This is a genomic window from uncultured Flavobacterium sp., assembly GCF_951805225.1.
Lineage (GTDB): Bacteria > Bacteroidota > Bacteroidia > Flavobacteriales > Flavobacteriaceae > Flavobacterium.
Window position 1 is genome coordinate 2,595,212 of the sequence record NZ_OX638201.1, and the last position, 115,343, is coordinate 2,710,554.

86 protein-coding genes and 2 other RNA genes (2 of these 88 running past the window's edge) are annotated in these 115,343 nt (G+C 33.3%); 32 read left to right on the forward strand and 56 right to left on the reverse strand.

The window, feature by feature from the left end:
* Positions 1–568, forward strand: the final stretch of a protein-coding gene (locus tag WN975_RS10305) for a HAMP domain-containing sensor histidine kinase (RefSeq protein ID WP_337966462.1). 791 nt of this gene lie to the left of the window's left edge; 568 of the gene's 1,359 nt are visible here — the last part of the coding sequence; its start codon lies beyond the left edge, outside the window; the stop codon is at positions 566–568.
* Between the two features lie 10 nt (positions 569–578).
* Positions 579–1,268: a response regulator transcription factor gene (locus WN975_RS10310; RefSeq protein WP_337966463.1), complete on the forward strand. Its 690-nt coding sequence runs from the start codon at positions 579–581 to the stop codon at positions 1,266–1,268.
* A 30-nt stretch (positions 1,269–1,298) separates the two neighbouring features.
* Here WN975_RS10310 and WN975_RS10315 read toward each other — a convergent pair whose 3' ends face one another.
* The gene (locus WN975_RS10315; protein ID WP_337966464.1) at positions 1,299–1,847 is read right to left on the reverse strand and encodes a DUF3575 domain-containing protein; all 549 of its coding nucleotides are present in this window, start codon (positions 1,845–1,847) and stop codon (positions 1,299–1,301) included.
* Positions 1,848–2,012: 165 nt separating this feature from the next.
* Here WN975_RS10315 and WN975_RS10320 point away from each other — a divergent pair, with 165 nt between their 5' ends.
* The gene (locus tag WN975_RS10320; protein WP_121330088.1) at positions 2,013–2,207 is read left to right on the forward strand and encodes a hypothetical protein; all 195 of its coding nucleotides are present in this window, start codon (positions 2,013–2,015) and stop codon (positions 2,205–2,207) included.
* A gap of 1 nt (position 2,208) precedes the next feature.
* Here the strand turns inward: WN975_RS10320 and WN975_RS10325 are convergent, their stop codons facing one another.
* The 3 genes from WN975_RS10325 to rnpB form a co-directional block, all read right to left on the reverse strand.
* Positions 2,209–3,132, reverse strand: coding sequence for a 2-dehydropantoate 2-reductase (locus tag WN975_RS10325; RefSeq protein WP_337966465.1), 924 nt, complete (start codon positions 3,130–3,132; stop codon positions 2,209–2,211).
* A 216-nt stretch (positions 3,133–3,348) separates the two neighbouring features.
* Positions 3,349–4,599, reverse strand: coding sequence for a cation:dicarboxylase symporter family transporter (locus WN975_RS10330; protein ID WP_337966466.1), 1,251 nt, complete (start codon positions 4,597–4,599; stop codon positions 3,349–3,351).
* Positions 4,600–4,632: 33 nt separating this feature from the next.
* Positions 4,633–4,950, reverse strand: an RNA gene (rnpB, locus tag WN975_RS10335) — RNase P RNA component class A.
* Positions 4,951–5,074: 124 nt separating this feature from the next.
* Between rnpB and WN975_RS10340 the strand changes: the two genes are divergently transcribed.
* Complete coding sequence (locus tag WN975_RS10340) at positions 5,075–5,368, forward strand: hypothetical protein (RefSeq protein WP_099708599.1); 294 nt, start codon at positions 5,075–5,077, stop codon at positions 5,366–5,368.
* Positions 5,369–5,710: 342 nt separating this feature from the next.
* Here the strand turns inward: WN975_RS10340 and WN975_RS10345 are convergent, their stop codons facing one another.
* The 3 genes from WN975_RS10345 to WN975_RS10355 all read right to left on the reverse strand — a co-directional run bounded on the left by WN975_RS10345 (position 5,711) and on the right by WN975_RS10355 (position 7,230).
* Positions 5,711–6,082, reverse strand: coding sequence for a LysM peptidoglycan-binding domain-containing protein (locus tag WN975_RS10345; RefSeq protein ID WP_337966467.1), 372 nt, complete (start codon positions 6,080–6,082; stop codon positions 5,711–5,713).
* Between the two features lie 8 nt (positions 6,083–6,090).
* Positions 6,091–6,570 (reverse strand): BON domain-containing protein, encoded by a 480-nt coding sequence (locus WN975_RS10350; RefSeq protein WP_337966468.1) that lies wholly within the window; start codon positions 6,568–6,570, stop codon positions 6,091–6,093.
* 174 nt (positions 6,571–6,744) lie between these two features.
* On the reverse strand, positions 6,745–7,230 hold the full coding sequence (locus tag WN975_RS10355; protein WP_337966469.1) for a cupin domain-containing protein: 486 nt from the start codon (positions 7,228–7,230) through the stop codon (positions 6,745–6,747).
* Between the two features lie 209 nt (positions 7,231–7,439).
* On the opposite strand from WN975_RS10355, the gene WN975_RS10360 reads away from it, so the two are divergent.
* Complete coding sequence (locus WN975_RS10360; RefSeq protein ID WP_337966470.1) at positions 7,440–7,721, forward strand: hypothetical protein; 282 nt, start codon at positions 7,440–7,442, stop codon at positions 7,719–7,721.
* 87 nt (positions 7,722–7,808) lie between these two features.
* On the opposite strand, the gene WN975_RS10365 is transcribed toward WN975_RS10360, so the two are convergent.
* Positions 7,809–8,207, reverse strand: coding sequence for an NIPSNAP family protein (locus tag WN975_RS10365; RefSeq protein WP_337966471.1), 399 nt, complete (start codon positions 8,205–8,207; stop codon positions 7,809–7,811).
* A 446-nt stretch (positions 8,208–8,653) separates the two neighbouring features.
* On the opposite strand from WN975_RS10365, the gene dnaX reads away from it, so the two are divergent.
* Both dnaX and WN975_RS10375 read left to right on the forward strand, forming a co-directional pair.
* The gene (gene dnaX, locus WN975_RS10370; protein ID WP_089350285.1) at positions 8,654–9,739 is read left to right on the forward strand and encodes a DNA polymerase III subunit gamma/tau; all 1,086 of its coding nucleotides are present in this window, start codon (positions 8,654–8,656) and stop codon (positions 9,737–9,739) included.
* A gap of 251 nt (positions 9,740–9,990) precedes the next feature.
* Complete coding sequence (locus WN975_RS10375) at positions 9,991–10,392, forward strand: hypothetical protein (RefSeq protein WP_233209647.1); 402 nt, start codon at positions 9,991–9,993, stop codon at positions 10,390–10,392.
* 105 nt (positions 10,393–10,497) lie between these two features.
* Here the strand turns inward: WN975_RS10375 and WN975_RS10380 are convergent, their stop codons facing one another.
* From WN975_RS10380 to WN975_RS10410, 7 genes are all read right to left on the reverse strand, one after another.
* A complete protein-coding gene (locus WN975_RS10380; protein WP_337966472.1) occupies positions 10,498–11,076 on the reverse strand; it encodes an NAD(P)H-dependent oxidoreductase in 579 nt (192 codons plus the stop codon).
* 58 nt (positions 11,077–11,134) lie between these two features.
* Entirely contained in the window at positions 11,135–11,695 is a 561-nt protein-coding gene (locus tag WN975_RS10385) for a Crp/Fnr family transcriptional regulator (protein ID WP_337966473.1), read from the reverse strand.
* A gap of 35 nt (positions 11,696–11,730) precedes the next feature.
* Positions 11,731–12,285, reverse strand: coding sequence for a hypothetical protein (locus tag WN975_RS10390; RefSeq protein WP_337966474.1), 555 nt, complete (start codon positions 12,283–12,285; stop codon positions 11,731–11,733).
* 104 nt (positions 12,286–12,389) lie between these two features.
* Complete coding sequence (locus tag WN975_RS10395; RefSeq protein WP_337966475.1) at positions 12,390–12,965, reverse strand: TMEM175 family protein; 576 nt, start codon at positions 12,963–12,965, stop codon at positions 12,390–12,392.
* A gap of 128 nt (positions 12,966–13,093) precedes the next feature.
* A complete protein-coding gene (locus tag WN975_RS10400) occupies positions 13,094–13,984 on the reverse strand; it encodes an exopolyphosphatase (RefSeq protein WP_337966476.1) in 891 nt (296 codons plus the stop codon).
* Between the two features lie 30 nt (positions 13,985–14,014).
* Positions 14,015–16,096 (reverse strand): polyphosphate kinase 1, encoded by a 2,082-nt coding sequence (gene ppk1 / locus WN975_RS10405; protein WP_337966477.1) that lies wholly within the window; start codon positions 16,094–16,096, stop codon positions 14,015–14,017.
* Positions 16,097–16,102: 6 nt separating this feature from the next.
* Positions 16,103–16,588: a histidine phosphatase family protein gene (locus tag WN975_RS10410; RefSeq protein ID WP_099708611.1), complete on the reverse strand. Its 486-nt coding sequence runs from the start codon at positions 16,586–16,588 to the stop codon at positions 16,103–16,105.
* Between the two features lie 497 nt (positions 16,589–17,085).
* Between WN975_RS10410 and WN975_RS10415 the strand changes: the two genes are divergently transcribed.
* From WN975_RS10415 to WN975_RS10430, 4 genes are all read left to right on the forward strand, one after another.
* The gene (locus WN975_RS10415) at positions 17,086–17,637 is read left to right on the forward strand and encodes a hypothetical protein (RefSeq protein WP_337966478.1); all 552 of its coding nucleotides are present in this window, start codon (positions 17,086–17,088) and stop codon (positions 17,635–17,637) included.
* A 50-nt stretch (positions 17,638–17,687) separates the two neighbouring features.
* Positions 17,688–29,864 carry a gliding motility-associated C-terminal domain-containing protein gene (locus tag WN975_RS10420; RefSeq protein ID WP_337966479.1) on the forward strand — a complete coding sequence of 4,059 codons (12,177 nt, stop codon included), beginning with the start codon at positions 17,688–17,690 and terminating at the stop codon, positions 29,862–29,864.
* Positions 29,865–30,029: 165 nt separating this feature from the next.
* Positions 30,030–30,941, forward strand: coding sequence for a type IX secretion system membrane protein PorP/SprF (locus tag WN975_RS10425; protein WP_337966480.1), 912 nt, complete (start codon positions 30,030–30,032; stop codon positions 30,939–30,941).
* Between the two features lie 11 nt (positions 30,942–30,952).
* Positions 30,953–32,899, forward strand: a complete 1,947-nt coding sequence (locus WN975_RS10430; protein WP_337966481.1) for an OmpA family protein — start codon at positions 30,953–30,955, stop codon at positions 32,897–32,899.
* A gap of 499 nt (positions 32,900–33,398) precedes the next feature.
* Here WN975_RS10430 and WN975_RS10435 read toward each other — a convergent pair whose 3' ends face one another.
* The 7 genes from WN975_RS10435 to pyrR all read right to left on the reverse strand — a co-directional run bounded on the left by WN975_RS10435 (position 33,399) and on the right by pyrR (position 38,931).
* On the reverse strand, positions 33,399–33,902 hold the full coding sequence (locus WN975_RS10435) for a CAP domain-containing protein (RefSeq protein ID WP_337966482.1): 504 nt from the start codon (positions 33,900–33,902) through the stop codon (positions 33,399–33,401).
* Positions 33,903–34,073: 171 nt separating this feature from the next.
* Positions 34,074–34,718, reverse strand: a complete 645-nt coding sequence (gene pdxH / locus WN975_RS10440) for a pyridoxamine 5'-phosphate oxidase (RefSeq protein ID WP_337966483.1) — start codon at positions 34,716–34,718, stop codon at positions 34,074–34,076.
* A gap of 199 nt (positions 34,719–34,917) precedes the next feature.
* Positions 34,918–35,826: a ribonuclease Z gene (locus WN975_RS10445; RefSeq protein ID WP_337966484.1), complete on the reverse strand. Its 909-nt coding sequence runs from the start codon at positions 35,824–35,826 to the stop codon at positions 34,918–34,920.
* A 254-nt stretch (positions 35,827–36,080) separates the two neighbouring features.
* Complete coding sequence (locus WN975_RS10450; RefSeq protein WP_337966485.1) at positions 36,081–36,413, reverse strand: ribonuclease Z; 333 nt, start codon at positions 36,411–36,413, stop codon at positions 36,081–36,083.
* 257 nt (positions 36,414–36,670) lie between these two features.
* Entirely contained in the window at positions 36,671–37,597 is a 927-nt protein-coding gene (locus tag WN975_RS10455; protein ID WP_029273654.1) for an aspartate carbamoyltransferase catalytic subunit, read from the reverse strand.
* Positions 37,598–37,646: 49 nt separating this feature from the next.
* Complete coding sequence (locus WN975_RS10460) at positions 37,647–38,288, reverse strand: hypothetical protein (protein ID WP_337966486.1); 642 nt, start codon at positions 38,286–38,288, stop codon at positions 37,647–37,649.
* Positions 38,289–38,391: 103 nt separating this feature from the next.
* Positions 38,392–38,931 carry a bifunctional pyr operon transcriptional regulator/uracil phosphoribosyltransferase PyrR gene (pyrR, locus tag WN975_RS10465; protein ID WP_099708618.1) on the reverse strand — a complete coding sequence of 180 codons (540 nt, stop codon included), beginning with the start codon at positions 38,929–38,931 and terminating at the stop codon, positions 38,392–38,394.
* A 266-nt stretch (positions 38,932–39,197) separates the two neighbouring features.
* On the opposite strand from pyrR, the gene WN975_RS10470 reads away from it, so the two are divergent.
* The 3 genes from WN975_RS10470 to WN975_RS10480 all read left to right on the forward strand — a co-directional run bounded on the left by WN975_RS10470 (position 39,198) and on the right by WN975_RS10480 (position 41,447).
* Positions 39,198–40,364 carry a zinc ribbon domain-containing protein gene (locus WN975_RS10470; RefSeq protein ID WP_337966487.1) on the forward strand — a complete coding sequence of 389 codons (1,167 nt, stop codon included), beginning with the start codon at positions 39,198–39,200 and terminating at the stop codon, positions 40,362–40,364.
* On the forward strand, positions 40,364–41,104 hold the full coding sequence (locus WN975_RS10475; protein WP_337966488.1) for a hypothetical protein: 741 nt from the start codon (positions 40,364–40,366) through the stop codon (positions 41,102–41,104). Before WN975_RS10470 ends, WN975_RS10475 begins: the two co-directional genes overlap by 1 nt.
* A gap of 166 nt (positions 41,105–41,270) precedes the next feature.
* A complete protein-coding gene (locus WN975_RS10480; RefSeq protein WP_199174548.1) occupies positions 41,271–41,447 on the forward strand; it encodes a hypothetical protein in 177 nt (58 codons plus the stop codon).
* A 61-nt stretch (positions 41,448–41,508) separates the two neighbouring features.
* Here WN975_RS10480 and WN975_RS10485 read toward each other — a convergent pair whose 3' ends face one another.
* The gene (locus WN975_RS10485; RefSeq protein WP_099708624.1) at positions 41,509–43,128 is read right to left on the reverse strand and encodes an ATP-binding cassette domain-containing protein; all 1,620 of its coding nucleotides are present in this window, start codon (positions 43,126–43,128) and stop codon (positions 41,509–41,511) included.
* A gap of 348 nt (positions 43,129–43,476) precedes the next feature.
* On the opposite strand from WN975_RS10485, the gene WN975_RS10490 reads away from it, so the two are divergent.
* Entirely contained in the window at positions 43,477–43,638 is a 162-nt protein-coding gene (locus WN975_RS10490) for a hypothetical protein (protein WP_337966489.1), read from the forward strand.
* 638 nt (positions 43,639–44,276) lie between these two features.
* On the opposite strand, the gene WN975_RS10495 is transcribed toward WN975_RS10490, so the two are convergent.
* Positions 44,277–45,050 carry a TlpA disulfide reductase family protein gene (locus WN975_RS10495; protein ID WP_337966490.1) on the reverse strand — a complete coding sequence of 258 codons (774 nt, stop codon included), beginning with the start codon at positions 45,048–45,050 and terminating at the stop codon, positions 44,277–44,279.
* A 97-nt stretch (positions 45,051–45,147) separates the two neighbouring features.
* Here WN975_RS10495 and WN975_RS10500 point away from each other — a divergent pair, with 97 nt between their 5' ends.
* On the forward strand, positions 45,148–46,077 hold the full coding sequence (locus tag WN975_RS10500; RefSeq protein ID WP_337966491.1) for a WG repeat-containing protein: 930 nt from the start codon (positions 45,148–45,150) through the stop codon (positions 46,075–46,077).
* A gap of 954 nt (positions 46,078–47,031) precedes the next feature.
* Here WN975_RS10500 and chiA read toward each other — a convergent pair.
* The 9 genes from chiA to WN975_RS10545 all read right to left on the reverse strand — a co-directional run bounded on the left by chiA (position 47,032) and on the right by WN975_RS10545 (position 70,194).
* The gene (gene chiA / locus WN975_RS10505; protein WP_337966492.1) at positions 47,032–51,771 is read right to left on the reverse strand and encodes a T9SS-translocated chitinase ChiA; all 4,740 of its coding nucleotides are present in this window, start codon (positions 51,769–51,771) and stop codon (positions 47,032–47,034) included.
* Between the two features lie 508 nt (positions 51,772–52,279).
* On the reverse strand, positions 52,280–54,346 hold the full coding sequence (locus WN975_RS10510) for a family 20 glycosylhydrolase (protein WP_337966493.1): 2,067 nt from the start codon (positions 54,344–54,346) through the stop codon (positions 52,280–52,282).
* Between the two features lie 159 nt (positions 54,347–54,505).
* Positions 54,506–56,443, reverse strand: coding sequence for a glucosamine-6-phosphate deaminase (gene nagB / locus WN975_RS10515; RefSeq protein ID WP_337966494.1), 1,938 nt, complete (start codon positions 56,441–56,443; stop codon positions 54,506–54,508).
* 109 nt (positions 56,444–56,552) lie between these two features.
* Entirely contained in the window at positions 56,553–58,136 is a 1,584-nt protein-coding gene (locus WN975_RS10520) for a RagB/SusD family nutrient uptake outer membrane protein (protein WP_337966495.1), read from the reverse strand.
* 11 nt (positions 58,137–58,147) lie between these two features.
* A complete protein-coding gene (locus WN975_RS10525) occupies positions 58,148–61,180 on the reverse strand; it encodes a SusC/RagA family TonB-linked outer membrane protein (protein ID WP_337966496.1) in 3,033 nt (1,010 codons plus the stop codon).
* 352 nt (positions 61,181–61,532) lie between these two features.
* Positions 61,533–62,558 carry a glycosyl hydrolase family 18 protein gene (locus tag WN975_RS10530; RefSeq protein ID WP_337966497.1) on the reverse strand — a complete coding sequence of 342 codons (1,026 nt, stop codon included), beginning with the start codon at positions 62,556–62,558 and terminating at the stop codon, positions 61,533–61,535.
* A gap of 89 nt (positions 62,559–62,647) precedes the next feature.
* Positions 62,648–64,168: a SusD/RagB family nutrient-binding outer membrane lipoprotein gene (locus WN975_RS10535; RefSeq protein ID WP_337966498.1), complete on the reverse strand. Its 1,521-nt coding sequence runs from the start codon at positions 64,166–64,168 to the stop codon at positions 62,648–62,650.
* A gap of 11 nt (positions 64,169–64,179) precedes the next feature.
* Positions 64,180–67,365, reverse strand: coding sequence for a SusC/RagA family TonB-linked outer membrane protein (locus WN975_RS10540; protein ID WP_337966499.1), 3,186 nt, complete (start codon positions 67,363–67,365; stop codon positions 64,180–64,182).
* Between the two features lie 477 nt (positions 67,366–67,842).
* Positions 67,843–70,194 carry a S8 family serine peptidase gene (locus WN975_RS10545; protein WP_337966500.1) on the reverse strand — a complete coding sequence of 784 codons (2,352 nt, stop codon included), beginning with the start codon at positions 70,192–70,194 and terminating at the stop codon, positions 67,843–67,845.
* A 333-nt stretch (positions 70,195–70,527) separates the two neighbouring features.
* Between WN975_RS10545 and WN975_RS10550 the strand changes: the two genes are divergently transcribed.
* The 3 genes from WN975_RS10550 to WN975_RS10560 all read left to right on the forward strand — a co-directional run bounded on the left by WN975_RS10550 (position 70,528) and on the right by WN975_RS10560 (position 73,910).
* The gene (locus WN975_RS10550; RefSeq protein WP_337966501.1) at positions 70,528–71,580 is read left to right on the forward strand and encodes a histidine kinase; all 1,053 of its coding nucleotides are present in this window, start codon (positions 70,528–70,530) and stop codon (positions 71,578–71,580) included.
* Positions 71,570–72,271 carry a LytTR family DNA-binding domain-containing protein gene (locus tag WN975_RS10555; RefSeq protein ID WP_099712660.1) on the forward strand — a complete coding sequence of 234 codons (702 nt, stop codon included), beginning with the start codon at positions 71,570–71,572 and terminating at the stop codon, positions 72,269–72,271. Before WN975_RS10550 ends, WN975_RS10555 begins: the two co-directional genes overlap by 11 nt.
* Before the next feature lie 166 nt (positions 72,272–72,437).
* Positions 72,438–73,910: an MFS transporter gene (locus WN975_RS10560; RefSeq protein WP_337966502.1), complete on the forward strand. Its 1,473-nt coding sequence runs from the start codon at positions 72,438–72,440 to the stop codon at positions 73,908–73,910.
* 131 nt (positions 73,911–74,041) lie between these two features.
* On the opposite strand, the gene WN975_RS10565 is transcribed toward WN975_RS10560, so the two are convergent.
* Positions 74,042–74,536 (reverse strand): hypothetical protein, encoded by a 495-nt coding sequence (locus tag WN975_RS10565; protein WP_337966503.1) that lies wholly within the window; start codon positions 74,534–74,536, stop codon positions 74,042–74,044.
* An 88-nt stretch (positions 74,537–74,624) separates the two neighbouring features.
* Entirely contained in the window at positions 74,625–75,281 is a 657-nt protein-coding gene (fsa, locus tag WN975_RS10570) for a fructose-6-phosphate aldolase (protein WP_099708641.1), read from the reverse strand.
* Between the two features lie 294 nt (positions 75,282–75,575).
* Between fsa and WN975_RS10575 the strand changes: the two genes are divergently transcribed.
* Positions 75,576–76,883, forward strand: coding sequence for an ATP-binding protein (locus WN975_RS10575; protein ID WP_337966504.1), 1,308 nt, complete (start codon positions 75,576–75,578; stop codon positions 76,881–76,883).
* 27 nt (positions 76,884–76,910) lie between these two features.
* Here WN975_RS10575 and WN975_RS10580 read toward each other — a convergent pair whose 3' ends face one another.
* The 4 genes from WN975_RS10580 to ffs all read right to left on the reverse strand — a co-directional run bounded on the left by WN975_RS10580 (position 76,911) and on the right by ffs (position 80,509).
* On the reverse strand, positions 76,911–77,714 hold the full coding sequence (locus tag WN975_RS10580) for an SDR family oxidoreductase (protein ID WP_337966505.1): 804 nt from the start codon (positions 77,712–77,714) through the stop codon (positions 76,911–76,913).
* A gap of 86 nt (positions 77,715–77,800) precedes the next feature.
* Positions 77,801–78,760: a hypothetical protein gene (locus tag WN975_RS10585; RefSeq protein ID WP_337966506.1), complete on the reverse strand. Its 960-nt coding sequence runs from the start codon at positions 78,758–78,760 to the stop codon at positions 77,801–77,803.
* Between the two features lie 2 nt (positions 78,761–78,762).
* Entirely contained in the window at positions 78,763–80,223 is a 1,461-nt protein-coding gene (locus tag WN975_RS10590) for an MBOAT family O-acyltransferase (protein ID WP_337966507.1), read from the reverse strand.
* 188 nt (positions 80,224–80,411) lie between these two features.
* Positions 80,412–80,509: signal recognition particle sRNA small type (gene ffs / locus WN975_RS10595), an RNA gene on the reverse strand.
* A gap of 88 nt (positions 80,510–80,597) precedes the next feature.
* On the opposite strand from ffs, the gene WN975_RS10600 reads away from it, so the two are divergent.
* Both WN975_RS10600 and hutI read left to right on the forward strand, forming a co-directional pair.
* Positions 80,598–81,647: a glutaminyl-peptide cyclotransferase gene (locus WN975_RS10600; protein ID WP_337966508.1), complete on the forward strand. Its 1,050-nt coding sequence runs from the start codon at positions 80,598–80,600 to the stop codon at positions 81,645–81,647.
* Positions 81,648–81,739: 92 nt separating this feature from the next.
* Entirely contained in the window at positions 81,740–82,975 is a 1,236-nt protein-coding gene (gene hutI, locus WN975_RS10605; RefSeq protein ID WP_337966509.1) for an imidazolonepropionase, read from the forward strand.
* A gap of 92 nt (positions 82,976–83,067) precedes the next feature.
* Here the strand turns inward: hutI and WN975_RS10610 are convergent, their stop codons facing one another.
* Entirely contained in the window at positions 83,068–83,946 is an 879-nt protein-coding gene (locus WN975_RS10610; RefSeq protein ID WP_337966510.1) for a hypothetical protein, read from the reverse strand.
* Between the two features lie 96 nt (positions 83,947–84,042).
* On the opposite strand from WN975_RS10610, the gene WN975_RS10615 reads away from it, so the two are divergent.
* Together WN975_RS10615 and WN975_RS10620 are read left to right on the forward strand one after the other, a co-directional pair.
* On the forward strand, positions 84,043–85,080 hold the full coding sequence (locus WN975_RS10615) for a formimidoylglutamase (protein WP_337966511.1): 1,038 nt from the start codon (positions 84,043–84,045) through the stop codon (positions 85,078–85,080).
* Positions 85,081–85,213: 133 nt separating this feature from the next.
* On the forward strand, positions 85,214–86,464 hold the full coding sequence (locus WN975_RS10620) for a DEAD/DEAH box helicase (protein WP_099708647.1): 1,251 nt from the start codon (positions 85,214–85,216) through the stop codon (positions 86,462–86,464).
* A 124-nt stretch (positions 86,465–86,588) separates the two neighbouring features.
* Here the strand turns inward: WN975_RS10620 and WN975_RS10625 are convergent, their stop codons facing one another.
* On the reverse strand, positions 86,589–88,733 hold the full coding sequence (locus WN975_RS10625; protein WP_337966512.1) for a response regulator: 2,145 nt from the start codon (positions 88,731–88,733) through the stop codon (positions 86,589–86,591).
* A gap of 386 nt (positions 88,734–89,119) precedes the next feature.
* Between WN975_RS10625 and WN975_RS10630 the strand changes: the two genes are divergently transcribed.
* Positions 89,120–89,245: a hypothetical protein gene (locus WN975_RS10630; RefSeq protein ID WP_337966513.1), complete on the forward strand. Its 126-nt coding sequence runs from the start codon at positions 89,120–89,122 to the stop codon at positions 89,243–89,245.
* A gap of 118 nt (positions 89,246–89,363) precedes the next feature.
* Here the strand turns inward: WN975_RS10630 and WN975_RS10635 are convergent, their stop codons facing one another.
* Positions 89,364–90,650, reverse strand: coding sequence for a dicarboxylate/amino acid:cation symporter (locus WN975_RS10635; RefSeq protein WP_099708649.1), 1,287 nt, complete (start codon positions 90,648–90,650; stop codon positions 89,364–89,366).
* Between the two features lie 52 nt (positions 90,651–90,702).
* Positions 90,703–91,761 carry a chorismate synthase gene (gene aroC, locus WN975_RS10640; RefSeq protein ID WP_056249796.1) on the reverse strand — a complete coding sequence of 353 codons (1,059 nt, stop codon included), beginning with the start codon at positions 91,759–91,761 and terminating at the stop codon, positions 90,703–90,705.
* A gap of 188 nt (positions 91,762–91,949) precedes the next feature.
* Here aroC and WN975_RS10645 point away from each other — a divergent pair, with 188 nt between their 5' ends.
* Together WN975_RS10645 and WN975_RS10650 are read left to right on the forward strand one after the other, a co-directional pair.
* On the forward strand, positions 91,950–92,774 hold the full coding sequence (locus WN975_RS10645) for a UDP-2,3-diacylglucosamine diphosphatase (protein WP_099708650.1): 825 nt from the start codon (positions 91,950–91,952) through the stop codon (positions 92,772–92,774).
* A 162-nt stretch (positions 92,775–92,936) separates the two neighbouring features.
* Positions 92,937–93,434 (forward strand): hypothetical protein, encoded by a 498-nt coding sequence (locus tag WN975_RS10650; protein WP_121329712.1) that lies wholly within the window; start codon positions 92,937–92,939, stop codon positions 93,432–93,434.
* A 316-nt stretch (positions 93,435–93,750) separates the two neighbouring features.
* On the opposite strand, the gene WN975_RS10655 is transcribed toward WN975_RS10650, so the two are convergent.
* The 7 genes from WN975_RS10655 to WN975_RS10685 form a co-directional block, all read right to left on the reverse strand.
* Positions 93,751–94,173, reverse strand: a complete 423-nt coding sequence (locus WN975_RS10655) for a protease complex subunit PrcB family protein (protein ID WP_337966514.1) — start codon at positions 94,171–94,173, stop codon at positions 93,751–93,753.
* A gap of 13 nt (positions 94,174–94,186) precedes the next feature.
* Positions 94,187–95,338, reverse strand: coding sequence for an N-acetyl-alpha-D-glucosaminyl L-malate synthase BshA (gene bshA / locus WN975_RS10660; protein WP_337966515.1), 1,152 nt, complete (start codon positions 95,336–95,338; stop codon positions 94,187–94,189).
* Between the two features lie 569 nt (positions 95,339–95,907).
* Positions 95,908–96,390: an ABC transporter ATPase gene (locus tag WN975_RS10665; RefSeq protein WP_099708654.1), complete on the reverse strand. Its 483-nt coding sequence runs from the start codon at positions 96,388–96,390 to the stop codon at positions 95,908–95,910.
* 94 nt (positions 96,391–96,484) lie between these two features.
* Positions 96,485–97,276 (reverse strand): (Fe-S)-binding protein, encoded by a 792-nt coding sequence (locus WN975_RS10670; protein ID WP_264524593.1) that lies wholly within the window; start codon positions 97,274–97,276, stop codon positions 96,485–96,487.
* Between the two features lie 126 nt (positions 97,277–97,402).
* Positions 97,403–98,740 (reverse strand): (Fe-S)-binding protein, encoded by a 1,338-nt coding sequence (locus tag WN975_RS10675; RefSeq protein ID WP_337966516.1) that lies wholly within the window; start codon positions 98,738–98,740, stop codon positions 97,403–97,405.
* Positions 98,741–98,745: 5 nt separating this feature from the next.
* Positions 98,746–99,711, reverse strand: a complete 966-nt coding sequence (locus WN975_RS10680) for an MlaD family protein (RefSeq protein ID WP_337966517.1) — start codon at positions 99,709–99,711, stop codon at positions 98,746–98,748.
* A 50-nt stretch (positions 99,712–99,761) separates the two neighbouring features.
* Complete coding sequence (locus tag WN975_RS10685; protein ID WP_337966518.1) at positions 99,762–100,883, reverse strand: N-acetylmuramoyl-L-alanine amidase; 1,122 nt, start codon at positions 100,881–100,883, stop codon at positions 99,762–99,764.
* Positions 100,884–100,965: 82 nt separating this feature from the next.
* On the opposite strand from WN975_RS10685, the gene WN975_RS10690 reads away from it, so the two are divergent.
* Positions 100,966–103,665 carry a putative LPS assembly protein LptD gene (locus WN975_RS10690; protein ID WP_337966519.1) on the forward strand — a complete coding sequence of 900 codons (2,700 nt, stop codon included), beginning with the start codon at positions 100,966–100,968 and terminating at the stop codon, positions 103,663–103,665.
* A 39-nt stretch (positions 103,666–103,704) separates the two neighbouring features.
* Positions 103,705–104,085 carry a RidA family protein gene (locus WN975_RS10695; protein WP_337966520.1) on the forward strand — a complete coding sequence of 127 codons (381 nt, stop codon included), beginning with the start codon at positions 103,705–103,707 and terminating at the stop codon, positions 104,083–104,085.
* Here the strand turns inward: WN975_RS10695 and WN975_RS10700 are convergent.
* The 6 genes from WN975_RS10700 to WN975_RS10725 form a co-directional block, all read right to left on the reverse strand.
* On the reverse strand, positions 104,066–104,452 hold the full coding sequence (locus WN975_RS10700; protein ID WP_099708659.1) for a methylglyoxal synthase: 387 nt from the start codon (positions 104,450–104,452) through the stop codon (positions 104,066–104,068). The genes WN975_RS10695 and WN975_RS10700 overlap by 20 nt on opposite strands.
* A 196-nt stretch (positions 104,453–104,648) precedes the next feature.
* Positions 104,649–105,023, reverse strand: coding sequence for a methylglyoxal synthase (locus WN975_RS10705; protein WP_041518369.1), 375 nt, complete (start codon positions 105,021–105,023; stop codon positions 104,649–104,651).
* A 13-nt stretch (positions 105,024–105,036) separates the two neighbouring features.
* On the reverse strand, positions 105,037–105,888 hold the full coding sequence (locus WN975_RS10710) for an N-acetylglucosamine kinase (RefSeq protein ID WP_099708660.1): 852 nt from the start codon (positions 105,886–105,888) through the stop codon (positions 105,037–105,039).
* 122 nt (positions 105,889–106,010) lie between these two features.
* A complete protein-coding gene (gap, locus tag WN975_RS10715; RefSeq protein ID WP_099708661.1) occupies positions 106,011–107,015 on the reverse strand; it encodes a type I glyceraldehyde-3-phosphate dehydrogenase in 1,005 nt (334 codons plus the stop codon).
* Between the two features lie 95 nt (positions 107,016–107,110).
* Positions 107,111–108,097, reverse strand: coding sequence for a 6-phosphofructokinase (pfkA, locus tag WN975_RS10720; protein WP_337966521.1), 987 nt, complete (start codon positions 108,095–108,097; stop codon positions 107,111–107,113).
* Between the two features lie 316 nt (positions 108,098–108,413).
* Complete coding sequence (locus WN975_RS10725) at positions 108,414–112,898, reverse strand: translocation/assembly module TamB domain-containing protein (protein ID WP_337968984.1); 4,485 nt, start codon at positions 112,896–112,898, stop codon at positions 108,414–108,416.
* 230 nt (positions 112,899–113,128) lie between these two features.
* Between WN975_RS10725 and tsaD the strand changes: the two genes are divergently transcribed.
* The 3 genes from tsaD to WN975_RS10740 form a co-directional block, all read left to right on the forward strand.
* Positions 113,129–114,151, forward strand: coding sequence for a tRNA (adenosine(37)-N6)-threonylcarbamoyltransferase complex transferase subunit TsaD (gene tsaD, locus WN975_RS10730; RefSeq protein WP_121329699.1), 1,023 nt, complete (start codon positions 113,129–113,131; stop codon positions 114,149–114,151).
* A gap of 2 nt (positions 114,152–114,153) precedes the next feature.
* Complete coding sequence (locus tag WN975_RS10735) at positions 114,154–114,867, forward strand: 16S rRNA (uracil(1498)-N(3))-methyltransferase (RefSeq protein ID WP_337966522.1); 714 nt, start codon at positions 114,154–114,156, stop codon at positions 114,865–114,867.
* A 202-nt stretch (positions 114,868–115,069) separates the two neighbouring features.
* Positions 115,070–115,343: the beginning of a DUF4159 domain-containing protein gene (locus tag WN975_RS10740; protein ID WP_337966523.1), read on the forward strand. Its footprint extends 365 nt past the window's final position; only the first 274 of its 639 coding nucleotides appear in the window; its start codon is at positions 115,070–115,072; its stop codon lies off the right edge, out of view.

The following is a 115,343-nucleotide window of genomic DNA, read 5'->3' on the forward strand; positions in this document are numbered from 1 at the left end:
TCGTGATGATGATGAAAATTTCCATGCAATTGTCAATACGATTTCACGCCAAAATAATCGTTTACAAAATTTGATTGATCAGGTTATGGCAAATTCATTGGCTGAAAATGAGATTGAATTGCAAAAAGAAAAAATAGAAACCGAAGATTTTCTGACCGCAATTGTGAATGATTTTAAAATTACATTCCCAAAAATCAATCTTCAAACTGATTTTCAAACACAGAAAACAATTTTAGTTTTAGACAAATTCCATCTGACAACGGCTTTCTTAAATGTTCTGGAAAATGCTGTAAAATATGGTTCAAATACGATTACGATAAAAACAAGAATAGTCCAAAATCAATTTTCGATTAGTATTGAAGATGACGGAATTGGAATTGAAAAGAACAAACAATCGCTTCTTTTTGATAAATTTTATCGCGTAGAACAAGGAAATCTTCACAATACAAAAGGCTTAGGTTTAGGATTGTATTATGTCAATCAAATTATAAAAGCGCATCAGGGCACAATTAATGTTGTGAGTGATTTAGGAAAAGGAACTCAGTTTACTATTTTATTAAAAATTTAATTACCTTATTTTGAAAAAATTACTTTTAGCTGAAGACGATTTTGATTTTGCTGGAATTTTAAAAAAATATTTAGAATTGCATCAATTTGAAGTAATCTGGGCAGAAAATGGAGAAATAGCTTTAGACTATTTTAAAAACCAGGATTTTGACATTTGTGTTTTTGACGTTATGATGCCAAAATTGGACGGATTTTCATTGGCCGAAAAAATAATTACAATCAATCCTGAGATTCCATTTATTTTTCTAACAGCAAGAAAGTTAAAAGAAGACAAAATCACCGGATTAAAACTTGGTGCAGACGATTATATTATAAAACCTTTTGAAGTCGACGAACTGGTTTTGCGTTTGCAGAATATTCTAAAAAGAATTGAACAAAAAAGAACTCTGGACGGAAATAATATAATTGAAATTGGTTCTTATATCTTTGATAATGAAAGATTAACTCTCAACAATAGAAATCATGTTCAGCAGCTTACAGAAATGGAAGCTTCGCTTATTGAGTATTTATATCTGAATCACAATACGTTATTAAAAAGAGACCAAATTTTAATGTCGGTTTGGAAAAAAGATGATTATTTCTCCGGTCGAAGTATGGATGTTTTTATCAGCAGACTTAGAAAATACTTTAATTCAGATCCAAAAATCAGTATTGAAAGTGTTCGCAATATTGGCTTAGAATTTAAAATAGAAAAACCTTGACGAATCAAGGTTTTTCTATTTTTTTTTAGATTATTTCCCGATAACCCAACCTAATGTAAAGTTCGCTAAAGGAACAAACTCAGTATCATATTTATCAAAATTTATTCCTGGCCCAACACATAGTTCAAGATTAAATCTTCCTTTATAAGTGCGTTGTAATCCCCAAAGTGCCCCTAATGTAACCGAAGAAGAATATTCTCCATACTTGCTATTCGTAGAAATAGATTGAAAATTATAGGAAGCTGAAGCAGCAATAAAATTCCCTGAGTTATAGGCTGTCCTTTTTCCTTTGGCAGCTCTTTTTTCTAAATTATAATAATGACGAAATTGTTCCGTGATCATCGGAAAAATATAAACATTTGATTCATCATAATAACTATTATAACGGTAACCAGCTCCTAAAGTTGCCTCCGAATATAATGTGTTTTTAGCCGATAAACCATGCTCATAAACGAAGCCAGGAAACAACATATTAATTTTAAATTGATTTTTTCTGACAGAAGTTACAGCTTCATCTTGTGCATAAACCCCATTAAACAAAAGAACGGCCAGACATAAGAACAGATAATTTTTTTTCATTTTGGTTATTTAAATTGGTTGCGCCAAAAATAGCATTTAAATAATACAAATCGTATTAAAAGAGTCTTTTAACACTGAAAAAAATATAAGTTTTAAAGGCAATTGTATAACAGCACCAAAAGATATCATAATAAATTTGTTATGAACCTTTTAAAACTAGAAATCATGAACCTAAAAAGATTTTTTGGAGCCTTGCTAACCATTCTTGGTATAGTTGGACTTATTTATACAGCCGTAATATTCTCCAGTACATCCGGAGCAACAAGAGATATCAAATCACTAATTATTTATGGAATTCTGGGTATTGTTTTCTTTACGTCCGGAATCAGTTTAGTGCGTACTACCAAAGACGAATCATAATTTATTGAGGCAACAAAACGTTGGCAATTTTTGTATAAAGAGGAGTTTCTACATTGTATTTAGCGCCTTCTTTTACCACAAACTGAGTTAATGAAATTGCCTCTGTATTTTTGCCTGCCAATAAATCTCTGTGCATAGATGAAGTCGCTTCTTTTGGCGATTTCTCTAATTTTACGATTGTTTGTTGTACAATATCGTTTGGTAATTTTAGCTTTTTGGCTTTGGCAACCGCTACAATTTCATGTATTAATTGAATATAAAGTTCTTTAGATTCGGGATTGTTTAAAATCTCTCCAATATTCTCATTCAAATAAGAAGTTGCAGAAGCTAATGCCGAAATAAAAATGAATTTCTCCCAAACCGTTTCTTCAATATTTTCAACCAAATAACTTTCGATTTTGGCCTTTTGCAAAATATCTTGTAATTCTTCTAATTTTGATCTTGAAGCCGTTTTAGAGCCAAAAAATAACTTTTCATAAAAACCCATTTTCCTGATCGTTCCAGGCGAAAAGATCATTGAAATAATATAAACACAACCTTCTAAAACTACATTCTCAGGAAATAATTCCTGAATGCGTTCCGGCGCATCAACACCATTATATAACGGAAGAATAACGGTTTCCGAAACAATACATTTTTTTAACGAAAGTAAACTTTCCTCGATATCATAGGTTTTGGTAGCGCAAACTAAATAATCTAATTGCCCAATTTCATCCGGATTATTCGAAACCAATTTTGGATGAACAATAAATTCAGTTTCATCAGTAACGATTTTTAATCCGTCCTGAGCAATTATCCTTTGAGTTTCTCCACGCGCAATAAAGACAATTTCAATCGCATCCGATCCAAAATAAGCTTTCGCCAAAAGTCCACCAAAATAACCTCCAACTCCACCAAGTCCTAAAATTCCGATTCTTGTTTTCATAATTATTATTTTTTTAGCCATGAATAAATCTCAAAGTCTGTCATTGCGAGGAACGAAGCAACCACACTCTTTAAACATAAGTTAATATAGCAAATGAGATTGCTTCGTTCCTCGCAAGGACAAAAATGAGAAAAAAAAATCCGTAAAAATCCGCGCCTTCGCAATAGCGAATCCGTAAAATCCGCGTGCCATTACACAAAGCCATTCAACACAAAGTTACTCCTCCAAAACAGGATCCAAATTCAACTCCGTAAAATCATGTTCTGTTTTCGAGATTATTATTGTCGCTACAGTATTTCCAATCAAATTTGTTATTGCTCGCGCTTCACTCATAAATTTATCAACTCCTAATAAAAAAGCCAATCCTTCGACCGGAATCTTATGCAAAGCAGTCAAAGTCGACGCGAGAACTATAAATCCGCTTCCGGTTACACCAGCCGCACCTTTTGACGTTACCATCAGGATTCCGATAACACTTAATATTTCGAAAAAACTCAAATGAACATCATACAATTGAGCCAAAAATATCACCGACATCGACAAATAAATCGAAGTTCCGTCAAGATTAAAAGAATAACCTGTTGGAATCACCAAACCCACAACCGATTTACTACAACCCATTTGTTCCAGTTTTACCATAATACTTGGCAAAGCGGCTTCAGAAGATGAAGTTCCAAGAACCAGTAAAAGTTCTTCTTTAATGTATTTTAAAATCGAAAGAATACTGATTTTATAATATCTCAAAATACTTCCTAAAACTAAAAATACAAACAACGCCATGGTCAAATAAACACATAACATCAATTTCCCAAGCGGAATCAAAGTCTGCAAACCAAACTTACCAATCGTGAACGCCATTCCGCCAAAAGCACCAATTGGAGCCAGATACATGACATATTTTAATCCTAGAAAAACCACTTTCGAGAAACGTTCTAAAACTAAAATTGTTTGTTCTCTTTTTTTATAAAAATTCAAGGCAATACCGCAAACAATCGCCGCCAATAAAACCTGCAAAGTAAAGTTCGAAAAGAAAAACTCTAACCACGAAAAATGTTTGGCTGAACCACTTGTATATTGACTGGCATCACCAAGAGTCAATCCGGACCTATCAATTTTTCCAGGCTTAAAAATATAAGCAACAGAAACTCCAATTGCCAAAGCCACTGTTGAAACTACTTCAAAATACCCGAGCGCTTTTATTCCAATTCGGCCTACTTTTTTAAGATTTCCCATTCCGGAAATTCCTAAAACGATCGTTAAAAAGATAATCGGACCAATAAAAAGTTTGATAATATCAATAAATCTTTTGCCTAATATTTCCATTTTCACACCATTTTCAGGCGAAAAATGTCCGAGCAAAATACCTGCAATAATAGCAATCAGAACCCAAAAAGTAAGATTGGTAATGATGACTTTAAAAGTACTTTTCTTTGGTTTATCAGAAGATTTTGGAGTGGTTATATTCATGAGGATAGATTAGAGAGTATCACAAATATATATAAAAAATGCAGACCTATAAGCCGGATTCTGTCTCTGATAAATCAGAGCCTTATCATTTATCTAGATCCAGCATTACTGCTGGACTCAAGCTACCTACCCTTCAACAACGGACGAGAAGCCCTTAAATGCTGATATACTTGGTATTTCACCGCATAGAGTTTACCTGGTTTCACTACAGCATTACCTGTACATACTTTCTGTTGCACTTGTCCTTGCGCTATTTCTAACGCCGACGGGTGTTACCCGCTATGCTTCTCTGTGGTGTCCGGACTTTCCTCCCTCCCAATAAATCAGGACGACGATAAGGCGGTCTGCGCGGCAAAAGTAACGATTTATCAACTAAGAATAATCATTTAAAATTTTAGATTTTAGACTCGTTTTCGTAACATTTTAATTTTAAATTAGTTATCTTTAAAATCCATAATTTTAAAATTCAATTATTATGATTAGAATGTATCATTACGCAACTGTTTCAAAAGCTTTAGATCAATTGAATGAAAAAGGATTTACATGTGATTTTAATCTAAACTCGGACCTGATTAAAAAAAATCCTGAAAAATTTGAAATTGTTCATGTGTATCGATACGAAGGGGATTCGGACCCAGGCGATGAGGCAGTTGTATACGGAATTAAGTCGACTTCAGGTAAAAAAGGCGTGTATGTCGCGGGTTTCTCCGCCGACTCAGATCAGGAAACTGCAAAGTTTTTATTCGATCTAAGTATAAAGGGCAGGTGATTTTTAAGGAGCTATTTCCTGCTATTCGCTGTATCTTTTCCTTGTTAAAGAAACAAGAAAAAGGATGCCGCTGCTATCAGGGCTAGGACTTTAGGTTACATAAGAAAAATTTATATTTTTAAACAATCAAAGTCATTGCGAGAAAGGAAGTAACTACGCATATAAGCACAACGTGATTCAGCAAATGAGATTGCTTCGTTCCTCGCAATGACATAAAATCCGCATAAATCTGTGTTTTCGCGATAGCGAATCCGTGTCATCCGCGTACCATTTCAAACCAATAAACTATAAAAAAAGTCCATCATAAAATGACAGACTTTTAAAAACAGTACATAAAATAAATTATGCCGTTGGTATTTTTATTTTCCAACCGGCTTGGATCAGGTCAGGATTTTTAATAAGATCTCTATTCGCTTCAAAAATTGCTTCCCAGGAAACCCCGTGTGCTTTTCCTATTTTTGATAATGAATCACCACTTACAACAGTATATTCCGTTGTTGTTCCTTCTGCAACTGCAATATTCAACACCACATCAGCCGATCTAAATTCAGGATCAATCTTTCCGTAAGCATCCCAAACTTTATCTTTATCCTCAGCCGATTTTGCTGTACCGTCAATATATAGCACATTATCCTGCTCTCTCACTTGCAAATTAGCGATACCTAAATTGGTCGCCAAATCTGTTAACTCTTTGTATTTATCCAATAAACTCATAACTCCTTTTATTTAATAGTTAACTTATTTTCAACTTTTTTAGGCTTCAATTCCTGTACGCTTTTAATCAAGTTTGGCAATTGCTCTTTTTTGATAGTTCCTGTAAGAGTTACTACACCATCCTTAACCGCAGCAGTTACACCATTATACGTTCTTACAACTTCATTTACAGAAGTAGTTAAAACCGCATCTGGATTTATTTCAACAGGAGCTGGCGCTGCAACAGGTTCCGGAGCCGCAATCTCACAATTATTCACTACCGATTTTACACCTTTTATACCTTTAACAATGCTCTCTGCATTTTGCTTAAGAGCTTCGTCTTTACAAATACCCGAGATTGTTGCAACTCCATCTTTTACAGTTACGTCAACACCTGGCAAAGCACTTATTTTTGCAGCAATTTCTTTCTGAATATCTGCGTCTTTAGGGCCACAAGCTACTAATGAAAAAGCAAGGCACAGTCCTAATAAAATTGATTTAACTTTCATAATGATATCTTTTTAAATTAATGAATCATCTAAGTTAACGAATAAATCAGTTAAATATTACAAAATAATCTTACAATTTTAAAACTTATTAATTTCTTAAAATTAATACATAAAAAAAGTCCTGAATTTTAATATTCAGGACTTTTGTAATTTAAATAATTTTTGGTGCTATTTTTAATCTAAATAACTCTCAGGATAAAGTGTTTGTCCATACTTTTTAAAAATGGCATTTATGTTTTCCTTTTTCTCAAGTTCATCATTTAAAGAAGCCGTTTCCATATAATTTGACATTTCTTCAAACAAATCGTCTAATCCGGCCGGAGTTACCGTACATAAAAGTTTAGCAGGTTTATCGCTTAAATTTTTAAAGCCATGAACAATTCCGCCTTTCGGAATATTGACAAAAGAGTTTTTCTTCGCCACATAACTTCCTAATTCAGATTTGAATGAAACTTCGCCTTCCAAAACAAAAAAAGTCTCAGCAAAATCAGGATGCGCATGCGGATTTGGTCCCGCTCCAACAGGAACTGACATTTCGATTACGGCATATTCTCCGTTAGTTTGTTTTCCCGAAATTATGATTCGGTAATTTCCTCCGGCTATATTTAATTTCTGACCTTCAGTTTCGTCGACGGTTGTTATTGGGTTTGGAGTTTTCATTTTTAAATTTGTTTTGATTATACTCACTTATTATAATATAAACCTAATCAACTTTTAAAAGCTTTATTCAACTCAAAAATACAAATTTTAAAAACAGTTCTTCTAAAGTAATAACTAAAGGATTTAATTTTTAACATTATGGATTACCGTAATTTTATTCTACTATATGTAAATAACTTTCATTTTTATTAATTTAAAACATATACAATATGGCAAATTTTAAAAAAAGTGATTTGAAACTTATTTATTCCTGGACTGCAGCTGCCGAAAACGACAATGCAAAAATTACTGGAATCCCTGACAGTACTCTTCTTGATCGCCATGAAGGTTATGAAGTTCTTCCATTTCTAAATCGATACTTGACATCTAAGAATTGGACATCATCATCTACATTAAATAAATTAGAAGATGCGTTACGCGATGAACTTCCTGGCACTACAAGAAGTCATGCCAATGTCAAAAAATGGTTGGATGATAATTTCAAACTTTAGAAAAAAAAACCGCTCAATGAGCGGTTTTTACATTTACTTCTATAGAAACTTTTTTCAGGACGAGACAAGTTAATATAATGATCTTAATTATTTAGGCGAATAATCAACCTTTGTCAAAACCCGATCTTCAATATTTCCAATTACATCTCCATATTTTTCGGTGTATTGCTTTTTAATTTCGATCCATTCTTTATCGGCTTTAAAAGCGTCCCAAGCTTTTTTCATTGTGTTTTGATCCGGCCATTCTAAAAAATAAACAAACTCCGTTTTCTTATCTGATTTTGATTCATAGATTGACATGATTTTAAAATTATACTTCTTCATAATACGCATTGCATGATCTCGAAATCGTTCATGAAAAAGATCTTTATTCTTTTCGAAAATTTCATAAATACGCAATTGATAAACAGGACTCGATTGTGTTACACTTTGCGCTTTTACAACCGAAGTTGCAATTAATAATAAAGTCAATAAAAACAGTTTCATATTTGATAATTTGTATAGGATTAAAGTCTTGAAAAAATAGTCTTTTAAAAATTACAATACTGATAATAAAGTTTTTGTATTCAATCAAAAGTATAAATTTAAAATAACATTTATTAGAATTAAATCTTACAAGAACAATTCGTTTTCGTGCTTAATGAGATTGCTTCGTTCCTCGCAAGGACTTTGATTGTCGATTATAGTTGTGATCCTTCGACTTAGCTCAGGAAGACATGTCTAGAGAAAAAAATCTACATCAATCCGCGTTTTCGCTTTAGCGAATCCGTTTTATCAGCGTTCAATTTCCCCATTCCAAAATTTAAAAATGTTAATTTAAATCGCTTACTTCCTCACATTCAAAACGCTCAAAATTCCCTTTAATATTTATCAATTTCAGATTTGTGATTTGGTAATTTTCAGCCTATATTTGCTATCGAATAAAACAGAATATGGAACAATTTGTAGTATCGGCTCGTAAATATCGCCCACAGACCTTTAAGGATGTTGTAGGTCAGAAAGCCATTACCAACACTTTGTTGAATGCTATTGACAGCAATCACCTTGCTTCTGCCCTTTTATTCACTGGACCTCGTGGAGTTGGAAAAACAACTTGCGCGCGTATTCTGGCTCGTAAAATAAATCAGCCTGGATATGATGATCCTAATGAAGATTTTGCTTTTAACGTTTTTGAGTTAGATGCTGCTTCAAACAACTCGGTTGATGATATTCGTAATCTGATTGATCAGGTTCGAATCCCGCCACAAACCGGACAATACAAAGTTTATATCATTGACGAGGTTCATATGTTGTCTTCGGCAGCTTTTAATGCTTTCCTTAAAACATTAGAAGAACCGCCAAAACATGCTATTTTTATTTTAGCGACAACAGAGAAACACAAGATTATTCCAACGATTTTATCTCGTTGTCAGATATTTGATTTCAAAAGAATTACTGTAAAAGATGCTAAAGAACATTTGGCAGAAGTTGCAACAAGTCAGGGAATCAATTTTGAAGACGATGCTTTGCACATTATTGCTCAAAAAGCTGATGGTGCAATGCGTGATGCTTTATCTATTTTTGACCGTGTTGTTTCGTATTGCGGAACTAATCTAACGCGTCAGGCTGTAACCGAAAACTTAAACGTTTTAGATTACGAAACTTACATCAGTATTACAGATTTACTTTTAGAGAATAAAATTCCGGATCTTTTATTGGCTTACAATGATATTCTTGCTAAAGGTTTTGACGGACATCATTTTATTGCCGGTTTAGCTTCGCATTTTAGAGATTTATTAGTGAGTAAAACTCCTGCTACAATCGCTTTACTTGAAGTTGGAGAACAAGCACAACAAATGTATGGTGTTCAGGCTCAGAAATGTTCTCAGGATTTTTTACTAAAAGGAATTGACATTGCAAATGACTGTGATTTAAAGTATAAATTAAGTCAAAACCAACGCCTTTTGGTCGAATTATGTTTGATGCAATTGGCCTCTATCAATTTTGATGGAGAAAAAAAAAAGTTGAGCAATTCATAATTCCGCCTACTTATTATAAAAATGGAAGCTACTCTATAGTTGAAGTCCAAAGTCCAAAGTCGAAAGTCGAAAGTGCTGAAACTGTAAATCCAACTTCAAAAGCTGAAAATGCAGTAAGTCCAACAGAAACTCAATCTCCGCCAAAACAAGAAACTCCTGTTGCTCCAAAAACGGAAACTAGCAACGAACCAAAAATTTCGGCTTTTTCATTATCTAGTATTCGCAAGAAAAAAGAATTGGAAGCAGCCAGTATGACTTACGTAAAACCAACTTCTGTAATGCCTACAGAAGAATTTACGGAGACTGAAATGTTGGTACAATGGAATAAATACGCACAACGTTTAGGAGACAAAGGTCACAAAATCATGGAATCGTTATTATTAATTAACGATCCAACTTTGAACGGAACTGTTATTACTTTTGAATTACCAAACGAAGGTTCTAAATTAGATTTTGAGTCACAAATTCATGGTCTTTTAGGGCATTTAAAAGGACATTTGCACAATCATGATATTACGATTGAAGTGAATGTAAATGAAACTATCGAAATTAAAAGAAGTTTGAATGATCAGGATCGATACAATCGTTTAATGGAAATCAATCCAAATCTTGATCTTTTGCGTTCTACATTTGGATTGGATTTAACTTCTTAATTTTTTTTCCACAAATATTTTTGCCACGAATTTCACGAATTATTTTTGTCAATCTTTGAGAATAAAAATTCATGAATTCGTGGTATTTTTTTTTAAAATTCCTCTTTACTTATTTTTCAGTCCGAAATCATAGACTTTCTGTAACCATTTTTCTTTTTGAAAATCATCAGAAGTTTTTATGATTCCAATGTAGCTTACTTTTACGGGTTTTACTCCGCAGAATTCTAATGTAGTTTTCTTTAATTGATTGACACTTGGATTTCCATAAATCAATTTATAATACCAACTTGGCTGATCTAATGTTGTGATAATATGAGCTGTTTTTCCTTTAAGTAATTTATCCCACCAAACAGAATTTTCCCTGTGTTCAAACGCCATTCCGGGTAAAAATAATCGATCGATAAATCCTTTAGTTATTGCAGGAAGTCCGCCCCACCAAATTGGGTGAATCCAAACTAAATGATCTGCTTTTTTAATCTTTTGCCAGGATTCTACTAAATCAGGTTCAAGTTCTGTTCGTTTTTGATAGCCAAACTGTAAATTGGGATTAAATTTTAAATCGGCAATTGTTATTGTGTCTACTTCTGATCCTGAAGCAATTGCACCTTTTAAGTAAGATTCGGCTATTCCAAAATTAAAACTTGACGGATTTGGATGACCATTAATGATCAGTATTTTTTTCATATGATTCCTTTTTTAGCAAAAATAGTATTGCACTGAAAATTATTACTGGACAAATGTCCTATAAAACTGCTTTTCTAATTCGGCTTAAATGTCTTGGTGTAACGCCTAAATATGATGCTAAATATTGAAGCGGAATCAACTGAAGATATTTTTGATGATTCTGATAAAGTTCTTCGTAACGTTGTGTTCCGGATAATTTCTGAAAAGAAATCATTCGTTTCTGAAGCGTTACATATTCCATTTCAGTCAATTTACGCCCAATTTCCTGCCAATGAATTCCCAAGTTATAAAGCTTTTCTAAACTTTCCCGACTTAAAACCTGTAGTTCTGTTTCGGCTAAAGCCTGAATATTTTCTTCGGCAACATTTTGAGTTATAAAACTAGAGAAGGAAGCCATAAATTCATTTTCGAAGGCAAAACAATTCGTGATTTCGTCTCCTTGATGATTGAAAAAATAGGATCTTAAAATCCCTTTTTTGATAAAATAGATTTCGTTACAAACCTGATTTTCTTTCAACAGAAGTTCTCCTTTTTTAAGCGTACGAAAAGTAATTAAATCTTCTAATTGCTCTAATTCTTTCTGAGGCAAAACCTGAATAGACTGAAAAACGGTTTTCATTTTAACATTATGATTTTAATTACTAAGAAACCTTTTTATTCAAATGTTACTTCTTCGGTTGTGGCTTTTAAAATTTCGTGATTTGATTTTTCAATTTCTATTGTAAACTTATGCTTTTTGAAATTTTCAGGTTTTAAAGCTATTTTCATTTGATAAGTACTTAGTCTCGCCAGATTTAAATTAGGAATATAATCTTCAACTCGTTTGTTATTACTATCGAAACTTTTTGCTGTAACGATACTATTTAACTCAGCTCCAGCCGGAAAATTGTCATTAAAAGCTGCATCACTTTTAATCGAAATTCTAATTAACGAATATTTTTCGCCATCATCTCCTTTTTCACATACGGTCATAGCATATATTGCATTCGAAAAATTGAAATTCACTCCTTTCTCGACCACATATTCAAGATTAGCCCAATCTATCTCATATCCGAAGATTAATTGTTCATTTGCCAAAACTTTAGGATAACTTACTTTAGCGAATATAGCATGGTAATCATAATATCTTTCTGCAGGACAATTGCCACAAGCATTAAACAATCCCAAAACATTAAAAGTTAAAAATATAGTAAGTATTCTTTTTTTCATCTTTATCAAAATAGATTTATAGAAACGAACTTACAATTATATTTTTAAATTTTATCTTTTTTTACTTTAAGTATAAGTAAATGTTTATGAAGTATATTCGGAAGTTATTTATTAAAAACTCTTTCGATTCTTTTGTCAGGCACAAGCCATATTAAAGCTACGATAACATAACAAGCACCAGAAATCCATTCATTATAAAATGAAGAAACGATTCCAATAATATTAAGACCTGTAGAGATTTTACCTTTTAAATCTTCGCCAATAGCTTTTCTTAAAAGTGAATCTTTCCCTTCTGTTTCTAAAACCATTTTCTGAAGAATAATATAAGCGACTGCACATCCCAATAAAATAATTCCGTAAAGTGCTAAAGGTGCTTTTTCAAAATTATGTTCTCCCATCCAGCCAGTTGCAACAGGAATTAAGGAAAGCCAAAAAAGTAAATGTAGATTTGCCCAAAGAATTTTTCCATTGATTTTAGAAAGACCATGAATTAAATAATGATGATTGTTCCAGTAAATTCCAACGTAAATAAAACTTAAAACATAACTTAGAAACTTAGGAATTAGTGGTTTTAGATCTGCAAACTCAACTCCATGAGGCACTTTTATTTCTAAAATCATTATGGTGATTATAATAGCCAAAACACCATCACTAAAGGCTTCAAGTCTAGTTTTATTCATTTATTTTAAAATTATAATAATCAATATTAAAAAAGTTTGCCACAAATTTCACGAATTTACACTAATTTTTTATTTCTATTATAAAATATAATTCGTGTAAATTCGTGAAATTTATGGCAAAAAAGTATTTAAATTTTACCGTAATACATTGCTTTTACGATTCCGTCAGAAAGACCAATTTTAGGGACGAAAATTTGACGTGCTCCACTCCATTTCATCGCATTCAGATAAATTCTGGTTGCGTGAATAATTACGTCGGCACGATCTGAATTTAAACCTAATTCGGCAATTCTTTGTTCGTAAGTTAACGAATTCAGGAATGCATATTGTGAATTGATATAAATGTATGAAAGCGGTTTTTCTTGTTGTTTTCCGGACATTTTAAACAATTTATTAATGTTTCCGCCGGAACCAATCAAGGTTACTTCTTCATAATCAGCTGTATTGGTTTTAATCCATTTTTCGATTTCATCCCAAACTGAATCGTGAACCATATTATTTAATAAACGAACTGTTCCGGCTTTGAAAGATCTTGAATTAATCATTTTTCCATCAGAAAACAATGTAAATTCTGTACTTCCGCCGCCAACATCTACAAATAGATAGGTTTCGTCATTTTTTAGTAAATGATGTAAATCTGTTGAAGCGATAATTGCCGCTTCTTTTTTACCATCAATAATTTCAATTTTAATGTCGGCTTTTTTCTTAATTAAAGCGACAACTTCTTTGGCATTATAAGCTTCACGCATTGCTGATGTTGCAAATGCCATATAACGCTCAACTTTATGTACTTTCATCAAAAGATTGAATGCTTTCATTGCATCAACCATTCGTTCTATATTTTCTTCTGAAATTTCTCCTACGGTAAAGGCATCTTGTCCCAAACGAATTGGCACACGAACAAGCGAACTTTTATTAAATTGTGGTTCTTTGCCATCTTGCTCTACAACATTCGATATTAGTAACCTCATGGCATTTGAACCAATATCTATTGCTGCATATTTCCTTATATTAATCATGCTCACTTTATGATTTGAAATTTTATTATTTTAATTTGTTCGCTGCACTACCTCTGCGATTACATCAATTTTATTCTGATAATACTTGTAGGTTTCAAGCTGCGCTCTAAATGGGGCATGATGATTACGTGGCTTATACTTATTATCTAATTTATAGGAATGATATCTCACTTTTACATTCCCTTTCCATGCTATATTGAAATTATCTATTAGTTCTTTTTTAATTTCAAGGTCATAGATTGGGCACGTTACCTCAACTCTTCCGTCTAGATTTCTAGTCATAAAATCGGCTGAAGAAATGTAAACTTCGGTTAAACCGGCATTTCCAAAAATATAAACTCTTGAATGTTCCAGATAGTTATCGACGATACTTATGGCTTCAATGTTTTCGCTCATTCCCGGGATTCCAGGTATTAAAGAACAAATTCCTCTTACCTGAAGCTGGATTTTTACTCCGGCGTTACTGGCTTCGTATAATTTATCGATCATTTTAAAATCTGATAAACTATTCATTTTTAACTTAATATGCGTTTTTCTACCTGCTAATGCGTGCAGAATTTCACGATCTATTAATTTAACAAATTTTGTTCTTGTATAATGTGGCGATACTATTAAATGCTTGTATCTGTGTACTCTATAGTTGATATCGAAAAATTCGAATATTTTAGAAATGTCTTTCAAAATTCCCTGATGACAGGTAAAAAGCGTAACATCTGTATAAATCTTTGCTGTTGATTCGTTAAAGTTTCCTGTCGAAATAAATCCGTAACGACGAGTTTTTCCTTCTTCAACTCTTTCTATTACACATATTTTACTGTGTACTTTTAAGCCTTTTATTCCAAAGATAAGATCGATTCCTTCGGTTTGCATTTGCTCTGCATACGAGATATTTGTAGCTTCATCAAAACGCGCCTGAAGTTCGATTTGTACGGTTACTTTTTTTCCATTTTTAGCTGCATTAATCAAAGAACTAATGATTTGTGAATTCTTTGCCAAACGATATAAGGTGATTTTTATACTTGTAACTTTTGGATCTAAAGCGGCTTCACGCAAGAACTTTGTCAAATACGAAAAGGACTGATATGGAGCGTGTAATAAATAATCTTTTTTATTGATTTTCTCTAAAATACTTCCGCCCAAACTTAACCCCGGAATTGGTAGTGGTTCATTTGGTTTATAAAGTAAATCGTATCTTCCTAAATTTGGAAAACTCATATAATCGCGACGATTATGATATCTTCCGCCGGGAATTATACTATCTGTTTCTACAATTTTCATCTTATCAAGAAAAAAATGTAGTGTATCTTCTTCTATTAAATTGTCGTAAATAAAACGAACGGGTTCTCCGATTCTTCTGTCTTTTACGGATGTTGCAATTTTCTCCAACATACTTTTACTCAAATCACTATCAATGTCTAACTGCGCATCTCGTGTGATTTTGATCATGTGTGCAGAAACGCTTTTATAATCGAAAATATTGAAAATATTCCCCAGATTATAACGTATTACATCGTCTATAAGGATAACATATTGTTTTTCATCGTTTGATGGCAGGACAACAAACCTGTTTATTGTTTTAGGAATTTCGATAACGGCGTATCGAATTTCATCATTCAAATTCATTTCTAAACGAACGGCCAAATAACCTAATGTATCTTTAAGAACAGGAAATTCTGCTAAATCATTCAGGATAATAGTTACTAATTCAGGACTTAATTTTTGAACAAAAAAGTCTTTTAGGAAGTTTTCCTGATATGTTGTAATCTGATCTTCGTTAATAACAAAGATATTTTCGGCTTCAAGTTCTGTTTCAATATTTCCTAAAATACGTAAACTTTCTGATTGTTGCTGAATTACAATTTCGGTAATATCTTTAATTAATTGATGGGCAGAAACTCCGCCTAAATATTTTTCGCCAGAAATTCCGGAGAGACTTAACCGTCGAATTGCAGCATAACGAACTCTAAAAAATTCATCTAAATTATTGGAAAAAATTCCAACAAAACGCAACCTGTCTAAAAGTGGAACTGTATTATCTGCAGCTTCCTGAAGAACTCTTGCATTAAACGCTAACCAACTTTTTTCTCTATCGATATATTTCTGTTCGTACACTGGTATTTATTTTAAATCTTTGGGGAAAATTGTTTTATGGGTTTTGCCTTTATTAATAGTGTCCCAACTTTCTGAATCAAATCTTAGCGATACGAAACCGGACGTAGGAACATTTTCGATAAAAACATCCCCAAATTTATTAACAAAATTTGTAATAGCCTCGTTATGTCCAAAAAGAATAACGCTATCGAAACTATTATCACATGATTTGATAACTTTCTCGAGTTGTCTCTCATCAAAGGTATAAAGGTCGTCTTTATAAACGATACTTTCAATAGGGTATGAAATATTTTGAGCAAAAATAAGAGCTGTTTCCGTGGCACGAGCGGCAGTACTACTCCATATAATATAGGTCTTTGGCAGAAATTTTGAAATATTTGCTGATACATCATGTGCATCTAAAATACCTTTTTTCATTAAAGGTCTGTCAAAATCTTTTAAAGGAGCTTCCCAGCTGGATTTTGCATGCCGTATTAAAATTAAATTTTTCATAAGCCGAAGGTTTAGAGATCTCCATTAAAGAGGTAAATCTTTATTCAAGTTCTAATTTACAAAAGAAATTCTAATACTCCTCCTTTTTTTATATCTGTTAACATTATATACAAATTTTAACAAGAATACGAAATCTTCAAAATTTTAACAATCCAAAATTTCCACTTACAAATTTTAACAAAAAGTGTACTTCATCTGTTAAAACAAACACTTCGTCGATATTATGCATATTGCTAAAAAATTAACTAAATAATTGATTATTAGTATTTTAAAACATTATAAAAAATCACTTTTTCATGAAAAATAGAAAAAAAGCGACTATTTTTTTTTCAAAAAAATGACACAAAATTTACTTTTTGGAGGTATAATTTAACAAAAAAAGAACATTTCAACGAGTTTTTAGGTTAGTTACAGACAAAAAAAATCAATATTAAACAGACTATATAACTTTGATTCTGTTAATTTTTCGCAAATACAACAAAACTAAATCTTAAGTTATGAGAACTAAATCTACTCTTGAAAAGGCAGTAAAATTTGTAACCAATTGTAAGTTTATTTTTTCGTTCAAAAAAAATATCTTCCAAAAAAACATTTTTTCTATACTGTTTTGTTTACTAACAACTCTTTCGTTTGCCCAATCTGGTTCGTGCAATGCAACTTTGGGTGTCGAAAAAGACCGAAACTACAGCAGCGCTGGTACTGATGGCGCTTATTTTACGCTGGTTATTACCAATGAGGGAAATTCGACGGATGTTTATAACTTGAGTGCTTTGAATATAAATGGCAATTGCGCGAATAGTGACCAAACGAGTACTTCTCAAAATGTTAACTTAATTGGCAGTTTTCTGGACAATAGTTCTGTTCCGATTACTTCTATCTCTGTTTCATCTCATCAAACAGCAAAATTCTCAATTCATTTAACGGTGCCTCAGGGAACTGCTTACAACAAATGGAATTGTACCCAAATAAATGCGACATCTACAAATTGTAGTAATTACACAGCGAGCACTATTGTTCATACAATCGTAAACAATCCTTCTGAAAATTAAATAATTCGTTTCGAGCTATTTAGTTGTTTTTCAATTTAAATTCTTATAAAATGAAAAAAACATTACACTTTATCCATTTTATGAAACAAGCTAACAAAACATTCTATTTGTTACTTTTTTTAATTTCTTCTACGATAGGTTTTGCACAAACAATTACACCAGTAAAAACTGTTACTGTAGCACCTGGAGTCTGTGGAGCATTAGATGTGGAATTAAAAATTACAGGTTCAAACCCTGTTGCCAGACCTTTAGAAGTTGTTTTAGTTATTGACGTATCCGGAAGTATGGGCGACGGAAACAATCCGAAGCCATTATCCTATGCTCAGGATGCTGCCAATGATTTTATTGACAAAATGTTTCTTGCTGCGAATAACCCAACGGGGAATAATAAAGTGGCAATCGTAACTTTTAGTAATAATGGTTTAATAAGACAAGGACTTACTGGTTCTGCCGGTAAAGCGGGATTAAAAACCATCATTAACGGACTTGTTGCAAATGGTGGTACCAATATCGAAGATGGTATTCTTAAAGCCAATCAGGTTCTGGCGACTGCAACTTACAATTGTTCGACTGCAAGAAGTATGGTTTTATTAACTGATGGTGTTGCTAATGCATCTGCTTCTCATGGCACTGGCTGCTCTGGCGGTCAACAAGGTACTTGTATTCAAGATGCTATTGCCGCTGCTAATGCAGGAAAAACTGTTGTTGTGGGAGGAGTTACGTATAATAATCAAATTTTTACTGTTGGATTATTTGGCGCTATTAACGGAACTGAACAAACTGATGCACAATATACTCTAAATCAAATCCAGTCAGGAGGTTCTTTCTTTACTGAAAATGCTGCTGATTTAACTGGAATTTATTCTCAAATTTTCACTCAATTATCCTGGGTTGCAAAACAAATAGTGGGAACTCCTTTTGAAAAAGAAACGGTTGATCCTAATTTTATAATTGGAACTATAACTTCTACTAAGGGAACTACAACTGTTACCGGACAACAAATTGCCTGGAATATTGACTTTTTGAATGTTGAAACTATTACGTTAAAATATCGATTAACTCCAAAACCAAACACATGCGGTAATCAGATGGTTAGTACATCGAGATTAGATTTCCAAAATGCGCTTTGTGTCACAACATTTCAAGATATAACATCTCCAACTACAAATGTTCCTTGCCCAATTGTAACGGTGGCATCGCAAACAAATGTAACTTGTTTTGGAGGTAATAACGGAGCTATTACGCTTAATACTCCAACTGGCGGCCAAGGTCCATATACTTATAAATGGACTAAAAACGATGTGAATTTCGCAACTACAAAAGACATATCTGGTCTAACTGTTGGAACTTACAAAGTGATCGCAACTGACAATAATAACTGCGCAACGGCTATATTAACGATTAATATAACGCAACCTGCAGCTGCTTTAGCTCTTGCCGCATCTTCTAAAACAGATGCTACTTGTAACGGTGCAAGTTCTGGAACTGTAACTGCGGGAGCGGTAACAAATTCCGTTGGAACTGTAACTTATTCCTGGAAAAACAGTTCGAATGCGGTTGTAGGAACTACAGCTTCTGTATCCGGACTTCCAACCGGAACTTATACTTTGACGGTAACAGATTCTTGTTCTAGTCAATCTAATTCGGTTACTGTTGGACAACCGGCTTCACCTCTAGCATTAGCAGCTTCTTCTAAAACAGACGCTTCTTGTAATGGTGCAAGTACCGGAAGTGTAACCGCTGGAGCGGTAACAAATTTCGTAGGAACTGTAACTTATTCCTGGAAAAATAGCTCTAATGTGGTTGTTGGAACTACAGCTTCTGTAACTGGACTTCCTGCCGGAATATATACTTTGACAGTAACTGATTCCTGTTCGAATAAATCTAATACAGTAACTATTGGTCAACCTGCTTTCCCTCTTACATTAGCGGCTTCTTCTAAAACAGATGCTTCTTGTTACGGCGCAAGTACTGGAAGTGTAACTGCGGGAGCAGTAACAAATTCTATAGGAACTGTAACTTATTCTTGGAAAAATAGCTCTAATATAGTAGTTGGAACTACAGCTTCTGTAACCGGACTTCCAACCGGAACTTATACTTTGACTGTAACAGATTCTTGTTCTAGCCAATCTAATTCGGTAACTATTGGACAACCAAGTTTACCTTTAGCATTAGCAGCTTCTTCTAAAACAGATGCTTCTTGCTACGGCGCAAGTTCCGGAAGTGTAACTGCGGGAGCAGTAACAAATTTCGTAGGAACTGTAACTTATTCCTGGAAAAATAGCTCAAATATAGTAGTTGGAACTACAGCTTCTATAACTGGACTTCCAACTGGAACTTATACTTTGACGGTAACAGATTCTTGTTCTAGCCAATCTAATTCGGTAACTATTGGGCAACCAAGTTTACCTTTAGCTTTAGCGGCTTCTTCTAAAACAGATGCTTCTTGCTACGGTGCAAGTTCTGGAAGTGTAACTGCTGGAGCGGTAACAAACTTCGTAGGAACTGTAACTTATTCTTGGAAAAATAGCTCTAATATAGTAGTAGGAACTACAGCTTCTGTAACTGGACTTCCAACCGGAACTTATACTTTGACTGTAACGGATTCTTGTTCTAGCCAATCTAATTCAGTAACTATTGGACAACCAAGTTTACCTTTAGCTTTAGCGGCTTCTTCCAAAACAGATGCTTCTTGCTACGGCGCAAGTTCCGGAAGTGTAACTGCAGGCGCAGTAACAAATTTCGTTGGAACTGTAACATACTCTTGGAAAAACAGCTCAAATGTGGTTGTTGGAACTACAGCTTCTGTAACAGGGCTTCCAACTGGAACTTATACTTTGACTGTAACGGATTCTTGTTCTAGTCAATCAAATTCAGTTACTATTGGACAACCAAGTTTACCTTTAGCTTTAGCGGCTTCTTCTAAAACTGATGCTTCTTGTTATGGCGCAAGTTCCGGAAGTGTAACTGCGGGAGCGGTAACAAATTTCGTAGGAACTGTAACTTATTCTTGGAAAAATAGCTCTAATATAGTAGTTGGAACTACAGCTTCTGTAAGCGGACTTCCAACCGGAACTTATACTTTGACTGTAACAGATTCTTGTTCTAGTCAATCAAATTCAGTTACTATTGGGCAACCAAGCTTACCTTTAGCATTAGCGGCTTCTTCTAAAACAGATGCTTCTTGCAACGGCGCAAGTTCCGGAAGTGTAACTGCTGGAGCTGTAACAAATTTCGTAGGAACTGTAACTTATTCCTGGAAAAATAGCTCAAATACAGTAGTTGGAACTACAGCTTCTGTAACAGGTCTTCCAACTGGAACTTATACTTTGACTGTAACAGATTCTTGTTCTAGCCAATCTAATTCAGTTACTATTGGACAACCAAGTTTACCTTTAGCATTAGCGGCTTCTTCTAAAACAGATGCTTCTTGCTACGGTGCAAGTTCTGGAAGTGTAACTGCAGGAGCGGTAACAAATTTCGTAGGAACTGTAACTTATTCTTGGGTAAATAGCTCAAATACTATAGTTGGAACTACAGTTTCTGTAACAGGGCTTCCAACCGGAACTTATACATTGACTGTAACAGATTCTTGTTCTAGTCAATCAAATTCAGTTACTATTGGACAACCAACTTTACCTTTAGCTTTAGCGGCTTCATCTAAGACAGATGCTTCTTGCTACGGTGCAAGTTCTGGATCAGTAACTGCAGGAGCGGTAACAAATTTCGTAGGAACTGTAACTTATTCTTGGGTAAATAGCTCAAATACTATAGTTGGAACTACAGCTTCTGTAACAGGGCTTCCAACCGGAACTTATACATTAACAGTAACAGATTCTTGTTCCAGCCAATCAAATTCAGTAACTATTGGACAACCAGCTTTACCTTTAGCTTTAGCAGCTTCTTCTAAAACTGATGCTTCTTGTTATGGTGACAGTACTGGAAGTGTAACTGCGGGAACAGTAACAAACGCTGTAGGAACTGTGTCTTATTCTTGGGTAAACAGCTCAAATGCAGTAGTTGGAACTACAGCTTCTGTTAATGGACTTCCAACTGGAACTTATACTTTGACTGTAACAGATTCTTGTTCTAGCCAATCAAATTCGGTAACTATTGGACAACCTTCTGCTCCTTTGTCTTGTTCAATTACACAAAACAAAGCAGTAACTTCAAATGGATTGAGCGATGGTGAAGCAACGGTTTCTCCTCTTGGCGGAAACGGTAATTATACCTACTTATGGGATAATAATGAAACTACACAAAAAGCAATTGCTTTAAATGCCGGATTACATTCTGTAACGGTAACAGATTCTAAAGGTTGTACAACAACTTGTACTATTACTATTTCGCAACCAAATGTTTTGTCTTGTAGTATCGTTCAAGATGCTCCTGCAAAATGTTATGGAGATAATAATGGTATTGCAACTGTTACAGCTATTGGAGGAAACGGAGATTATACTTATCTATGGGATAACAACGAAACAACAATTCAAGCAACAGCTTTAACTGCCGGTTTACATACTGTAACTATTACTGACAAGTTAGGATACAAAACAACTTGCGATGTTACAATCGGACAACCACAAGCGGCCTTAACAGCAGCAATAAATAATAAAACTGATGTAAACTGTAAAGGTGATGCAACTGGTTCTGCAACAGCATCTGCAACTGGAGGAAACGGAACTTATTCTTATTCTTGGAATACAAATCCAATTCAAACTTCGGCTACAGCCAATAACTTAATCGCAGGAACTTATATCGTAACTGTAACTGACGAAAAAGGTTGTACTGATACAGAGCAAATAACAATTACTGAACCTGAACTTGCATTAACTGCGGCAATCAAAACTGATACTAATGTAAATTGTAAAGGTGACGCAACTGGTTCTGCAACAGCGTCTGCAACTGGAGGAACTGGAAGTTATTCTTATTCTTGGAATACGAATCCAATTCAAACTTCGGCTACAGCTACAAACTTAATCGCAGGAACTTATATAGTAACAGTAACTGACGAAAAAGGTTGTACCGATACAGAACAAATAACAATTACTGAACCTGAACTTTCTCTTACAGCAGCTATAAAAACTGATACTAATGTAAATTGTAAAGGTGACGCAACTGGTTCTGCAACAGCATCTGCAACTGGAGGAACCGGAACTTATTCTTATTCTTGGAATACAAATCCAATTCAAACTTCGGCTACAGCCAATAACTTAATCGCAGGAACTTACATTGTAACTGTGACTGACGAAAAAGGTTGTACTGACACAGAGCAAATAACAATTACGGAACCTGAACTTGCACTTACAGCAGCGATCAAAACTGATACTAATGTAAATTGTAAAGGTGACGCAACTGGTTCTGCAACCGCTTCTGCAACTGGAGGAACTGGAAGTTATTCTTATTCTTGGAATACAAATCCTGTTCAAACTTCTGCTACAGCTTCTAACTTAATCGCAGGAACTTATATTGTAACTGTGACTGACGAAAAAGGATGTACAGACACAGAGCAAATAACAATTACTGAACCTGAACTTGCATTAACTGCGGCAATCAAAACTGATACTAATGTAAATTGTAAAGGTGACGCAACTGGTTCAGCAACAGCATCTGCAACCGGAGGAACTGGAGCTTATTCTTACTCTTGGAATACGAATCCAATTCAAACTTCGGCTACAGCGACTAACTTGATCGCAGGAACTTATATCGTAACTGTGACTGATGAAAAAGGATGTACTGACACAGAACAAATAACAATTACTGAACCTGAGCTTGCATTAACAGCAGCTATAAAAACTGATACTAATGTAAATTGTAAAGGTGACGCAACTGGTTCTGCAACAGCTTCTGCAACCGGAGGAACTGGAACTTATTCTTATTCCTGGAATACAAATCCAATTCAAACTTCGGCTACAGCCAATAATTTAATCGCAGGAACTTATATTGTAACTGTGACTGACGAAAAAGGTTGTACTGATACGGAACAAATAACAATTACTGAACCTGAACTTGCACTTACAGCAGCGATAAAAACTGATAGTAATGTAAACTGTAAAGGCGATGCAACTGGATCTGCAACAGCTTCTGCAACTGGAGGAACCGGAACTTATTCTTATTCTTGGAATACGAATCCAATTCAAACTTCGGCTACAGCTTCTAACTTAATCGCAGGAACTTACATTGTAACGGTAACTGACGAAAAAGGTTGTACCGACACAGAACAAATAACAATTACTGAACCTGAACTTGCACTTACAGCAGCAATCAAAACTGATACTAATGTAAATTGTAAAGGTGACGCAACTGGATCTGCAACAGCATCTGCAACCGGAGGAACTGGAACTTATTCTTATTCTTGGAATACAAATCCGATTCAAACTTCGGCTACAGCTTCTAACTTAATCGCAGGAACTTATATTGTAACTGTGACTGATGAAAAAGGGTGTACAGATACAGAGCAAATAACAATTAGTGAACCTGAGCTTGCATTAACAGCAGCAATCAAAACTGATACTAATATAAATTGTAAAGGTGACGCAACTGGTTCTGCAACAGCTTCTGCAACCGGAGGAACCGGAACTTATTCTTACTCTTGGAATACAAATCCTATTCAAACTTCGGCTACAGCCAATAATTTAATCGCAGGAACTTACATCGTAACTGTAACTGACGAAAAAGGTTGTACCGACACAGAACAAATAACAATTACTGAACCTGAACTTTCACTTACAGCAGCAATCAAAACTGATATTAATGTAAATTGTAAAGGTAACGCAACTGGATCTGCAACAGCTTCTGCAACTGGAGGAACCGGAACTTATTCTTATTCCTGGAATACGAATCCAATTCAAACTTCGGCTACAGCTACAAACTTGATTGCAGGAACTTACATTGTAACGGTAACTGACGAAAAAGGTTGTACAGATACGGAACAAATAACAATTACTGAACCTGAACTTGCATTAACAGCAGCAATCAAAACTGATACTAATGTAAACTGTAAAGGTGACGCAACTGGTTCTGCAACAGCTTCTGCAACTGGAGGAACCGGAAGTTATTCTTATTCTTGGAATACAAATCCAATTCAAACTTCGGCTACAGCCAATAACTTAATCGCAGGAACTTACATCGTAACGGTAACTGACGAAAAAGGTTGTACTGATACTGAACAAATAACAATTACTGAACCTGAACTTGCACTTACAGCTACAAAATCTCAAGTAAACGCAAGTTGTGGTGGAGCTGAAAGTGGTTCTGCAACTGTTGTAGCTTCTGGAGGAACTGGTCCTTACACTTATTCCTGGAATACAAATCCGGTGCAAACTTCGGCTACAGCCACAAATCTTTTAGCAGGAAATTATAGTGTAGTAATTACTGATTCTAAAGGTTGTACACATACAGTTTCATTTGAAATTCTTGATGGAGATTCGGTTAAACCAATAATTGATCCGCTACCGGAAACCTCAACTATTAACTGTCCTGCCGAACCTGTTTTTGCTCAGGCAACTGCAACAGACGACAATGGTACAATTGCTTCATTAACTTATGAAGATACTGTAACTCCTGGCAATTGTGCCGGTTCTTACACAAAAACAAGAACTTGGACAGCTAAAGATGCTTGTGGAAATGTTTCTCTTCCTGTAAGTCAAACAATTATTGTACAAGACATTACGGCACCAACTTGGTCTACTGAAGTTGCTTCGCTAAATAAAACTATCGAATGTAGTAATGCCGAAGCTTTATCAGCTGCGCAAGCTTTATTCCCAACTGCGACAGATACTTGTGATACTGATGTTACGAATATTGTAAAAGTATCTGGTCAGTTTGTAGCTTCTGAAACTTGTTCAAATGCGGGAACTTACACCAATACTTGGACTGTAAAAGATGATTGTGGAAATACTTCGGATACTTTCACGCAAGTAATTACTATTCAAGATACTACAGCGCCAACTTGGTCTACTGAAGTTGCTTCACTAAATAAAACTATCGAATGTAGTAATGCTGAAGCTTTGACATCGGCGCAAGCTTTATTCCCAACTGCGACTGACGCTTGTGATACTGATGTTTCAAATATTGTAAAAGTATCTGGTCAATTTGTGGCTAACGAAGGTTGTGCAAACTCAGGAACTTACACTAATACTTGGACCGTAAAAGATGATTGTGGAAATACTTCGGATACTTTCACGCAAGTTATTACGATTCAAGATACTACAGCGCCAACTTGGTCTACTGAAGTTGCTTCACTAAACAAAACTATCGAATGTAGTAATGCTGAAGCTTTGACATCGGCGCAAGCTTTATTCCCAACTGCGACAGACGCTTGTGATACTGATGTTTCGAATATCGTAAAAGTTTCCGGTCAGTTTGTGGCTAACGAAGGTTGTGCAAACTCAGGAACTTACACCAATACATGGACTGTAAAAGATGATTGTGGAAATACTTCGGATACTTTCACGCAAGTAATTACGATTCAAGATACTACAGCACCAACTTGGACAACAGAAACTGCTTCACTAAATAAAACTATAGAATGTAGTAATGCTGAAGCTTTATCTTCTGCGCAAGCTTTATTCCCTGTTGCAACTGATGCTTGTGATACTGATGTTACGAATATCGTAAAAGTATCTGGTCAGTTTGTAGCTTCTGAAACTTGTTCAAATGCGGGAACTTACACCAATACTTGGACTGTAAAAGATGATTGTGGAAATACTTCTGATACTTTCACGCAAGTAATTACTATTCAAGATACTACAGCGCCAATATTTGCGGGAGAACTTCCTGGTGATATTACAGTTTCCTGTGATGCTGTACCTGCTGCGGCAAACGTTGAAGCTTCTGATAATTGTAATGGTAATTTGCCAATCGTTTTCAGCGAAGTTAAAAGTGATATTCAAAACGAATGTCCAACAAATTATACTTTGACTCGTAAATGGACGACTAGCGATTGTGGCGGAAACATTGCTTCTTACACTCAAATTATAACAGTAAGAGACACAACTCCTCCTACAGGAACTGCTCCTTCGAATGTTGCGAACTTACAAAGTATTGCAGATATTCCTGCAGGAAGTCCTGGAGATATAACTGACGCTGCTGATAATTGCAGTCCTACCGTAAACATTACTGTTAGTGACTCTCATAATGAAGCTAGCGGATGTGATGGAAATGCTTATATCTTAACAAGAACATATACTTTGACAGATTGTGCGGGTAATAAAACAGAACTTGTTCGAACTTTCACAGTTGACAATAAAGTTTCTGTAAGCGCTGTCGCTACAAATGTTTCTTGTCTTGGCGCACATGACGGCTCAATAGCAGTTACTAATAGTGCTGGTTCAATAGTAATTATTAGAAACGCAAATAACGAAGTTGTTGGTAGTACAAATTTAGCACCGGGAACTTATACTGTAACTGCTACATCTGCCGTAAATGCGGATAACCAAACTTGTACAGCTACGACTACAGTTGTGATAACTGAGCCTAATTACAAAATTAAAATATCTGGACAAATCATTAATGTAGACACTAATACTCCAATTGCAAATGTACCGGTTACATTGATTCCACAAGGTACTACAACAGGTCCTATCCTATTGCGTATCACTGGTGCAGATGGTCGTTATACCTTTACAGGAATGCCTGCCGGAAGTTATTTAGTTCAGGTTCAGGATGCGAATTTAAATAGTGCATACCAATTATATCCTGTAAATTCAAGCTTGTTCTTTACTACTCTTGAAGATTGTAAATTCCAGGAACATAATTTTGAATATGGAAAATCAAACCTTCCGGTATTAGGAGATTATGTTTGGTATGATACTAACGGAAATGGCGTTCAAGACGAATGGTACGATGCGAATAATGATGGTGTTGTAACTAAAAATGTTCCAGATGCCAATGGTGCGATAGACTATAGTCTATGGGAATGGATCGATCTTAATGGAGATGGAAGTTATGCAGGTCCTCAAAATGTAGGTGAATTAAATGCCGGAGGTTTTGGAAATGCAACAACACCAAACGTTATTATCGATGGTCCTAACGGATATCATGCAGAAGTAATTGTAGGTATTGCAGGATTCTGGAGAAACAGACCAGATTCTCCAAATCCTTACGGAGATTATAATATAAAATTGGTTAGAGATGCAAACTTAGACGCTGTTGCAGCTGCTTTAGGAGCTACAGGTTTAGTAAAAGTTATTCCATCTGGTGGAACAAACAAAAACAAAACTTCTAAACCAGCCAAAATAGCAATGCACACCGTTTGTCAAACTACAAGCACTGCCGGATATATTGTTACAGTAACTGCCGAAGACTTAGTTCACTTAGATGCTGACTTTGGTGTAAACTGTAAAGAATACCGCGATATTGTAGCCAATGATGATAACGCAGGACCATTCCCAGGCGTGAATCATACTCAGACAAATGTTCTGAATGTATTGCCAAATGATACTATCGAAGGTGTAGTTGTAACTCCTTCAGATGTTATTATAAGTACAGTAACACCAAATGAGTTTTTACAATTGAATCCTGACGGTTCTATAGATATTTTGCCAAATGCTCCAGCAGGAACTTTGACAATGGTATATCAAATTTGTGAAGCTGATCAAACTTCAAACTGCGATACTGCGACAGTTACAATAACTATTGAAGCGCCAACGATGACAGTTACAGCGACAGCAATTTGTGTAAACGACGTTCCGTATCTTGATTATGTAGTCACTCCAGGAAACTTTACTCCGGTAAATGGTGTAACAATTGCTTGGGCAGATGCTGCTAACAATGTTGTAACTACAATGACTGACTTACCACTAAGCGGACGTGTATTATGGCCGGGTGCTGTGGTTGATCAAGCCGGAAATGGTATTGACTGGCCAGGATGGGTATTCCAAAATAATAAATGGATACAAGCTCCTGACGGATTTGAAGGTCTTCGTCCAAAAGCTAACGTGACAATATCTGTAAATCCAAGTCAAACAATTACAGTAGATTATCCGCCAGCAGATCCTTTCTGTACTGCAAGACCAACATTTGCGATTCTTGCGAATGATGATAGTGCAGGTCCGTTGCCAGCAGCAATTGGAGGAACAAATGTAGTGAATGTATATACTAATGATACCTTAAACGGTGATCCGGTAAATCCTGCAGATGTTACACTTACATTAGTAACACCAGATCCTACGGGAGCATTAACACTAAACCCTGATGGTTCTGTAGATGTAAAAGTGGGAACTCTTGGAGGAACATATACTTTAACGTATCAAATTTGTGAAAAAGCCGATAACGGAAATTGTGATACAGCAATTGTAACCGTAACAGTTCTTGATCCTGCACCGCCAACTCCGGTTGATGCTGTAGACGATACTTATACTGTGGGTTGTAATACTTTTGGATTAGTTGGAAACGTTTTGGCCAATGACTTAAAAGGAAATATCCCAGCGACATTAGAGTTGGTAAACTTTACCTTATTGAGCGAAACCGGCAATCAATCTAAAACAGATCCAAATATCACGATTGATGCTTCCGGAAATGTAACAGTTTCAAGTTTAACGCCTCCTGGTACTTATACTTATTCTTATAGAATTTGTGATAAACTAAGCGCTGAAAATTGTGATACCGCAACAATTACGATCACAGTTTCTCCAAATGGTGTAACAAATATTGCCAGCAAAGCTTGTAATGACGATAGAACTCCTATTAATTTACTTGCCTTACTACCAGAAAACACACCACAAACAGGAATCTGGGTTGATATAGATGGAAGCAATTCATTACAAGGAAATGTACTTAACGCATTTGGACTAGCAATTGGCAATTATAAATTTGAATATCAAATAACCGACGCAAATTGTCCAAGAAGTGTACTTCTTAACATGGAAGTAAATGCTGATTGTGTAGTATTAGCGTGCGAAAATATAGTAATACACAATGCCTTCTCTCCTAATGGAGATGGTAAAAATGATGTTTTCGTAATTGATAATATCGATGAAACAACATGTTATCCAGAAAACACTGTAGAAATCTATAACCGTTGGGGAATATTAGTATTTGAAACTACTAATTACAATAATACAACCAACGCTTTTGACGGAACCTCAAGAGGTAGAACCACTGTAAAACAATCAGATGGATTACCAACAGGAACATATTTCTATGTTGTTACCTACAAATCTCTTGACGGAAATAATGTAGTTCAAAATCATAAACTAGATGGATACTTATATCTGTCTAAATAGAACATAGCAGAAGAAATGCTCTATAACAGACATTCTATTATAGAGCATTATCCGATAATTAATAAAAATAAATCCTTATTCCCTGAGTAAGCGAATGCATTGAATTTTTTGATTTCCCTAATACAAAAAAATCAATAGTAATAATTAAAATAATAAATATCTACTATGAGAACAAAATTATTTTTCTTCGTCATTATGTTTGTTACAATTGCAGGATATGGGCAGCAAGATGCACAATATACGCAGTATATGTACAACACAATAAATATAAATCCTGCTTATGCAGGTTCTCGTGGCGCTTTAAGTATTTTTGCTTTGCACCGCGACCAATGGGTAGGACTTGATGGAGCTCCGAAAACTAATACTGTTTCCGTAAATACTCCAATCAATAATAGCAATATAGGAATCGGACTTTCGCTGGTAAATGACAAAATTGGTCCAACAAACGAAAACCAAATCTCTGCAGATATATCCTATACAATACCAACTTCTGAGACCTGGAAACTCTCTTTTGGTATAAAAGCTACAGCTGATATTTTTAATATTGATATCGATAAACTAAATCCTGAAACTGCCGGAGATCCACAATTTCAAAACTTCAATAGTGATTTTTCTCCTAATATTGGTGCCGGAGTTTATTGGCACTCAGATAATGCATACATCGGATTATCAGTTCCAAATTTTATAGAAACCAACCGTTACGATGATAATGATGTAGCAATTTATAAAGACAAAATAAACTATTATTTAATGGCCGGATATGTTTTTGATCTCTCTTATGATTTAAAATTTAAACCTGCCGTATTAACAAAAATGGTCGAAGGTGCTCCTCTTCAAGTAGATGTATCAGCAAACTTTATGTTTTTTGACAAATTTACAGTTGGAGTAGCCTATAGATGGAGTGCTGCCTTAAGTGCTATGGTAGGATTTCAAATTACAGATGGTCTATATGTTGGATATGGATACGACAACGAAACTACCAATTTAAGAAACTACAATTCAGGTTCGCATGAAATCTTCCTGCGCTATGAAATCTTCAAAAACAATGGTAAAATGACAACTCCTCGTTTCTTTTAAAAATGATTATTATGAAAAATTATATACTCCTTTGCTTAACAATCATAAGTGCTTTTTCATTTAACAGTTATTCTCAGCAATCGAAAGTAAACTCTGGCGACAAAAAGTACAATAACTACGCTTATGTTGATGCAATAAAGACGTACGAAAAAGTTGCCTCAAAAGGATACAAATCTGAGGAAATGTTCAAAAAGCTTGGTAATTCCTATTACTTCAACTCAGAGTTTGATGGAGCCGCAAAATGGTATGGAGAATTATTTGCAATGAATACAAATGTTGAACCCGAATATTATTACAGATATGCACAATCTCTAAAATCAACCGGACAACTTGATAAAGCAAACAAAATTCTGGACGAATTTAATATCAAATACAAAGGCGATAACAGAGGTAAACTTTATAAAGAAGATGTAAATTATCTGGACCAAATCAAAGCAAATTCAGGACGTTATAAAATTGAAGATGCCGGCATAAACAGCAAATATTCTGATTATGGATCATTTGTCTTCAACAACAAATTGTATTTTGCATCAGCAAGAGATACAGGTAATTTTTCTCAACGTAAACACAAATGGACAGGCGAATACTTTACCAATATATATGATGCCGATATTGACGTTACAAACAATAGCGCTTCTAAAGTGCATAAATTCAATAGTGTAATAAACACGAAGTTTCACGAAACGGCACCAATTTTTACAAAAGATGGTAAAACAGTATATTTTACAAGAAATAACTATGAAGATGGTAAAAAAGGAAAAGATGAAGAAAAAACTACTTTAGTAAAAATATACAAAGGAACGCTTGGAACAAATGGCAGATGGGGAAATATCACAGAACTTCCATTTGACAGCAACAATTACAGCACAGCCCATCCTGCACTTAGTCCGGACGAAAAAACACTTTATTTTGCATCAGATATGCCGGGAACAATTGGACAATCCGATATTTATAAAGTAAGTATAAATCTGGATGGAAGTTACGGTACACCAGTAAATTTAGGAAAACCAATAAATACCGAAGGAAAAGAAACCTTTCCGTATGTTACCAGCGAAAAGGAGATTTATTTTGCATCAGACGGACATCCCGGACTTGGTGGTCTTGACGTATTTGTGGGACAAATTGAAGAAGACGGAAGCATTACTGGAATTGAAAACCTTGGAGCCGACATTAATTCTCCGAAAGACGATTTTGCTTACATCATTAATCCAACTACAAGACTAGGTTATTTTAGCTCGAATAAAGATGGTGGAATGGGTTCTGATGATATCTATAAATTCTTAGAAACAAAAAGACTTAGATGTATTCAGGAATTAAACGGAACTATTACGAACTCTGAAACCGGAGCAATTTTACCCGGAGCAACAGTCACTTTATATGATATGGGATCAACCAAGCCTAAAAAAACAGTTACTGCTGATGAAAACGGGAATTATAGTTTTGATGTCGAATGCGGAAAAAGTTATAATGTCAGAGCCGAAAAAGTTGAATTTTCTACCAAAGAAGTTAACATAACAATTGGAAAACTGACCGGAAAAACAAATCTTCCAATTGCTTTAGATCCTGAAACTTGTAAAGTAACTGTTGGAGATGATTTAGGAAAATGCTTCAAAATAAAAATGATCTATTTTGACTTAGACAAATCAAATATTCGAACAGAAGCTGCATTAGACTTAGAAAAAATATTGGTTGTATTAAATGACAATCCAACAATGAAATTAGATATTCGTTCACACACAGATAGCCGTGCATCATTCAAATACAATGAAGCCTTATCTGATCGAAGAGCCAAATCAACAATACAATGGTTGATTAAAAATGGTGTCGCGCCAAACAGATTAACCGGAAAAGGTTATGGCGAAACCCAACTTGTAAACAAATGCGCCGACGATGTTCCTTGTACAGAAGCCGAACATCAGGAAAACAGACGTAGTGAATTCATAATCACTGCGCTATAGTTGAAGTTTAGTTAAGATTATTACACCTTTGCCAAAGCTGCCTTTTTTTCGGGCAGCTTTTTTTTGGATCAACACAAAAACATGTGGAGAAATTTAAAACATTTTATATTGACTAATTATTTTAACCGCAATCCCGATAGCTATCGGGAGCAAAGTTTTTTTTATACATATCGGATTTTATAAAAATACAAAGTTTGCAAAGCTTTACCTTTAATCTTGTCTTGCGTATTTTACCGCAAAGCACGCAAAGGTTTTATATTTGCAAGGTTTTATAAAAACGCAAAGTTCGCAAAGTTATATTGATAAAGCTTTGCGAACTTTGAGTTTAATATGCGTATTCCCGGACAAAAAATCTCTGCGCCCTTTGCGGTTAAATTCATCCCTTAATTTTTATAGCTCCACAGGTTTCTGTATTGATCCCTTTTTTTTTGCATAAAAAAAGTCGTTGCAATTCTACGAATTACAACGACAAATAAAAACCAACCAGTCCAATATTTTTCTATATTCTCGCGAATATATTTGTGTAGTATTTATTTCCAGTTCTGGGATCAATTTTTACTGATATCCCAAAATGAGTATAGTTTCCTTCGATATTTTTTTTGTGACCAGGACTTGCAAGCCAGGATTGCAGTGCAGCATCAGCCGTTTTGTAGTTGTAAGCAACGTTTTCTCCAACGTTTGTAGCTCCAAGCAACTTCATAATATTTTCAGAACGCGCAACAAAATCACTATGATCTACAACATCGTTTGCAATCATATAGTTGTTATGCTCCTCGCATTTAGAAGAAATGTGGTTGATTTTTTGCAATGCATTCAAACCAATACTTACTCGGTAATCGTTTATCGCTTGCATTGTTTCCAGCTCAGAATCATTGTAAGTGTAATTCATCACTACTTTTTCCGTCGAGCTGCTATTTTCAGTTCCCTCGGCCGTGTCAGCAGAACATGAGTTCATTGTAACTGACATTACAATGAACAGCATGGTGCAGATAATCTTCTTCATAGTCAATAGCATGTTAAAATTTTAAAGTAAATGTTGGGGCAAATTCTTTAAACTTATATTTGGATAAATCTTCTTGTTTCTTAAGCCAAACCTATTCAATTTATCGGTAAACTACAAAAATAATCGATGAACTACATTATTATTTTATTATTAAATGTAAATTTCTTACAACTAAGAAGATAATCGTTCAATCTTCCATGAAAAATCTGATTGGCTAGAGTAACGAATTCTATCATGCAATCTATTAGGTCTTCCTTGCCAAAATTCTACCTCTAAAGGAGTTACTAAAAATCCTCCCCAATTTTCGGGTCTCGGAATTGGTTTTCCTTCAAATTCAGCTTCTAGTTTTTTTAAGTTTTCTTCTAAAAATGTTCTCGACGGAATCACTTCACTTTGATGAGAAACAATCGCACCAAGTTTACTTCCGTCAGGACGAGAATCAAAATAATTATCCGAAATATTTTCAGAAGTTCTTTCAGCAATTCCTTTAATAATTACCTGACGTTCCATTTCCTGCCAGAAAAAAGACAAACAAACATGCGGATTTGCAGCAATCGCTTTTCCTTTTTCCGAATCGTAATTGGTATAAAAAATAAATCCTTCTTCAGAAAATTTCTTTAACAGAACAACTCTTGATTTCGGAAAACCATCCAAACCAATTGTCGAAACCGTCATTGCATTTACTTCACCGCTTCCGCCAAAATCTTCCACTTCATGAAACCATCGGTTAAAAAGATTAATTGGATCCTCCGGAATATTACTTTCTAATAATTCACTTTTCTCGTAAGACTTTCTATAATTACTTAAATCGTTCATGACTTTAGATTTTAGATTGTTGATTTTAGATTTTAGAATTTTTGTTTCAGGTTTCAAGTTTCAAGTTTGTCAGCCTGAGCGAAGTCGAAGCCCTTCTAGTTATAAAAGCCCTTCGACTTCGCTCAAGGTGACACTTGTATATTCACATTCCAAAGCTTAAAAACTTAGCATCTCAGAACCTCAGCACCTTAGAGCCTTATTAAACAAACTCAAAAGAAACTCCATCATTCCCTAATAAAACATTTGGGAAAACAGTTTCAGCTTCTTCTTTAAAACGTTCGATTCCGTCATATCTTGTAGAATAATGTCCTAAAACCAAATGTTTTGCGTTTGCTTTCAATGCAATCTTTGCCGCTTCAATTGCAGTCGAATGTAAAGTTTTTGATGCCAATGCAGCTTCAGATTCCAAAAAAGTAGATTCGTGATACAAAACATCAACATCTTTTATAATCGGGATAATGTCTTCCTTATAAGCTGTATCTGAGCAAAAAGCATAACTCAATGCAGGAATCGGATCAAAAGATAATTTTTCATTCTCAATTACAGTTCCGTCATCAAGCGTTACATTTCCTCCGCCTTTTATTTTTTGATAATAGGCTGTATGAATATTATAATGCTGAACCGCTTCTACATTTAGTTTTCTGTCTCCGGGTTTCTCCTGAAACAAAAATCCATTTGTATAAACGCGATGTTTCAACGGAATCGTTCTCACAATTACTTTCTGATCTTCAAAAATAATTTCGCTTTCCTTAGATTCCAACTCATGAAAAAACAAATTATAAGTTGTCCAGGATTCCGTTAGTTTCAACTGAAGAAGAATAAGCTCTTTGATTCCTTTTGGTCCGTAAATATGTAAATCGGTTGTTCTTCCTAAAAGAGAAAAAGTCGAAATAGTCCCAATTAATCCGTAAAGATGATCTCCATGTAAATGCGAAATAAAAACGTGATTAATCTTTGAGAATTTAATCTTGTTCTTACGCAATTGAACCTGAGTTCCTTCGCCACAATCAATTAAAAACATTTTGTTCTTAATTTCTAAAACCTGCGAAGTTGGGTTGGTAAGTGTTCTGGGAGTTGCGGCATAACAGCCGAGTATGGTAAGCTTCAATTTTTTTGTTTATTTGGTTATTTGTTAAATCGTTTAATCGTAGAAAACTAAAATCTTAAGTAAAATCAATTAAACAGTTATCAAATATAGTTTATTCGGTTAATTGGTAAATCGGTTAATCGCCTAAGATCAGTACTTTAACAAAATCGAATCAACAATTAAACAAATCAATTTTATTTGACGAATCGCTAATCACCAAAATCAAAATCGATTAAACAGCTAAACAAATAAACAAATAAACAATTAAACCAATTTTAAAAACCTAGATCTCTTTCGATTTCTTCCATTTCGATAATATCGTGTGCTTCCAGAAGTGAAGGAACTACAACCAATTTATCAGAAATAGCATTAAAGTCAAGATCAGAAACTACAATTACAAACGATTTTTTAGCTTTCTTTTGTTGCTTCGAAAGCGGTAAAAAAAGTTTCAAATCATCTTCTGCCAATTGAGCATTTGATGATAAATCGATTATAATATTTTGTTTTTCAAAGGTTTTAAACTGCTGCGTCACTTTCTCCAAAAAAGAATTAAAATCTCCCTGGGTATCTTTAATCGTAACGGTATGTCCTTTTTGATCTACTTTCATTTTATTATATATAGGCTCTGTTTTCGAGAGCTAAGGTACGTTTTTATTTTTTTGTTTCGGGTTGAAATGAGATTTTACCGCAAAGGTCGCTAAGTTTTTTACCCAATATTAATGTTGAGAAAACACAAAGTTCGCAAAGCTGCTTCAATAAAGCTTTATGATTTAAAAAATCGTTTCGAGTTTCAGGTTTCAAGTTTGCCAAGCTAAACGTTCCAAAACATGAAACCTGAAACTTGAAACAAAATTAAACTAACCTTTTACTGAATTTTAGAAGCCAATAAATAAATCACTGCCATTCTAATCGCAACACCATTCTCAACCTGATTTAAAATCACCGAATGATCAGAATCTGCCACTTCAGATGTAATCTCTACACCTCTATTGATTGGTCCCGGGTGCATGATTACGATTTCTTTTCCAAGAGAATCCAGCAAAGGTTTATCGACACCATATTGTTGAGCGTATTCACGTGTTGAAGGGAAAAAATTGACATCCATACGTTCGTTCTGAACACGAAGCATATTCGCAACATCACACCATTCTAATGCTTTTCTTAAATTTGGCTCAACCGTAACACCAAGCGATTCTATATAACGAGGAATCAGTGTTTTTGGTCCGCAAACTTTAACCTCAGCTCCTTGCATTTGCAAAGCGTATATATTTGATAAGGCAACTCTCGAATGCAGAATATCCCCCACAATTACCACTTTTTTTCCGGCTACATCACCCAGTTTTTCTCTAATCGAATAACTGTCTAATAAAGCCTGAGTTGGATGTTCGTGTGCTCCGTCTCCAGCATTTACAATACTTGCTTTGACATTTTTAGATAAAAAATAAGCCGCTCCGGGATTAGAGTGGCGCATTACAACCATATCAACTTTCATTGATAGAATATTGTTTACAGTATCAATCAGGGTTTCTCCTTTTTTAACAGAAGACTGAGCCGCCGAAAAACTAATAACATCGGCAGACAAACGTTTCTGTGCTAATTCAAAAGAAAGTTTTGTTCTGGTACTATTTTCAAAAAATATATTGGCAATCGTAATATCTCGTAATGAAGGAACTTTTTTAATAGGTCGGTTAATGACTTCTTTAAAATGATCGGCAGTTTCAAAAATCAGGTTAATATCATTCTCGTTGATATATTTAATTCCTAATAAGTGATTTACGCTTAATTCTTTCATTTTTATTTCTTTAATATTATTGTCAATGCTTCTTTAAAGAGAAGCTGTTTTATTGAATCATTCTGTCTACAACTTCACTATAATCTTGCAGATCTCTATCGTCTTCATTAAAAATCTTCTGCCATCTGAAACCTGGAATTTCAATTTTCGTTCTTGCTGAACCATTCCAGATTACTCTAAAATCATTATTTATCAAAACTTCGGCAACTCGCTTCCCTATTTCTATTGTAGTTGCATCATCAGAATTGTCTACTTTCTGAAAAGCGATAAACAATTTCGAATCTTCTACTGCAACAGCTCTTGCCAAATCCTGTCCGTGATAAAAACAATATCCATCAGACTCCACTTCATTTTCCTGTAATTCTCTTTCAACCTCAACAACTTCGTATTCACCATCGGTTGTAGTGTAACCTACATTATGAAGTGCCAATATATTTTGATCACATAATTCATCAAAAGCTTCTATTAGCCTTTCAGTATCTGTTGGACTTTTCCATTGTTTACTTTCTGCAAGTAACTTTTGGTATTCTTCTCTTATTTTGTCAAAAGCCCATTCTTCTGAGATTTCGTCTTCAAATTCATTGTCTTCAATCTCTTCTATGATGTTTTCCTGAATCTCATCAACAGAAAGAAATCCCATTCTGACCTGATTAAAAATTGATTCGTAAATAAACGTTTCGTTCTCTGTCATTACTTTTATTGTTAAATCGTTTATTTGTTTAACCGTTTATTTATTAAAAATATTCAATCGCTTGGTTTTTCCGATTAAACAATTAACCGATTTAACGATTAAACTAATTTGTCACTAAGTGAACAACATCTTCACCATCATTTTCTTTCCAGCTCACTTTTACTTTTTCGCCATTAATAGCATCGACCTGACGACCGCGATAATCGGGCTGAATAGGTAAATTGCGGCTAAAACGTCTGTCGATTAAAACCAGTAATTCAATTTCTGAAGGCCTTCCAAAAGATTGAATTGCAGTTAAAGCTGAACGAATGCTTCGTCCGGTAAACAAAACATCATCAATAAAAATGACTTTTTTGTTTTCGACTATAAAGTTGATTTGGGTTTTATTTGCTTCAAGCGGTTTATCAGTTCTACGGAAATCATCTCTAAAAAAAGTAATATCCAGATAACCCAAAGAGATTTCGGGTGTTTTGTATTCGCTTTCTAAAATTTGTTTTAAACGCTCCGCCAAAAAAACACCTCTCGGCTGAATCCCAATTAAAATTGTATCGGAGAAATCAAGATGTTTTTCGATTAACTGACAAGCCAAACGATGGAGTATGATAGTAACTTCTTTTGAATTAAGTAATACTTTTTGGCTCATAATTAGTTGTAATGTTTGGTTGGGCAAATATACAAAATCAGAATTTATTTGTTGGGGTGTTGGGAAGGGAAATATTTTTTTTTGATACAAGACATTTTTTAAGAACTTATTCTACTTTGATAATATCCTCAAAAATAAGATCATATATTTAACATTAATTTAATAAAAAATCATATTTTAGCAAAGCCACAATATCTTCCAAAGTAAATTTAAAAAATCATAGTTAATAGTTAACAACTTAAAAGATCTAATTTTAAATTATATATATGGACAATATTTCAAATTCATGTTATTCTTGCAACACAACATTTCCTGCAGCCGGCATTTTTTGTGGAAAATGTTTAACACAAATAAAATGCAAATCCTGCAATAGCATTCTTGAAAAAGATTTTATCGGTTGTACAAATTGTGGAACGCCAAAAATAGCTTCTGCAAACAATACTCAAAATAATCAGAACACTTTTCGAATGCATCAAACTTTGAATGAGCGTACCATAGAAGCAACCTTTAGTAATGACATAGGAAAAGAAATTGCTGATATGCTGAAAGAAACATATTCGAACAATTTAAAATTATCTGCGGACAATATTTCAAACATTTCTAAAGCAGACATTAGTAATAACACTGACAATATTATAGAAGTAGAAGTAGTAAATTTTAATACTGATGATACAGAAAATCAAAAACTAAACTCAATAATTAGCGATGAAGATTTTCCAAATATTATGGCAATCGCAATAAAAAACTTACCAACTACTGAAGTTGAATGGATAGTGATTTACTCTTTTTATGCTTCTAATTTCGGTAAAGAAATTTATTCCCGTAAAAACATTATTGACTGCCATACGGAATCTAAGAGAAAAAATCTATCATTTTCAAATAATCTAACTAGAAGCTTAAATTTGGCGATTAATTCTGGTTATATAAATCCCTTACAGGAGGGTTATTTTTTATTAGATGAAGGTGTAACAAAAGCAAAAGAAATAATCAACAGAACCAAAGGAACTTTACCAAAATTTAAATCTAAAAATGTTTCAAAAAAAGAAGATTTTAAATCAATTGTTACTGAGCCTAAAGTAAAAAAAACTACTAATAACGAGGTTAAATCTTTAAAAAGGGTTTCAGATTTAAATTTAGAGCCTGAAAAAAAAGAAAGTTTAAAAGATTTTTTAAAAAATCATCCATGTACAAATGACCATGAGAGAAATTTGGTTTTTACTTTCTATCTACAAGAAATACTTAAAATTGAAAAGGTAACAAATAATCATATATACACTTGTTATGACTATCTCGGATTAAGAATTTCAGAAAACCTACCTCAAGGAATAAGGAATACAAGAAATAAAAAGGGTTGGATAGAAGGAGAAAACGGAGCTACCATATTAACTATGAAAGGGAGAAATAAAATTAAATTCTGGGATAATAAACAATAATGTCAATAGAAAATTTCATACTAAAAATTAAAGATTTTGATAATTTTTCAGCTAGTGCAAAAATTGATTTTTTTGTGTATTTCTTAACCGAACTTGAAAACAAAGAAGGTATTAGAAATAAAGATATAGAAGAATGTTTTGATAAATTAAATATTTCAAAATATTCTAATATTCCACAATATCTTAAAGTTAATTCAAAAAAAGTTAAAGGAAAATTGTCAAAATTCATCCTTAATAAAGGGTTATATAGATTAGAAAGACAAAGGAAAAATCAAATTGAGGCTATTTTAGAAATTGCTCCCCTTATCGCTCCTAGTAATGATTATTTTCCTTTAGAGCTATTTAAAAATACTAGAGGCTATTTAGAAGCTATTTCACTCCAAGCTGCAGCTTGTTATGACAATTATCTCTTTGATGCTTGTGCTGTAATGACTAGAAAATTATTAGAGGTTTTAATTATAGAGTCATTTGAAAGACATTCAATTGAATCAAAAATAAAAGACACTAACGACAACTTCTTCTTTTTAAGCGACTTAATAGATAAATTTAGATCCGAGAAAAAGTGGAATATAGGAAGAAATGCAAAAGAAAGTATTCCAAAACTAAAAAAAATGGGGGATTTAAGTGCACATAACCGAAGATATGTATCAAAAAAAGCAGATATTGACAAACTTAAAGATGATTTAAGGATCGTATTTGAAGAATTAATACACATAATAGATTATCCAAATTGGAAATAAGAGTTTAATTCATTGATTCGAATAGTATTTTTCATAATTTTTAAAATCAAAATCATAAAACTTTTCAACCAAATTATGTAACACATTTTTTTTCTGATTGAAGTAATTTTATTGTAAGCAAATTAGAATACTCAATTCTATTTAAAACAATTAAAACAGCAAAATCATGCAAAAGAATATTACACGTTTGTTAATGGTATTCGTAATACTATTTTCATTTACAAGTTGCGAAGTTATTGGAGATATTTTTAAAGCCGGAATGGGATTCGGAATCTTTATCGTCATCTTTATTGTTGCGATAATCATTTTCATTTTTGCAAAACTCTTCGGTGGCAATAAGTAATCATAAAAAAAATCCCGATTGCCAAAGCGATCGGGATTTCTTCTTATTATAAATTGAAATATTACAAATTGTACATTTTCTTTCTTAATTCCTGAATTTTTTCATCATCCAGATATTCGTCAAATGTCATGTAACGGTCTATTGCTCCATTTGGCGTTAACTCCACTACTCTATTACCTACAGTTTGTGCAAACTCGTGGTCATGTGTTGTGAAAATTACTGAACCTTTGAAGTTTTTTAATGAATTGTTGAATGCTGTAATCGACTCCAAATCTAAGTGATTTGTTGGTTCGTCAAGCATTAAGATATTAGCACGCTCCATCATCATTCTTGAAAGCATACAACGTACTTTTTCTCCTCCTGATAATACACGGCTAGTTTTTAAAGCTTCTTCTCCAGAGAAAATCATTTTACCTAAGAATCCTCTAATAAATACTTCGTCGCGCTCTTCTTCTGTTTTTGCGTATTGACGTAACCAATCTACCAATGTCAAATCATTTTCGAAAAACGAGTGATTTTCTGCCGGTAAATAAGCTTGATTTGTTGTGATTCCCCAATCAAAAGTTCCTGCGTCTGCTTTTTGATTGTTATTTAAAATTTCGTAGAAAGCTGTTGTAGCACGTGAATCTTTAGAGAAAAGAACGATTTTATCACCTTTTGCCATATTCAAATCTACGTCTTTAAACAATAGATCTCCCTCTACAGAAGCTGCTAATCCTTCTACATTCAAAATCTGATCTCCGGCTTCACGATCCTGATCAAAAATAATTGCAGGATAACGACGGCTTGAAGGTTTGATTTCAGAAATATTCAATTTAGAAATCATTTTTTTACGAGATGTTGCTTGTTTAGATTTTGCAACGTTCGCGCTAAAACGACGAATAAATTCTTCTAATTCTTGTTTCTTTTCCTCTGCTTTTTTGTTTTGCTGAGCACGTTGTTTTGCTGCCAATTGGCTAGACTCGTACCAGAAAGTATAGTTTCCTGAGTAGTGATTTATTTTTCCGAAATCAATATCAGAAATATGCGTACAAACCGCATCTAAAAAGTGACGGTCGTGAGATACTACAATTACAGTGTTTTCGTAGTTTGCCAAGAAATTTTCTAACCAAGCGATTGTCTCGAAATCCAAATCGTTGGTAGGCTCATCCATAATAAGCAAATCAGGATTTCCAAAAAGCGCTTGCGCCAAAAGTACACGTACTTTAATTTTTCCCTCAAGATCGCCCATTAAAGTATAATGATGTTCTTCGTTGATTCCTAAGTTAGACAACATCGCTGCGGCATCAGAATCTGCATTCCAACCGTTCATTTCTTCAAACTGAACCTGAAGTTCTCCAATTCGGTCTGCGTTTTTGTCGTTGTAGTCTAAATAAAGTTCATCCATTTCTTTTTTAACAGCATAAAGAACTTTATTTCCCATCAAAACGGTTTCCAAAACAGTATGCTCGTCGAACATGTTGTGATTTTGGTTTAAAACCGACATACGTTTTCCCGGTTCTAAATGAATGTGTCCAGAAGTTGGGTCGATGTCGCCCGAAATGATTTTTAGAAAAGTAGATTTTCCAGCACCATTGGCTCCAATAACTCCATAAATATTTCCGTGTGTGAATGTGGTATTTACTTCGTCAAACAAAATTCGTTTGCCAAATTGAACTGATAAATTATTGACTGTTAACATGAATGTCTTTTTAATTAATTTGGTGCAAAAGTAGGGAAAAAGGTTCAGAGTTGCAAAGATGCAAAGGAGCAAAGTTTTTTATCTAAACAATCATTTCTCTCGCAAAGACGCAGAGGCGCGAACAAAACATATTTTGACTTGGAATTTTCACCATATAAGTTATATAAGTTCATTTAAACTAGACTTATCAACTTAAAAAATACCAATAAAAAGACTTGGCGTCTTTGCGTTTTTGCGAGATTAAATCGTCACAGCTTGGCTTTTAAATTAAACTTATAATATCTTACATTACTTATATGGTTTAAAAACTACAATTTGTTTACCTTCATTTTTATTTTATTCAAAATTATGCAGGCTCCTATTTTATTATATCAAACCGCTCAAAGCAATATCGAAGTCGAAGTAACGTATCTTGATGAGAGTTTTTGGCTTTCGCAAAAGGGAATGAATCAGTTATTTGAAATTGACAATAGAACAATTAATAAACATCTTCAAAATATTTTTAATTGATCTGAATTATATAAAGTTCAACCATTCGAAAAATTCGAATAGTTCAAATTTAAGTAAAAGGAAATAATAAAAATAAAGAATAGTCAACTCACAAAAGAATGATAAACGAGAAAATTCAAAAAGTCCTAAAACGTTTAATTGGTCTTCTATTGATAATAAAAAGTTATGATTTTATTACTATTGCCATAGATCTCTACAAACAAATTGATGAAAATAAAAAACACGCATACATTTGTACTTTTGTAGGAACTGAAAGTCCTACAAATTTTTTATTTCCAGGATTATATATCTTGCTCTTTGGAATAACTTTAATTTATTATTTTCCAATCTTATTAAAAACACTTATTTATTATAGTTTAATATTGCCTGTTCATTTTCTGCTTTACTTTGTTTTGTTCTCTATTGTAACTTTAGATATCAATATTTCACTAGATTTTTTCAACAAAATATTTTTATTCTTAGGAATGTCCTATTCTATAATTTTAATATCCAATTTCAATAATTTTGATTGGAAAAATCAAATAAAGAATAATTATAAATTTCCTTTAATTATTGGAATAATATATGCTTTAGCTGAGTTTTACTGGATAAATTATTGATCGAAAATCTATAATTTATTCTTGACAAGCCAATATAATTTACAGTTTACTTTCTTTTTCTAAAGCTACTTCCAGACTTCTGAAATTAGGTAAAACTTTGGCAATTAAACCTTCTTTGTTCAAAATAAAATGTGTTGGAAATGCATTCAATTGCAAGGTTTCATTCATGTAAATTTTCATGTTTGGAATTACAGAATATGACAATGGCTTTCTGGCTAAAAATGTCTTTAATTGTTCTGGATTATCTTCGGCAAGGCTTACAAAAAGAATATCTTTTCGGTCTTTATATTTTTCTGTTAATTGATTGACTTCTGGAAATTCTTTGATACAAGCGGCACAATGAATATACCAACATTTGATTACAATGATTTTTCCTTTCATGGATTCGTTAGAAACTACATTTCCGTTTAAATCTTTAAAAGAGAATTTTGGAAAAGGCTTCCCTTCCATTTCGAAATTCTTTAATGCGTCAAAAGCTTCCTGATTTATAGTGGCTTTTATACTTGTATCTGAATTGGGCTGGATTTTAAAAAGCTTATAATAGTAGATTGAATCTTCTGATTTTAATCGGATTGGGATATAATTTCCGTTTGTTAATTCGTTTAGAAAGCTTTCTTTTGAAATTTCTTTAGAATCGGTATCAAGCGCTATGTAATCTCTGGAAAGCATGATTTTTTTGCTTTGATAGATCCACCAATCACTGTATTTATTCTGAATTTGGATTGGATCAACTTCCGGATTTCCGAATTTGCTTTGGCCGAAAATTGTTGCCGAAATTAGAAATAGGATTAGAAAAACGATTGATTTCTTCATGAATTTTTTATGCAATAATTGGAAATCAAAAGTAGTTATTTTTTAAACACTTTAATTACTACATTTGAATACTGTCAATATCTAAAGGCATTTTTTAATGAAAAAAATATTTCTATTTCTTCTAATTCTAAATCAATTTTCTGTTTTCTCTCAAACGGATAAACTCTATTATTTCGTTGAAAAGGATAGTCTTTTGGGCGTGAAAAATCAAAATGGGAAAATTATTATTCCTGCTGCTTATACTATGGGTTCCATTATTTATGATGGAATTTTAAAAGATGAGATCAAAGAAAACCTAATTTTTTTTTGGATTGTCAAAGAAGGTCAAAAAGTGTATGACAGAAAAGGTAATTTTCTTTTTGTACCTTATATACTTGATGCAGGTTTTGACGATTTTAACGAAGGTTATATGCGATTTGTCGAAAACGAAAAACTTGGACTTGCTAACCGAAATGGAGCCAAGATTATTCCTGCACAATATGACTGGGTTTCTTCATTCAATTTTGGCTTTGCAGAATATTGTAATGGTTGTTATTTTGATCGCTCTAAAGATGATGAACATCCGCCGCTTGTTGGTGGAACTTGGGGTTATATTGATAAAAATGGTGCTGAAATAATTCCAACTGAAAAGCGAAATCATCCGAAAGATTTTGAAACTGAAAAACATCAATTTATTCCGTATCAATTTGTTTATAATGAGAAGGAAAAACAGATTCTGGATTTCTTTGAAAAACGAAAAGATAAGATTATTGAAATCTACAAGATCGATTGCTTAAAGAAGGATTTGTATTTTGAAATCATCGAAAAACCTTCTGATCTTGATCCTTTTTATAAAATTAAAACTTTTGAAATCTGCGATCAATATTTTCATGGTGCTAATGAAAATTATGATGAATATAAAATTTTTAAAGTTTCTGCAGATGGAAAAAACTTCTTTGTGACTTATAAGGATTATGTTCAACACAAGAAATACTCTGAATTTGTTGAGCGAAAGATTCCTGTTGATAAATGGATTAAGAAGAATTGAATTACTTTGCATTGAGATGGTACGCGGGTTTTACGGATTCGCTATCGCGAAAACGCGGATTTTTTGTCCTTGCGAGGAACGAAGCAATCTCCCTTGCTACTTTGCGCTAAGATGGCACGCGGATTAAACGGATTCCAGCGAATTTACACTGATTTTTTATTCTTTCTTTCTTTATTTTAATATTCTAAATCTTTGTCAAAGTTTGAAACTTTGACAAAGATAATATGCGTCAAACCCGACAGGTTTTTAAAACCTGTCGGGTTTACTATGCGTCGATATAGTTTGTCGATTAGGTTAGTGTGGTTGCTTCGTTCCTCGCAATGACGTGCTTTGTGGTTACTTTGTGGTGAGATGGTACGCGGATTTTACGGATTCGCTTTCACGAAGACGCGGATTTATACGGATTTTTTGTTTTTGCTTTTGTTCATTCGGGTTCTAAATCTTTGTCAAAGTTTGAAACTTTGACAAAGATAACACACGTCAAACCCGACAGGTTTTAAAAACCTGTCGGGTTTACTATGCGTCGATATAGTTTGTCGATTAGGCTAGTGGTGGTTGCTTCGTTCCTCGCAATGACGTATTTTGTGGTTACTTTGAAATTAGTTCATCTTGATCATTCCTGATAAAACCTAAAGCCCTAGCCCTGATAGAAGCGGTATCCTTTTTCTGGTTCCTTTAACCAGGAAAAGATACAAGTGGATAGCAGGAAATAGCTCCTAAAAACATTATTCCCCTTGATTATATTATTGAATATTACTTCGCTTTAAAACAAAAAAAACCTGGCAATAAAATTGCCAGGCTTAGAATGCTCTCCTTCAGGTGAAAACCAAATAACAAATCACCTAAATTTGATGCATTTATTCGAAATAAAAATCAGATTAAAAAATAAATAACCAAACTCAATTTTAACCGTTCCAATGTTTTATTTCAGTTTTTTATTCATTGCAATGAACTTTAGTTTAAGAAGTTCAATACTTTGAATGATTGTCTTTTTCCTGCTTTGTCTGTTACAACAACCAAGAACAATTGTTTTGTTGAAAAACTTTGATCCTGAAGCAGTATTTCTTTATTATTTTGAACGTTTTTATGACTTACTAATGTTTGTCCAAGGATGTTGAATACATCAACCTGAGCAATATCTTCGCTGTCATTTGAAACTGATAATGCATTGTTTTTGAAATACGCTATCGTTTTACTGCTTTTTGAAGGAACATTTTCAACTGCTAATGTTTTTGCCGATGACTGTGAAGCAAAATAAGTAGCATAGGCTTTAGATAATTCAGATGAATTACCGCAAGATGATGCATCCCAGTTTACTGACCAAGTCATTAATCCTCTTAAAGAAGGATATGGTCCGCCTGGCTGCAATGTGTATGTTCTTCCTGTAAAAGTGGTTCCGGTTCTTAAGTAATGCATTGCACTAATTCCTTCTGCCGGTGTTAAATAACCGCTACCTGCTGCACTTGGACAAGCTGGTAATGCTATAAGAACTTTTGAGGCTGGTAAACCATCAAAATGCATTCCTGTTGTAGCAATGTTATATCCTTTTATCACCATATCGGTTAGGGCTGTTACCATGTTTGCTTTTTTAGCTGAACCATAATATTGACCGTCTAATCCGTTTTCTCCTCCTGTATTATACAATTGTACGGCTAACAAATCTAATTCGTTACGTAGGTTTTGAATGATTGGCAGGAATGAACCGAAAGTATCTGTATAAGTAGAATATCCACCTTGTACATATTGTGTTTCAGGAGCTGCAGTTAATAAGAATCCAGGACCATAGTAAGCTTTTAATTCTTTGAAAGCATCTACTACGTTTTTCAATCTTGGATAAGCAGAAATACCCGCATACGAAATATCTCTTAAACCTCCTGCGCTAAAATTCATCGATCCCCCTTCAAAATCAATATCAACTCCGTCAAATTGATACTCGTCAATAATTGCTTTTAGACCATTAACAAAAATATTTTTTTGAGTTACATTGTCTAAAACAACATGTCCGTTTTGACCTCCAATAGAAACAATAACTGGAACGCCGCTATCTCTTAAGGATTTTATATCGTTTTTCAACAATTGTTTATTGAAAACTCCATTTGTCAAATATCTATTGTCATTTGTAGTTAATACTGGCGTATAACCGTCACGATTAACGGTTTCTACGAAAGAATAATCGACTACGTTAAATTTACTTCCTACCATTTGAGAAAAATATAAAAATGGAGCACCTGCATTTTCCCAAGAATGTGCGTATCCTAAAATAATTTTGGATGGAAGCGGAATAAATCTATTTGTGCTCACCGGAGCAATTTTTATTGTATTGTTTAATGTAGTTACACCTGATTGATTATCGGTTGCTTTGATTACAACTGGATAATCCTGATATGCAGATGGTGTAAAATTATACGTATAAGTATTATTTGTACCTGCTGTCATATTAAATGTTCCTCCATTTATTGTAATGGTAACTCCTGAAACTGATCCGTTACTATCTACAGCTGTAACCGAAATTGGCACAACCTGGAAAGTACTTTGGTTTACTGTAGTATTCGATGGTGAATTCCAAGTAATTACTGGCAATGAATTTGGACAGTTTGCACCTGAACAACTTAATGTAAAACTATATGTTTTTGCATCTGTTGTTCCGTTTGATGCTGTAGCTGTAACAGTTAAGGTATGAGAAGCCGAAAACTGATTTGCTGCTGGTGTCCAAACCGATGTGTAAGTTCCTGAAGAATTTGTAGCACTTATGGTTTGTCCGTCTAAACTAAATACAACTGATGAGATTGTAGTAGCATCTGCAGCACTTAATCCAACACTTGCAACAAAATTAATTGATGATCCTAAATTTATAGCAATCGCCGAAGCTGTTGGTGCCGTAATAGTAACAACTGGTTTAGTTGCAACCACTGCTTGTCTATTAAAATTATAAACTGTTGCTGTTGTTGGAACTGCGAAGTTGGCTAAGTTATTTGGATAATAAGTCACGTCGCCATTTTCCCATGCATTTAATTTCAAACTTAAAATTTGTGTATAACCTGCTACAACTGAATTATCGAAAGTATAATTTCCTGATGCATCTGTTATTGCCAAAACACTTTTCCAGTTATGAGTATTATCTGTCCAAGGCACAACTAATTCTACTTTTGCACCTGCAACCGGAGTTGTTCCGTTTTTAACTGTTCCGCTAATTAAATTTGCAAGAACTTGTGCTGATTTTGCTGTAGAACTTGTATTAAAATTGTAAATTGTTGGGTTTGCAGGAACTGGGAAATTTGCCAGATTATTTGGTAAATAAACTACTTCTCCGTTTTCCCAAGTATTTAATTTTAAACTTGTAACTGTTGTATATCCTGCTACAACTGAATTGTCAAAGCTGTATTTTCCTTGTGCATCTGTTATAGCAATAACGCTTTTCCAGTTGTGTGTACTATCTGTCCAAGGTAAAACTATTTCTACTTTTGCACCAGCTACTGCTACTGTACCATTTTTAACTGTTCCGCTAATTTTATTTGTTGGAACTACAACAGCATCTTGTGTTAAGTTTAATGTTTTATTGGCTATTAAATTGGTATAAACTGTTGATGCCGGAGTAAATGTTTGTCCTGTTAAAGCTGCAGTTACAGTATAAGTTCCGCCTGACGGTAAATTAGCAATTGAATAAGCTCCTGTTGAATTTGTAGTTGCAGTAAAAGTTCCTCCTGACGAAGTTGCTGTAACTGTTACTCCTGAAACTCCAGCTGTTCCGTTTAGAACTGTTCCGCTAACTGTATAATATACAATTGGAGCGCCTTGAGCAAAATTCAACGTTTGATTAGCACTTATCGCATTATAAACTGTTGAAGTTGGCGTATAAGAGAATCCTGTTTTTGCAGCTGTAACTGTAAAGTTAAGTCCTGCTGTTAAACCTGCAATGCTGTAAACTCCGCTTGCATTAGAAGTCGCAGTTAAAACTGTAGATCCTGATGTAGCTGTAACTGTAACGCCTGAAACTCCTGTTGTTCCGTTAAGAACTGTTCCGCTAACGGTGTAAAGAGGTTGTGATCCGTTGATAACAACTCCAGTTTGGTTAACGGTTACATTCGTTAAATTTACCGGCGTAAAAGTATACGAAGCTTTTGCAGCTGTAAGTATATAATTTTGTCCTGAAGTTAAGTTGCTGAATGTAAAATTACCTCCTGTAGAAACTACTGTTTGCAATACTACATTGCTTGCATTTCTAAGTTCAACTGTTACATTTGGAACTAAAGCTGTTCCGTTTTTTACAGAACCTGCGATACTTACTGTTCCAGGAACAACGCTTCCGAATGATGTATCTACCTGAGTTAATAATGCATTTGGAATAGAACCTCTTGTGTCCTGAGATAATTCCCAAACCATACCTCCGGCAAGATTTTTTGATTTAATATATTGTACTTTTAAATCCATTGACTGCTTATCTTCATAAGAGATAAACTGTTTTAAAGAAGCATTATACAAGTAAGGAACTTTTGTTGTATTGTCAAAATATCTTACCCATCCTGCTGCTGCTGCAGATGATGTAACCTGCATTGTATTTGGATCTAAATAAGCGTGTGAATTCGTAACCGGATTTCCGACTAAATCGCAAATTTCGATACTTCCTGATTTTTCACAAGCTGCCGGACCGTCCCAAGTTCCTGTTGGATTTTGCGGATTTGTACATCCTGCAACAACATCTCTTGGAGCTGAAACGAATAATCCATTTGTTGAATTTGTCGCTACGTGATCAAATTTCTTTCCGTAGAAAGGTAATCCCATGATTAATTTATTCGCAGGAAAACCAACAACGTTCAAATATTGATTTGTTAATTCGTCAAGTGATTCTGATTGTGTTGCGCCATAAAGTGGATCATTTGGATTTCCGCTTGCATATAAAGGTGCATTGTAGCACGTTTTATCATACCAGTTTCCACCAAAATCATATCCAAAATAGGTAATGTAATCACAATAAGTCGAAATATCTTCTGTCATTCCGTATTGTGCTCTGTTTGATGGTCCTAAATATTGCGATGCAACTTTACGAACATTGTTTCCGGCAGCAATCGAGATTAATTTATTTGGCATTGCCTGACGCATTGCTTTCAATAAATAAACTAAATTTTTGTTGTCGTCCGGGCTGTACTTTTGTGGAGGAATTGGTGCTCCATTAATTACTTCGGTACCATCTGTTCCACCAGAAAGAGGATATTCCCAATCGATGTCAAATCCATCAATAAATGGATATTTGGTAATGAAGTTTGCCATATCTGCAGCCAAAGCGGCTCTTGCTACAGGACTTGCAGCAATTGGAGAAAGATCCTGACCTTTTGTCCATCCTCCAACAGAGATTAAGATTTTTAAGTGCGGATACTTTTCCTTAAGTTTCATTAAGTCATAAAAGTTCCCTTTTACAGGAGCATCCCACGGAATTCCACCTTCCATATGCTCAAAATCGGCATAGGAATCTAAACATAACAACTTTGTATTCTCCGGATGTGCCGGATCGAAAGTTGTACCATAAAACGAATAATTCAAATGCGTCAATTTACTTCCGTCTATCTTAGGAACATTGAAATCCCTGGCATAAATAGACCATTGCGCATAATACCCTACTACTTTTTTACCGTGAGCTGGTTGGGCTAACGCGAGTAAGGGAAACAGTAACAAAAAAAGCAATCTGTAATAATGTTTCATAATTAAATTAATATTGGTTAATAAAAAAAATATTCCAATCGTAATAAGTTACATACTGCAACTCTGTATATAAAATGCAACAATTGGGATTCAACCACTTGCAAAAAAAGATTGCAACCAATTGGAAATTAATTCATATAACTTCTAAAAATAAATATTACTATTACTGATTTTATCCATAATCATTGGTGAATAGTAGTGATTGATATTTATTTAATTTTTAAAAAATTAGTTTAAATACAAAAGATAAATTTGGGGTTCATCGATTTTAATACTTTAATTGTTTGTCATGTTTTCTTTTAATCTATTCTGTTTATTTGGTTTTAAATGTTACTATTTGGTTTCTATAATTCTTATATTTATATTCTTTTTAACAGGTTTTTATAGCGATTTTTTTCGGTTTTACCATAATTATCTCTACTAGAAATCTCTAGTAGAGATAAATGAATTACTAAATAATCATGGTAACTTAAACTTACTAAACACTAATTCAAACCAAACTTTCTCTTTATATCAATTTCTTAAAACTCGCATAAACTGATAACTCAACATCTGCGTGATCTTTTGTGTTACATTGTTCGATAAGGTTTTTTAAGTCCTCAGCTTTCAATGTTGATTTATTATCTAAAACAAGTAATAATTCTTGTGATGCATCATTTAATTTTTTCGATAAAGGCAAAATTGGCTGTACTAAAGGTGCGTTTGCACTTAACTCAATTAATCCTTTATTTAAAGCAATCCATTTATTGAAAAATGCTGCAACTTTTGCTTTGTTTTCTGGCGTTTTATTTGCTAAATACTGATTTACAGCATCATCAAATGCTAAAGATCCTTTAGCGTCCGGTCCGCAAGCATCTGCAAAAAGTGTAAACGGTGAATACATTTGGTATTCTGTTCCTCCTTTATTACGTGTATATCCTTTTAATGGCTCGCATACATTTGAAAGCTCTTCAAGCAATTCTATGTTTTGATTGTTTGAGACGTTTCTTAAAATAACTGCTTTGTTGCGAATGTGTGTTAATCCTAATTCTTCTAATCTAAAAGAAACTACATCAAGACGTTTGCGCATACTTGCTAAATCTGTGATATCTTCTGCTGACCAAAGTCTTTCGGCAATTGCTGCTGTTCTTGGCCAAATTCTTGAATCTAAAGTTGTTGGCGTTGCAAGTTCTGTCCACATTGTAGCTTCTCCACCTAAAATTCTTGCTTTTTCTTCGGCAGTTAAATCTACTCCTTTTGGCATTGGATCATTCAAATAATGACTTGCAACAGGATACATTAGATCGATATAATAGCCATTTGATAAAACTGTTTTATATCCTTTTTTTACTGCATCTGTTAAAGATTGTCCTGCAACCATTCCTTCATTTGGACCTCTCCAAGAATGAATAATAGCATCTTTTGACATGTTTTTTGTCAAAATTTCTTCCCATCCCATTAATTGTTTTCCATGTTTTTTAAGCATTGGAACTAATTGCATGGTAAAATAAGTTTGCAATTCATGATTGTTGGCTAACTTATTTTTCTTCATGAATTCTTGAATTTTCGGGTTTGCGTCCCAGTCTTTCCCCTCATTTTCGTCTCCCCCGATATGAAAATAAGCTCCGGGAAATAAGGGACAAACCTCGTCAAAAATTTCACTTAATAATTGATATGTTTTAGGATTTGAAGGATCTAATGTTGGCGAAAATATCCCCGCATTTCTTTCAATTCCATAGGTAGCAATTGCTGTACCTTGAATATTTTTTTCAGAAGTTCCTCCTGTCAGTGTAATCACCTTGCTTCCAATTTCCGGATAAGCCGTTAAAATTGCAGATCCATGACCAGGAACATCTATTTCAGGAACTACTAAAATACCGCGCTCATCAGCATATTTTACGATATTTTTAATTTCCTCTTGTGTGTAATACATTCCATCCGAAGCTACATCAATAAGCTTCTTATGTTTTTTCATTTCGATTCTCCAACCTTGATCGTCAACCAAATGCCAGTGAAAAACATTCATTTTCATTGCTGCCAATCCATCGATATTTCTTTTGACAACATCAATTGGCTGAAAATGTCTTGCAACATCTATCATCAAACCTCTCCATGTAAATCTTGGAAAATCTGAAATTTGTGAGATCGGAAAATAAAACGAGTTGTTATTATTCTGCAACATTTGCAATAACGTTTCAAGACCATGAAGTGCTCCTAAATCGCTGGTTGCATTTATTGTAATTTGATTTTTTTTAATATCTAAATGATAACTTTCGTCTTCGTATAAACCAATTTTTCCGCTTTTAGTACAGTTAATCTGAAGTTCAGCTGTTGGAACTTCATTTAATTTTGTAATAAAACCTTGTTGAAAAAAGATACCAGTTCTACCATCTAAGCGACGTAAAAAACGAGTTACTCCACCAAAAATTCGGGGACTAGGATTTCCGGTAATGTTAACTTTAAAATTTTTATCTAAAGCAAAATTCCCGTCGTTTAAAACAACACTTTGAGGCCACGGCATAAGATTTAGCTGCTCTTTTTGAATTTGAGCACTAGAAGTTACACCTGCTAATAGTAGGACTAATAAATATTTCATTTTTACTGTTTTTGAAAAGATGTTATCTCAAGACAACATTAATAATAGATAATAGAAACAAAACTCAGAATGATCTCTCTATTGAACCTCACAAATCGCTATGAAATCAATCTGAATTTTGAATTTGATTCGCTCCAAACCGAATCTTAAAAAACAACTCTAGTAATCAAAACGCTTAAAAGCTTCAATTGCTTCGTATTCAGCCAATCCTAATTCATCGTATAAAATTGCTGTATTTTTATTACGGTCTTCGGCTCTCACCCAGAACTCTCTTGAGTCATTTCCTTGAAACATTACTCTATCTTTTTGAGATTGGTGGTACAAAATCGCATGACGTTTTAGTAATACTTCTGATGGAGAAAGCGGAACTGCCATGTCAATTTCGTGAATATCCCATTCGTGCCAAGCACCTCTGTACAACCATAACCAGCAATCGTCCATGTATTTCTCTGGTTTCAATTCCTTTAAGGCTGCAAAAATTGCATTAAGACAAACTTCATGAGTTCCGTGTGGATCTGCTAGATCTCCTGCAGCAAATACCTGATGTGGTTTTATTTGTGCAATAATATCTTTTACAATAGCAATATCTTCTGGTCCTAACGGGTTTTTCTTAACCTGTCCTGTTTCGTAAAACGGAAGATCTAAAAAGTGTGTGTTTTCATCTTTCAGCCCAATGTATCTTGTTGCTGCATAAGATTCTCTTCTTCTGATTAATCCTTTTAATTTTCGAACTTCAAGAGAATCGATTTGATTTTCTGATTTGTTATTCAAAAATTCAATTACAGATTTAAAGTTGATTCCTGCGCCTGCTTCGCCAATGAAATCTTTGGCAACCTCAGCAAATTTCAATGCTTCGTCGTCTGTAACGGCAATATTTCCGGAGGTTTGATATACTACGTGTACATCGTGACCTTGTTTTATCAATTTTGAAAAAGTTCCTCCCATAGAAATCACATCGTCATCTGGATGCGGACTAAAAAGAATCACTCGTTTTTTTGCCGGATTGGCTCTTTCCGGACGATGAGAATCGTCTGTATTTGGTTTTCCACCTGGCCATCCTGTAATGGTATGCTGCAAAACGTTGAACATATTGATGTTCAAATCATAAGCAGAACCTTCTTGCGCCAAAAGATCAGACATTCCATTATTGTTGTAATCTCTGTCTGTTAATTTTAATATAGATTGTTTTGTTTTTTGGCACAACCAAACAATCGCTTTGCTTTTTAATTCCTGATTCCAGATGCATTCTCCAACTAACCAAGGCGTTTTGAAACGTGTTAATTCTGATGCTGCAGACTGGTCTAATACGAAAGTTGCATTAGGGTGATTTTGTAAAAATGTCGCAGGAACTTCTGAACTGATATCTCCTTGAATAGTTCTCTTGATGATATCGGCTTTGTTTTGTCCCCAAGCCATTAATACGATTCTTTTTGATCTAAGAATTGTAGAAACTCCCATGGTAATCGCTCTTTTAGGAACGTTATCAATACCATTAAAATCTGATGAAGCGTCTACTCTTGTAATGTGATCCAGTGTAATAATTCTGGTTCCTGAATTGATGTGTGATCCCGGTTCGTTGAAACCTACGTGACCTGTACGACCAATTCCTAACAATTGAAAATCTAGTCCTCCGGCATTTTTAATATTCATTTCGTAATCGATACAATATTGATTTAGTTCATCAATATGTACAGTTCCGTCTGGAATATTAACATTCTCAGGTTTAATATCTATGTGATTAAAAAGATGCTGATGCATGAAATAATGATAGCTCTGATTGTTCTCTTTTGTCATTGGATAATATTCATCCAAGTTGAAAGTGATTACATTGCTAAAACTCAAGCCTTCTTCTCTGTGCATTCTCACTAATTCCTCATATACTTTTATAGGAGAAGAACCTGTTGCTAAACCTAATACGCAAGATTTACCTTTTTCTTGTTTAGATCTAATTAATTGCGCAATTTCCTGCGCTACAATTACTGAAGCTTCTACAGAACTTTTGAAGATTTCGTTATGAATTTTTTCAAATCGAGTTTCTTCAAATTTCCCCGCGCTTTTATAGCTGATATCAGGTTTTATTTCTAAAGCACTTTTCATTTCTTTTTCTTTTTTTTGCTATTTACAATTTTGGTTTTTGAAATGGTATAAGCAATTTTCATTACTTATACCATTTACTAACCAAACTTAAATTCTTTTAATCTTTATATTAGAAGTTAGGAGCAGTAGTATCCCACCAAAGTCTTGTTGCACCATTATCTGGTCCGCCTAACTTAGCTACACCACTAGCTACACCTTCTTTATTATTTGCAATCTCAGATTGTACAAAGTTGATTCTTCTTACTCCAAGAGCTGTAGAAATTACTCCTCCACTATTGTTTACAAGTACAGGGAATAATTTAGGGTAACCAGTTCTTCTGTAATCAGACCAAGCTTCTTGTCCTTCAGGGAAACCTGCAATCCATTTTTGAGTAATAATTTTTTGCAATTTAACTTCGTTAGTTGCAACTGGATCCCAAGCAATAGTTACATTATTTACTGCAGCTATATTGTTTACCGGGAAACTAGGATCTGTATAATCAACAGGTAGTTTAACATTGTCTGCCATATATGCAGATGCTCCTGAAACTCCTCTTTGATCAAATGAAGCCTGAATACCTGCTTTGTATAATGTTTCAGCGTCACCTCCCATATTCCAACCTCTTAAAGCTCCTTCAGATCTTAAGAAATAAGCTTCTGCAGTTGTCATTAAATAAATCTCTTTAGATCTAACAACAGCTCCAATTCCAGAGAAATCCTGGTGATCTCCTTTTCCTCCAATATTAATACCTGTACGAATTCCTTTGTACTGACCTGGAAATTGAGTTGAAGTATCAAAATAAGGAACAATCCTTGGATCATTATATCCTTTTAAAATAGACTCCATATCTGCAGACATGCGAATATCTAACCATGAACCACTAATTGTAGCAATAGGATTTGTAAAATCCGGAGATACAATTTTAAATGCGTCTCCATTTGTAGTCATTACTCCAAATTTGTGAGCAACTGCTTTTTCAGCTTGAGTTTTTGCCAATGCTGGTTTTACTTTTACAATACGCATTGCTAATCTTAAACGCAATGTGTTAGCAAATTTTACCCATTGTTTGTAATCTCCTTTGTAACCTGATAAATCTGTTGCAGCAAAAGCTGTAGGCTGACCTGCATCTACTCTTTTTGTTAATTCATCAACAGCAAAATCTAATTCAGAAAACATTTGGTTGTAAACATCCTCTTGAGAATCGTAAAGTATTGGTGCATCTTTACCATATTGAGAATAGATAATTGGTCCAAAAATATCTGTAACTCTGTGCATTCCTTCTACTTTAATAATAAGAGAAAGTGCATAAAACTGATCGTATTTTCCTTTTGCTTTATTAGCAATATCGTATGCATTAAACATTACGTTAGGATATGCATTACTCCAGATAGCACCATTCCATCCATCAACAAGATTGTAAGTAGTATTATTACTTCCACCTCTAAAACCTGTTGGAGTAGCCATATAACCTGACCAAACATCACTATTTAAGTTTTGTTGTAATTGATATTGATCTTCTCTTTGATTTCCTAATACCTGGATATTATTAAACATCGGAGCAAATCCTGCTTTAATGTGGTTAAAGTCTTGCGCTAATTGATCTTGACTAAAACCGTTAGGATTTGTATTAATATCCTCAAAATTATCTGTACAACCTACCGCAGCAAGTAATGAAATACAGACAGCTGTTGTTTTTATATTTTTTAATTTCATTTTTTTTGAATTTAGAACGTTACATTTAAATTAAGACCGATACTTCTAGTAGATGGTAAACCATAGATGTCAACACCTTGCAAGCCTTCTCCTGTACTTAAAGCAATATTTGGATCAAAAGGAGCGTCTTTATAGATAAAGAATAAGTTTCTAGCAATTAATGAAATACTAGCTGTTTGAAAAAGAGGAAGTTTTTTAGGATTGAAAGTATATCCTATAGAAACCTCTCTTACGCTAACGTTTGTAGCACTATAAACATATTCGCCTGTAATTCCATCTCTACCTCCAACTGTTTTGTAGTAATCTTTAGCATCCATTGAAGTAACTACTGTACCATCAGGTTTAACAGCGTTGATAGCAACTCCTCCTGCATTTCTTGCATCTCCTGTAGCTTTAGAAACTCCAAAATAATCATTTTGTGCCTGAGTCATACTCATTACTTCACCACCAAAACGACCGTCAAGTAATACATTTGCAAAGAATGGTCCTAGTTTAAAAGAGTTAGAGAAACCTAACATGAAATCAGGATTAGAATTTCCTACTTCAACAAAACCTGATCCGTTATTTTGAATTTTACCATCTGAATTTAATAGAATTCTACCTTGAGCATCTTTTAAAATAGTTTTACCCATAATAACCCCAAATGGTCTTCCTTCTACTAATGAATATTGATAGTTATTTACACCTGGATCTGTTAGGTTAACAATTTTTCCTAATCTGTCTGGAAGTTCTTTTACTTTATTTCTGTTTTGAGAGAAATTCACAGAAGAATCCCATGAGAATTTATCTCCTTTAACAATACCTGCATTTACAACAATCTCGAAACCTTTGTTTTCAATACTTCCAGCGTTGAATCCGTAGAATTTAACTCCTTCTGGGTTTCCTTCTGGAGCAAGAACTTGTAAGTATTGATTTTTTGTAACTGAGTTATAGTAAGAAATTTCAAAACCTAATCTATTGTTGAACATTCTCCACTCTGTACCAAATTCGTATTCTGATTTTAATTCTGGTTTCAAAGTAGTTCCTCTTTGTACACCAACTTGTGGTTGTGGAGGAAGTCCTGGAAGGAAGTAATTTACTGGGCTTGTAACGAAAGCAGAAACGTCATTACCTACCTGAGCATAAGTTCCACGAACTTTAGCAAAGTTTACGAATTCTGGCATTGTAAACATTTGGCTAAGAATACCTGTTAAACCTACAGAAGGGTAGAAATAAGATGGAGAATCTGTGTTAACCAATGTAGATGACCAGTCATTTCTAGCTGCTAAATCTAAATATAACATTTCTTTGTATCCAAAAGTAGTAGCTGCAAATACAGATTGTACTTCTCTTTTAGAATCAATTGTTTGGTAGTTTCCTGTATTGTTTACAAAATTATGAAGTGTAAACCAGTTAGTAAGTGTTAATCCTCCACCAATTCCAGAATCTAAAATTGTTTTTTGGTTAGTTAAAGTATTCGTGATACTTGTACCAATGTTAGCATTGAATGTAAAATTATCAGAAAACTTAGTATTAATTGTAGCAATTAAATCTGCGTAACGTTGAGTACTTAAAGAATTCTCGTTGATATATCTACCGTTTGCGTTAGAAAGAGTTCCTTGAGTTGTAGCAAATATTTTTTTATCAAATACGCTTTCAACTCTATTATAACTATATCTTGAAGCGATTGTCAACCAATTATTAGCTTTGTAAGAAGCTGTTAAAGCACCATTAAAGAAATTATTTGTGTCTTCAGATTTATTTCTGTTAATAGCCCAATATGGGTTTTGCATAATATCTCTGTTTGTCATCCAGTTTTGAGCCATTAAGTTTCTGTTTGGATCAAAAACTTCATAATTATTTTTGTAATAATCAAAATCATTTCCTCTTGGCATTAAATAAACACCTGTTAGTGGATTGAAGTAAAGACCATTTACTGGCTTATTATCAATTGATTGTGTTGTATAATTTGCATTTACACCAACTGTTAATCTATCATCAAAGAATTTAGCACTCTGACGAACACCAAAGTTATTTTTCTTAATACTATTTCCAGGAATAATTCCAGTTCCAGAAGTATTAGCATAAGACAACGTAGTCGAAGAATTTGCTGAAGCAGTAGAATAACCCAAAGATGTAATTTGTGTAGTTCCTGTAGTAAAGAAATCTTTTACGTGATCTTTTGTTTTTTGTTTAGCTCCCCAAGTTTCATCTTCTCCTGGATTAGCAATGTAATCTGTTTGAAATTTTGGTAAATAAGCAGCAGTTTCAAAAGTAGTTACAGATGAAGCCATAAGGTTTGATTTTCCTTCTTTTGCTTTTTTAGAAGAAAGCAAGATTACTCCATTTGCACCTTGAGAACCATACAATACAGAAGCAGCAGCACCTTTTAATACTGTCATTCCTTCATAATCATCAGGGTTAATCAAAGAAACAACATCTCCACCATCACGGTTACCTCCAGATAAACTACCAAATGTATCATTAGGCTGTCCTGATCCTGAATTCAACATCGGGATACCATCAATAACATATAATGGTTGATTATTTGAAACAGAAGAGTTTCCACGAATAACTACTTTAGTAGATCCACCTGTACCTCCTGAACTTTTTGTTACAGCAACACCGGCAACTTTACCTGCGATTGTATTAATAAGGTTAGCATCTTTTACACGAGTTAACTCTTCTCCTTTAAGCTCTTGAGCTGCATAAGTCAAAGATTTTCTCGTTTTCTTAATACCTAATGAAGTTACAACAACTTCACTTAAAGCATTTGATGCCGCTTGTTGTAATTTAACATTAATTGTAGAAGCATCACCTACAACAATGCTTTGTGTTTCAAGACCAACATAGCTAAAAACTAAAGTTTGTCCTTTTTGTACTTCAATTGTGTACAAACCGTCAAAATCGGTCGTAGAACCTTTTTGACCTCCTTGTACAGCAACAGACGCCCCTGGCAATGGCATCCCCTCAGCATCCGTAATCACACCCTTGACATTTTTTACTTGTGCAAGCGAAACTTGCGCCGTAAAAACAATCATAAAGATTAAGAAAATTTTTTTCATGTTTATTTATTTTGTTAGTTATGGTGTAAATTTATTCTTAAGGGATTGTTAAAAAAAATAATTTATACAAACGGTAATAAATTTTAAACAAACGACATAAATCATTCAATAATACGTTTTGCGAAAACGTTTTCATGTTGATATATTCTAACGTTTTTTACTTATATCTAATTTTTAATTAAAAAAATAAGGAATTTAGTTAACAAATATTGAATCATCAACAAAGCAGTAATTGCTTGATATTTAGCCTTAAAATCAATATTTTTAATAATAAATATTTAATTTTAACAAAATATTAGTAATCATGAAAAACTAAGATTACAGCAACAAAAACTTTAGATTTCTAAAGTTTCTAATTTCCACACAATCCGGTTGTTTTAGTTTTTAAGGAAGTATATTTTTTATGAATAACATCCAACAAAGAATATTCGCCAAAAGAATCTTGTGCTAATTCCCAAATCATAATTCCTCCGGTGTTTTGAGATGCAAATTCTACTTTTTGTGAAATGGTTGGTCTTCCGTTATAATAAATTTTTCCTATTTCGTCCTGATCTGCAAATTGAGTTCCTGCTTCTACAATCTGAGCAAATGTCGAACTCGTAGCTTCAGGATAAGTAAAATTATATCCATAAAAAGGTACGCCAAGAGTCAATTTATCACTGGATACATTTTGAAGTTTGTGCCAAAAATCAATTCCGTCTTTGGCGAAAGCCATCGAACTATGTTGCCCGGGATTATTTGGTGTCCACGGACCAGTACTATCATACGCCATAATATTCAGAAAATCGAAAGCATTCAACGCTTCTGAATTGATATTTTCGAATCTTGTATTATTGGGTAAAGCAGCAGTTAAAAGTTTTTTGTTCGTTGCAAGACTCTTTTTTAATTCAAGAACAAAACCACTATATCCTGAAGTTACTGCATCCCATTCTAGATCTACATCTACTCCGTCTAAATGGTGCAATTCGACAAAATTTATTATGTTTTGAATTAAAGCGGGTCTGTTTTCGGGTTTATCAATTAAATAAGACCAATTTGCAGCTTGCTCCGGAGAAATTACTCCGCCTGCAAGAGAAATGCTTATTACAATATTAGGATTAACCGATTTGGCATATTTAATAAGCGAATCAATATCTCCAGAAAAAATTAAATTTCCATTTTTATCCGGATTTGCAAATGCTATATTAAGGTGTGTTAATTTGCAAAACTGAATTGAATTCATTTTGCTAATATTATCCGTCGATAAATACCCAACAACTCTGGCTGTTTTAGTTTTTATAATTTCCGGATTTGTTTCTTTGTCACTTGAACAACTATAAGCAGATAAAAGTGAACTTATAAAAAAAAGGATGCCTAATAAGGCTTTATTTTTTATCATAATTTTTAATTTTAAACTTGTGGTTTGAATTTTAATTAGAATGAAAATAATACCTTATTAGGCATAACTTTATATTTTGGGACTATTTTTTAGTTTGCATCCCACCAAACTTTACCTAACCAGTCATTCTTTCCTCCAAGTCTTGCTACAGCTTCCTGATAGTTTTTTTCATTTTTCTGTAATTCATCATTTGGATAGTACAAACGTGTTGGTACAACTCCGCCAGTTCCGGAATCTGAATTTGTTATTGGAACTAAATGAGGATATCCTGTTCTTCTCCAGTTTGAATAAGCTTCTATACTATTAAACAAATAAGTAACCCAAAGTTGTGTTGCAATTTGTTCTTTTTCTGTTCCGACAACTAAAGGTTTTGCAGATAGATATGTATTAATACTTGCCTGACTTGCTGCAGGTGCACCATAAATTTCTAACTGTTTTACGCCTGCCTCAACTCCTTTTTTATAAAAGTCTGCTGCCGAACCTGAAATCCATCCTCTGTAAGCAGCTTCTGCTAATAACAATTGTGACTCTGAATAACTCACGTGTAAAAACGGAGTCGTTAATTGTTGGTAGTAAGGCTGAATATCTGATACTGCTTCTGAACCTCCCGGAACTTCCCAGATAAAAGATCCCGGAACAACTCCTTCATATAGATTTTCTCCTGGTTTTGGTCCTCCTCCACCTGTTGAACTTGCCGTTTTTGGAGTTGCCAACATTGTTAATCTAGGATCTCCATTATCTCTTAAATAATTAATTAGCAAAGAGCTAAAGTGATCTCCACCCTGATCTCCAATAAAACCGTAAGACAATCCGTTTCCTCTAAAATCAAGTTTTGAAGGATCATCGTTAAAAGGAAAAGCCAAATGTTTCATAATACAGTTATCAGCATTACTTTCAAAAACTCCACCTTGAAAAGCTGCTTTTGCTTGCTTTTCTGCTTCTGCAGGTTTTACTTCTGAGATTCTCATCGCCAAACGTAAACGCATTGTATTGGCTAATTTTCTCCATTTTGAAATATCTCCAGCATAAAATAAGTCTCCTTTTACCGCACCTCCACCAGCAGTTAGCTGAGTTGAAGCTTCTTCTAATTCTTTGAAAAATGAATTGTATATATCCTCTTGTTTATCATATTTAGGCGTTACAATTCCTTTAGAGAAACCTAAACCTGCTTCTGAATAAGGAACATCTCCATAAATATCAGTTAAACGCTGTGCAATCATTACTTTCATAATTTTACCAACAGCATTCATATTTCTCGCCGCTGGATCACTACTAGTTTTATCAATGATATCGACAACATTTTTCATTTCATTAGAATAAACACTTCTCCATAAAGCGGTTGCATAATCATCGACTGGCTTAAATTTTCCGCCATATTCTGTTACTGCCCATGAACCTGAATAATGCTGAATAAAACCTCCGGAATATATTAAATTGGTTCTATGTTGATAATATCCATTACCTGACATACATAACTGAGTAAATGTAAGCTGACCTGCCGGATTTGGACTTAACGCAACCGGATCTTTCATCAGCTCATCAAAGTTGTCTGTACAGCCTACTACCGTAAATGCTGAAAGTGCGACTATTATTATATGTTTAATTTTCATAATTTACTTTTTTAGAATGTAACTTTAATATTAAAACCGTATGATTTTCTTGATGGCAATGAACCATACTCAAAACCTTGTCCGTTTCCAGAAGTATACATTGACTCTGGATCAATGTTTGGCAAATCTTTATTGAATGTCAATAAATTTCTTGCAAATGCAGAGATATAAATTGAGTTGATTTTTTCGCCAAAAACACTTTTAGGTATCGTATATCCTAAACTTACCTCTCTTAGTTTAACATAAGAAGCATCATAAATAAACGGTGCCGGAGTAGCGTCTGTAACACTTCTCCAATATTCTTGCGGATCTACTGGTTTTGTATTTTTTACATAAACCGGATTATCGGCAGTTCCTGTATTCACAACTCCATTTGCAACGTAACCAGCTGTAGGAACCCAGTCTTTAAAAACAAAATTAGGATCGCTTGCTGCTGCTTGTGTTCTTGCGGCAATAAATTCATCTCTTCCTTCTGTAGTAATATCCAAAAGTCCTTTTGCTGCAGCAAGTGAATTTGTCATAGAATATACATCCATTCCAAATTTCATATCCAATAAAAATTGAAGTGTAATTCCTTTATAAGAAAATCTGTTTGTTAAACCAGCTGCCCAATCCGGAAGCCCTTTTCCTAAAGCAACTTTATTTTCTGTGTATGTAGGAAGTCCGTTTGCACCAATAATCATTTCTCCTTGTGGTGTTCTTTGAAAATCTCTTCCGATAATAGTTCCGTATTGTCCGCCAACTTGTGCAACAATCGCAGCATTTGCCCAACGAGCCTCAGAAATAGTGTAAGTATTAATATCTGGATGAAGAGAAAGAATTGAGTTTTTATTCTTAGAAAAGTTCAAATCAATTCCCCATTCAAAATCCTTAGTTTTTATTGGCGTACCAGATAAAAATATCTCAATACCTTCGTTACGCAACTCTCCTGCATTTACAGAAAGAAATTCATATCCTGATGTTGCAGAAGATGCTAAATCAAGTGTTTGATCTGAAGTATCTTCACGATAAACTGTAATATCAGCTCTTAATCTGTTTTTGAACCATGCTGTTTCTAAACCAAATTCGATTCCTTTTTTTGTTTGATAGGTTAAATTAGCATTTGGTGCCGATGTATTCTTAACATTCACAACACTTTGTCCGTCGTAAGAAGAATAAGTAGTATAGTTTAAGGAGTTTTTGTAAGCTCCCGGCGCATTAGAAACTTTTGCCCAAGAAGCTCTTAATTTTCCATAAGAAAATGTATCGCTCTTTATATTAAATGCATCTGAAAATATAAAACCTAATGAAGCTCCAGGATAAAAAGCATCTTTGTCAATAACGCTAAACCAGTCATTTCTTCCTGTAAATTCAGCATATAAATATCCTTTGTAGTCAAACTTCGCAGAACCGTAAACAGAATTTGTTCTTGTTTTAGTTACTGATGGCGCATTTATAGTCTGATTAGAAAAGTTACTTATATATTCTGTTCCCGGTTCAATAATATTTGTTCCGAAACTAGAATTTTCCTGTCTTCTAAAATCTCTTCTGTTTGCTCCTAAAATTCCTGAGAATGTTAAATCATCAGTCAATTTAATTTCACTAAAATTAGCAATAAAATCAGTATTCATTTCAGAAACTGTAATATCATTCAATCCAAGATATCCAGTTTCTCTTGCTGGCCAAGTTCCTCCAGGTGACATAAAATCTTTTGAAGTAAAAAGATAAGTATCTAAACCACTTCTAAAAGTCAATCCAACCCATTTTGCAAGTTGATATGTTCCGGCAACATTACCCATAAAACGGTTTTTCTTAGAAGAGTTGTGATTTGCATCTACTGTGAAATAAGGATTTAACTGATAAATATTATTATTCCATTTATAAATTTCTCCCGTATCTTCATTTTTATAATGTTGAAGCCAAGCCTGATCAATATTTGGTGCCAAACTACTTAAAGAATATCCAACGTTGTTTGGTGAATCACCTAAACCTGGTCTGTTAGCAGTAGTTTCGATCATATAATTCACATTAGCATCTAAAGTAAATTTATCTGATTTTAAAGTTGCGTTTAAACTGGCATCATTTCTTTCTAAGCCAGAATTAGGAATAACATCATCATTTTTCAGATTGTTATATCCAAAACGAACATACGCCGTTTCGCTACCACCAGAAAGTGCAATTCCGTTTGTTGTTGTAAATCCAGTTCTGAAAAAGTCCTGAATATTATTATCAACTTTAGCATAAGGTTTCATAGAACCGTCAAATATTTTAACCTGTTGTCCTATTGAATTTGAAAATTTAGGTCCCCAAGCACTAGTAGTATATCCGTATAATTCTTCTGGCGCCTTTGTAGGATCTGGTAAAACACCATGACTTCCGCTACCATATTGATCTTGGAAATCATTATATTTAGCATTTACTCTGTCAAAGCTAACACCACTTGTGAATTCAACTTGTAATTTTCCTTTGCTTCCTTTTTTAGTTGTAATTAAAATTACACCATTTAATGCTCTGGAACCATATAATGCCGATGCAGCAGCTCCTTTTAGAACTGTCAAACTCTCAATATTATTTGGATTAATACTCGAAATCCCGTCTCCGTTATCTCTTCCATCAAACCATTTACTAGTAGCAGCGCTATCATTATTCAAACCTGAGTTATCGATAGGAACTCCATCTACAATATAAAGTGGTTGATTACTCTCACCTATACTCGAAATACCTCTAATAATAACCCTTGAACTACCTCCAACTCCAGTTGCAGGCAACGAAACATCAACTCCGGCAATTCTTCCTGAAAGCCCCGAAGCAACATTTGTCGTTATTACCTTGCTTAACTGGTCGCCTTTTACATCCTGAACTGCATAACCCAGTTCTTTCTTTTGTCTCTTAATACCTAATGCAGTAACAACAACTTCATTTAAGTTTTGAGCATCTTCCGTAAGTACAACGTCTATTGTAGCAGAACCGGCCACAGTTACCGCTTTAGTTTTAATACCTATATACGAAAAAACAAGTACATCCCCTGTCGATGCTTGTATCGTATATTTTCCGTCATAATCAGATTGGGTTGCAGTTTTTGTGCCTTGAATAATAACAGTTACTCCTGGCAACGGCAATCCGTTGTGATCGCTTACTAAACCTTTGATCGTCTTTACTTGTGCAAGCGAGACCTGCGCCGTAAATACAATCATAAAGATTAACATAATTTGTTTCATTTTATCATGGTTTTGTTGGTTAAGTCGTAAATTTATTGTTAACACACTGTTAAAAAAAAAATATTATACAAACGACTTAAAATTTTAAACCAACGACACAAAACAATCAATAATCCGTTATCCGAAAACGTTTTCAAAGCATTATTTTTCATTTTTTTTGCAAAAACACAATGATTTATTGCAATAAAACTCCCAAATAACGAACAATTACTCAATAACGATTACTATTTTAAGCTTTTTAGACGAATAATTGAAAATATTTTGCAAACCCAAAGTACTAAAAATCGCTCAAAATTTAAATTACTGATAATCAATATCATATTAAAAAATTCAAAATATTCCTTCAGAAAGTCTTATAAAATAAAGATGCCTGACTAAATTCTAAACTCTTAAAATAATCTTAAATTATAATAAAAGTCCAAAATCTAATCAGGCATCATTTTATGCTTGATATTTTTTAGCTTCTAAAGTAAAATCTTATTCAACAAGAACCTGATGACTTTCAGAAACTCCGTTGATATTTACTATTAGAACATAAACTCCTTTTTGAAGCTGACTAACATTTATAGATGCCGTATTATTAACAACGGCAACATTGCTTTTTTCCTGACCGTTTAAATCATATAATATCGCATTAATCTGAGCGCCAAAATCAGGAACTCTATCTTCATTTACTAAAGATACATTGATGACGCTACTTGCAGGATTTGGATATATTTTATAAAAAGAGTTATCTCCAACTTTACTTGTTGCTTGTGTAGATACGCTTGATTTTGTATTACATCCGGAATACATTTTGCGATAAGCCACAAGACCACATGAGGTATTTGCTTCGACTTTAAGAATTCCTCCGCCACAACCAAATGGCACTACAAATGTACCTGGAGAATTACTTGTATATATCAAAGTTGTCTCTCCTCTATAAACGTTATAAGGCGGCGCTCCACCTTGCACAAAAACATCAACTTGTCCATAAGGCCCTACTCCATCATGCAAAGTAGCTACAAAATTACTTCCGATAGTAATCGTTTTACTAATAGTTCTATAACCACAAGACGCACTGCCGTAATACAAACTAAGTGTAATTTGTCCCGTAGCTGTTTGTGATGTTTTGGTTAATGTTGCCGTGCTTGTACCATTTCCAGAAAGAGTAACTAAACTACTACTCTGACTAACAGACCAATTATAAGTAGTTCCGCCAGTTGGAGCCGAATATGAAGCACTTGAACAAATAGAAGTAGCTCCGGATATTTGAGAAGTTGTCCCCGTACATTGTGCTGCCAAAACTGCCGCATAAGCATCTACTAAACCATAACCTGTTTGTGAATTCCATGTTCCGTTTGACCTATCTGTAAATGCTCCATAAGAATAAGTTCCAACTTTTTGAGAAGTTTGTTCTATAATATCACGAACCTGTTGACCTGTAAGAGATGGATTTACAGAAAGTATTAATGCACTTATACCGGCAACATGCGGGCTTGCAAAAGAAGTTCCGCTATCATTTTTAGTTGAATTACCTGGATAAGTAGAAAGAATCCCAGTTCCTGGCGCAACTACATCTAACTTTGTACCATATCCTGAAAAAGAGGATCGATCACCAACCGAAGTTATTGAACCAACAGTTAATATATTGTCATTAAAATAAGCCGGATAATCCATAACAGCGCCAGAAGCACCATAATTACCAGATGCAAAAACAACTACGGAACCTTTTCCATTTCGACCTAAAGTCATTGCATTTATAATTGCATTTTCAAGTATCGTACTATGAAGCTGATTATATCCAGCACCTCCTTGATCTCCCCAGGAATTATTAATAACATCAGCACCATTTTGATAAGCCCAGCTAATACCGCTTGCCAATTCAGCAGATATATTAGGTGTGGATATTAACTGATGACTAACAACCATAATTTTAGAAAGTGGAGCAACTCCTACAACTTCAAAATTATTATCTTTTATTGCTCCAATTGTACCAGCTACATGTGTTCCATGCCAATAACCACTTGTAAAAACACTAGGAGAAGTCCCGGATTGAGTATCAAAACTTAAACTGGAAATATTTCCTACCAAGTCGCTGTGAGTCTTATCAATTCCCTGATCGACAACAGCAATATTAACTCCGCTTCCTTGTGAAATATTCCATGCCTGACAAGCATTAATATCTATGTTAGGATTTGCAGCATTATACAATCCCCATAAAGATCCAAAATCAGTATCATTTGTACAGCTACTTTTAAAATCGAACATAAAAGCAGGATCAACATCTTCAAAAAATCCGGTTTCAAAAAAGTAATTCGCAAGATCTAATGAACTCTCTGCTTTATTTTTTTTCGCAGAAAGAATATACCATTGAGGCATATTAGGAACTTGTTTTACAATTTCAACTTCTTTTTTAGAAGCAACTTTTTGAAGTCTTGCAAAATCTTTCTCCTTCTTAAGTTTCACATAAAAGTAAGCCGAAGTACCAATAGGTTTAGCATTATCTCTTTTATAATATAAAGAGACATTCTTTACGGATGGATTTTCTTTTAAGGATTTAATTTTCTTCTGAAATTCTGCATCGGTTGGAACATTTTTAAATTCTAATCTCGCCGACTTTTGTCCTTTAGCACTTGACTTGTCTGTTGCCAAATCAAAATCTTTCACGTCTAATGCCGTAATACTTGATTTTTGAAGATTTTCTTCAGTACTAATATTTACAGTAGATTTATCTACCGTCAAATAAACTTTTTCTCCCTTATAGTAATAATAAGGATTATTCTGTCCGTACATCCCGGAAATACTAAACAAAACAATAAAAATGGTTAAGAGTAATTCTTTTTTCATGTATATTTTTTTTAGTAAACTCCACTATAGCTGATTTTCATAAAAAATATTATTTTAAGAAATAAACTATCAATATCGTTAGTTAATATGTTAAAAATATTGTTAAAATTTTTACATAGGAAATTTTTTATATAAACTACACAAAACGTTAAACAAACGACACAAAACAATCAATAATATGTTTTACGAAAACGTTACATCAAATAAAAAACACACTAATTTCATTTTTTTATAAAATAATATTCAAAAGAATTGCGATTAAGCAACTAATTGTTTAAAGTTGCACAATATTTATAGAGACAAGCCAGAAAAATCAATAACTAAAACGATAAGTTGAGCGAAATTCGAAAATTGAAATTTGACATTAAACTTCAAAATCACATTTGGTTTTGGAGTACTTACTTCACTCTTAACTTTTTAAGATGGGGAGCTTACTTCAATGATTATCCTTATTCGTTCAAATCAAACTTAATTGAATTCTCTTTGCACATTCCTTTAGTCTATTTTAATCTATTTGTTTTAGTACCCAGATTCGTATTAAAGCAGAAATATATTACATATACATTTTCATTACTGGCGAGTCTTTTTGCTATCTATTTATTAAAAACAGCACTTACCTATTACATTATATCCGAAAATATCTGGCCGGAAGCCAATCGTGAATACCATCCTTTTGAGATTAATCATATTGTAGCAGTTTGTATTGGCGAATTGTATGTTCTTGCAATGGCTTCATCAGTTTACCTGACTTTGACCTGGTTACGAGAAAGAGAAAGAAACAGATCGTTGAGAGAAAATCAGTTCAAAATCAAGCTGAAATATCTTGAGAATCAAATTCAGCCACATTTTTTCTTCAATACATTAAATAATTTATATGCATTGTCATTAGAATCTTCAAATAAGGTTCCAGATGTGATTATAAAACTATCAAATTTGATGGAATATGTGTTATATGATGTAAAAGGAACCAAATTTGTTCCGTTAATAAAAGAGATAGATTACATTCAGAATTATATCGAAATTGAGAAGTTACGCTTTGAAAATGTAGAAGTTACGATAAATCTCGAATCTGATATAGAAGATATTGTTGTGCCTCCGTTGATTTTTATCTCTTTGGTCGAAAACGCCTTTAAACACGGGAGTTTAAACAATAGTAACTTAAAAATAAAGATCAATTGTAAAGTTACTAACAATAAAATGTTAGATTTTGAAATCTTAAATAATTTTGTAATTTCACAAAATCTTAATCAAAAAGGTGGAATTGGATTAGTCAATACCAAAAAACGATTAAAATTAATTTACAAGAATGATTTCAGTCTTAAGTATACCACTAAATTTAATTACTATATAATCCGTTTGCAAATACCAATTAATGATGAAGATTAAATGCGTGTTGATCGATGATGAGCCATTGGCTATCAAAGTCCTCCAGAATTACTTTACCAATTTTACAGATTTTGAAGTAATTGGTACATTTAATAATTCTCTGGAAGCGCTGGATTTTATAAACAGCACTTCTGTAGATGCTGTTTTTCTGGACATTAATATGCCAATGATGACTGGATTTGAATTGATTAGCTTAATCGAAAACAAAACCAAAGTCATTATAACAACTGCATTTAGAGAATTTGCCGCCGAAAGTTACGATCTTGATGTTCTTGATTATTTAGTAAAACCAATTCCGTTACCAAGATTTATAAAATGCATCAATAAAATTACTACCGAATTCAATGTCAAAAACAATATTAAGGTAGAAACCACCAAAGGAGATTCTCATATTTTTATCAAAGTCGATAAAAAAATGATGAAAATTAATATTGAAGAAATTTTATTTGTCGAAGGAATGAAGGAATACATAAAAGTCGTGACGCCCGATAAAACCTACATTACACACAAATCTTTAACCTCATTATCTGAAGAATTACCTGCTGATCGCTTCTTAAGAATTCATAAATCTTATGTAATTGCCTTAAATAAAGTAAAATCTATCGAGGGAAATCGAATCCAAATTCAGTCTTATACCATTCCTATTGGCAGAAACTATAGTAAAGAGGTAAAAAACAAAATTCTCGAGTAAATATTTAACATTTATAACTCTATAAAAACTAACACTTTGTTGAATAAATACTGTTGTTGGTTTAAATTTAACATTATTTTTTATTAATTATTTTTTTTTGATATACTTAACAAATATATTTACGGTCTTCAAAAAACATATTAAATAAAAATTAACCTCTTAAATTATGAGTTCAGAAAATGTTCAAACCAAATGGGGACAGTTTATCTCTTTGATAATTGTTTTCTTCTTTTGGGGTTTTGTTGGTTCAGCCAATGATATCCTAATCCCAGTATTCAAAAAAGTATTTACCTTATCTCAAGTACAATCACAATTAGTAGCTTGGGCTTTTTATGTCTCTTACTTCGTAGGATCAATAATCTTCTTTTTAGTTTCTCTAAAAATGGATATTTTACAAAGATTCGGATATAAAAAAACACTTTCTGCTGGATTAGTTCTATCAGCTTTTGGATCATTTTTATTTATTCCTGCAGCAACAATGGAAAGCTTTCCATTTTTCTTAACCGCTTTATTTACTGTAGGTTTAGGTTTTTCAATTCAACAAATCGTAGCAAATCCTTTAGCTATTAAAATGGGAAGTCCACAAACCGGAGCACACCGTTTAACATTGGCAGGAGGAATCAACTCATTCGGAACAACAATTGGAGCTATCTTATTAGGAATCGCTTTATTTGGAATGGGAGACGACAAAAAAACATCACTTTCATTAGAAGATATTAAATTACCATTCATCATTCTTGGTCTTGCATTTATTGCTGTTGCCATTTTCATGAACTTCTCAAAAATCGAAGATCCTGCAAAAGAAGAGGAAGAAGTAGTTAAAGTTGCTCACGAAAAATTCAACATATTAGATTACCCACAACTATATTTAGGAATGTTAGGAATCTTTATCTACGTTGGAACTGAGGTAACTATCATCAGTAATTTACCAGCTTTACTTCATACATCAGAATTCGGAAATGTATTAGAAGATGCTATCGCTCCGTTTATTTCTCTTTACTGGGGAAGTTTAATGATTGGCCGTTGGAATGGTGGTGTAAACGTTTTCAATACTTCAAACTTAGTAAATACAGCACTTAAATTTATTGTTCCGGCTATTGCATTTGGAGTAATTATTGGCGCTAACATTTTTGCTAAACACGACGTTTCTTCATTCTATATCTACCCAATCTGGATCTTGTTATTTATCGCTGTAAGTTTTGTAGGTGGTAAAAACGCTGGAAAAACATTAATGCTTTTCGGAATTTCAGGAGTAATCATGATGATTGCCGGATTAGTTTGTCCAGATCCACAAATTGCTAAATTCTTCTTTATTTCTGGAGGTTTATTCCTTTCTATCATGTGGCCATCAATCTTCGATTTAGCGATTGCAGGTTTAGGAAAAAATACAGGAAAAGCATCATCTTTCTTAATTATGATGATTCTTGGAGGAGGAGTTATTCCTTTGATTCAAGGAAGTATCTGTGATATTGACGTTACAAGCCCAGGTGGAATCTTCGGAATCACATGGACACATTTCTCTTATATTGTACCACTTATTGGTTTTGCATACTTAGGATTCTATGGTTTCTATTGCCCAAAAATCTTAAAAAGACAAGGAATTGATCATAACATTCAAAGCGAAGGTGGAGGTCACTAAGAAAATATATAAAATATAAAAAAAGTCCCGTTTACAATGTAAACGGGACTTTTTTTATATTTAAAACTCACAATATCAACAAACAAACCTCTGAACCGTTGCAACTATGTTCCTTTGAACCTTTCCTAAAACTATTTAGCCGTAATAATCGCATTCAGATTCTTTTTAAAAAGAGCCTTATTTTGCTCTGATAAAGTATAAACAACATCTTTATCAGCATGAACAATAACTTTATCAATATTAGCCTCTAATAACGATTTTGGATCCTTAATTTTCAAAGTACAAGCGCCGTCAAAAAAACCATCATCTTCAATAATTTTCTTGGCTTCAATAACAGTTCCATCAGTCAATACTGCCGAAATCGTCATAGAATTATTTAAAGTCTTAGAATAAAAACCATCCATAACAAGCAATAATCGATAGGAGTTTTTCAATTCAGGACCTTTAAACTCGTGACGTGTAATATTATAACGCAAACCTTTGGCGAGAGTCTGAAATTTAACCGAACAATCCAGTTCGTAAGTAGCCACATCTCCGACATCATTTACACTTGTCAAAACTTTTGCCTGCGCATTTACATTTAAACCCGCAACTAAAAACACCAACATTATAATTACTTTTTTCATATGTAGTTCTTTTTGAGACATATAAAAATAAAAAAAAATCGCCAGCTTCTTTAGAAACTGGCGATTTTAATTATATGTAACTATTTAATTACTTATTTCCTTTTTCGAAATCAGCAACAAACTGAGCAAGTCCAATATCAGTTAATGGGTGTTTCAACAATCCGTAAATTGCAGAAAGAGGTCCAGTCATAACATCAGCACCAATTTTAGCACAGTTTACAATATGCATTGTATGACGCACAGAAGCAGCTAAAATTTGAGTTTCGTAACCGTAGTTATCAAAAATTAATCTAATTTCTTCGATCAGGTTTAAACCATCAGTAGAAACATCATCCAAACGACCAATAAATGGCGAAACATAAGTTGCTCCCGCTTTTGCAGCTAATAAAGCTTGTCCAGCAGAAAAAACAAGTGTTACGTTAGTTTTAATTCCTTTATCCGAAAAATATTTTGCAGCCATTACACCTTCTTTAGTCATAGGCAATTTTACAACGATTTGATCGTGTAATTCAGCTAATTCTTCACCTTCTTTGATCATTCCATCATAATCCAGCGCATTAACTTCAGCACTTACATCTCCATCAACAAGATTACAGATATCAACATAATGCTTTAAGATGTTATTTTTTCCAGTGATTCCTTCTTTTGCCATCAAAGACGGGTTAGTTGTTACACCATCCAAAACACCTAAAGCTTGTGCTTCTTTAATTTGAGCTAAATTAGCCGTGTCAATAAAAAATTTCATAATTATATCTATTTAATTGTGTTCCTATTTTGGGCGTGACCTTATTGATAAAAGGCGCACTTAACAAACCGCTTATACGCGCCTTTCCTAAATAAGGTCGGGCTATCCACACTACTTCGGTAGTCTGCTCCTATCCCTCACGCAAATCAGGTGCAAAATTACAACTTATAATTTCCAGTAAGATAAAAAAATAAAAAAATAATTTCTAAATCATCAAATCAAACGTTACAAAACAAGAAACAAAAAACTAGTTTAATTTTTGTATTTTTAAAAAATAAAAACACCCTCATAAAAGTGCTAGAAGATCATTTCAAACAAGATATAATTAATATTGAAAAAATTTCAATTGTCCCAACATTACTCAACGTAATCTGCCAGACCACAGGAATGGGTTTCGCAGCAGTAGCAAGAGTTACAGACGAGCGATGGATAACGTGCAGCGTTCAGGACAATGTGCTTTTTGGCTTAAAGCCGGGAGATGAACTACAAATTAAAACTACGATTTGTAACGATATCAGAACAAATCTAAAACCCGTAATTATTGACAATGTAAGCGAAGATCCGCTATACCACGATCATCATACTCCGGCGATGTACAAACTTCAGAGTTATATTTCTATACCAATTATTCGCCAGGACGGAAGTTTTTTTGGCACTTTATGCGCAATTGACCCAAAACCAAACAGCCTTAAAGAATTTAAAGTAAGTGAAATGTTCAAGCTTTTTGCAGAGTTAATTTCATTTCACCTAACAGCAATCGAACAGGAAAACGAAAAAAACATCATACTGAACGAAAAAAATAAGCTACTAGCTAAAACCGAAGTCGAGAAGAAAAAAATCGAAAAACTAAATTCAGATATCGAGAAAAAGTTAATCCAAAAAAATATTTCTCTCGAAAAAATGAACAGCGAATTAGAAGCTTTCAACTATATATCAAGTCACGATTTACAGGAACCATTACGTAAAATTCAGCTTTTTACCGACAGCATTGAACGCGAAGAAATTCAAAATTTATCCGAAAAAGGTAAAACATCATTTCAAAAAATTAGAAATTCAGCTTACCGAATGCAAAATTTGATAAACGATCTTCTACTCTACTCTAAAACTAAATTTGATGATCGAAAATTCGAAATAAAAGATTTGAATGACATTGCCAAAGATGTCATAGACGATCTTACAGAAGAAGTAGAAACTAAAGATGTAACCTTTGACATACAAGAATTAGGAAAACTATCTGTAATAGAATTTCAATTCAGGCAATTACTTTATAATCTTATCAGCAACGCAATAAAATTTGCGAGTCCTGACCGCGATCTGATCATAAAAGTATCTGCAGAAATTACAAACGGAGAATTCGACAAAAATTCACCATTTACTAAATACCACAAAATAACGATTGCTGATAACGGCATTGGGTTTGACCAATTGTACAGCGAAAAAATATTTGGACTCTTCCAGGCTTTACACACAAAACCATCCAAAAGTACCGGAATTGGTCTTACTATAGTAAAACGAATTGTAGAAAACCACAAAGGATTTATAAGAGTCGAAGGAGTTTTAAATCAAGGAGCAAAATTTGAGATTTTTATTCCTGTGCTATAATTTCAAATTTTACTCCTGCTTAATTTATTACAACTTATAATGATTCATCAGCATTTTTTCGTACACTTTATCCGGAAGAGCACGTTTTAAAACGATTGAGAATTTCTGCATAAAAGCACCAACTTTATAATGAACATTCGGTTTTTTCTCTTGCAAAATTTTATACACAAACTCGGCCATTTCGTTTGGATTACTTCCTGCATCAACATGCTCATTCATTGCCGCAAGCGTGTCTTGGTAAACCTTTTCATAAGCCGAACCTTTAATAACAGGCGCATGATAACGTCCTGATGCAATATTGGTTGCAAAATCGCCCGGAGCTACATTCGTAATTTCAATTCCAAAAGATTTAACTTCCATACGCAAAGCTTCCGTAATTAATTCCAAAGCTCCTTTTGAAGCCGAATAAACACTACGATATGGCAATCCCATATAAGCTGCAATTGACGTAATATTAATAATCAAACCCGATTTTTGTTCTCTCATTTGAGGCAAAACAGCTTTCATTACCTCAATTGGACCAAAAAGATTCGTTTCAAAATTGTTTTTTATTTCCTCCATCGGAATTTCTTCTAACGGACCAGTAATTCCAACACCGGCATTATTAATCACAACATCCAATCTTCCGGTAGTTGCAATAACTTTAGCCACAGCAGTTTTTATAGATTCCGCATTTCGAACATCCAGCGCCACAAGTGGAAAAATAGAATTCAATACTTTTTCAGGATTTCTACTAGTTCCATAAACAACGAAACCTTTTTTATGTAAAAATTCTCCAATTGATTTTCCAATCCCTGAAGATCCTCCGGTAATTAAAACAACTTTGCTCATTTAATTATAATTATTTCATTAAAATTTTTAAATCCTCACACTTTATAATTCTCTAAATCTCAATAGACGAAACTACAAAACAAAAACTATTTTTCTTCATTAATTATTTTGCCAATCTTTCTAGAAAATTTAGCAACTCCAATTTTATTCATATGCATCGAATTGTAGAAATTCTCCCTTTTCAAACATATTGAATCCTTCGAGAAATTATAGTATTTTATATTATTTTGCTTCGAAATTTTATCTACAGTTCCATTTATGCATTCTTTTGTAAATGCAAAATGCGACTGCGCTTCAAAATATGATGGCGACCAAACAAAAATAACTTTTATATTATTCTGTTTACAATCTTTGATTATTTCATTCAAAACAGCAAAACCATCTTTATAGTGATTTATGTAGAATTTCTCTTTTGCTTTATCCTTTTCTTTAAGCTTTTTTAAAACTTCAAAATCTCTTTCAAGCCATTTTATATCATTTACAAGATATCCATTTACATTTTTGGGACAATAAAAAGGATCTTTTAAAGATTTGATTTGTTTATAAGCGCTCATTTCATAACCTCTGTATTTATAAACCGGAATGTACTTTTCAAAGTAATAGTCATCATCGATTTCTTTGGCTACAGCTTCATATTCCTTAGTATCAAAATAGGGCAAATATTGAAATTTATTATAAATCTGCTTCAAATCCTGCATCGAGTTATCATCTAAATCTAAAACCAGAATTTTCGGTTTACTATTATGATTAAGATATGCTTTCCATCTAATTTTCAAAACATCATAGTGTGTTCCGCTCAAGCCAAGATTATAGGTTTTTAAACCCGTTGTTTCCTTAATAATTTCGGTATCATATTGAACTTCCGCCCTTGACGTTCCTAAAACAACAACGTCGACTTTAATTTTACCTTCATAAACCTGACTCCAGGTATTATTAGAGCAACAGTTATCTTTTTTCAAATAAAAGTCCATTATAGCCTGAATTCCCAAGAGAATTAAATACATCAAAGCAATACTGACAATCAGTTTTAAAACAAACTTTTTCATACTTAAAATTGAAAATAAATAAAACTAGTTGACTGATTTTTAATCGATAACAAAATACTAATTACAGCAAGGAAATAAAAAACATATTTTGCTGCAATCGACAATTTTGTATTGTGAAGCTTTGTAAAAACAACATTTTCATTTTTATAATACCATTCAATAAACAAGAAAATGATTAAATACAAAAGCAATGGTTTTAGACTCAATTCATATGTTTTTGCCGAATGAATTTTAAGGAAATCCTCATATCTAAAAATTCCTTTTATATAAGCAATTGCATTTGTCAAAGAATTTGATCGGAAAAATATCCACGCAAAAGTGACTAAACCAAAGGTTATCAGAATATCTACAAATGCTTTTATCTGAGACAAAAAACTACTTTGCGAATCATTATCAACGTACTTTCTATTATTCTTCATTAAAAATGACGGAATAAAATACAACGCATTTAAAGCTCCCCAGAATATAAAAGTCCAATTTGCGCCATGCCAAAATCCGCTTAAAATAAAAATAATGAAGATATTACGTATTGACTTTGTCAAACCTACTTTTGATCCTCCTAGCGGCATATAAACATAATCTCTAAACCAGGAAGACAATGAAATATGCCAACGTCTCCAAAAATCAGCAATGTTTCGAGAGAAATAAGGTGTTCTAAAATTCGTAATCAAATCAATTCCAAGCAATTTAGCGACTCCAATTGCAATATCTGAATATCCGGAAAAGTCACAGTAAATTTGAAAAGAAAAAAGTATCGCGCCCAAAACCAGTGTTCCACCAGAATAATTAGCGTAATTCTGAAATATATCATCCACAAAAACTGAACACGTATCTGCAATTACAATTTTCTTAAAAAGCCCCCATAAAATCTGTCTTACGCCATTAACGGCAGTATTATAATCAAAGCTTCTTTTTTTCTTTATTTGCGGTAAAAGATGAGTCGCTCTCTCAATTGGTCCAGCGACCAAAAGCGGAAAAAAACTAACAAAAACAGCATAATCAATAAAGTTTTTCTCTGCCGGAATTCGTTTTTTATAAACATCAATAACATAAGATAAGCCGTGAAAAGTATAAAACGAAATTCCAACCGGCAACACAACATTTAAAGTCCATGTATTGATAACAAAACCAAATTTTGAGAATAATTCTGTAAACGATTCAATAAAGAAATTGTAATATTTAAAAACTCCTAAAAAGCCAAGATTTACAGATATACTTAACCAAAACCAAAAGCGTTTGGAACTTTCTTTCTCTGTATTTGAAATTTTAAGTCCGGAATAGTAGTCTAATAAAGTAGAGAAAACAAGTAAAAATAAAAATCTCCAATCCCAAAAAGCGTAAAAAAAGTAACTCGAGATTAATAAAAGCAGGTTCTGTATTTTTAAATTTTTATTGGTAACAAACCAATAAAGGATAAAAATTATCACAAAAAATACAGCAAAATTCAGGGAATTAAAAAGCATATGCGTTTTTCATTTTAATTTTAGTCCATTACAATTTATAAAAATCCAAACCCAGCCTTTTCTAATGTCTAACCAAATTGGTATTCTATTTTAACAAGGTCCAAAAATAAAAAAATCCTCCATAAGGAAGACTACTTTTGAATTAATTCTAAAAAAAAATCCCATAAATGGGACTATAAAAATAAAAAAAATGGCAAGCGACCTACATCGCACCGCTCAACCACGTACCCTTGCTATGTTCCCATCCTGGGGGAGTCTGCAGGAGCTGGTCGTGTAGGACTTGCCGGTGCAAATATACAATCTTTTTATATTTTTGCAAGACCTTTGTTGCTATAAAAATATCGTCGTATATTGGCTTATTCAAATTTTTAACTATGAAAAAATATAACTTCCTAGCTGTCATTTTATTAGGAATCACATTAATTGGATGTGGAGATACAAAAAAAAGTGAAAATTCTTTATTTAACATCGATGATTCTGCTTTTCCAGCTCATTTTTTACCACAAGAATCGATTTCTATCGGAATTTTGAACCCAAATTCGAAAGAAATTGACAGCGTTGCTTACTTTGTAAACGACAAAAAAGTAGGTAGTTCTAAAGGTGCCGAAAAATTCAAATTTGAATTAAAAGATCAAAAATTAGGTTATCAATACTTAAAAGCTACCGTTTATTTTGGTTCTGATTCTTCAGATGCTACTAAACGTGTTGAAGTGGTTTCAAACGTAGAACCTAAATTATTAAAGTATAAAATCGTTAATACTTATCCGCACGACACAAAAGCTTTTACTGAAGGTTTAGAATTTCATGATGGAACTTTATACGAAAGTACAGGTCAAAAAGGAGATTCTTATTTTAGATCTGTTGATTATAAAACCGGAAAAGTGATTAAACAAGTTGATCTTCCTAAAGAATATTTTGGAGAAGGAATCACTTTTATCAATGGAAAGTTATTTCAATTAAGCTGGCAGGAAAACACTGGTTTTATTTATGATGCTAAAACATTAAAACTGGAGAAAACTTTCAAATACGATAAAGAAATTGAAGGTTGGGGAATGACAAATGATGGAAAATATATTTATCGTTCTGACGGAACTGAAAAAATCTGGAAAATGGATCCTGAAACACAAAAGTTGATCGACTATATTAATGTTTATTCCGGAACATCAAAAATTAAAGCGATTAATGAATTAGAATACATTAACGGAAAATTCTATGTAAATGTTTGGCAAAAAGATGCAATTGCGATCGTTAATCCAACAAGCGGAGCAGTTGAAGGAATCTTAAATATGTCAGACTTACGTAAGTTTATCAAACATCCGCAAGCAGAGGTTTTAAACGGAATTGCTTATAATCCGCAAACCAAAACTATTTTTATTACTGGTAAATATTGGGAGAAAATGTTTGAAATAACAGTTTCAGAATAAAAAATTAAAAAAATTAAAAACACAAATTTCACAGATTTCACGGATTAGTTCGTGATAATTTGTGAAATTTGTGTTTTATAACAAAATCAACAATGACAACATTAATTACAAACATAAAAGAATTGCTTCAGGTTCGTGAAACTTCAATTTCTAAAGTTTCAGGTGCCGAAATGGCTATTCTTCCAACGATAAAAAATGCTTTTTTAATTTTAAAAGACAATCTGATTCACGATTTTGGATCTATGGAGAATCTGCCGGAAATTAAAGCGGACAAAATTATCGATGCAACTGGTCAAATCGTTCTGCCTTCATGGTGCGACAGTCACACGCATATTGTTTATGCCGGTAATCGTGAGCAGGAATTTGTGGATAGAATTAACGGATTTTCATATGAAGAAATCGCTAATCGCGGCGGTGGAATTTTAAACTCGGCTAAAAAACTCAACGAAACTTCTGAAGAAGAAATTTATGAGCAATCAAAACTTCGCTTAGAAGAAGTTATGCATTTAGGAACAGGAGCTGTAGAAATTAAATCGGGTTACGGATTAACAATCGAAGGCGAAATAAAAATGCTTCGTGTTATTAAAAAACTAGCCGAAAACTATCCAATAACCATAAAAGCTACTTTTCTTGGCGCACATGCTTTTCCGTTGCATTATAAAGAAAACAAAGCAGGTTATATCGACGAAATTATCACTAAAATGTTACCTGAAATTGCTCAAAATAAGTTAGCAGAATATATAGATGTATTTTGCGAAACAGGTTATTTTTCTGTTGAAGAAACAGAACAAATTATGCAAGCAGGAATAGAATTCGGCTTAAAGCCAAAAATTCACGTAAATCAATTCAATTCTATTGGAGGAATACAATCCGGAGTTAAATTTAAAGCCCTTTCTGTCGATCATCTTGAAATTATGAATCCTGAAGACATTGAAGCTTTAAAAGATTCTGAAACAATGCCTGTAGCTTTACCATCGTGTTCTTACTTTTTAAGTATTCCATACACGCCGGCACGCGAAATGATAAAAGCAGGACTTCCTTTAGCTTTAGCTACAGATTTCAACCCTGGTTCTACTCCATCCGGAAACATGAACTTTGTAGTTGCAACGGCTTGTATTAAAATGAAAATGACGCCTGAAGAAGCGATAAATGCAGCGACTATTAATGGCGCTTATGCAATGGGAATCTCAGAAACTCACGGAAGTATTACAAAGGGTAAAAAAGCCAATTTAATCCTCACAAAACCTATTTCATCTTATTACCAGATTCCTTATGCATTTGGAAGTAATTTAATCGAAAGTGTTTTTGTTGAAGGGGAAATTATATAAATAATTTGATTCTTAATTGAATAAAAAAAGGCCTGTGAAAAACTTCACAGGCCTTTAATATTTTAGTGGTATTCTACTTTTAGGCAGATTTCTTATCTCAAGTTAAAACTTGTTTTAGAAACTAATTCGTCATTATCATAAACATTGATAAAGTAAGTTCCTTTAGCAAAATCTTTACCAGGTAAGTCTTCACTAACACTTACAGTTTTGTTTTCGTACTTAACAGTAGTTTTAAAACTATAAGTTAAAGAATTATCACCAAAGTTTTCTGTTTTTTTCTCGCCCAAAACATTGTTTTTAGCATCGATAACTTGTACATAATACGTTTTATCTCCAGATTTAGCGATTTGATTTTCAGCAATAGTAAAACTAATTTTCAAGATATCAGCACGACTTGCTTTATCTGTTTCGATTTGTTTTCCAGAGCTTCTCAATTTATAAGCAGCAGTTTTTGTGTTTAAAACTGATAATTTAGCGCCTTTTTCAACTGTCTTAGCCAACTCTTCGTTTTGACCAACTAATACTTCATTATATTTTTTAGATTCACCTAAAACTGTAATCGTACTATCTCTTTGAACTGTCAAAACACCATTTTGTTTTTTCAATTCATCGTTTTCAGCAACAAGAGTTTTCATTTTTCCTTGCATAGCCTGAACTTGTGATCTGTATTTAGACACATCACCTTTTGATTTATTCAAATCATCCATCAAAGCTACTACTTTATCTCTTTCCTGAATTAACTCGTCAGACATAGAAGTATTTTCAGCAATTGCAGCATCGTAAGTTGCTTTTAATTCCTGCAAATCTTTCATAACAGATTCTTTCTCTGTCATAGATGTTGTAAGTTCAGTTTTAACTACTTCTGTATCAGAAGACAATTTAAAAATATACACTAAGCTACCAATTAGTAGGACTGCTAAAACTGCGATTATCGCCTTTAGACTTGAGTTGTTGTTCTTTGGGTTTTCCATATTTAATAATTTTCTTTAAAACAAATTTAAGAATTAATATATCTTAATAACGTAAGTTGATACAATTATATTATTTTTGGAAAATATTTTTTTTTAATGGAGAAACTAATTCCTTTTACTGTAAATGATTTAGCAAAAGTCACAAATCACAGAAGTGGCGAAATAAAATTTGGAGAGAAAATGATTGTTATTCCCAAAGGAGTAGACAAACTGAGTTTCTTGAAGGAAAGTGAAGCTAAATATGTGCTTTTGGGAATACCCGAAGACATTGGCGTACGCGCAAACTTCGGTAGACCCGGAGCGGCTTCTGCATGGGAAAGTGCCATTAAAAGCATTGCTAACATTCAGCATAATCGTTTTTCAAAAGGCAGTCAGATTATTGTTTTAGGACAAATTAATGTTCTGGAAGAAATGCGCGATGTCGAAAATCTTGATTTCAATGATATCGACGATCGCTCAAAACTAAGTCAGTTAGTAGAAAAAATAGACAAAGAAGTTTCTCATATTATTTTCACTATTGTAAAAGCTGGAAAAACTCCAATTATCATCGGCGGAGGCCATAATAATGCTTACGGAAATATTAAAGGTTCGGCTTTAGCCAAAGGAAAACCCATAAATGCGATTAATTTTGATGCTCATTCTGATTTTAGAATTTTAGAAGGACGTCATAGCGGAAACGGTTTTTCTTATGCTTATGAAGAAGGTTTCTTAAAAAAATATTTCATCTTTGGTTTACACGAAAATTATACTTCAAAAAGTGTTTTGGATATCATCAAAAAACTGGAAGATCGTGTTCGCTACAACACTTATGACAGCGTAAATATCCGCAAAGAAAAAGATTTTGACAGAGAAATGGCTTTGGCTTTAGAATTTATCAGAGCAGATTCTTTTGGAATTGAAATTGATTTAGATGCAATTCCAAATATTGCGAGCAGCGCCATGACAATTAGCGGATTTTCTGTTGAAGAATTAAGACAGTTTATTTCCTTTTTCGGATCACATAGAAATGCTACTTATTTGCATATTTGCGAAGGTGCACCAGATTTAGCAGATTCTCCAAACAACAATTTAATTGGCAAATTAATTGGTTATTTAGTAACTGATTTCATTAAAGCCAATAATGAAAAAGAATAAAAAGGGAGAATATTATCCCTTAAAAATCAGTTCATTTACCAAATAAACTAAGTTTCAAATCAAGGTTTGATTGAATAAACCTATCTTTGCACAGAATTTTAGTACTTAAAACTAAATTCTTAATACCTAAGATATGTTATTCGAAGATTTATCACTTTCAAAAAGTATACAAAAAGCCGTATTTGAAGAAGGCTACCTAAATCCTACTCCTATTCAGGAGCAATCTATTCCGATTGTTTTGGCAGGAAGAGATTTAATTGGTTGCGCACAAACAGGTACAGGAAAAACGGCCGCTTTTGCCATTCCAATCATACATCAATTACATAGAATTGTTGGCTCATCTAAAAAAGCCAAAGTAATTCGTGCTCTTATAGTAACTCCAACACGTGAATTAGCGGTGCAAATTGGTCAAAGTTTTGACACTTATGCAAAATATACCAACTTAACACAATTGACGATTTTTGGTGGTGTTTCGCAAAATCCACAAGTAGACACTTTAAAACAAGGTGTTGATATTCTGGTTGCAACTCCGGGAAGATTACTTGATTTACAGAAACAAGGTTTTCTTGATTTGGATCATTTACATACTTTGGTTCTGGACGAAGCGGATCAAATGCTGGATATGGGTTTTATAAACGATGTAAAAAAGATCGTAAAACTAACTCCTAAAAACCGTCAAACGTTATTGTTTTCGGCTACAATGCCAATTGCAATTCGTGAATTGGCCGAAATGTTCCTGAAAGATCCTGCTAAAGTCGAAGTTTCTCCAGTATCATCTACTGCCGAAAATGTTGAACAACGTGTTTACTTTGTTGAAAAAACAGAGAAAAGAAATTTATTATATCATTTAATAAAAAACGAAGATTTATCGAATGTTTTGGTTTTTTCGAGAACTAAACATGGTGCCGATAATGTTGTAAAAGCGCTTCGTAAAAAAGATATTCCTGCTGAAGCAATTCACGGAGACAAATCTCAAAATGCAAGACAACGCGTTTTAGATGCTTTCAAAAACAAAGAAGTTGGTGTTCTTGTAGCGACTGATATCGCAGCGAGAGGAATTGATATTGACCAATTGCCATTTGTAATTAACTTTGATTTACCTAATATTCCTGAAACTTATGTTCATAGAATTGGACGTACTGGACGTGCCGGAAACGGAGGAATTGCAATCTCTTTTTGCAGTAAAGACGAACAACCTTACTGGAAAGACATTCAAAAATTGATAAAAGTTGATGTAAAAACAATTACAGATCATCCTTATCCATGGCATTCCGGAAGTCCTGAAGCATCGGCTGAAAAACCTAAAAATTCAAACCGAAGCGGTGGTGCTCATAAATCGAGAAAATCAAATGCTTCTAAACAAAATAAAAAACGCTGGTATTAAACTGAGCGCTTGAATATAAATCAATACTTAACACGAATTTCACCAATTTGCACAAATTTTAATAGGTTAACCTAGTTTGTGCTAATTCGTGAAATTCGTGTTTTTTTTTATACTTCTTCTCATCTTAACAACCATTTTTTGCTTCATTTATTAAGTAATTTATAATTTTAAATAACTTAACCGGTTCAAACGGTTTTATAATAATATCGTTTATTCCGGACGAAATCGCTTCTTCTGCAATTTCATCTTTATCAAAAGCAGTAAGCGCTACAACTGGCGTTTTTATTCCCTGCAAACGAATCCTTTTAGTCGTTTCGAATCCATTCATTAAAGGCATATTTATATCCATTAAAATCAGATCAAATTCTTCATTTTCTAAGATTTTAAGCGCCGAAAAACCATCGTCTACAACTTTACAGATATAATTATTTTTTTCAATGATTTTCTTAGTAACCAATTGATTGATAAGATTATCTTCGACAATTAATATCTTATAAATTTCATTTGAAGTTAAATCAACTTCGATTTCTTCAATAATAGTTTTTGTTTTTTGAGGATCATATTCAAACGGAATAGTAAATGAAAATGAAGTTCCTTCGCCAATATCACTTTCCAGCGTTATTGTACTTCCAAAAAGTCCTAACAATCGTTTTACAATACTTAATCCTAATCCGGTTCCTTGATAATCTTCATCTTTTCTTCCGACCTGAACAAACTTTTCGAAAATTTTCCCCTGATCAATCGCAGCAATTCCAACGCCATTATCCTTAATTAGAAAATCCAGAAAATACATTTTCCCTTCTATTCCATCAAGATTTACGATGATTTCTACTTCTCCATCTTTAGTAAACTTCAAAGCATTACTAACCAAATTCATTATAATCTGGGCCAATCTCAACTTGTCTCCAATCAAATATTCAGGAATATTGGGATCGATTGAAACATTAATTTTATTATTATTTTTTTGAGATAAAAAGGAAAGCGAGTTTTTTATCATTGTAATTTCATCCGAAATATTAAATGTTAAACTCTCCAGAACGACTTTGTTCTCTTCTATTTTATTGATTTGAAGAATATCATTTACTAAAGACAATAAATATCTGGCTGAAAATTTCAAAGCACTTAAATGCTGACTTTGCGACAATTCTTTATGTTCTTCCAGAAGCATATTCGTTATCCCCACTACTCCATATAGCGGAGTACGCAATTCGTGACTTATAGTCGAAATAAATTGTGTTTTAAGCATCGAAGCTTCTTCTGCAATTTCTTTTGCCTTTAAAAGCTCTAAATTGTGCTTTTTCTTGAATCTGATATTTTTTATTAATGTGACAATTAATAAAAGAAGAATAAAAGAGATTACGATAAACAGAATAACAATAATTCTGGATTTTTTTAAACTCTGATATTGTGTTATTTTTTCATTTTCGATTTTATCAATTTGCCTTTTGTATTCGTCCAATTCAAGATTAAAACCAGCGATAGAAGCTTTCTTAACTTTCTCGTCATTGTAGATTTGCTCTGTTATTTTATTATAGGCAGATAAATTGGTATAAGCTTCCTTAAAATCTCCATTTTTGGTCAAAAATTTTGAATACTCTAAATGCGCATATGACAAATCTAATTTTTCGACATGCTCATTTCCAAACTTTATGGCTTTTTCAAAATAATCACGAGCTTTAAGATTTTCGTCTATGTAACCGCAATACATACCGTTTAACATATTAGTAATTATAACGGTATCATCATCTCCAACTTCCTTCTGGTGTTTGTTTACAAAGCTTAAATAGGGATATCCTTTTTCGAAATTTCCAATATCAAAATAAGCCCAGGCGATATTAACATTCGTAAAATATATCTGGCTCAGATCTTTGATTTTGCTGCTTAATTCTATCGATTTTTTATAAAAAATAATTCCTTGTTTGTATTGTTTTTTTTCAAAGCAATATATATTACCCAGATTATTATATAGCATATTCTTAAAGCCATCATTCTTTGCTCTGTCAGCATAAAAAAGGCTTTTTTTATAAAAAAATATTGCTTTATCGTATTCTACTAAATCATTATAATTGGCTCCGATTATATTATAAGAACGGGCAATAAAATAATCGTTTTTGGTAATTGTTGATTGATTAAGCGCAACTCTGGAAATAATTAATGATTTTTCATAATTTGACTCTCTATAGTTCGAAAGTGCTTCTAAAATAAGTTTATCGATTTTTTCTGTTGACAAATTTTTCTGTGCCCATAAATTAAATGAAAGTAAATTCATTAACATGAAACACGATAAAAAAATTCGAAATCGAAACATAATTTAGGGGAATATTTATTCAAATATACATTATTAAGATAAAAAACAACAGCATGATTTTTTACAAAGTTCTTTTTTGTTTAATCATTTACTCCGAATGCTTTACAAAAAAAACAGCTTGCACTTTCTTCTTAAAAACGAAACTACGTCAAAACACCAAAACACGGGCTATAGATGACTGTTTTAAGCAAAATCCTTCAAAAACATTAAAACAGCAAAAAAACAAATTAACCATGAAAACGAATAAAATTTTAACACAATAAATCGAAAATAATTTTATCTTTAACAAAATTTACAAACACAAGCCCCAAGTGTTTTATAAGATTGGAGCATTAAAACCAAAAATTATGTTAGAAAACTTTTTAAAATTTGCAGAAGTAGAAAAATTAACCAAAGCACAACAAAAAACTATCCAAGGCGGTGATGTTCCACCAGATAGTGAAGAAGGAAGAAAAGGAAAAGTAGCAGCATAATTGCTCGATAAGTTCACAGTTTATTGTATATCAATCAACTACAAACTATTATTAAATTTAAAAACCGTAACAAACTAAAGTCTGTTACGGTTTTTTATTTATTAAGGGAAGTAAAAAATTAATTCTCTTCCTCTAATTCTAAGTTTCCTTCTTTACCATCTTCCCATTGTCCAACTACAGATGTTGCTAAAGCATTTCCTAAAACGTTTGTAGCACTTCTGAACATATCACAAAAGTGATCAATTGGCAAGATTAACGCAATTCCTTCTACTGGAATTTTAAACATTCCGCAAGTCGCTGCAACGATTACTAAACTCGCTCTTGGCACACCTGCAATACCTTTACTCGTTAACATTAAAACCAAAAGCATAGCCATTTGCGTTCCTAAATCTAAATGAACGCCATAAAACTGAGCGATAAAGATACTGGCAAAAGTCATGTACATCATACTTCCGTCAAGGTTAAACGAATATCCAAGTGGCAACATGAATGCTACAATTTTGTTTTTAACACCAAAATCTTCTAATTCTTCTGTTAATTTAGGAAAAACTGCTTCACTACTTGTCGTTCCAAAAGCAATCGCTAATGGTCCAACAATACGTCTTAATAACTCTGTCATTCTTCCTTTTAAGAAAATATAACCTACAGCGATCAAGACAACCCATAATGTACTAATTCCGACTAAAAACGATCCGAAGAATTTAAAATATGTAATCAATAATTCTTCTGCATCTCTAATAGCAAATACTCCTGCAATGGCACCAAAAACTCCAATTGGAGCAAAGTTCATTACATAATTCACCATTTTTAAAACGATATGCGAAGCTTTATCAAAAGCATTTATAATTGGTTTTACAGTATTTCCTAATGAAGCCGCTGCTAATCCAAAAAAGATAGAAAAGATTACGATTTGCAAAATTTCATTGGTTGCCATTGCTTCAAAAATACTTTTAGGAACAATATGCTCTACAAAATTCTCAACAGACAATACTTTTGTTTTAGCTGTAACTTCTGTAGCTGCTGCCATATCAACGTGATCCAATTTCAAACCTACTCCAGGCTCTAAAAGATTCACATAAAATAATCCAATTAATAAGGATATAAAAGAAGCTGTAAAAAACCAACCAAGTGCTTTACCTCCAATTCTTCCAACGGTTTTGATATCACCCAATTTCGCAATTCCTACGACTAAAGTGGTAAAAACTAAAGGAGCAATAATCATTTGCACCAATCGGATAAAAATGGTCGCAAGCATTTTTATTTTATTACTAAATGATACTGCGGCTTCTTGCGAAATTGAATTATGAATAATAATTCCCAAAGCTGCTCCAAGTATCATTGCAATTATAATTTGCCCTGTTAATCCTGAAAAAAATGATTTTTTTTTGGTTTCTGTAACTTGCATTAATTTATTTATTTAGAATTAAATATTAAGACCCTCACTGTCTTAATTTTTATTAATATGTTTTGTTGATTAAGTAAAAATCAGCCAAAACAATCGCAGCCATTGCTTCTACAATTGGCACTGCACGAGGTACAACACACGGATCATGACGGCCTTTACCAGTCATTGGTGTAATATTTCCTTTATTATCTAATGAATCCTGAGTTTGCATAATAGTTGCAACTGGTTTGAAAGCTACTCTAAAATAGATATCCATTCCGTTGCTTATTCCACCTTGAATTCCTCCTGAAAGATTTGTTTTTGTTGTTCCGTCAGGATTGTATAAATCGTTGTGTTCACTTCCTTTCATTTCAGAACCAGAAAATCCGCTTCCGTATTCAAAACCTTTTACAGCATTGATAGAAAGCATTGCTTTTCCTAATTCAGCATGTAATTTATCAAAAACAGGCTCGCCTAAACCAACCGGAACATTTTGAATTACACAAGAAACTATTCCGCCAACAGTATCACCTTGTTTACGAATATCACGAATATATTCTTCCATAATCGCAGCCGATTTTTCATCAGGACAACGAACAGGATTACTTTCTATTTTAGAAAAATCTAAGTCTTGATATGGAGTATCCAAATGAATTGGACCAACTGAAGAAACGTAAGCATTAATCTTAATCTCCGGCAACATTTGTTTTGCAATTGCACCCGCTACTACTCTACTTGCTGTTTCTCTCGCAGAACTTCTTCCGCCACCACGATAATCACGAAAACCATACTTTTGGTCGTATACATAATCAGCGTGACTTGGTCTGTAATTATCTTTTATGTGTGAGTAATCGTCTGATTTTTGATTTGTATTCGGAATAATAAAACCAATTGGAGTTCCAGTAGTTTTACCTTCAAAAATACCGGATAAAAACTGAACTGCATCCGGTTCTTTACGTTGTGTTACAATTGCTGATTGTCCTGGTTTTCTTCTGGACATTTCAACTTCAATTGCTTCCAGATCAAGTTCGATTCCTGATGGACATCCATCAATAATTCCTCCTAAAGCTTCACCATGAGATTCTCCAAATGTAGTAACTTTATATAGGGTGCCGTAGCTATTTCCTGCCATTGTTTTTAGTTTTGAGCAAATGTAAGTTTTATGAATTAAATTAAAAAATTTAAAATTAGTATTATTAAGTAAAGGTTAAGTTGTTTAAAAATCACAATTTATTAAAATTGTGGCCAAATTGATAACCTTTTCGTAAAATAAATCCGACTAGAGTTTCTTTTATTTGTTAAACTTCAAAAACTGAAAAATTGAAAAAACGAAATGTTGAATTGGTCATCCTGTCAGATGTCCATTTGGGAACTTACGGAAGTCACGCTAAAGAACTAAACAACTACTTATCAAGCATTAAACCAAAAACATTAGTCTTAAATGGCGACATAATTGATGCTTGGCAATTTAGAAAATCATATTTCCCAAAAGCACATTTAAGAGTCATTCAACGCATAATTGGGATGGCTTCTAAGGGAACAAAAGTCTATTATATTACTGGAAACCACGACGAAATTCTTCGAAAATTCAGTGATATGAATATGGGAAATTTTGCTTTGGTCGACAAATTAGTTTTAGAACTTGACGATAAAAAAGCATGGATTTTTCACGGAGATGTTTTTGATGCTTCTGTTCAGCACTCTAAATGGATTGCAAAACTTGGCGGTTTAGGTTATGATTATTTAATTCTTACTAATCGTTTTGCAAATTGGTGTTTGGCTAAACTTGGAAGAGAACCTTATTCGTTTTCCAAAAAAATTAAAGCCAGTGTTAAGAAAGCAGTGAAATTTATATCAGATTTCGAAACTACTGCAACAGATCTTGCTATCGAAAAAAATTATGATTATGTAATTTGCGGACACATTCACGAACCAAAAATTATTACTAAAGAAAACAAACACGGTTCTACTTTATATCTAAATTCTGGTGATTGGGTCGAAAATTTAACTGCTTTAGAATACCACAAAAAACGTTGGAAATTGTACTCTTATGCCGAAAGTAATTTTACGGAAGAAGAAAATCTTTTTGAGATGGAAGACATTTTGAGCTCTCAATTAATTTCTTCTATTATCCTAAATAAATAGTACTTTTTAGACATAAATCACTCTATTTACAAGAGTTAACAGTACTTTTAATTTGGTTTGATTGTGGTTAAAAATGTGAATTATATAACAATTTCTAAAAATTTTATACGTTTGAAAATGGTGTGACATATTAAATTTGAAAAATAATTAATAACCATTTTCATGAAAAAAATAATTTTATCTGCCATTATGCTATTAGGATTAGCATTTACGGCTCAATCACAAGAAATTTCGAAACACGCTTTAGGAATCCGTTTAGGAGACAATAACGGTTTTGGCGGTGAAGCATCATATCAATTAGGTTTAAATCAAAAAAACAGACTTGAATTTGATTTAGGATTCAGAAACAGTAGTGACGTAGATGCTATTAAAGCCGTTGCTCTTTACCAATGGGTTTGGAACATTGACGGAGGTTTTAACTGGTACGCTGGTGTTGGTGGTGGAATTGCTGCATGGGATCACGATTACTACAACAACAATTACAAATATAACGACAGCGGAACATATGTATTCGCAGCTGGAGACATTGGTATAGAATACAGATTTAGCGAAGCGCCAATCACACTTTCATTAGATGCCAGACCTGAAATTGGTTCTGGATATTATGATGATGACAATTTTGGATTTGACGTTGGTTTAGGAGTTAAATTTAGATTCTAAAATTTAGAATAAAAGTAAAAAATAATTGTAAAAGAAAACCTGTCGTTTAACTGCGACAGGTTTTTTTATGTTTATCAAACTGAGCAAAGTCGAATTCTCGTATGAAGCTGATTTAACCGCAAAGCGCGCAAAGATTTTATCACATCAAGGCTTTGTAAAAACGCAAAGTTCGCAAAGCCTTGTGTTGATTTAGCTTTGCGAACTTTGTGTTTATTAAGCGCGATTTAGAACAAAAAAACTTCGCGCACTTTGCGGTTAAATTCAATGTTCAGTCAGACATTTTTACATTTCACATCTAACATTTTACAGATAAAAATTACTTTATAATAATATCTTTCTTAGAATGAATTTTCACAACCGTATAAGGATATGTAATCACTTGCATGACCATTGCGTCTGCAGCAGGATTATTTTCTTTTACAGTAATAACAATATTTTTATCAGTTTCTTCGACTTTTTCAACACCAATAGAATATCCACCGGTATTTTTTTCTCCCATATTCAGGATCACATAATTTGAATTACTAATATCAGTCTGTTTCATTTTATCAGCCAAAAGCGGATCATTTTCTAACATTTTGATTTCGTTAGGTTCTGTCAAAATTTCAAAAAATTTGATATTTCCTCCGCCATCAGATTGTTCCGTTAGAACTTCGTATAAAACCTTTGAATCTGTTGTCTTTTTTACTCCACACGAAACCATAGCAAAAACTGCCAAAACTGAAATTACTTTTTTCATTTACGTTTACTTTTTAAGATTGCTGCTTTTCACTTTTATAATCGTCAATTGCTCTTTGATACAAAGCCTCATATTTAGGCAGGATGTTTTTAATATCAAATTTCCTTGCAACTTCCAGAGCATTTGCTTTAAACTGATTCAAAACTTCGTCATCTTTCAGTATTTTAATTGCATTTGCAGCCATTTCTTCAACATTTCCGACGTTACTTAAATATCCTGAGATTCCATCGAAATTAACTTCTGGCAAACCTCCCGAATTACTCGAAATTACTGGAACTCCACAAGCCATAGCTTCCAAAGCCGCCAAACCAAAACTTTCTGTTTCTGATGGAAGTAAAAACAAATCAGTCATGCACAAAATCTTGTCGATTTCGTTACTGTTTCCGAAGAAAATTACCTTATCGTAAATTCCTAATTCCATACACAAAACCTCTGCTTTTTCTTTTTCAGGACCATCACCAACCATCATCAATTTTGCTGGCATTTCTTTCTGAATATTATAGAAAATCTTAATAATATCCGGAATACGTTTTACCTTTCTAAAGTTACTGATATGTGTAATGATGCGTTCATTTTCCTTTGCCATCACATAACGGTGACAAGGCGCTCCAGGTTCTTTAATGACTTTATCCAACTCAATAAAATTCGGAATTACCTTAATTTTATTCTTAATCTTGAATAATTTCAACGTATCATCTTTCAAACTTTGTGAAACCGAAGTCACATAATCTGATTTATTGATACTAAAAGTCACCGCAGGTTTATAAAACGGATGATTCCCAACCAAAGTAATATCAGTTCCGTGAAGCGTTGTAATCATCGGAAGATTAATTCCTTCATTTTTCAGCATTTGCTTCGCCATATAACCCGCATATGCGTGAGGAATAGCGTAATGCACATGAAGAACTTCAATTTTATATAGTTTCACCATATCGACCAATTTGCTTGACAAAGCCAATTCATAAGGCTGATAATGGAAAAGAGGATATTCAGGAACGTTTACTTCGTGATAATGAACATTAGGATTTAAAAGCGCCAACCTAACCGGCTGACTATAAGTAATAAAATGGATTTCGTGTCCGCGTCTGGCTAATTCAAGACCCAATTCTGTAGCAACTACGCCACTACCGCCAAATGTCGGATAACAAACTATAGCTATTTTCATGTATTAAATTTAATACTACGAAAGTACTCAAAAATAGCGTTTAATTTAAGTTTTAGATTGTTAGATTTTTGTGAATATTAGTTGTCAGAGAATTAGATTGTTAGACTAACTTAGAATTTTAGACTCGCTTAGACTTAGCGATTACTGAATTTTAGATTCAGACAGATCAAATACAAATCCGAAGATCACCAGTTAAACTCATAACTAATAATTCATAATTATAATCAGGAGCAGAAAAGACTTTTTCATAAGAACCACTTGTCCCGCTGTACACTATATCTTTTTCTGTCTAAAGAAGCCAGAAAAAGGATATCGCTTCCATCGGGGCTAGATTAGAAGTTTTTATTTTCACAAGAACTTTATTCTAAACCCGACAGGTTTTTAAAACCTGTCGGGTTTGTCGTAATCTATCTTTGTCAAAGTTTAAAACTTTGACAAAGATTTCCGCAATTTTTTCATTTCGAAGAAGAATACAAATACATGAAACCTAAAACTTGAAACAAAACATTTTAAAAACAAAAAAGGCGTAAAATCTAAATTTTACACCTTTCATTTATTTTAAATTTTTCTTAGAAAAATCTACTATGCCAACTATCAGCAGCAGGAACTTCCCAAGATTCATTAAATTCTTCGATATTGTTTACTAAATTATTAAACACAATCGTATTTTCAGATACAGATTTGTCTTTAACCATTTTCTTGAAATCAATTAGAGGTTTGTGCGCGATATGTTCTCCTAGTTTAAAAGTAACGTTCATTTTATCTAACAAATCAACATTATATTTTTTCTCTAAACTCTGAATAAATTCCACCGAACTATCGATGGAACAACCAGTTGCTGCTTGTACATCCTGATTTACAGCCAAAATAATGAATCGGTTGTATTTCAATAAATATGAAGCTTCCAGACTTGTTCCGTGTGCAGCCCAACCTTCAACAAAAGCTTTCAGGTCAGTTTCTATTTCAGAAAATTCTTCCTCAGAAAATTTTCTGTTCGATTGATAAATCCAGATTCTGGATTCACCAGGTAAATCTTCAAAAGGTATATACATTTTAATTTTTTCTTTAAGTTTGTTTTGTTTCAGGTCTCAAGTTTCAAGTTTCAAAAACTTAGAACCTTAGCATCTTAGTCACTCAGATCCTTAACTAAAGATCCTGAGCATTAGCAATCAATTCGGCAATATCCATTACTTTAACTTGCCCTTCTTTTTCCTGATGTTTAATACCATCCGTTAACATTGTATTACAAAACGGACATCCGGCAGCAATAATATCCGGCTTTACTTCTAAGGCATCTTCAGTACGCAATACATTTACTTCTTTGTTTCCTGGCTCAGCATCTTTAAACATTTGTGCTCCACCAGCTCCACAACATAAACCATTTGCTTTAGAACGTTTCATTTCGACTAATTCAACGTCTAATTTCTGAATCAAATCTCTTGGCGCTTCGTATACTTTATTTGCTCTTCCTAAATAACAAGGATCGTGAAAAGTGATTTTCTTTCCTTTAAATTGGCCACCTTCAACCGTTAATCTTCCGTCATCAATTAATGACTTTAAAAACTCTGTATGATGAATTACATCATATTGACCTCCTAATTCAGGATATTCGTTTTTTAAAGTATTAAAACAATGTGGACAAGCGGTTACGATTTTTTTAGCTTCATATGCATTCAAAACCTCGATATTCATCATGGCTTGCATTTGAAACAAAAACTCATTTCCGGCACGTTTTGCAGGATCTCCGGTACAACTCTCTTCTGTACCTAAAACTGCAAACGAAACATTGGTACGATTTAAAATTCGCACAAATGCTTTTGTAATTTTCTTTGCTCTATCATCAAAACTCCCTGCGCAACCAACCCAAAATAAAACTTCCGGTTGTGTTCCTTGGGCTAGCATTTCAGCCATTGTTGGCACTACTAAACTTTCTGACATCTTCTTTTTTTGTTAATTCGGTTAATCGTAAATTTGGTTAATCTCTCTTCTGAATAACCAATCCAAAACCTAAATTTATTTTATTTAATCGATTAAACGGTTAAACAATTAACCATTTAAACTATCTTAATTTTCGTTTTTCCAGTTCAATCTATCTTGTTGACTGTATTGCCAAGGCGCTCCATTGTTCTCAATGTTTGTCATCATTGCATTCAATGACATCGGAGCAGCACTTTGTTCCATAACAAGATAACGACGCATATCCATAATAATAGACAACGGACTGATATTTACAGGACATTCTTCTACGCAAGCATTACATGAAGTACATGCCCATAACTCTTCTGGAGTTATATAATCGTTTAATAATGTTTTATTATCCGGAACAAAAACACCTTTGTTTGCATCAATATTTTTTCCTACTTCTTGCAAACGGTCTCTTGTATCCATCATAATTTTACGAGGAGACAATTTTTTACCCGTTTGATTAGCAGGACATGATGATGTACAACGACCACATTCTGTACAAGTGTAAGCGTTTAATAGTTGTACCCAGTTTAAATCCTGAACATCACTTGCTCCAAATTTACTTGGAGCCGCATTTTCATCCACCGGAGCAGCCGCAAACGGATCAGCATTTGGATCCATCATTAACTTAACTTCTTTGGTTACTGATTCTAAATTATCAAACTGTCCTTCAGGATTTAAGTTTGCAAAATAAGTATTCGGGAATGCTAAAAGAATATGCAAGTGTTTTGAGAAGTATAAATAGTTCATAAAAACTAAAATACCTGCGATATGCAACCACCAAAATACTTCAAACAACAATGCAACTAATTCGTTTGACATTCCGTTGAAAATTGGCGCAATAAACTGACTTATAGGAAAACTTCCTGCTCTGTGAAAATGAGAAAATCCTCCGGGAACATTTTGCAAATGCAAATCAGAAGCATCCATAAACAAAAACAGAAGCATTAAAACAGTTTCAAAACACAAGATGTAATTGGCATCACTTTTAGGAAAACCATTTAAATCAGGATTAATAAAACGTTTTAATCTTATTACATTTCTTCTAATCCAGAAGGTAATAACGGCAACGAGAACTAAAAATGCTAAAATTTCGAAAGAAGCAATTAAAACATCATAAACCAATCCTAAATAAGGAGCAAAAATTCTATGAGTTCCAAATAATCCATCGATTATAATTTCGACTAATTCGATATTAATAATTATAAAACCTACATATACAAAAATATGAAGTATTCCAGCTACAGGGCGTCTCACCATTTTTGATTGCCCAAGAGCAATCAATGCCATGTTTTTCCAACGTGCTTTAGAATTATCTTTTCGATTTACATCTACTCCTAAATTGATGTTACGGATGATTTTTTTTACGCTCGATGCAAAAAAACCGAAACCTACAATTAGAAGTATAGCGAACAAAATATTATCTAAATAACTCATTCTAATTAATTTTTAGTAGTTGTGTTAGCGTCTTCTGTTGGTGCTACGTATGGTTTGTTTTTCTTTCCAAAAAGAGAAACATTTACATAACGAGTTGGGTAAAGACGAACGTCTTGCAATAATAACTCTAGCTCTTTTGAAGTTTTAGAAAGATTATTATACAAAGCATCATCACTTAACAACTTACCTGCAGTACCTTTTCCTGAGTTTAAGTTACTCATAAGATTGTCAACTTTAGCCAAAGTCTGGTTTAGGTTTCTAACTGTTTTTCCTAAATCGGCTTTGTTTAAAGAATCTGATATTTTATTGAAGTTACTTGACATTTTATTAAAGTTGGTTACAACTCCGTTAATTTGTCCTTTATTAGTATCTAAAATAGAATTAAGACTTCCTGAAGCTCTATGAAATTGCTCCATTGTCTGACTTAATTCTGCCAATGATTTCTTTAAATTTTCTTGCCCTTGTTTGTCTAAAACATTGTTTAATCCAGAAACCAATGTATTAATATTGGCAAGCATTAAATCTAATTTTTGCTGAATTGGTTCGATTTTACCTCCCAAAGACTCTGTTAATCCCAACTCAACTGTTGATGTTAACGTTTGTCCATCTTCAACTAGTTCTTTGTCTGCAAGATTAGGAATGATCTTGATTTGTTTTCCTCCAATTAAACTTGGAGAATACAAAGCTGCCTGGCTTGTTTTTGAGATTGGAAAATCTGTTTTTAATTGAAGTTCAACTAATAATTTACCTGTTACTTCATTAATTGTAATCTTATTTACTTTACCAATTGTAAGTCCGTTTATGGTAACTGGCGCTGATGCTGATAAATCCTCCACATTATTATATTCTACATATAATGTTTTGTAATTCGTAAAAAGGTCTCTGCCTTTTAGAAAACTATAGCCCCAAATAAATAATAAGATTGACGCGATGACTAAAATAGCCGTTTTAATTTCTCTTGTTAGTTTCAAAATTCTAAGTGTTTCTACAAAATTAATATAAATATTCGAACAAAAGCCTATTATTTGATGGCGTCCTGAATATTGATTTTTTCTCCGTCTTTAGTTGCAACTAAAAAAGCTACTGCATATCCTTTGCTTTTAGCCTCTTGCAAATATTTTTTTGCAGCTTCGTAGTCTGCCGTTTCCTGATAGAAATATTTGTAAATATTATTTTCGTATAACATTGTTACATTTTTCAATCCTTTAAAGTTTTTAGGCTCCAATGGTGTTTTTTTAATACTTGCAAGAAGTTGTACTTTAAAGAAAGTTCCTTTTGGAGCATTTTTTACTGCGGTTGTTTCAACTGCTTTAGGTTTCGCTGGAGTTGTATCTCTTGCTGGTCTGGCTTCTACAATTTCCGGAGCACCAGAACCAAAATATTCTCTCTTGTAACTCAAAATAGCTTCGGCAATAGCTTTTGCAATATCGTTCTGACCTTCTTCTGAATTTAAAATATTTCCTTCATCTGGATTAGAAACAAACCCTGTTTCTACTAATACTCTTGGCATATAAGCTTTATGAAGTACCATAAATGGCGCTTGCTTAACTCCGCCCTGTCTTATTTTTTTACCTAATTTTTCGAAATTGTCTTCGATTTTACTTGCTAACGAAATACTATTCTCTAAATATTCTTCCTGCATTAGTGTCATACTAATCATAGATTCAGGTGAGTTTGGATCGAAACCCTCGTATTTACGTTTATAATCTTTTTCTAAAGTAATTACCGAGTTCTCTTTTTTCGCCGCTTCAAGATTCGAAGCCGTTTTACTCAAACCCATTACATAAGTTTCGGTTCCATCTGCCGCAGTATTTTTGTTTGCATTACAATGTATTGAAACAAAAATATTAGAATTTGCGCGGTTTGCAATGTTCGCTCTTTCTACTAAATCGATAAAAACATCGGTTTTACGAGTGTAAATTACATCAACATTTGGGTTAAGTTCTAAAATTTTTCCAACTTTTAGTACAATAGCCAAAGCAATATTTTTCTCAATTCGTCCGCTATAAACTGCTCCAAAATCGTGATCACCATGTCCAGCATCAAGAGTTACCTTAAATACATTTGATTGACTATAAGCACAAAATGACATTATCGTTAGAAAAAAAGTAAATATTACCTTAATTTTGTTAAATCTATTCATAAATCTAAAAGTTAATTTTAATAAAACGCAACAGCTATAATTTTTACAATTGATTATTTTTGACAAAAAATTATATGTAAGTTTGACATGTCAAAAAACAAGCCATAATTTTACAAAAATAGCATTTAAACCTTTGCATACAAACTTATTTAATATCGTTTTATTATCATTTTTCCTAACACTAGGAACTGGTAAATTATATTCGCAAGAGATAAAAAACAAAAAGAAGCCGTTAGCAACTGTAAAACAAACAGATAAAACTACAACTGCTGTTACAGATACCATAAAACTTGATACTGTTAGACCTAAAAAGACTTTTCTTGACGGAAAAGTTAAGTACAGAGCTAAAGATTATGCAAAAATCGATCAGAAAAGAAAACTGATCACTTTATATAATGAAGCTGAATTATACTATAAAGATGTAGAATTAAAATCGGGTATAATTGTTTTAAATTATGAAAAAGATGAAGTTTATGCCGGAAGAATAAAAGATTCTGCCGGAGTTTTGTCGCAATATCCAAATTTCAAACAAGGTTCAAGCGAAGTTCAGCCTGACTCAATCCGTTTTAACTTTAAAACAAAGAAAGCCTTAATCTTCAATTCAAGAACTGAACAAGGCGAATTCAAAATAAAAGCAGCGGTTACTAAAAAAGAAAATGATTCTGTTTACTTCTTAAAAGGTGCTCGTTTTACAACAGCTTCAGACGTTGACAATCCTGAATACTACTTTCAAACTAATAAGGTAAAATTTATTCCTGGCAAAAAAGTTATTACTGGTTTGACCAATATGGTTATTGCAGATGTCCCTACTCCGCTTGCATTACCGTTTGCATATTTCCCGATGAGTCAGGAAAGAAGTGTTTCCGGTATTATTATTCCAAGTTATAATGACTCAAATACAAGAGGTTTTTCGCTTCAGAATATGGGTTATTATTTTGCCTTGAGCGATAATTATGATTTGACAGTTTTAGGAGACTACTACACTAATGGAAGTTACGCCATGCGATTTGAATCGGCGTATGCCACAAGATATAGGTACCGCGGAAATGTCAATATTCGTTTTGAAAATCTAATTAGCAGCGAACGTGGTTATCCGGATTATAGCAAACAAAATATTTACAACATTCAGTGGTCACATTCAAGAGACTCTAAATCAAGTCCAAATTCAACTTTTTCTGCTTCTGTAAATATGGGTAGTAGTAAATATTTTAAGCAATCTATCAATCAGGCCAATATTGGTTCGAACTTAAACAATACTTTGAGTTCATCTATATCGTATAGCAAGACTTTCAATACGATTCCGCAAGCTCGTTTTTCATTATCAGCGACGCATTCACAAAACACACAAACAGAAGTCATTACGATGACGCTGCCAACTTTACAGGCTAGTATTGATCGTGTTTATCCTTTTGTTGGAAAAGATGGTGTAAAAAAAGGATTTATAAAAAACATCAACTTACAATATAACTTAAGCGGTAAAAACAATATCACAACAACGGATTCTTTGTTTTTTAAGCCACAAATGTTTAGAGATGCGCAAATAGGAATGCAACACACGATTCCGTTGAGTACAAACTTTAAAGTATTCAAATATTTTAGTGCTCAGGCAGCTACAAATTATCAGGAAACATGGGTTACGAAAACTATCAACCAAAATTATGATCCTGATCAGAGTAAGGTTGTGAAAACGGTTGTAAATGGTTTTGACTCATTTAGAACATATAATTTTACTTCAAGTTTAGGAACGACTATTTATGGTACTTTCAATTTTGGAAGTGACAAAAAAATCCAATCGATTCGTCACGTAATGCGTCCTACAATTTCTTATTCTTACACTCCTAGTTTTGAAAAATACTACGATACCTATTCTGTAGATGCTTCTGGAAAACTTAATCAATACACACGATTTGACGGTGGTGTTTATGGTGCTCCGTCAAGAGATAACTCAAATATTGTAGCTTTCGCTTTAAGCAACACTTTTGAGGCCAAAGTTAGAGATCGCGACAGCACAAAAACAGAACCTAAAAAGGTGATGCTGTTAAACAACTTAAATCTTAGTACAAATTATAATTTTAATGCTAATGGTAAAGATGTTTTGGCTTGGCAACCGTTACTTATTAGCGGTGGAACACAGCTATTACAAAATAAGATGAATGTCAATTTTGGAGCTACTTTAGATCCATATGCATTAAATAACAATAACGACAGAATCAGTACCTATAATATTGATAATGGAGGAAGTTTATTCAGAATGACGAATGCCAATATCACCTTAAACTACTCTTTCTCGAATAAAGACACAGCCAAGGACGATAAGAACGTTCAAAGTCAGCGAAATGGTGGTCGAAAAGATGACTTATTTGGTACCAATACTGATTTAACAGATCCTCGAAACAGTCAGTTTGCAAATGAAAAAGATGATGACAAAGATGTAATTAGCGAATTCTTCAAGTCGAAAATTCCTTGGGACATGACACTTGCTTACTCAATGACATACAGTAACATAAGAAGAGAAAATAAAATCTCAGGAAACTCGATAATGGTATCTGTCAACATGGATATTACTCCAAAATGGAAAGGTGGAGTTTCTACCGGTTATGACTTTGTACAAAAGGGAGTTACATTTACTCAGTTCCGTTTTGAAAGAGATTTAATGAGTTGGAGAATGGCGTTTAACTGGTCTCCATTGGGAACAAACTCAAACTGGAACTTCTTTATTGGAATCAAATCGGGAATGCTTAGTGATATCAAATGGAATAAACGAAGCACTTTGAACCGATAATTCTTCAAAACCAAATTGATCGAATAAAAATAATTTATTATGAAAAAAATCATCTTTACTGAAAAAGCTCCAGCTCCAATTGGACCTTATAATCAAGCTGTATTATCCGGAAACACACTTTATGCTTCTGGTCAAATTGCTATCAATCCAGCTTCTGGAGAACTTGTTACAGACAATATCAATGATGAAACTAAACAAGTAATGGGAAATATTGCTGCAATTTTAGAAGCTGCAAATATGACTTTTGAAAACGTAGTAAAAGCAACTATCTTTATTATGGATATGAATAATTTTGCTGCAATAAATACCATTTACGGATCTTATTTTAATGAAAAAACTGCTCCTGCACGTGAAACTGTTCAGGTTGCTTGTTTACCAAAAAATGTAAATGTAGAAATCTCTATAATTGCTGTACAATAGCATTTAAAAATAATTGTGCCGTTGCTTCATTTGTTGCCAGCGGCACATTATGAACATCGCATATCCTGACGAGCATCTTAATATCGACTTCGTGAGCATTAGTCACTAAAGGATCTGTAAACATAAAAACGATATTAATTTTACCTCCTGCTACTTTTGATGCAATTTGAGCGTCACCGCCCATTGAACACGGAAGCATCTTTTTTACTTTAAATCCTGATTTCTCTGCATTTCTCCCTAATATTCCTGTTGCAATAAGTTTAACTTTATCATGCTGTAGTGTAATTCCGTTTTTAATTAAAAACTGAATCATATCTGCTTTTTTATTATCATGAGCAATTAGCGCAATTAAAGTATGTTTTTTCATGATTTAACAATAATACAACCAATCAAATTTAGGCTAAAAAAGCAAACAGATTAAAACATAAGATAATAAATATCAAACAATTAGCAAAATAGCAATAAAAGACTACAAATTGATTATTATCACAAATTTATAGGCAATAAAAAACCGTTTCAGTAAATGAAACGGTTTCTGGTATAGTTTAAAATGAATTGAAACTCTATAGTTGTAATGCAACAGCGTTTAATAACAATTGAGCCGAAGCTTCATTTGTTGCCAAAGGCACATTATGTACATCACAAACACGAATAAGCATATTAATATCGACTTCATGGGCATGGCTTGCAAGTGGATCTTTAAAAAAGAAAACCATCTGTGTTTTACCTTCGGCTACACGCGCAGCTATTTGTGCGTCACCTCCCATTGGTCCCGAAAGCATTCTTTTTACCTTAAAACCGGCATTTACAGCCTTACTTCCGGTAGTTCCTGTAGCAATCAATTTGATATTTTCTTTAAGAAGAAGTGTTTTGTTTTTATTTAAAAACTGAACCATATCTGCCTTCTTGCCGTCGTGAGCTATAATAGCAATTTCTATCATTTACGTTTATTTATTGATTAGCAACGTGATAAGCAATTAATCCATCAATAGGTCTTCTTAAAACATTCCCTAATTGAAGTTCGTATTTATTAAATGTTTCTTGTAATTCATCTTTTAGATAAAAAGCAATAGAACCAACAAAATGAACTGGAATCTCTTTGCAATTATCGTATTGCTTAATGTAATTTTTAACGAAAGATTTCATCCCTTTGAAGATGATTTTTCTACAAAATTCAGTGTCTTTATGTTTGATTAAGAACTTCGCAAAAGTAGCTAAATAAGCATTTGGATTTGGTTCTTTATATAATTTATTCTTGATGAAATCAGGATCTAAATCATATTCTTTTTCAAATTCAACTGCCAATTCTTTAGGCATTTTATTGAAATAATATTTTCTGATTAATTCTTTTCCAAAAACATTTCCACTACAATCATCCATAGCGATATACCCTAATGATTGAACTTTTTGATGCAATACTTTTCCATCAAAATAACTGCAGTTAGATCCTGTTCCTAATATACTTACTATTGCTTCTTCTCCTTTTGGAGTCGTTGCATAAACAGCAGCATATGTATCTTCATGAACTTCTACAATTGCATTAGAAAAATATTCCTGAAAGATTTGTGACAAAGCCAACTTCATTCTATCAGTTCCACAACCTGCTCCGTAAAAGAACAAATGTGAAGCATTTTTTTTGTTTTGCAAAATATCAAAACGGTCATTTAATCTTTCTATAATTTCAGGACCATCAAGAATTTCAGGATTTAGTCCTAGAGTTTGTGTGGTAAATAATACTTTTCCATTATCATCAATTGCAATCCAATCGGCTTTGGTAGATCCACTATCAACTATTAATTTCATTTTATTCAGTTTTTGGATTAGTTCTTCTTAAATAAGTGTATTTTATACATTAATTAAGGAAGTAACAAAATAAGAAAATCCCGTTACTATAGAATAACGGGATTTTGCAAAATTATAAATTATTATTTTAAACCAGCGATATGCACAGACAAATCGATTAATTTACTTGAGTATCCATACTCATTATCGTACCAAGATACGAATTTGAAGAATGTTGAATTTAAACCAATTCCAGCAGTTGCATCAACGATTGAAGTTCTTTTGTCAGAAATAAAATCTTGAGAAACAACAGCATCTTCAGTATATCCTAAAATACCTTTCAAATCAGTTTCAGAAGCTTTTTTCAATACAGCCAAGATTTCTTCGTAAGTAGTTTCTTTAGCAACTTTTACAGTTAAATCTACTACAGAAACGTCAGCAGTAGGAACACGGAAAGACATTCCAGTTAATTTTCCATTCAAAGAAGGGATTACTTTTCCAACAGCTTTTGCAGCTCCTGTAGAAGAAGGAATGATATTGATTGCAGCAGCACGTCCACCTCTCCAGTCTTTTCTAGAAGGTCCGTCAGCTGTCATTTGAGTTGAAGTTGTTGCGTGAACAGTAGTCATTAAACCTTCAACAATTTCGAAATTATCGTGAATAACTTTAGCTAAAGGAGCTAAACAGTTTGTAGTACAAGAAGCATTAGAAACTACTGTATCTGTTGCTTTTGCAGTTTCATGGTTTACACCCATTACAAACATTGGAGCATCTGCAGATGGAGCAGAAATAATTACTTTTTTAGCACCACCTTTAATGTGCTCATTTGCAGTTTCGATAGTTGTGAAGATACCAGTACATTCAGCAACTACATCAACATCAACTTCGTTCCATTTTAAGTCAGCTGGATTTCTTTCTGCAGTGATACGGATATTTCTTCCGTTTACATAAAGTTTTCCTTCTTTAACTTCTACAGTTCCGTTGAAACGACCGTGAACTGAATCATATTTTAATAAGTAAGCTAAGTGATCTACATCTAATAAATCGTTTATCGCTACTACTTCTACATTATCTCTATTGAAAGATTCTCTAAAAACGATTCTTCCGATACGTCCAAATCCGTTTATTCCTAATTTTACTTTTGACATTTTACTTAATTTTTGCTTTTGTTTTTATTACACTAATTTAAAGTCTAATTTCCTCACAATAAACTTCATTCCTTTTTTTAAACTTTGTATGTATATTATGTCGACATAATGTCTGACACTCTCAACAATTCTCTATCAATTTCAGATTTACCTTTAATCGCTTGCTCAAGTGGAGTCAAAGCCACTTTGTCTTCGCGTAAACCAACCATATAGTTTGATTTACCTTCGATTAAAGATTCTACTGCTTTTACACCTAAACGGCTTGCAAGAACACGGTCAAAACAAGATGGTGATCCACCACGTTGCATGTGTCCTAAAACAGAAACTCTCACGTCATATTCAGGCAAGTTAGCTTCAACGTAATCTTTTAATTCGAATACGTTTTTACCAATTTTATCTCCTTCAGCAATAACTACTATACTTGATGATTTTCCAGAAGCTTTACTTTTTTGAAGAGAATCTAATAATCTCTCCAAACCTAAATCTTCTTCAGGAATAAGAATTTCTTCGGCACCTGCACCAATTCCGGCATTAAGAGCAATGTGTCCGGCATCTCTACCCATAACCTCTACAAAAAACAGACGGTTGTGAGAACTTGCAGTATCTCTAATTTTATCAATACAATCTACAACAGTATTCAGGGCAGTATCATATCCTAATGTATGAGTTGTACCAAAAATATCATTATCAATTGTACCTGGGATTCCCATTACTGGGAAATTATATTCAGAATTAAAAATCAAACCTCCGGTAAAACTTCCGTCTCCTCCAATGACAACAAGAGCATCTATTCCTGCTTTCAAAAGATTTTCATGAGCTTTTTTTCTACCTTCAGGGGTTCTAAACTCAACTGAACGAGCTGATTTCAAGATCGTTCCACCTTTGTTTACAATATTATTTACACTACGAGGTCCCATTTCTTTGAAATCACCTTCGATCATTCCTTGGTATCCTCTATAAATTCCAATGCATTCTATATTATGGTAAGCGCACGTTCGAACAACTGCTCGTATTGCGGCATTCATTCCAGGTGAGTCTCCTCCCGATGTTAGAACACCAACTTTTTTTATTGTTTTTGGCATTATTTAAGTATTAAAGTGTAAAATTAGCAAACATTCACCACTTTATAGGTGATGTTTATCATTAATTAATAAAATGTGTTAAATTCAAACGTTTTCGTTAATAAGTTTTTTGATAGCAAAAAATTCATTTAAAATAATAAAAGGCTCTTATTTTAATTAAATGTTTAAAATTAACAATACATTAATGAAGTGTTACAAAAATCCGAGCTTTTAGAAATCCGAAAATAAATTTTTGAATCTCTAAATTTAGCACAAAAAAACCATTCGCAGTCACGAATGGTTTTATATCATTATATTTTTAACAAAATTACCTGATTTAAAAGTCGTTATCAGGAATTAAACCTTCATTATTGTTTTGAGGCGGCGGATTTTTCGGTTCTTGCTTCTTCTCCGCGCCTTTCTTGTCTTTATCCTTTTTATTCTTCTCGGCATCCTTTTTATTCGAGAAATTGACAAAATCAGGATTTAAATTAGAATCCTGCAAATCATTGTTAGAACTTTTTATAGCTCTCTCGAGTTTATGATCTTTAAATATTTTATTTACCAATTCGCTAAAAGTATCAAAATCTACTTCATACGAGATACCAACTCCTTGAGTATAACCAATTCCCTGCCCTACATAATTGATATCATTTTCTTTATTAAACAAACGAAGATTCATAGATCCGTCTTCGTTAACTCTATATAAAATTTCGATATCTCCAACAATTGCAGATTCGTTTACACCTCCAACCGGAACTCCTAATTTACCGTTGATCGTAATTCTTTCGTTTACCTGAGATGAAATATTAGCCACAAACTGACCATCGGCTTCTTGCCCAAGTCTTTTATCTGCCGAAATATAATTCAAGTCAATATTAACTTTATCATTATCAGATTTTATAATACCACCCAATAAACTAGACGCAGTTTCTGTCAAAGTTCCTGATAAATCGCCCTGACTAAACCCGTCTGTACTCATGAACGAACCTGTAGACAACAAATACAAGGCTTGTGTCTGACGAATATCTTTATCATCTAACTTATATTGTATCTCAGATTTAAGAACGTTACTTACAGATGGAAACTGAATATCAAAATTAGGCTCCGGACTCGTTAAATCTCCTCTTAATCCAATCACAACTTCTACTGGAACTTTCTTATTGAACGAAGAAGTATTGTCTAATAAAACAGCCGGATTTGCCGATGTTTTATAAACTGCTTCCAGATTAAGCTGCGCCTTCATTGGATTTCCTTCCCAAGTAATAGATCCTCCTTTTTTAACCGAGAATTTTTTATCAATTAAACCTCCGTATTTAAAGTTGTAAGTTCCTTCGTATGCCTGGAAATCTCCCCACATATTAAACTTACCAAGCGTATTAATTTTAAATAATAACGATCCGTAACCTTTTCCTTTCATACCGTGTCCGGAATTTCTGTCCAGGATTACTTCGACTTCGGCATCTGGCGTAATATCAAAATCAAACTCCAATTCAAGTCCGTTATAGTTTTTCGTTTTCTCAACGATACCATTTGCCAGATTGTATTTTTCTTTTGGTGTCACAAAATGAATCCAACTGCTTTCTCCAACACTTTGGGCATTATTAATAGGAATCTTAACTTCCGTACCTTTCTCAGATTTAGCGTCTACCTTAATAAACAAACCATCCGTTGGACCTTTTATACTTGCAGTTCCGTTAATAAATGCCGTTCCAAAATAAGCCGCATCTTCACTATCTTTTGTATCAAGTGCCAATAATCGTTTAGAAGTTATAGTCAAATCTAGTTTCCAATCGCCGAAATTATGATGCTCAATAGTTCCGTTCAACAAACCTTTCGTTCCGTATTTAGTATCGGTTAATTGGTTATTTCTAAACAAAAATTTCTCATCCGTTAAATCAATTACCGTTCGATCACTCAACTCATAATCTGTATTAAGATACGGAATTGTCATTCCGGCTTTTTCAACATACAAACGTCCATTGATTTCCGGTTTTTTAAGATTCCCGACAACAGCAGCATTTCCGGAAACACTTCCTCTCACATTTGATAAAACATCGCCTCCAACCGAACCTAAAGTCGCCAGATTAAATCCTTCGAGCTTTAAATTCAGATCTAAAAGAGTTTCCTTATTTTCGATTGCAAAAGTTCCGTTTGCTCTAAATGATTCTGTAAATCCGTTTTGTATCGAAGAATTTACCGTAAACTTTCTAAAGCTTTCATCACCCGCAATATCAAAATTCAGCGTTCCTAATTCTGTTTTATTCAAATTAAGATGATCAATAACAATAGATGCCGTAGGCTGATAAACACTTTTATTCTGCTTATAATTTACCTTACCATTTAAATTACCATTAAATACAAACTTCGAATTAAACGGCGTGATCTTATTTATATCGACATCTTCAAAATTCAGAACAACATCTTTATAATCTTTACCTTTTATAATACCATTTAAATCGATCTTCTGATTTTCATGCGAAAGCACAATATTATCTATCGTGAAATTCTTGAAATACTGATCAAAAACAATCTGATTATCTTTTTCTTCGTCTTCATTTAAATACCATAAATAGTCTTTAAACTTCATCTCAGATTTCTTGATTCCAACGATATTATTTTTGTTTTTATCTATTGTATGAAATAAATTCAGATTGTAATAATCCTGACCTTTATCTCCACCTTTAAATTCTGAACGAACAAAAAGCGTGTCTTTTGCAGTAACATTAATCAAACTAAAATCTCGTACCTTATAATAAGGAGTTTTGATACTATCTAACTCCACATAAGCATTATAAAGCGTATTTTTATTATCAATATTAATTCGGATATTATCGAAAGTGTTTTTTGCCGCAGTAATTTTCTGAGATCTAAATTTAAATTTAAACTCCTGAAGATCTGAATCGATTTTGCCACGTACAACAGTCGACGAATCTATATTAACTTCCGGATACAACATTTCGACCACTTTATCGTAAACATGGAAATTGAAATTCAAAAACTGACCTTTCTTGACCTTATAAGGTTTATAATTGGTATACAAACTTCCTACCGAATTCATAACCAGCTTATCCAATTGTGCAAACTGAAATTTACCGACAATTTTTCCGTTTACAACATCGTTCGAACTAATTGTAATTGTTCTCAAGCGATCTACATCAAAATTAGAACTGATCTTTACTTCATCAAAAGCATAAGTAGATTTTGGGTTTTGATAAACTGCATCCTTAATATAAACATTTCCCTGAAGATTTTCGATCGAATTTCCGGTTACTTCGACAACGGCGTCTCCAGTAAAATTAGAAATCGAATCATCAACAAATTTTAGTTTTCGCAAATCGGCATTTTCAACATTAATATGAAAATCATATTTGCTTTCTCTTTTGCTTAAATCAACCAAACCGTCAAATGTCAAATTCAGATTTGGATCACTTATCGAAACTTGTCCTTTATAATAAGGTAATTTAAAATTCCCGTTTACTACAATATTATTATAGGTGTATTTATTATAATCTAATTTTGCAATATCACCTTTTATAATTGTATTCAGATATTTCTCTGTAAAACCAACACCTTCAACATCAAGATTTAGTGTAGTTTTTCCAATATCTTTCCGGGCTAATAAAGCTCCAATATTAAAATTATCCAAAATAATATTTCCTGAATAAGACGCTCTGTCAATAAAGTCCATATTATTCATATGCAAATTTGCCTGACCGTTTCCTAAATCAGTTATCATCTTAAAGTCTGTCTCTAAATCAGTTGTCGAGACTTTTGCTTTACCAACAATATTAAATTTACCGATTCTTTGCAGTTCTTTCGGAAGTTTTTTTCCTAAAACGCCTGGCAATAAAACAACCAGATTATCATAACTGGAAATCAGTTTATCAAACTTTCCCTGCATCGAAAACTTTTGCGTTTTGTCACCCAAAAGATTTCTGAAATTAATAGTTCCCGCAATCTTAGAACCGTTTGTATCACTAAGTTTAAGATGTCTTAAATTAAGATTATTTAGTGTTCCTCTAATCTTAGTTCTGATTCTAAAATGTTGATTTTTACCTAATCCGTCATAGAAATAACGAATATCATTTGAAGCAATCGAAGCCGAATCCATTGCGACATTAAACTTAACTTTATCGGTAAAATCTAAGAAATCTTCAATTTTATAATTCAAAATAGCTTTACCATAAATCCAAGATCTTTTGGTTTTTATAGCTAAACTTTCGACTTTAATTTGTTTTTTGGTATAACTGAATTTCCCTGCAAAATTAGAGACATACAAACCACGATGATCTAAGAAAGAAAACCTGTGAATTATTGTATTTACATCCGGACCATACAATTTAAAATCACTGATATAAGCGTTTAATTTTTTAAAGTCAAGAAATTTTGGTGTGTTTTTATTCTCATCAACAACAGAAAAAGCGCCTCTGTCGATGTAAGCATTCTTGGCAGTTAATAAAAAATGTTTGCTTGATTTGGGAGATTTTGGACCTTTTTCGAACGCCTGAATAAAAACATTAAGATTGTTTTCATGTTCATTCTTATACGTTTTTAAGTTAAAAATTAAACCCGTTAAACGAATATCTCCAAAAATAAGATCTCCATCTACCAATCTTTTTAATGCCAAAATATCAGTTGCTACAATATCTGCATAGATCATTGTCTTTTTATGATGGTCTAAAATCAGTACTTTTTTCAGCTTTACGCCGCCAAAAATGTTTATTGAAGTTTTTTCAACGCTAATATTTACATTAAAATCCTTGTTTAATGTCTCTGTAATATAATCGGCGATTTTTGTCTGAACCACAGGCAAAGACAAGATGATAGCGAGTGCTAACAAAAGTAAGATTAACCCAATTAGGGTTCTGGATATTATTTTCTTTACTTTTTTGATAGCTGCTTTTATTTTAGTTTTCTTTTTAAATTTACTTTGAACAGACAAAGAACGACTGTTTTTGATAAAAATTCTTTAATTTTGGCTTCTCCTTACAAGTCAAAGAAAATTAAAAATTTGATTTGTCAAATATAATTCAAAATTCGTGCCTTTATATGCAAAATTCAGAGGTTTTTATTCTTGCCATCGAAAGTTCATGCGATGATACTGCTGCCGCGGTTTTACATAACGATAAAGTACTTTCAAATGTTGTGGCTAATCAGTTAATTCACAATCAATATGGCGGTGTCGTTCCTGAATTAGCTTCAAGAGCACATCAGCAAAATATTGTTCCGGTAATTGATGCTGCACTTCGTAAAGCAAATGTACAAAAAGAACAATTAACTGCCATTGCCTTTACACAAGGTCCAGGTTTAATGGGATCTTTATTAGTGGGAAGTTCATTTAGTAAATCGCTTTCATTAGCGCTAAAAATTCCGTTAATCGCTGTCAATCATATGCATGCCCATATTTTGGCTCATTTTATAGACGAAGAAGGTTTTGATAAACCTGAGTTTCCATTTTTGGCCTTAACCATTAGTGGAGGTCATACTCAAATCGTGAAAGTAAACGGTTTCTTTGATATGGAAATTATCGGAGAAACCACTGATGACGCGGTTGGAGAAGCTTTTGATAAAAGTGCCAAAATCCTTGGACTTCCTTATCCGGGCGGACCTTTGATCGACAAATATGCCAAAGAAGGAAATCCGAAAGCTTTTGCTTTTACAAAACCAAAAGTTCCGGGATTAGATTTTAGTTTCTCCGGATTAAAAACTGCAATTTTATACTTTATTCAGAAGGAAAAATTAAAGAATCCGAATTTCATCGAAGAAAATCTGAATGATATTTGTGCTTCTATTCAATATACAATCATCGAAATTTTGATGGATAAATTGAAATTGGCCGTAAAAGAAACCGGAATCACACAAATTGCAATTGGTGGCGGAGTTTCGGCAAATTCAGGAATTAGAACCCGATTGAAAGAAAGTGAAGCTAAATATGGCTGGAAAACTTTTGTTCCAAAATTCGAATACACAACAGATAATGCCGCAATGATTGGAATTGTAGGATATCAAAAATATTTATCAAGTCGTTTTGAAACTTCTGCTGTAGTTTCTAAAGCGCGAATTCAATTTTAATTATGCAATTATTTTACAATCCTGATATTGACGAAACGACTGAAACTTTTTCTTTTGATAAAGAAGAAAGCCGCCATATTATAAAGGTTTTACGCAAAAAAGATTCAGATATTCTACACGTTACAAATGGTTTGGGATTATTATTTGAAACCGAAATTACGCTTGCTTCTGATAACAAATGTATTGTTGAAGTACTTTCGATAAAAAAATCTCCTGAACCTAAATATCGCTTGCATCTTGCAGTAGCACCAACCAAAATGAACGATCGTTTTGAGTGGTTTCTGGAAAAAGCTACCGAAATTGGAATTCAGGAAATTACACCAATAATTTGTGATCGTTCTGAACGTAAAGTGATTAATATAGAGCGTTTTGAAAAGATTATTCTTTCGGCAATGAAACAATCTAACGAAACTTATTTGCCAAAATTAAATGAGGCAATTTCGTTTAAGGAATTCATAAAGCAACAAAATGAAGGTTTACAATTAATCGCACATTGCGAAGAAACCGACAAGAAATCATTGAAAGATGTTTTGAAACCAAATGAAAACGTAACGCTTTTAATTGGTCCTGAAGGAGATTTTTCGGAAAAAGAAATTGCATTGGCTTTAGAAAATAATTTTCAGCCGGTTACTTTAGGAAATACTCGTTTGCGAACTGAAACTGCAGCAGTTGTGGCTTGTCATAGTGTGGTGTTTTTTAATGAAACGCCTAATTAATAAACGCTAATTTTGTCAGCAATAACGCTAGCTTTGTCATAAATAACAAGATTACATAAACCCGACAGGTTTTAAAAACCTGTCGGGTTTAATACACATAAGACCTTTGTCAAAGTTTCGAACTTTGACAAAGCTTTAGAGAGCGAATTACTAGTGAGGTTGCTTCGTTCCTCGCAATGACAACCCGATAATTTAAAATCGTATGAAAAAAATATTGTTTCTGTTTTTATTGATTTCTGTTTCTTCATTTTCACAAGAAATTGCTTTGCTTAAATACAGTGGCGGCGGTGATTGGTATGCAAATCCAACTTCTTTGCCTAACTTAATTAAGTTTTGTAATGCAAACATTAATACCCGAATAAAACCAAAACCTTCTACGGTTGAACCAAGTAATCCGGATTTGCTTTCGTATCCTTTTGTTCATATGACGGGACACGGAAATGTCGTTTTTAGCAATTCTGATGTTGCTAATCTTC

What these genes read in the sequence shown, in the direction of transcription:
- WN975_RS10375 (WP_233209647.1), top strand. Translation starts at nt 9,991, where the DNA reads ATGACTTACGTAAAACCAACTTCTGTAATGCCTACAGAAGAATTTACG.
- gap (WP_099708661.1), bottom strand. Translation starts at nt 107,015, where the DNA reads ATGTCAAAAGTAAAATTAGGAATAAACGGATTTGGACGTATCGGAAGA.
- WN975_RS10410 (WP_099708611.1), bottom strand. Translation starts at nt 16,588, where the DNA reads ATGAAAAATTTAATTTTAATACGGCATGCAAAATCCAGCTGGGAAGCT.
- WN975_RS10565 (WP_337966503.1), bottom strand. Translation starts at nt 74,536, where the DNA reads ATGAAAAAAGTAATTATAATGTTGGTGTTTTTAGTTGCGGGTTTAAAT.
- WN975_RS10385 (WP_337966473.1), bottom strand. Translation starts at nt 11,695, where the DNA reads ATGAAAACCGTTTTTCAGTCTATTCAGGTTTTGCCTCAGAAAGAATTA.
- WN975_RS10610 (WP_337966510.1), bottom strand. Translation starts at nt 83,946, where the DNA reads ATGGAAAACCCAAAGAACAACAACTCAAGTCTAAAGGCGATAATCGCA.
- WN975_RS10350 (WP_337966468.1), bottom strand. Translation starts at nt 6,570, where the DNA reads ATGAAAGTTAAATCAATTTTATTAGGACTGTGCCTTGCTTTTTCATTA.
- WN975_RS10485 (WP_099708624.1), bottom strand. Translation starts at nt 43,128, where the DNA reads ATGTTAACAGTCAATAATTTATCAGTTCAATTTGGCAAACGAATTTTG.
- WN975_RS10330 (WP_337966466.1), bottom strand. Translation starts at nt 4,599, where the DNA reads ATGAATATAACCACTCCAAAATCTTCTGATAAACCAAAGAAAAGTACT.
- WN975_RS10510 (WP_337966493.1), bottom strand. Translation starts at nt 54,346, where the DNA reads ATGAAATATTTATTAGTCCTACTATTAGCAGGTGTAACTTCTAGTGCT.
- WN975_RS10600 (WP_337966508.1), top strand. Translation starts at nt 80,598, where the DNA reads ATGAAAAAATATAACTTCCTAGCTGTCATTTTATTAGGAATCACATTA.
- WN975_RS10360 (WP_337966470.1), top strand. Translation starts at nt 7,440, where the DNA reads ATGGCAAATTTTAAAAAAAGTGATTTGAAACTTATTTATTCCTGGACT.
- WN975_RS10630 (WP_337966513.1), top strand. Translation starts at nt 89,120, where the DNA reads ATGTTAGAAAACTTTTTAAAATTTGCAGAAGTAGAAAAATTAACCAAA.
- pyrR (WP_099708618.1), bottom strand. Translation starts at nt 38,931, where the DNA reads ATGAGCCAAAAAGTATTACTTAATTCAAAAGAAGTTACTATCATACTC.
- WN975_RS10540 (WP_337966499.1), bottom strand. Translation starts at nt 67,365, where the DNA reads ATGAAACAAATTATGTTAATCTTTATGATTGTATTTACGGCGCAGGTC.
- dnaX (WP_089350285.1), top strand. Translation starts at nt 8,654, where the DNA reads ATGGAACAATTTGTAGTATCGGCTCGTAAATATCGCCCACAGACCTTT.
- WN975_RS10675 (WP_337966516.1), bottom strand. Translation starts at nt 98,740, where the DNA reads ATGAGTTATTTAGATAATATTTTGTTCGCTATACTTCTAATTGTAGGT.
- WN975_RS10620 (WP_099708647.1), top strand. Translation starts at nt 85,214, where the DNA reads ATGTTATTCGAAGATTTATCACTTTCAAAAAGTATACAAAAAGCCGTA.
- WN975_RS10455 (WP_029273654.1), bottom strand. Translation starts at nt 37,597, where the DNA reads ATGAAAGAATTAAGCGTAAATCACTTATTAGGAATTAAATATATCAAC.
- hutI (WP_337966509.1), top strand. Translation starts at nt 81,740, where the DNA reads ATGACAACATTAATTACAAACATAAAAGAATTGCTTCAGGTTCGTGAA.
- WN975_RS10650 (WP_121329712.1), top strand. Translation starts at nt 92,937, where the DNA reads ATGAAAAAAATAATTTTATCTGCCATTATGCTATTAGGATTAGCATTT.
- WN975_RS10430 (WP_337966481.1), top strand. Translation starts at nt 30,953, where the DNA reads ATGAAAAATTATATACTCCTTTGCTTAACAATCATAAGTGCTTTTTCA.
- WN975_RS10520 (WP_337966495.1), bottom strand. Translation starts at nt 58,136, where the DNA reads ATGAAATTAAAAAATATAAAAACAACAGCTGTCTGTATTTCATTACTT.
- WN975_RS10555 (WP_099712660.1), top strand. Translation starts at nt 71,570, where the DNA reads ATGAAGATTAAATGCGTGTTGATCGATGATGAGCCATTGGCTATCAAA.
- WN975_RS10500 (WP_337966491.1), top strand. Translation starts at nt 45,148, where the DNA reads ATGAAAAAAATATTTCTATTTCTTCTAATTCTAAATCAATTTTCTGTT.
- fsa (WP_099708641.1), bottom strand. Translation starts at nt 75,281, where the DNA reads ATGAAATTTTTTATTGACACGGCTAATTTAGCTCAAATTAAAGAAGCA.
- nagB (WP_337966494.1), bottom strand. Translation starts at nt 56,443, where the DNA reads ATGAAAAGTGCTTTAGAAATAAAACCTGATATCAGCTATAAAAGCGCG.
- WN975_RS10625 (WP_337966512.1), bottom strand. Translation starts at nt 88,733, where the DNA reads ATGAATTTACTTTCATTTAATTTATGGGCACAGAAAAATTTGTCAACA.
- WN975_RS10355 (WP_337966469.1), bottom strand. Translation starts at nt 7,230, where the DNA reads ATGAAAACTCCAAACCCAATAACAACCGTCGACGAAACTGAAGGTCAG.
- WN975_RS10665 (WP_099708654.1), bottom strand. Translation starts at nt 96,390, where the DNA reads ATGTATATACCTTTTGAAGATTTACCTGGTGAATCCAGAATCTGGATT.
- WN975_RS10535 (WP_337966498.1), bottom strand. Translation starts at nt 64,168, where the DNA reads ATGAAAATTAAACATATAATAATAGTCGCACTTTCAGCATTTACGGTA.
- WN975_RS10400 (WP_337966476.1), bottom strand. Translation starts at nt 13,984, where the DNA reads ATGATTAATATAAGGAAATATGCAGCAATAGATATTGGTTCAAATGCC.
- WN975_RS10380 (WP_337966472.1), bottom strand. Translation starts at nt 11,076, where the DNA reads ATGAAAAAAATACTGATCATTAATGGTCATCCAAATCCGTCAAGTTTT.
- WN975_RS10320 (WP_121330088.1), top strand. Translation starts at nt 2,013, where the DNA reads ATGAACCTAAAAAGATTTTTTGGAGCCTTGCTAACCATTCTTGGTATA.
- WN975_RS10710 (WP_099708660.1), bottom strand. Translation starts at nt 105,888, where the DNA reads ATGAAATTAATAGTTGATAGTGGATCTACCAAAGCCGATTGGATTGCA.
- WN975_RS10450 (WP_337966485.1), bottom strand. Translation starts at nt 36,413, where the DNA reads ATGAAAGTAGATCAAAAAGGACATACCGTTACGATTAAAGATACCCAG.
- WN975_RS10695 (WP_337966520.1), top strand. Translation starts at nt 103,705, where the DNA reads ATGAAAAAAATCATCTTTACTGAAAAAGCTCCAGCTCCAATTGGACCT.
- WN975_RS10530 (WP_337966497.1), bottom strand. Translation starts at nt 62,558, where the DNA reads ATGATAAAAAATAAAGCCTTATTAGGCATCCTTTTTTTTATAAGTTCA.
- WN975_RS10340 (WP_099708599.1), top strand. Translation starts at nt 5,075, where the DNA reads ATGATTAGAATGTATCATTACGCAACTGTTTCAAAAGCTTTAGATCAA.
- WN975_RS10415 (WP_337966478.1), top strand. Translation starts at nt 17,086, where the DNA reads ATGAGAACTAAATCTACTCTTGAAAAGGCAGTAAAATTTGTAACCAAT.
- WN975_RS10460 (WP_337966486.1), bottom strand. Translation starts at nt 38,288, where the DNA reads ATGACAGAGAACGAAACGTTTATTTACGAATCAATTTTTAATCAGGTC.
- WN975_RS10655 (WP_337966514.1), bottom strand. Translation starts at nt 94,173, where the DNA reads ATGAAAAAAGTAATTTCAGTTTTGGCAGTTTTTGCTATGGTTTCGTGT.
- aroC (WP_056249796.1), bottom strand. Translation starts at nt 91,761, where the DNA reads ATGGCAGGAAATAGCTACGGCACCCTATATAAAGTTACTACATTTGGA.
- WN975_RS10495 (WP_337966490.1), bottom strand. Translation starts at nt 45,050, where the DNA reads ATGAAGAAATCAATCGTTTTTCTAATCCTATTTCTAATTTCGGCAACA.
- WN975_RS10580 (WP_337966505.1), bottom strand. Translation starts at nt 77,714, where the DNA reads ATGAGCAAAGTTGTTTTAATTACCGGAGGATCTTCAGGGATTGGAAAA.
- WN975_RS10315 (WP_337966464.1), bottom strand. Translation starts at nt 1,847, where the DNA reads ATGAAAAAAAATTATCTGTTCTTATGTCTGGCCGTTCTTTTGTTTAAT.
- WN975_RS10615 (WP_337966511.1), top strand. Translation starts at nt 84,043, where the DNA reads ATGGAGAAACTAATTCCTTTTACTGTAAATGATTTAGCAAAAGTCACA.
- WN975_RS10395 (WP_337966475.1), bottom strand. Translation starts at nt 12,965, where the DNA reads ATGAATAAAACTAGACTTGAAGCCTTTAGTGATGGTGTTTTGGCTATT.
- bshA (WP_337966515.1), bottom strand. Translation starts at nt 95,338, where the DNA reads ATGAAAATAGCTATAGTTTGTTATCCGACATTTGGCGGTAGTGGCGTA.
- WN975_RS10670 (WP_264524593.1), bottom strand. Translation starts at nt 97,276, where the DNA reads ATGTCAGAAAGTTTAGTAGTGCCAACAATGGCTGAAATGCTAGCCCAA.
- WN975_RS10420 (WP_337966479.1), top strand. Translation starts at nt 17,688, where the DNA reads ATGAAAAAAACATTACACTTTATCCATTTTATGAAACAAGCTAACAAA.
- WN975_RS10475 (WP_337966488.1), top strand. Translation starts at nt 40,364, where the DNA reads ATGTCAATAGAAAATTTCATACTAAAAATTAAAGATTTTGATAATTTT.
- tsaD (WP_121329699.1), top strand. Translation starts at nt 113,129, where the DNA reads ATGCAAAATTCAGAGGTTTTTATTCTTGCCATCGAAAGTTCATGCGAT.
- WN975_RS10390 (WP_337966474.1), bottom strand. Translation starts at nt 12,285, where the DNA reads ATGAAAAAAAGAATACTTACTATATTTTTAACTTTTAATGTTTTGGGA.
- WN975_RS10325 (WP_337966465.1), bottom strand. Translation starts at nt 3,132, where the DNA reads ATGAAAACAAGAATCGGAATTTTAGGACTTGGTGGAGTTGGAGGTTAT.
- WN975_RS10585 (WP_337966506.1), bottom strand. Translation starts at nt 78,760, where the DNA reads ATGAAAAAGTTTGTTTTAAAACTGATTGTCAGTATTGCTTTGATGTAT.
- WN975_RS10345 (WP_337966467.1), bottom strand. Translation starts at nt 6,082, where the DNA reads ATGAGTTTATTGGATAAATACAAAGAGTTAACAGATTTGGCGACCAAT.
- pdxH (WP_337966483.1), bottom strand. Translation starts at nt 34,718, where the DNA reads ATGAACGATTTAAGTAATTATAGAAAGTCTTACGAGAAAAGTGAATTA.
- pfkA (WP_337966521.1), bottom strand. Translation starts at nt 108,097, where the DNA reads ATGCCAAAAACAATAAAAAAAGTTGGTGTTCTAACATCGGGAGGAGAC.
- WN975_RS10425 (WP_337966480.1), top strand. Translation starts at nt 30,030, where the DNA reads ATGAGAACAAAATTATTTTTCTTCGTCATTATGTTTGTTACAATTGCA.
- WN975_RS10685 (WP_337966518.1), bottom strand. Translation starts at nt 100,883, where the DNA reads ATGAATAGATTTAACAAAATTAAGGTAATATTTACTTTTTTTCTAACG.
- WN975_RS10525 (WP_337966496.1), bottom strand. Translation starts at nt 61,180, where the DNA reads ATGAAAAAAATTTTCTTAATCTTTATGATTGTTTTTACGGCGCAAGTT.
- WN975_RS10735 (WP_337966522.1), top strand. Translation starts at nt 114,154, where the DNA reads ATGCAATTATTTTACAATCCTGATATTGACGAAACGACTGAAACTTTT.
- chiA (WP_337966492.1), bottom strand. Translation starts at nt 51,771, where the DNA reads ATGAAACATTATTACAGATTGCTTTTTTTGTTACTGTTTCCCTTACTC.
- WN975_RS10435 (WP_337966482.1), bottom strand. Translation starts at nt 33,902, where the DNA reads ATGAAGAAGATTATCTGCACCATGCTGTTCATTGTAATGTCAGTTACA.
- WN975_RS10700 (WP_099708659.1), bottom strand. Translation starts at nt 104,452, where the DNA reads ATGAAAAAACATACTTTAATTGCGCTAATTGCTCATGATAATAAAAAA.
- WN975_RS10480 (WP_199174548.1), top strand. Translation starts at nt 41,271, where the DNA reads ATGCAAAAGAATATTACACGTTTGTTAATGGTATTCGTAATACTATTT.
- WN975_RS10590 (WP_337966507.1), bottom strand. Translation starts at nt 80,223, where the DNA reads ATGCTTTTTAATTCCCTGAATTTTGCTGTATTTTTTGTGATAATTTTT.
- WN975_RS10365 (WP_337966471.1), bottom strand. Translation starts at nt 8,207, where the DNA reads ATGAAACTGTTTTTATTGACTTTATTATTAATTGCAACTTCGGTTGTA.
- WN975_RS10545 (WP_337966500.1), bottom strand. Translation starts at nt 70,194, where the DNA reads ATGAAAAAAGAATTACTCTTAACCATTTTTATTGTTTTGTTTAGTATT.
- WN975_RS10490 (WP_337966489.1), top strand. Translation starts at nt 43,477, where the DNA reads ATGCAGGCTCCTATTTTATTATATCAAACCGCTCAAAGCAATATCGAA.
- WN975_RS10470 (WP_337966487.1), top strand. Translation starts at nt 39,198, where the DNA reads ATGGACAATATTTCAAATTCATGTTATTCTTGCAACACAACATTTCCT.
- WN975_RS10635 (WP_099708649.1), bottom strand. Translation starts at nt 90,650, where the DNA reads ATGCAAGTTACAGAAACCAAAAAAAAATCATTTTTTTCAGGATTAACA.
- WN975_RS10560 (WP_337966502.1), top strand. Translation starts at nt 72,438, where the DNA reads ATGAGTTCAGAAAATGTTCAAACCAAATGGGGACAGTTTATCTCTTTG.